110 protein-coding genes, 1 pseudogene and 1 riboswitch (2 of these 112 only partly in view) are annotated in these 112,195 nt (G+C 65.7%); of the genes and pseudogenes, 61 read left to right on the forward strand and 50 right to left on the reverse strand.

Features of this window, described 5'->3' with window-relative positions:
• The 4 genes in view from QCE64_RS32390 to QCE64_RS32405 are tightly spaced (at most 25 nt apart) and all read left to right on the forward strand, a layout consistent with a single transcriptional unit that may run on beyond the window.
• Positions 1–144: the 3' end of a tetratricopeptide repeat protein gene (locus QCE64_RS32390; RefSeq protein WP_310008250.1), read on the forward strand. 756 nt of this gene lie to the left of the window's left edge; only the last 144 of its 900 coding nucleotides appear in the window; its start codon lies beyond the left edge, outside the window; its stop codon occupies positions 142–144.
• Positions 141–650, forward strand: a complete 510-nt coding sequence (locus tag QCE64_RS32395) for a pilus assembly protein (protein ID WP_309926760.1) — start codon at positions 141–143, stop codon at positions 648–650. Before QCE64_RS32390 ends, QCE64_RS32395 begins: the two co-directional genes overlap by 4 nt.
• Positions 647–1,306 carry a TadE/TadG family type IV pilus assembly protein gene (locus tag QCE64_RS32400; RefSeq protein WP_309935048.1) on the forward strand — a complete coding sequence of 220 codons (660 nt, stop codon included), beginning with the start codon at positions 647–649 and terminating at the stop codon, positions 1,304–1,306. The genes QCE64_RS32395 and QCE64_RS32400 overlap by 4 nt, the downstream gene beginning before the upstream one ends.
• Positions 1,307–1,331: 25 nt before the next feature.
• On the forward strand, positions 1,332–3,173 hold the full coding sequence (locus QCE64_RS32405) for a VWA domain-containing protein (protein WP_310008252.1): 1,842 nt from the start codon (positions 1,332–1,334) through the stop codon (positions 3,171–3,173).
• A gap of 4 nt (positions 3,174–3,177) precedes the next feature.
• On the opposite strand, the gene QCE64_RS32410 is transcribed toward QCE64_RS32405, so the two are convergent.
• The gene (locus tag QCE64_RS32410; protein ID WP_309926768.1) at positions 3,178–3,621 is read right to left on the reverse strand and encodes a low affinity iron permease family protein; all 444 of its coding nucleotides are present in this window, start codon (positions 3,619–3,621) and stop codon (positions 3,178–3,180) included.
• A gap of 59 nt (positions 3,622–3,680) precedes the next feature.
• On the opposite strand from QCE64_RS32410, the gene QCE64_RS32415 reads away from it, so the two are divergent.
• Positions 3,681–4,253 carry a DNA-3-methyladenine glycosylase gene (locus QCE64_RS32415; protein ID WP_309926770.1) on the forward strand — a complete coding sequence of 191 codons (573 nt, stop codon included), beginning with the start codon at positions 3,681–3,683 and terminating at the stop codon, positions 4,251–4,253.
• Positions 4,254–4,257: 4 nt separating this feature from the next.
• On the opposite strand, the gene QCE64_RS32420 is transcribed toward QCE64_RS32415, so the two are convergent.
• Genes QCE64_RS32420 through QCE64_RS32435 form a run of 4 tightly spaced genes read right to left on the reverse strand, consistent with a single transcriptional unit; the run spans position 4,258 to position 8,864 of the window.
• Positions 4,258–5,469 carry an ABC transporter substrate-binding protein gene (locus QCE64_RS32420; protein ID WP_309820707.1) on the reverse strand — a complete coding sequence of 404 codons (1,212 nt, stop codon included), beginning with the start codon at positions 5,467–5,469 and terminating at the stop codon, positions 4,258–4,260.
• A gap of 43 nt (positions 5,470–5,512) precedes the next feature.
• Positions 5,513–6,226, reverse strand: coding sequence for an ABC transporter ATP-binding protein (locus tag QCE64_RS32425; protein WP_310008631.1), 714 nt, complete (start codon positions 6,224–6,226; stop codon positions 5,513–5,515).
• Complete coding sequence (locus QCE64_RS32430; protein ID WP_310008254.1) at positions 6,217–6,987, reverse strand: ABC transporter ATP-binding protein; 771 nt, start codon at positions 6,985–6,987, stop codon at positions 6,217–6,219. The genes QCE64_RS32425 and QCE64_RS32430 overlap by 10 nt, the downstream gene beginning before the upstream one ends.
• Entirely contained in the window at positions 6,984–8,864 is a 1,881-nt protein-coding gene (locus QCE64_RS32435; protein WP_309935053.1) for an ABC transporter permease, read from the reverse strand. The genes QCE64_RS32430 and QCE64_RS32435 overlap by 4 nt, the downstream gene beginning before the upstream one ends.
• A gap of 214 nt (positions 8,865–9,078) precedes the next feature.
• Between QCE64_RS32435 and QCE64_RS32440 the strand changes: the two genes are divergently transcribed.
• The 3 genes from QCE64_RS32440 (at position 9,079) to QCE64_RS32450 (ending at position 12,137) form a co-directional block, all read left to right on the forward strand.
• Positions 9,079–9,273 carry a hypothetical protein gene (locus QCE64_RS32440; protein ID WP_309935452.1) on the forward strand — a complete coding sequence of 65 codons (195 nt, stop codon included), beginning with the start codon at positions 9,079–9,081 and terminating at the stop codon, positions 9,271–9,273.
• Positions 9,274–9,411: 138 nt separating this feature from the next.
• A complete protein-coding gene (locus tag QCE64_RS32445) occupies positions 9,412–10,743 on the forward strand; it encodes a glutamine synthetase family protein (protein WP_309926780.1) in 1,332 nt (443 codons plus the stop codon).
• A 17-nt stretch (positions 10,744–10,760) separates the two neighbouring features.
• Entirely contained in the window at positions 10,761–12,137 is a 1,377-nt protein-coding gene (locus QCE64_RS32450; RefSeq protein WP_310008256.1) for an aspartate aminotransferase family protein, read from the forward strand.
• On the opposite strand, the gene QCE64_RS32455 is transcribed toward QCE64_RS32450, so the two are convergent.
• A complete protein-coding gene (locus QCE64_RS32455; RefSeq protein WP_309926784.1) occupies positions 12,121–13,017 on the reverse strand; it encodes a LysR substrate-binding domain-containing protein in 897 nt (298 codons plus the stop codon). The genes QCE64_RS32450 and QCE64_RS32455 overlap by 17 nt on opposite strands.
• 65 nt (positions 13,018–13,082) lie before the next feature.
• Entirely contained in the window at positions 13,083–14,036 is a 954-nt protein-coding gene (locus tag QCE64_RS32460; RefSeq protein WP_309820725.1) for a 2-hydroxyacid dehydrogenase, read from the reverse strand.
• A gap of 318 nt (positions 14,037–14,354) precedes the next feature.
• On the opposite strand from QCE64_RS32460, the gene QCE64_RS32465 reads away from it, so the two are divergent.
• Entirely contained in the window at positions 14,355–15,737 is a 1,383-nt protein-coding gene (locus QCE64_RS32465; protein WP_309926786.1) for an MFS transporter, read from the forward strand.
• Positions 15,738–15,762: 25 nt separating this feature from the next.
• Here the strand turns inward: QCE64_RS32465 and QCE64_RS32470 are convergent, their stop codons facing one another.
• Positions 15,763–16,398, reverse strand: a complete 636-nt coding sequence (locus QCE64_RS32470) for a TetR/AcrR family transcriptional regulator (RefSeq protein ID WP_310008257.1) — start codon at positions 16,396–16,398, stop codon at positions 15,763–15,765.
• A 138-nt stretch (positions 16,399–16,536) separates the two neighbouring features.
• Here QCE64_RS32470 and QCE64_RS32475 point away from each other — a divergent pair, with 138 nt between their 5' ends.
• The 4 genes from QCE64_RS32475 (at position 16,537) to folE (ending at position 18,451) form a co-directional block, all read left to right on the forward strand.
• On the forward strand, positions 16,537–16,968 hold the full coding sequence (locus QCE64_RS32475) for a nuclear transport factor 2 family protein (protein ID WP_309935062.1): 432 nt from the start codon (positions 16,537–16,539) through the stop codon (positions 16,966–16,968).
• Positions 16,969–16,982: 14 nt separating this feature from the next.
• Entirely contained in the window at positions 16,983–17,435 is a 453-nt protein-coding gene (locus tag QCE64_RS32480) for a VOC family protein (protein ID WP_309935064.1), read from the forward strand.
• Positions 17,436–17,498: 63 nt separating this feature from the next.
• Entirely contained in the window at positions 17,499–17,702 is a 204-nt protein-coding gene (locus QCE64_RS32485; protein WP_309926797.1) for a hypothetical protein, read from the forward strand.
• 95 nt (positions 17,703–17,797) lie between these two features.
• Entirely contained in the window at positions 17,798–18,451 is a 654-nt protein-coding gene (folE, locus tag QCE64_RS32490; protein ID WP_309926799.1) for a GTP cyclohydrolase I FolE, read from the forward strand.
• A 74-nt stretch (positions 18,452–18,525) separates the two neighbouring features.
• On the opposite strand, the gene epsC is transcribed toward folE, so the two are convergent.
• Together epsC and QCE64_RS32500 are read right to left on the reverse strand one after the other, a co-directional pair.
• Positions 18,526–19,518, reverse strand: coding sequence for a serine O-acetyltransferase EpsC (epsC, locus tag QCE64_RS32495; protein WP_404987720.1), 993 nt, complete (start codon positions 19,516–19,518; stop codon positions 18,526–18,528).
• Between the two features lie 140 nt (positions 19,519–19,658).
• Entirely contained in the window at positions 19,659–19,892 is a 234-nt protein-coding gene (locus QCE64_RS32500) for a hypothetical protein (RefSeq protein WP_309820740.1), read from the reverse strand.
• 281 nt (positions 19,893–20,173) lie between these two features.
• Between QCE64_RS32500 and QCE64_RS32505 the strand changes: the two genes are divergently transcribed.
• The gene (locus QCE64_RS32505) at positions 20,174–20,794 is read left to right on the forward strand and encodes a DUF3005 domain-containing protein (protein ID WP_309926800.1); all 621 of its coding nucleotides are present in this window, start codon (positions 20,174–20,176) and stop codon (positions 20,792–20,794) included.
• Positions 20,795–20,887: 93 nt separating this feature from the next.
• Here the strand turns inward: QCE64_RS32505 and QCE64_RS32510 are convergent, their stop codons facing one another.
• Entirely contained in the window at positions 20,888–21,037 is a 150-nt protein-coding gene (locus QCE64_RS32510) for a hypothetical protein (RefSeq protein WP_309926801.1), read from the reverse strand.
• 166 nt (positions 21,038–21,203) lie between these two features.
• Here QCE64_RS32510 and QCE64_RS32515 point away from each other — a divergent pair, with 166 nt between their 5' ends.
• From QCE64_RS32515 to QCE64_RS32525, 3 genes are all read left to right on the forward strand, one after another.
• Entirely contained in the window at positions 21,204–21,659 is a 456-nt protein-coding gene (locus QCE64_RS32515) for a hypothetical protein (RefSeq protein ID WP_310008259.1), read from the forward strand.
• A gap of 136 nt (positions 21,660–21,795) precedes the next feature.
• Positions 21,796–22,398 (forward strand): short chain dehydrogenase, encoded by a 603-nt coding sequence (locus QCE64_RS32520; RefSeq protein ID WP_309927542.1) that lies wholly within the window; start codon positions 21,796–21,798, stop codon positions 22,396–22,398.
• Positions 22,399–22,486: 88 nt separating this feature from the next.
• The gene (locus QCE64_RS32525; RefSeq protein WP_309926805.1) at positions 22,487–22,912 is read left to right on the forward strand and encodes a GNAT family N-acetyltransferase; all 426 of its coding nucleotides are present in this window, start codon (positions 22,487–22,489) and stop codon (positions 22,910–22,912) included.
• 6 nt (positions 22,913–22,918) lie between these two features.
• Here the strand turns inward: QCE64_RS32525 and QCE64_RS32530 are convergent, their stop codons facing one another.
• The 5 genes from QCE64_RS32530 to QCE64_RS32550 form a co-directional block, all read right to left on the reverse strand.
• A complete protein-coding gene (locus tag QCE64_RS32530) occupies positions 22,919–23,857 on the reverse strand; it encodes an SMP-30/gluconolactonase/LRE family protein (RefSeq protein WP_310008261.1) in 939 nt (312 codons plus the stop codon).
• 38 nt (positions 23,858–23,895) lie between these two features.
• Positions 23,896–25,236 carry a type II toxin-antitoxin system HipA family toxin gene (locus tag QCE64_RS32535; RefSeq protein ID WP_310008263.1) on the reverse strand — a complete coding sequence of 447 codons (1,341 nt, stop codon included), beginning with the start codon at positions 25,234–25,236 and terminating at the stop codon, positions 23,896–23,898.
• On the reverse strand, positions 25,236–25,499 hold the full coding sequence (locus QCE64_RS32540) for a helix-turn-helix transcriptional regulator (RefSeq protein ID WP_309926809.1): 264 nt from the start codon (positions 25,497–25,499) through the stop codon (positions 25,236–25,238). The genes QCE64_RS32535 and QCE64_RS32540 overlap by 1 nt, the downstream gene beginning before the upstream one ends.
• Before the next feature lie 133 nt (positions 25,500–25,632).
• Positions 25,633–27,207 (reverse strand): aldehyde dehydrogenase (NADP(+)), encoded by a 1,575-nt coding sequence (locus QCE64_RS32545; RefSeq protein WP_309926811.1) that lies wholly within the window; start codon positions 27,205–27,207, stop codon positions 25,633–25,635.
• Between the two features lie 210 nt (positions 27,208–27,417).
• Positions 27,418–28,938 carry an MFS transporter gene (locus tag QCE64_RS32550; protein WP_309927543.1) on the reverse strand — a complete coding sequence of 507 codons (1,521 nt, stop codon included), beginning with the start codon at positions 28,936–28,938 and terminating at the stop codon, positions 27,418–27,420.
• Between the two features lie 288 nt (positions 28,939–29,226).
• Between QCE64_RS32550 and QCE64_RS32555 the strand changes: the two genes are divergently transcribed.
• The 3 genes from QCE64_RS32555 (at position 29,227) to QCE64_RS32565 (ending at position 31,959) form a co-directional block, all read left to right on the forward strand.
• The gene (locus tag QCE64_RS32555; RefSeq protein WP_309926814.1) at positions 29,227–29,712 is read left to right on the forward strand and encodes a universal stress protein; all 486 of its coding nucleotides are present in this window, start codon (positions 29,227–29,229) and stop codon (positions 29,710–29,712) included.
• A gap of 102 nt (positions 29,713–29,814) precedes the next feature.
• A complete protein-coding gene (locus tag QCE64_RS32560) occupies positions 29,815–30,534 on the forward strand; it encodes a helix-turn-helix domain-containing protein (RefSeq protein WP_309935077.1) in 720 nt (239 codons plus the stop codon).
• A 138-nt stretch (positions 30,535–30,672) separates the two neighbouring features.
• Positions 30,673–31,959: an SUMF1/EgtB/PvdO family nonheme iron enzyme gene (locus QCE64_RS32565; RefSeq protein WP_309926820.1), complete on the forward strand. Its 1,287-nt coding sequence runs from the start codon at positions 30,673–30,675 to the stop codon at positions 31,957–31,959.
• Positions 31,960–31,977: 18 nt separating this feature from the next.
• On the opposite strand, the gene QCE64_RS32570 is transcribed toward QCE64_RS32565, so the two are convergent.
• Positions 31,978–32,832, reverse strand: a complete 855-nt coding sequence (locus QCE64_RS32570) for an NAD(P)-dependent oxidoreductase (protein WP_310008266.1) — start codon at positions 32,830–32,832, stop codon at positions 31,978–31,980.
• Between the two features lie 85 nt (positions 32,833–32,917).
• Between QCE64_RS32570 and QCE64_RS32575 the strand changes: the two genes are divergently transcribed.
• Positions 32,918–33,517 (forward strand): TetR/AcrR family transcriptional regulator, encoded by a 600-nt coding sequence (locus QCE64_RS32575; RefSeq protein ID WP_310008267.1) that lies wholly within the window; start codon positions 32,918–32,920, stop codon positions 33,515–33,517.
• A 17-nt stretch (positions 33,518–33,534) separates the two neighbouring features.
• Here QCE64_RS32575 and QCE64_RS32580 read toward each other — a convergent pair whose 3' ends face one another.
• Positions 33,535–34,323 (reverse strand): alpha/beta hydrolase, encoded by a 789-nt coding sequence (locus QCE64_RS32580; RefSeq protein ID WP_310008269.1) that lies wholly within the window; start codon positions 34,321–34,323, stop codon positions 33,535–33,537.
• A gap of 113 nt (positions 34,324–34,436) precedes the next feature.
• Between QCE64_RS32580 and QCE64_RS32585 the strand changes: the two genes are divergently transcribed.
• Positions 34,437–35,333, forward strand: coding sequence for a LysR family transcriptional regulator (locus QCE64_RS32585; RefSeq protein ID WP_309935085.1), 897 nt, complete (start codon positions 34,437–34,439; stop codon positions 35,331–35,333).
• A 3-nt stretch (positions 35,334–35,336) separates the two neighbouring features.
• Here QCE64_RS32585 and QCE64_RS32590 read toward each other — a convergent pair whose 3' ends face one another.
• Positions 35,337–36,251, reverse strand: coding sequence for a LysR family transcriptional regulator (locus QCE64_RS32590; RefSeq protein WP_309935087.1), 915 nt, complete (start codon positions 36,249–36,251; stop codon positions 35,337–35,339).
• 121 nt (positions 36,252–36,372) lie between these two features.
• Between QCE64_RS32590 and QCE64_RS32595 the strand changes: the two genes are divergently transcribed.
• Genes QCE64_RS32595 through QCE64_RS32605 form a run of 3 tightly spaced genes read left to right on the forward strand, consistent with a single transcriptional unit; the run spans position 36,373 to position 40,178 of the window.
• A complete protein-coding gene (locus tag QCE64_RS32595; protein ID WP_309926834.1) occupies positions 36,373–37,800 on the forward strand; it encodes a M20 family metallopeptidase in 1,428 nt (475 codons plus the stop codon).
• 9 nt (positions 37,801–37,809) lie between these two features.
• Entirely contained in the window at positions 37,810–39,102 is a 1,293-nt protein-coding gene (locus tag QCE64_RS32600) for an MFS transporter (protein ID WP_309926836.1), read from the forward strand.
• 20 nt (positions 39,103–39,122) lie between these two features.
• A complete protein-coding gene (locus QCE64_RS32605; protein WP_310008634.1) occupies positions 39,123–40,178 on the forward strand; it encodes a serine hydrolase in 1,056 nt (351 codons plus the stop codon).
• A 57-nt stretch (positions 40,179–40,235) separates the two neighbouring features.
• On the opposite strand, the pseudogene QCE64_RS32610 reads toward QCE64_RS32605, so the two are convergent.
• The 3 genes and pseudogenes from QCE64_RS32610 to QCE64_RS32620 form a co-directional block, all read right to left on the reverse strand.
• Positions 40,236–42,383: pseudogene (locus QCE64_RS32610) on the reverse strand (ATP-binding protein); the annotation flags it as partial.
• A gap of 23 nt (positions 42,384–42,406) precedes the next feature.
• Complete coding sequence (locus QCE64_RS32615; RefSeq protein WP_309926844.1) at positions 42,407–43,372, reverse strand: 2-hydroxyacid dehydrogenase; 966 nt, start codon at positions 43,370–43,372, stop codon at positions 42,407–42,409.
• 41 nt (positions 43,373–43,413) lie between these two features.
• Positions 43,414–44,769: an MFS transporter gene (locus QCE64_RS32620; RefSeq protein ID WP_310008272.1), complete on the reverse strand. Its 1,356-nt coding sequence runs from the start codon at positions 44,767–44,769 to the stop codon at positions 43,414–43,416.
• 134 nt (positions 44,770–44,903) lie between these two features.
• Here QCE64_RS32620 and QCE64_RS32625 point away from each other — a divergent pair, with 134 nt between their 5' ends.
• Positions 44,904–46,055, forward strand: a complete 1,152-nt coding sequence (locus QCE64_RS32625) for a citrate synthase family protein (protein WP_310008273.1) — start codon at positions 44,904–44,906, stop codon at positions 46,053–46,055.
• A gap of 93 nt (positions 46,056–46,148) precedes the next feature.
• Here QCE64_RS32625 and QCE64_RS32630 read toward each other — a convergent pair whose 3' ends face one another.
• From QCE64_RS32630 to QCE64_RS32645, 4 genes are all read right to left on the reverse strand, one after another.
• Positions 46,149–48,362: a TonB-dependent receptor gene (locus QCE64_RS32630; RefSeq protein ID WP_404987728.1), complete on the reverse strand. Its 2,214-nt coding sequence runs from the start codon at positions 48,360–48,362 to the stop codon at positions 46,149–46,151.
• A 276-nt stretch (positions 48,363–48,638) separates the two neighbouring features.
• On the reverse strand, positions 48,639–49,862 hold the full coding sequence (locus QCE64_RS32635; protein ID WP_310008275.1) for a PepSY-associated TM helix domain-containing protein: 1,224 nt from the start codon (positions 49,860–49,862) through the stop codon (positions 48,639–48,641).
• A 187-nt stretch (positions 49,863–50,049) separates the two neighbouring features.
• The gene (locus QCE64_RS32640) at positions 50,050–50,424 is read right to left on the reverse strand and encodes an H-NS histone family protein (protein WP_310008277.1); all 375 of its coding nucleotides are present in this window, start codon (positions 50,422–50,424) and stop codon (positions 50,050–50,052) included.
• A gap of 105 nt (positions 50,425–50,529) precedes the next feature.
• The gene (locus QCE64_RS32645) at positions 50,530–51,402 is read right to left on the reverse strand and encodes a LysR family transcriptional regulator (RefSeq protein ID WP_310008279.1); all 873 of its coding nucleotides are present in this window, start codon (positions 51,400–51,402) and stop codon (positions 50,530–50,532) included.
• 138 nt (positions 51,403–51,540) lie between these two features.
• Between QCE64_RS32645 and QCE64_RS32650 the strand changes: the two genes are divergently transcribed.
• Positions 51,541–52,785: an MFS transporter gene (locus QCE64_RS32650; protein WP_310008281.1), complete on the forward strand. Its 1,245-nt coding sequence runs from the start codon at positions 51,541–51,543 to the stop codon at positions 52,783–52,785.
• Positions 52,786–52,795: 10 nt separating this feature from the next.
• On the opposite strand, the gene QCE64_RS32655 is transcribed toward QCE64_RS32650, so the two are convergent.
• Both QCE64_RS32655 and QCE64_RS32660 read right to left on the reverse strand, forming a co-directional pair.
• A complete protein-coding gene (locus tag QCE64_RS32655) occupies positions 52,796–53,287 on the reverse strand; it encodes a YbaK/prolyl-tRNA synthetase associated domain-containing protein (protein WP_404987731.1) in 492 nt (163 codons plus the stop codon).
• Positions 53,287–54,255 carry a threo-3-hydroxy-L-aspartate ammonia-lyase gene (locus QCE64_RS32660; protein WP_310008283.1) on the reverse strand — a complete coding sequence of 323 codons (969 nt, stop codon included), beginning with the start codon at positions 54,253–54,255 and terminating at the stop codon, positions 53,287–53,289. The genes QCE64_RS32655 and QCE64_RS32660 overlap by 1 nt, the downstream gene beginning before the upstream one ends.
• A gap of 193 nt (positions 54,256–54,448) precedes the next feature.
• On the opposite strand from QCE64_RS32660, the gene QCE64_RS32665 reads away from it, so the two are divergent.
• Complete coding sequence (locus QCE64_RS32665) at positions 54,449–55,081, forward strand: PAS domain-containing protein (protein WP_309926858.1); 633 nt, start codon at positions 54,449–54,451, stop codon at positions 55,079–55,081.
• A 14-nt stretch (positions 55,082–55,095) separates the two neighbouring features.
• On the opposite strand, the gene QCE64_RS32670 is transcribed toward QCE64_RS32665, so the two are convergent.
• On the reverse strand, positions 55,096–55,980 hold the full coding sequence (locus tag QCE64_RS32670; RefSeq protein WP_310008285.1) for an NAD(P)H-binding protein: 885 nt from the start codon (positions 55,978–55,980) through the stop codon (positions 55,096–55,098).
• 105 nt (positions 55,981–56,085) lie between these two features.
• Between QCE64_RS32670 and QCE64_RS32675 the strand changes: the two genes are divergently transcribed.
• On the forward strand, positions 56,086–56,517 hold the full coding sequence (locus tag QCE64_RS32675; protein WP_309926861.1) for a helix-turn-helix domain-containing protein: 432 nt from the start codon (positions 56,086–56,088) through the stop codon (positions 56,515–56,517).
• Positions 56,518–56,524: 7 nt separating this feature from the next.
• Here the strand turns inward: QCE64_RS32675 and crcB are convergent, their stop codons facing one another.
• The gene (gene crcB, locus QCE64_RS32680) at positions 56,525–56,917 is read right to left on the reverse strand and encodes a fluoride efflux transporter CrcB (RefSeq protein ID WP_310008286.1); all 393 of its coding nucleotides are present in this window, start codon (positions 56,915–56,917) and stop codon (positions 56,525–56,527) included.
• Between the two features lie 57 nt (positions 56,918–56,974).
• A riboswitch (Fluoride riboswitch) is annotated at positions 56,975–57,036 on the reverse strand.
• A gap of 207 nt (positions 57,037–57,243) precedes the next feature.
• Here crcB and QCE64_RS32685 point away from each other — a divergent pair.
• Positions 57,244–58,155 (forward strand): sterol desaturase family protein, encoded by a 912-nt coding sequence (locus QCE64_RS32685; protein WP_310008287.1) that lies wholly within the window; start codon positions 57,244–57,246, stop codon positions 58,153–58,155.
• A gap of 70 nt (positions 58,156–58,225) precedes the next feature.
• Here QCE64_RS32685 and QCE64_RS32690 read toward each other — a convergent pair whose 3' ends face one another.
• Entirely contained in the window at positions 58,226–58,423 is a 198-nt protein-coding gene (locus QCE64_RS32690; RefSeq protein ID WP_309935112.1) for a hypothetical protein, read from the reverse strand.
• Between the two features lie 274 nt (positions 58,424–58,697).
• Positions 58,698–60,200 carry an MFS transporter gene (locus QCE64_RS32695; RefSeq protein ID WP_310008289.1) on the reverse strand — a complete coding sequence of 501 codons (1,503 nt, stop codon included), beginning with the start codon at positions 60,198–60,200 and terminating at the stop codon, positions 58,698–58,700.
• 167 nt (positions 60,201–60,367) lie between these two features.
• Between QCE64_RS32695 and QCE64_RS32700 the strand changes: the two genes are divergently transcribed.
• Positions 60,368–60,859: a hypothetical protein gene (locus QCE64_RS32700; RefSeq protein WP_310008291.1), complete on the forward strand. Its 492-nt coding sequence runs from the start codon at positions 60,368–60,370 to the stop codon at positions 60,857–60,859.
• A 29-nt stretch (positions 60,860–60,888) separates the two neighbouring features.
• Positions 60,889–61,515 carry a superoxide dismutase gene (locus QCE64_RS32705; protein WP_310008293.1) on the forward strand — a complete coding sequence of 209 codons (627 nt, stop codon included), beginning with the start codon at positions 60,889–60,891 and terminating at the stop codon, positions 61,513–61,515.
• A 40-nt stretch (positions 61,516–61,555) separates the two neighbouring features.
• Here QCE64_RS32705 and QCE64_RS32710 read toward each other — a convergent pair whose 3' ends face one another.
• Both QCE64_RS32710 and QCE64_RS32715 read right to left on the reverse strand, forming a co-directional pair.
• Positions 61,556–61,954 carry a hypothetical protein gene (locus tag QCE64_RS32710; protein WP_310008639.1) on the reverse strand — a complete coding sequence of 133 codons (399 nt, stop codon included), beginning with the start codon at positions 61,952–61,954 and terminating at the stop codon, positions 61,556–61,558.
• A gap of 212 nt (positions 61,955–62,166) precedes the next feature.
• Positions 62,167–62,790 carry a TetR/AcrR family transcriptional regulator gene (locus QCE64_RS32715; RefSeq protein WP_309820841.1) on the reverse strand — a complete coding sequence of 208 codons (624 nt, stop codon included), beginning with the start codon at positions 62,788–62,790 and terminating at the stop codon, positions 62,167–62,169.
• 286 nt (positions 62,791–63,076) lie between these two features.
• On the opposite strand from QCE64_RS32715, the gene QCE64_RS32720 reads away from it, so the two are divergent.
• From QCE64_RS32720 to QCE64_RS32735, 4 genes are all read left to right on the forward strand, one after another.
• The gene (locus QCE64_RS32720; protein WP_310008295.1) at positions 63,077–64,195 is read left to right on the forward strand and encodes an efflux RND transporter periplasmic adaptor subunit; all 1,119 of its coding nucleotides are present in this window, start codon (positions 63,077–63,079) and stop codon (positions 64,193–64,195) included.
• Positions 64,192–67,323 (forward strand): efflux RND transporter permease subunit, encoded by a 3,132-nt coding sequence (locus QCE64_RS32725; protein WP_310008296.1) that lies wholly within the window; start codon positions 64,192–64,194, stop codon positions 67,321–67,323. The genes QCE64_RS32720 and QCE64_RS32725 overlap by 4 nt, the downstream gene beginning before the upstream one ends.
• Positions 67,320–68,789 carry an efflux transporter outer membrane subunit gene (locus tag QCE64_RS32730; protein ID WP_310008299.1) on the forward strand — a complete coding sequence of 490 codons (1,470 nt, stop codon included), beginning with the start codon at positions 67,320–67,322 and terminating at the stop codon, positions 68,787–68,789. The genes QCE64_RS32725 and QCE64_RS32730 overlap by 4 nt, the downstream gene beginning before the upstream one ends.
• 88 nt (positions 68,790–68,877) lie before the next feature.
• Complete coding sequence (locus QCE64_RS32735; protein ID WP_310008300.1) at positions 68,878–70,452, forward strand: methyl-accepting chemotaxis protein; 1,575 nt, start codon at positions 68,878–68,880, stop codon at positions 70,450–70,452.
• On the opposite strand, the gene QCE64_RS32740 is transcribed toward QCE64_RS32735, so the two are convergent.
• The gene (locus QCE64_RS32740) at positions 70,449–71,768 is read right to left on the reverse strand and encodes a chloride channel protein (RefSeq protein ID WP_310008302.1); all 1,320 of its coding nucleotides are present in this window, start codon (positions 71,766–71,768) and stop codon (positions 70,449–70,451) included. The two genes, QCE64_RS32735 and QCE64_RS32740, sit on opposite strands and share 4 nt — an antisense overlap.
• A gap of 183 nt (positions 71,769–71,951) precedes the next feature.
• Between QCE64_RS32740 and QCE64_RS32745 the strand changes: the two genes are divergently transcribed.
• Both QCE64_RS32745 and QCE64_RS32750 read left to right on the forward strand, forming a co-directional pair.
• Complete coding sequence (locus QCE64_RS32745; protein WP_309926883.1) at positions 71,952–72,458, forward strand: AraC family transcriptional regulator; 507 nt, start codon at positions 71,952–71,954, stop codon at positions 72,456–72,458.
• Positions 72,455–72,871, forward strand: coding sequence for a VOC family protein (locus QCE64_RS32750; RefSeq protein WP_309926884.1), 417 nt, complete (start codon positions 72,455–72,457; stop codon positions 72,869–72,871). The genes QCE64_RS32745 and QCE64_RS32750 overlap by 4 nt, the downstream gene beginning before the upstream one ends.
• Positions 72,872–72,888: 17 nt before the next feature.
• Here the strand turns inward: QCE64_RS32750 and QCE64_RS32755 are convergent, their stop codons facing one another.
• Positions 72,889–73,911 (reverse strand): sulfate ABC transporter substrate-binding protein, encoded by a 1,023-nt coding sequence (locus QCE64_RS32755; RefSeq protein ID WP_309935124.1) that lies wholly within the window; start codon positions 73,909–73,911, stop codon positions 72,889–72,891.
• 90 nt (positions 73,912–74,001) lie between these two features.
• Positions 74,002–74,640, reverse strand: coding sequence for an alpha/beta hydrolase (locus QCE64_RS32760; protein WP_310008305.1), 639 nt, complete (start codon positions 74,638–74,640; stop codon positions 74,002–74,004).
• Between the two features lie 178 nt (positions 74,641–74,818).
• On the opposite strand from QCE64_RS32760, the gene QCE64_RS32765 reads away from it, so the two are divergent.
• Positions 74,819–75,598 (forward strand): GntR family transcriptional regulator, encoded by a 780-nt coding sequence (locus QCE64_RS32765; RefSeq protein WP_310008307.1) that lies wholly within the window; start codon positions 74,819–74,821, stop codon positions 75,596–75,598.
• A 9-nt stretch (positions 75,599–75,607) separates the two neighbouring features.
• Here QCE64_RS32765 and QCE64_RS32770 read toward each other — a convergent pair whose 3' ends face one another.
• Entirely contained in the window at positions 75,608–77,431 is a 1,824-nt protein-coding gene (locus QCE64_RS32770; protein WP_310008310.1) for an ATP-dependent DNA helicase RecQ, read from the reverse strand.
• Between the two features lie 144 nt (positions 77,432–77,575).
• A complete protein-coding gene (gene ilvD / locus QCE64_RS32775; RefSeq protein ID WP_309926893.1) occupies positions 77,576–79,435 on the reverse strand; it encodes a dihydroxy-acid dehydratase in 1,860 nt (619 codons plus the stop codon).
• A 315-nt stretch (positions 79,436–79,750) separates the two neighbouring features.
• Between ilvD and QCE64_RS32780 the strand changes: the two genes are divergently transcribed.
• From QCE64_RS32780 to QCE64_RS32790, 3 genes are read left to right on the forward strand one after another with little or no spacing between them, the layout of a single operon-like run.
• Complete coding sequence (locus QCE64_RS32780) at positions 79,751–80,875, forward strand: hybrid-cluster NAD(P)-dependent oxidoreductase (RefSeq protein ID WP_310008312.1); 1,125 nt, start codon at positions 79,751–79,753, stop codon at positions 80,873–80,875.
• A gap of 43 nt (positions 80,876–80,918) precedes the next feature.
• On the forward strand, positions 80,919–82,103 hold the full coding sequence (locus QCE64_RS32785) for a Xaa-Pro peptidase family protein (protein WP_310008314.1): 1,185 nt from the start codon (positions 80,919–80,921) through the stop codon (positions 82,101–82,103).
• 12 nt (positions 82,104–82,115) lie between these two features.
• Positions 82,116–82,706 carry a dimethylsulfoniopropionate lyase gene (locus QCE64_RS32790; protein ID WP_309935131.1) on the forward strand — a complete coding sequence of 197 codons (591 nt, stop codon included), beginning with the start codon at positions 82,116–82,118 and terminating at the stop codon, positions 82,704–82,706.
• Positions 82,707–82,719: 13 nt separating this feature from the next.
• Here QCE64_RS32790 and QCE64_RS32795 read toward each other — a convergent pair whose 3' ends face one another.
• Positions 82,720–84,006 (reverse strand): diguanylate cyclase, encoded by a 1,287-nt coding sequence (locus tag QCE64_RS32795; RefSeq protein WP_310008317.1) that lies wholly within the window; start codon positions 84,004–84,006, stop codon positions 82,720–82,722.
• A 410-nt stretch (positions 84,007–84,416) separates the two neighbouring features.
• Between QCE64_RS32795 and QCE64_RS32800 the strand changes: the two genes are divergently transcribed.
• Both QCE64_RS32800 and QCE64_RS32805 read left to right on the forward strand, forming a co-directional pair.
• Entirely contained in the window at positions 84,417–84,620 is a 204-nt protein-coding gene (locus QCE64_RS32800) for a cold-shock protein (protein ID WP_309821213.1), read from the forward strand.
• 290 nt (positions 84,621–84,910) lie between these two features.
• Positions 84,911–85,045: a hypothetical protein gene (locus tag QCE64_RS32805; RefSeq protein ID WP_309926903.1), complete on the forward strand. Its 135-nt coding sequence runs from the start codon at positions 84,911–84,913 to the stop codon at positions 85,043–85,045.
• A 20-nt stretch (positions 85,046–85,065) separates the two neighbouring features.
• Here the strand turns inward: QCE64_RS32805 and QCE64_RS32810 are convergent, their stop codons facing one another.
• Positions 85,066–86,058, reverse strand: a complete 993-nt coding sequence (locus tag QCE64_RS32810) for a LysR family transcriptional regulator (RefSeq protein WP_310008318.1) — start codon at positions 86,056–86,058, stop codon at positions 85,066–85,068.
• A gap of 217 nt (positions 86,059–86,275) precedes the next feature.
• Between QCE64_RS32810 and QCE64_RS32815 the strand changes: the two genes are divergently transcribed.
• From QCE64_RS32815 to QCE64_RS32860, 10 genes are all read left to right on the forward strand, one after another.
• The gene (locus QCE64_RS32815) at positions 86,276–87,019 is read left to right on the forward strand and encodes an ABC transporter permease (RefSeq protein ID WP_309926909.1); all 744 of its coding nucleotides are present in this window, start codon (positions 86,276–86,278) and stop codon (positions 87,017–87,019) included.
• The gene (locus QCE64_RS32820; protein ID WP_310008320.1) at positions 87,016–88,203 is read left to right on the forward strand and encodes an ABC transporter ATP-binding protein; all 1,188 of its coding nucleotides are present in this window, start codon (positions 87,016–87,018) and stop codon (positions 88,201–88,203) included. Before QCE64_RS32815 ends, QCE64_RS32820 begins: the two co-directional genes overlap by 4 nt.
• Complete coding sequence (locus tag QCE64_RS32825) at positions 88,200–88,916, forward strand: ABC transporter permease (protein WP_309926914.1); 717 nt, start codon at positions 88,200–88,202, stop codon at positions 88,914–88,916. Before QCE64_RS32820 ends, QCE64_RS32825 begins: the two co-directional genes overlap by 4 nt.
• Positions 88,917–88,939: 23 nt before the next feature.
• Positions 88,940–89,872, forward strand: coding sequence for a glycine betaine ABC transporter substrate-binding protein (locus QCE64_RS32830; protein ID WP_309926917.1), 933 nt, complete (start codon positions 88,940–88,942; stop codon positions 89,870–89,872).
• A gap of 3 nt (positions 89,873–89,875) precedes the next feature.
• Positions 89,876–90,757, forward strand: coding sequence for a nitrilase-related carbon-nitrogen hydrolase (locus tag QCE64_RS32835; protein ID WP_309935139.1), 882 nt, complete (start codon positions 89,876–89,878; stop codon positions 90,755–90,757).
• 85 nt (positions 90,758–90,842) lie between these two features.
• Complete coding sequence (locus QCE64_RS32840; protein ID WP_309935141.1) at positions 90,843–92,096, forward strand: aromatic ring-hydroxylating dioxygenase subunit alpha; 1,254 nt, start codon at positions 90,843–90,845, stop codon at positions 92,094–92,096.
• Positions 92,089–93,156, forward strand: a complete 1,068-nt coding sequence (locus QCE64_RS32845; protein WP_309926921.1) for an iron-sulfur cluster-binding domain-containing protein — start codon at positions 92,089–92,091, stop codon at positions 93,154–93,156. Before QCE64_RS32840 ends, QCE64_RS32845 begins: the two co-directional genes overlap by 8 nt.
• On the forward strand, positions 93,153–94,556 hold the full coding sequence (locus tag QCE64_RS32850; RefSeq protein WP_310008322.1) for an MmgE/PrpD family protein: 1,404 nt from the start codon (positions 93,153–93,155) through the stop codon (positions 94,554–94,556). The genes QCE64_RS32845 and QCE64_RS32850 overlap by 4 nt, the downstream gene beginning before the upstream one ends.
• 32 nt (positions 94,557–94,588) lie before the next feature.
• Entirely contained in the window at positions 94,589–96,214 is a 1,626-nt protein-coding gene (locus QCE64_RS32855) for an FAD-dependent oxidoreductase (protein ID WP_310008323.1), read from the forward strand.
• 60 nt (positions 96,215–96,274) lie between these two features.
• Entirely contained in the window at positions 96,275–97,486 is a 1,212-nt protein-coding gene (locus QCE64_RS32860) for an FAD-binding oxidoreductase (protein ID WP_309926926.1), read from the forward strand.
• A gap of 4 nt (positions 97,487–97,490) precedes the next feature.
• Here QCE64_RS32860 and QCE64_RS32865 read toward each other — a convergent pair whose 3' ends face one another.
• A complete protein-coding gene (locus QCE64_RS32865; RefSeq protein WP_309926928.1) occupies positions 97,491–98,474 on the reverse strand; it encodes a GlxA family transcriptional regulator in 984 nt (327 codons plus the stop codon).
• A gap of 110 nt (positions 98,475–98,584) precedes the next feature.
• On the opposite strand from QCE64_RS32865, the gene QCE64_RS32870 reads away from it, so the two are divergent.
• The 7 genes from QCE64_RS32870 (at position 98,585) to QCE64_RS32900 (ending at position 105,314) form a co-directional block, all read left to right on the forward strand.
• Entirely contained in the window at positions 98,585–99,595 is a 1,011-nt protein-coding gene (locus QCE64_RS32870) for a LysR family transcriptional regulator (protein ID WP_310008325.1), read from the forward strand.
• Between the two features lie 141 nt (positions 99,596–99,736).
• Entirely contained in the window at positions 99,737–100,762 is a 1,026-nt protein-coding gene (locus QCE64_RS32875; RefSeq protein ID WP_310008326.1) for an ABC transporter substrate-binding protein, read from the forward strand.
• A gap of 10 nt (positions 100,763–100,772) precedes the next feature.
• On the forward strand, positions 100,773–101,546 hold the full coding sequence (locus QCE64_RS32880; RefSeq protein WP_310008328.1) for an ABC transporter permease: 774 nt from the start codon (positions 100,773–100,775) through the stop codon (positions 101,544–101,546).
• A complete protein-coding gene (locus QCE64_RS32885) occupies positions 101,534–102,319 on the forward strand; it encodes an ABC transporter ATP-binding protein (protein ID WP_309926941.1) in 786 nt (261 codons plus the stop codon). Before QCE64_RS32880 ends, QCE64_RS32885 begins: the two co-directional genes overlap by 13 nt.
• 114 nt (positions 102,320–102,433) lie before the next feature.
• Positions 102,434–103,621 carry an FAD-binding oxidoreductase gene (locus QCE64_RS32890; protein WP_310008330.1) on the forward strand — a complete coding sequence of 396 codons (1,188 nt, stop codon included), beginning with the start codon at positions 102,434–102,436 and terminating at the stop codon, positions 103,619–103,621.
• A gap of 13 nt (positions 103,622–103,634) precedes the next feature.
• Positions 103,635–104,384: an electron transfer flavoprotein subunit beta/FixA family protein gene (locus tag QCE64_RS32895; RefSeq protein ID WP_310008332.1), complete on the forward strand. Its 750-nt coding sequence runs from the start codon at positions 103,635–103,637 to the stop codon at positions 104,382–104,384.
• On the forward strand, positions 104,385–105,314 hold the full coding sequence (locus QCE64_RS32900) for an FAD-binding protein (RefSeq protein ID WP_310008334.1): 930 nt from the start codon (positions 104,385–104,387) through the stop codon (positions 105,312–105,314).
• Positions 105,315–105,407: 93 nt separating this feature from the next.
• Here the strand turns inward: QCE64_RS32900 and QCE64_RS32905 are convergent, their stop codons facing one another.
• The 8 genes in view from QCE64_RS32905 to QCE64_RS32940 are tightly spaced (at most 29 nt apart) and all read right to left on the reverse strand, a layout consistent with a single transcriptional unit that may run on beyond the window.
• Entirely contained in the window at positions 105,408–106,073 is a 666-nt protein-coding gene (locus tag QCE64_RS32905) for an SDR family NAD(P)-dependent oxidoreductase (protein ID WP_310008336.1), read from the reverse strand.
• Between the two features lie 14 nt (positions 106,074–106,087).
• Positions 106,088–107,194 (reverse strand): glycerol dehydrogenase, encoded by a 1,107-nt coding sequence (locus QCE64_RS32910; protein ID WP_310008338.1) that lies wholly within the window; start codon positions 107,192–107,194, stop codon positions 106,088–106,090.
• Entirely contained in the window at positions 107,187–107,864 is a 678-nt protein-coding gene (locus tag QCE64_RS32915) for an HAD family phosphatase (protein ID WP_310008340.1), read from the reverse strand. The genes QCE64_RS32910 and QCE64_RS32915 overlap by 8 nt, the downstream gene beginning before the upstream one ends.
• Positions 107,861–109,378 (reverse strand): FGGY family carbohydrate kinase, encoded by a 1,518-nt coding sequence (locus tag QCE64_RS32920; protein WP_310008343.1) that lies wholly within the window; start codon positions 109,376–109,378, stop codon positions 107,861–107,863. The genes QCE64_RS32915 and QCE64_RS32920 overlap by 4 nt, the downstream gene beginning before the upstream one ends.
• A gap of 1 nt (position 109,379) precedes the next feature.
• Positions 109,380–110,279, reverse strand: a complete 900-nt coding sequence (locus QCE64_RS32925; RefSeq protein WP_310008641.1) for an MBL fold metallo-hydrolase — start codon at positions 110,277–110,279, stop codon at positions 109,380–109,382.
• Positions 110,279–111,058, reverse strand: a complete 780-nt coding sequence (locus QCE64_RS32930) for an SDR family NAD(P)-dependent oxidoreductase (RefSeq protein WP_309926959.1) — start codon at positions 111,056–111,058, stop codon at positions 110,279–110,281. Before QCE64_RS32930 ends, QCE64_RS32925 begins: the two co-directional genes overlap by 1 nt.
• Positions 111,059–111,087: 29 nt before the next feature.
• Positions 111,088–112,074: a shikimate dehydrogenase gene (locus QCE64_RS32935; RefSeq protein ID WP_310008345.1), complete on the reverse strand. Its 987-nt coding sequence runs from the start codon at positions 112,072–112,074 to the stop codon at positions 111,088–111,090.
• Positions 112,071–112,195, reverse strand: partial view of a glucose-6-phosphate isomerase gene (locus tag QCE64_RS32940; RefSeq protein ID WP_309926962.1) — the final stretch only. 517 nt of this gene lie beyond the right edge of the window; 125 of the gene's 642 nt are visible here — the last part of the coding sequence; its start codon lies off the right edge, out of view; the stop codon is at positions 112,071–112,073. The genes QCE64_RS32935 and QCE64_RS32940 overlap by 4 nt, the downstream gene beginning before the upstream one ends.

Raw genomic sequence — 112,195 nt, forward strand, 5'->3', positions numbered from 1 at the left:
GTCGAGGACAACCTGCGCTACTACGACCTGCAGCGCGAGCTGCTGTTGCAACGTACGTCGTCCGTCTTCCCTGCGACGCCCTCCGGCTCCGCCACGCCCGCCGCCATTCCGACGGCCCAGGTGCAGACCACGCGCCTCAAATGAATCACTCCGCGCGCCGCCGGCCGGGCTCACCGGCCTTCGCGAAAGCACTGCTGCGCGACGAGCGCGGCATCGCGTCGATCGAATTTGCGTTCGTCGGGATCATTGCGATGATCCTCTTCATCGGCACCGTCGAGATTGCACTGGAGATGATCGCCGATGCATCGGTGCAGGCCGCGGCACAGGTTGCGTCGCGTGTCGGCCTGACCACGACCGCGCCGACTTCGGGCACGCGGTCGCAGGAGGCGCAGGCGAAGGTCGAATCGATCCTCGGCGGATGGCGCAACGTCGGCGCGACCATCGCCGTCACCGAACAGAACTACGGCAGTTACGGCTATAACAACGTCGCCAACGCGAGCTACGCGCCGACGTCGGACATGGGTGGATACGGCGACGTGGTCGTCTACAACATCCAGCTCAAGATGCCCGGCATCACCGGCGTTCCGAAACTGTTCGGCATCAGCCAACTGACCTTCGAGCGCAACTACATCGTGCTGAACGAAAAATGACAACGACCCGCGAACCAGCCGGATCCATCGCGACGAAACTGGGCCGCCTGCTGCGCTCGGATCGTGGCAGCGTGTCGATCGAGTTCGTGATCATCGTGCCGATGATGCTGCTCGTGCTGCTCGGTTTCACCGAAATCTACATGTATATCCGGGCGGTCAGCGCGGTCGATCGCACGGCTTTCACGCTCGCCAATACTATCGGCCAGATGACCTCCGTCATCGCCGACAACAGCGACACCACCGATGCCAACAGTTATGGCTCGCTGTGGCAGGATGCGGCGCTCCTCGCCGCGCCGTATCAATTGAAGGCCAACGGCATGGTGTACGTGACCTTCGTGTGCGATCCCGATTCCAGCAAGAAGTGCAAGGACATGGATACCTCCATGACGACCGCCACGCCGAAGGTTCAGTGGACGGCCTCCCCGCCTTCATGGACCAACAGCAAGGCTTCGAGCATGGCGTCGCGGGTGTCGAGCGCGGCGCCGCTGCCCACGACATGGCCCTTCCGCACGGGCGATTCAGCCATCATCGTCGAAGTGTTCCTGTCGTATAACCCGTTCCTCATGACCTCCAGACTGGTGCCTGGAATGCCCGGTCAGCAGACGGTGTACCGCCGCGTGTTCGTGCGCCCGCGTGCGCCGCGAGCGTTCTATTGAGGCTCGCGGAACCACGGATTCGCCCATGAAAATCAAAAGAACGGGGTACTGCTTCATGACGATTTCGTCGACGCTGCGTGCATGCAACCGGCTGCGCAAACACGCGGAAGGCAGCGTCGCGATCATGTTCGCGATGTGCGCGAGCGCCATGATCGGATCCATGTGCCTGGCGCTGGACTCGATCAACTACGTGATGACGCAGGGCCACATGCAGATGGCGCTCGACGTGGCCACGCTCTCGGCCGGCGTCGATCTCCAGCGCTACGGCAATACGCCGACCGGCACCAGCCTTGCTACCTGGCAAAAAGACGCGCGCGCCTACTACGACGCGAACAGCCCTTCCGGCATGATGGGCTTTACCATGCCCGACGCGAACTTCTCGGCGACCGTGACGGGCGCGCCGGCCACCGGACAGACCATCTCGCTCACGGCTTCGGGATCACTGCCTTTGATCGCGCCGAAGGTCTTCACGAAAACATCAGGTAGCGGCAGTGGCAGCGGTTCCGGCAGCGGCACGCCCACGCCGGATACGTCGACGGTATCCGCGACCAACACCGCAACGCGGCTGCCGCAAAGCACCCTCGAACTCGTGATGGTGCTGGACAACACCGGCTCCATGAAGGACCCCGCCAACGGCATCAGCGGCGCCACCAAGATGAGCGGCCTCCAGGCAGCGGCGAACTCGCTGATCGGCGACCTTCTGCCGTCCGGAACGACCAGTGCGACCAACAAGAACTTCATCGGACTCGTGCCGTTCGCCAGCACGGTCAACACGACCGGCGCCCTGCCCTCGACCGGCACCTGGCTCAGCAGCACGCTGCCCACGTACAACACGTCGAACATCTCGACCAGCACCTGGAACGGCTGCGTGATCGAGCCGCGCACGGGCGGCAACCTTTCGCCCGAGGCCTATTCGCCGGCGGACACGCGCAAGTTCCAGCGCTACTACTACAACGTCCCGACCAGCAAGCTGAAGATGATCACCTACAGCTCGAGCAGTCGCTACAAGAGCTGCACCACGACCGACTCGACCACCTCGACCAGCTCGTCCGTGCCGGTGACGCTCGGCTCGTCGGGGGCGGCCAATCAATGCTCGTATCCGTCGACGGGAAAAGGCACCGGCATCGGCTATCAGTTCGATCAGACCAACAGCAGCGGACAGACGCTCACGCAGAACTCGGGCTGCCTCGCCACCTCGATGACCTTCCTCACGCAGAGCTCGAGCACGCTGACGGCCGCGGTCAAGAAGATGACGCCGTCCGGTTCAACCATCATTCCGACGGGGTTGCTCTGGGGCTGGCGCATGCTGGAGCCGTCGTGGTCGCAGAACGTGGCCGGCGCCAAGAGCGGCTGGACTTCCACTGACCCAAGCCTGCCGAAGCCCACCGATGGCTCGGTGCAGAACCTGCAGCGCGTGATGATCGTCCTCACCGACGGCCAGAATCAGATCGGCGCAACGGGCTCCATTCCCAATACGCTCTATTTCAATGGACTGTCGGGCGTGGGCACCAACAGCCTCTCGGCGCCGACGGTGATCCGCCCCAACGGCACCACCATGTCCAACGCGCTCACGGATTCATCCGAGCTGCACGGCGGCGATCCGGTCGACGATTCGAGCGGCAACGGCGCCGGCTATCCCGACGACGTGAATACGTTCCAGCAGGCCATCTGCACGGCGATCAAGGCGGAAGGGATCACGATCTACGCCATCACCTTCGGCGCGGCGGCGTCGAGTTCGAGTGCGCAGGTCACCATGCAGAACTGCGCGAGCCCGGGCAACTACTATCACGCGCCCGACAATACGACGCTCGACAACATCTTCCAGCAGATCGCCGGCAATCTGGGCGTGCTGCGTCTCACGAAGTAAGCCGTCACGTCTGCTTCCCGTTGGAGCGTGCATCCGCGCGCTCGAACGCCGGCATCTCGATATCGCTACCCGCCGAACGCAGATCCTCGCGCGCTTCCTGCGCAAGCTTCTCGTAACGCTTGCGGAACACGGCGAGTTCCTTCTCGTCGAGTTCCTCCAGATCCAGCAGCGCGTTGTGCGCGCGGTCCATCGCGCGGATCAGCTCGTCGAGCTTGATCTGCATCGCGGCGGTATCGCGGTTCTGCGTGTTCTGGATCAGGAACACCATCAGGAACGTGACGATGGTCGTCGAGGTATTGATGACGAGCTGCCACGTATCGCTGAAATGGAACATCGGGCCCGAGATGGCCCAGACGATCACCAGCACGACGGCAATCACAAAGGTCGATGCGTGGCCCGCCACCTGCGCGAGCGCATTCGAGAATCGCAGAAACCATGAAGTCTTCATTCGGCGTCTCCTGAGTCGTTGGCGGACGCGGCGTCCACGCACGACTTAGAATAGCGCTCGTGAACACCCAGCCCACTCCCATCGATTTTTACGCGCCCTCCGAGGTCGTCGCGCAACGCCTGATCGGCGCGATCGTGACGGTGGACGGCGTCGGCGGCCGCATCGTCGAGACGGAAGCCTACGACCGCGAAGATCCCGCGTCACATACCTTCTCCGGCCCGACACCGCGCAATGCAGCAATGTTCGGGCCGCCCGCGCATGTGTATGTCTATCGCTCGTACGGCATTCACTGGTGCATGAACTTCGTGTGCCGCGAACCAGGCCACGGCGCGGGCGTGCTGATCCGCGCCATCGAACCGCTGACCGGCCTCGATGCCATGCGCCAACGGCGCGGGCTCGAACCCGTGAAGCTGCTCTGCTCGGGACCGGGACGCCTCGCGCAAGCGCTCGCCATCACGCACCGGAACAACGGCATGTCGCTGTTCGAGCCGCCGTTTCATATCGAGCCGCCCGAGGAAGAGTTTCCCATCGTGAGCGGCCCGCGCATCGGCCTGACCAAGGCCATCGACGTGCCCTGGCGCTTCGGGCTTGCCGGCTCGAAATTCGTCAGCAAGCCCTTTCCGAAGTCCTGACGCCTTACTCCGCCGGACGCAGCTTCTTTACCTCGGCGTCCGAGGGCTGGACGCTCGCGCCATCCACATAGCGGAACGAGGTCATCACGCCCTTGCCGTCCTTCTGCCCCGTCACGCCCACGTATGCGCCCATGGTCGACTGGTTGTCCTGCGGGCGGTACGTGATGGGCCCGAACGGCGTGTTCACCGGCAGGCCCTTGAAGGCGGCGGCGAGCTTGTCGGCATCGGGCGAGCCGGCTCGTCTCAGGCCGTTGGCAATCGACATCATCGCCGTGTAGCCGACCACCGAGCCAAGCCGCGGATAGTCGTGATACTTCGCTTCATAGGCGGCGACGAACTTCTTGTTCTCGGGCGTATCGATCGAATACCACGGATAACCCGTCACGATCCAGCCGACCGGCGCTTCCTTGCCCAGCGGATCGAGATAGTCGGGCTCGCCCGTCAGCAGCGACACCACCGCCCGATCCTTGAACAGGCCGCGCGTATTGCCCTCGCGCACGAACTTGCCCAGGTCTGCGCTGAACAGCACGTTGAAGATGGCGTCGGGCTTCGCGTCGGCGAGCGCCTGCGTCACCGCGCCGGCGTCCACGTTGCCGAGCGGCGTCGCCTGTTCCGTGACGAACTCGACATCCGGCTGCGCGGCCTTCAACAGGCGCTTGAAGGTCGCCACCGCGGACTGCCCGTACTCGTAGTTCGGGTACACCAGCGCCCAGCGCTTCTTGTGGAGCTTCGCCGCTTCGGGCACCAGCATCGCGACCTGCATGTAGGTGGACGGCCGCAGACGATACGTGTACTTGTTGCCGTCCTGCCAGACGATCTTGTCCGTGAGCGGTTCCGCCGCCAGGAAGAAGATGCGCCGCTGCTTCGCGTAGTCCGCGAGCGCGAGGCCCGTGTTCGACAGATAGCCGCCGAACAACAGCTTCACCTGCTCGCGCGTGACGAGTTCCTGCGCGACGCGCACCGTGTCGCCGGGGTTGCCATTGTCGTCGCGCGAGACGACTTCCAGCTTGTTGCCGTTGACGCCGCCCGTCGCGTTGATCTCGTCCAGCGCGAGATTCCAGCCGTTCCTGTAGGGCATGAGAAACGCCGGCTGGGCCTTGTAGCTGTTGATCTCGCCGATCTTGATGGTATCGGCGCGCGCGGCGCCGATACTCGCGGCAAGCACCGCGGTCGCGGCAAGCGTCAGGCGCAGCGGGATGCCCGCACGAATTGTCATGGATGCTTCTCCTCTTCTGGATAACCGGTTCGGGCGGATGGGGTCATACGCCCAGGAATTCACGGCGCGCGGCGTCGTCGCGCGCGAATGCGTTCATCGCGCCGGCATGGCGCACCTGGCCTCGTTCGAGCACATAGACGCGGTCGCTGACCAGCTCCGCGAAATGCAGGTTCTGCTCGGACAACAGAATGGCGAGGCCTTTTCGCTTCAACGTCAGGATCATGTCCGCCATCTGTTCGACAATGACCGGCGCCACGCCTTCCGACGGTTCATCGAGCAGCACCAGGCGCGGATTGCCCATCAGCGTGCGCGACACCGTGAGCATCTGCTGTTCGCCGCCGCTCATGCGGCTCGCGCGACGCTCGCGCATTTCGCCGAGATTCGGAAATACGTGGAACAGCTTCTCCGGCGTCCAGCGCGGCGCGCCTTCGCGCGGCGCTTGACGGCCGGTAGCGAGATTCTCCATCACGGTCAGATCGCCGAACACGCGGCGATCTTCCGGCACGTAGCCCAGCCCCTTGCGCGCGATCCGGTGCGGCGCCATGCCGGCGATGTCCTCGCCCATGAACGAGACCGCCCCCGACACCCGCGGCAACAGGCCCATCACGGCCTTCATCGTGGTGGACTTGCCCGCGCCGTTGCGGCCCATCAGCGCAACGACCTCGCCACGCGCCACTTCGAAGCCGACGTCGAAAAGAATCTGCGCGCGGCCGTAGAACGCATTCAGGCCGGCAACCTTCAGCAGACTCATGCCGATTCCCCACGCGGAGTGAACGACGCGCCCGTGCCGAGATACACCTCGCGCACGCGGGCATCATTGCGGATGGTGGCGGCGTCGCCCTGCGCGATCAGATGGCCGCGCGCCAGCACGATCAGCCGGTCGGCATGCGCGAAGACCACGTCCATGCTGTGCTCCGTGAACAGCACGCCGATCATGTGCTCCTTCGCGAGCCGCGCGGTCAGCGCCATCAACGCGTTGCGTTCCTGCGGGGCCATGCCGGCGGTGGGCTCGTCCATCAGCAGCAGCTTCGGACCGTGCGCCAGCGCAATCGCCAGTTCCACGCGCTTCACATCGCCATACGCCAGCACCGCGCAACTGCGCCGCGCATGCCCGGCCATGCCGACGAGATCGAGCAGATCGAGCGCGTCCTGCTCGCGCCACGACGCCACCCGGCCGAACGGACTGAACAGCCGACGCTCGTGCGAGAGCAGCGCCATCTGCACGTTCTCGAGCACGGTCATCGAATTGAAGGTCGCGGCGATCTGGAACGTGCGGCCCACGCCGCGCCGCCAGATCTCGCGCGGTCGCAGTCCGGCGATGTCGTGGCCATCGAAATGAATCGCGCCCGAGGTCGGTTTCAGCTGGCCGTTGATCATGTTGAAGCAGGTGGACTTGCCCGCGCCGTTCGGGCCGATCAGCGCAAGCAGCTGGCCTGCTTCGAGGTCGAAGGAGACGTCGTCGACGGCCTTGACGCCGTCGAAGGACTTCGAGAGATGCGCGATGCTCAGGAGAGTCATGACGCATCCCTCGCGAAGCGCTCGCGCACGAAGCCCGCGATGCCCTGCGGAAACGCGATCACCAGCACCAGGATGGCTGCGCCGAGCAGCGCCTGCCAATAGTCGGTCTGGCGCGCGACGGTGTCCTGCAGCCACGTAAACACGCTCGCGCCGACGAGCGGCCCGGCGAGTGTCTGGATGCCGCCCAGCAGGACCATCACGAGGCCGTCCACCGAGCGCCCGACGCTGATGACCTCGGGCGAGATGTTGCCCTTCGAGAACGCATACAGCGAACCCGCGAAGCCGCACACGAGCGCGGCAGCGACGAACGCCGCCCATTGCACGCGCGCCACGTTCACGCCGATCGCTTCGGCGCGCAACGGCGAATCGCGGCCCGCGCGCATCGCGAAGCCGAGCGGCGCGAACAGCATGCGGCGCAACAGCCACACGCCGAGCACCGCGAAGCCGAGCGTCAGGTAATAGAACGCCACCGGCGACGACAGCCATGGCGCCGGCCAGATGCCGAGGATGCCGTTGCTGCCGCCCGTCACCGCATCCCACTGGAACACCACGGACCAGACGATCTGCGCGAACGCGAGCGTGAGCATCGCGAGATAGACGCCTGACAGCCGCACGCAAAACCAGCCGAAGACCAGCGCGCCGATGACCGCGAGCAGCGGGCCGAGCACGAGCGCGAGTTCCATCGGCAGCGCGAACAGCTTGAGGACGAGCGCCGCGCCATACGCGCCGAGACCGAAGTACGCCGCGTGTCCGAACGAATGCATGCCGCCCGGGCCCATGATGAAGTGCAGGCTCGCGGCGAACAGCACGGCGATCATGATCTCGACGAAGAGCACCGGCATGTAGGGGAACGCACCGGCGGCGAGCGGCGCGGCGGCCAGCGCGAGCACCACGGCCGCGGCGGCCAGCTTCATCGCTCGCGTGGCGGGCACGAGCGGCCGCTCGGCGGGCGCGGCCGACCGCGCGACGCTTGAAGGACGTCCGAACAGCCCCCACGGACGCAGCACCAGCACCACCGCCATCACGACGAACTCCGCCACCAGCGTGAACTTCGACAGCGAGAAGTCGATGCCCGCAATCGACACATGGCCGATGCCGATGCACAGCGCCTTGATCTCGGCGATCAGCAGCGCCGCGACGAACGCGCCCGGAATCGAGCCCATCCCGCCGACCACGACGACCACGAACGCATTGCCGATGGTGTCGAGGTCCAGCGACAGGTTCGCCGACATGCGCGGCGCCTGCAACGCGCCGCCGAGGCCGGCGAGCATCGCGCCGACACAGAACACGCCGGTGAAGAGCCAGGCCTGGTTGACGCCGAGCGCGCCGAGCATTTCCCGGTCCGCGCTCGCCGCGCGCACGAGCGTGCCCCAGCGCGTGCGCGTGAGCGCATACCAGAGCGCGAGCAGCACCAGTGGGCCGATCACGATCAACGCGAGGTCATAAGTGGGCAACGCGTGGCCCAGCCATTGCACCGCGCCTTCGAGATGCGGCGCACGCGGGCCGAACAGGTCTTCCGGGCCCCAGAGCCACAGTGCGGCATCGCGGATGATGAGCACCAGCGCGAACGTGGCGAGCAGATGAAACAGTTCGGGCGCGCGGTAGATGCGCCTCAGCACCGTCACCTCGATCGCCGCGCCCAGCAAGCCGACCGCCAGCGCCGCACCGGCGAGCGAGGCCCAGAATCCCGCGACGCTCGCGCCGAAGCGGCTCGTGAGGCTGTACGCGAGATACACGCCGAGCATGTACAGCGAGCCATGCGCGAAGTTGACGATGCGCGTGACGCCGAAGATCAGCGAGAGTCCCGAGGCGACGAGGAACAGCGCGCAGGCGTCGGCCAGGCCATTGACGAGTTGGACGAGCAGGTTCGAGAGCATCAGGCTCGATGACGAAGGGCGAAGGGCCGATGACGGACAAAAGAGCCGACATTATCGATGAATTGTGCAACGACGCCCGCGCGAAGCAAAAATCCGTCGCCCCGGACGAATGGAAAACCGGGGTTGACGGCATGCATGGCTCGTATATGCTCGCTGTAGGGTCATCGTCAGCCTGGCGATGGCGCCTGACTCAACTCGCTCAACGAGTGTCATCGTGAAAGTCCAAAGCCCTCTGGCACGCCGGCCCATGCGCCGCGCCTGCACCGATCGCTGCGGCATGCTTCCCGACTGCCGCTTCCTGTCGGATCTCACCGCCCTGTCCCGCCGCGGCGTGCGGCGGCGCAACGCCATTGCCGCGCGCGCGTTCATCGCCGTGCATTGCGTCGGCGCGGCCTCGCTGCTGCCGTAGCGCCTCTCTCCTTCCCCTTCTGACTGGCTTTAGCTGACCGCACCGCACGCGGAACCCGCGCGCGTCGTTGCCTTGCGCGCTCGCGATGCTTCGCGGGCGCTGGGGACGCGCACGCCCTGAATCTACGAGAGCACACCCATGGACCGCATCGACGAATTCCTGCGACACCATCACATCACCGAAGTAGAAGCGATCATTCCCGACATGGCCGGCACCGCGCGCGGCAAGATCATTCCGCGCAGCAAGTTCGAGTCGGGCGAGCCGATGCGCCTGCCGCAAGCCGTGATGCTGCAGACCGTGACGGGCGATTACCCCGAGACCGGCATCACCGGCGTCACCGATCCCGACATGATCTGCGTACCGGATCCCGACACGATCCGCCTGATTCCCTGGGCCACCGATCCGACCGCGCAGGTCATCCACGATTGCGTGCATTTCGACGGCACGCCGGTCGCCATCTCGCCGCGGCGCGTGCTGCGCCAGGTGCTGCAACAGTTCGCGGCAAGGGGCTGGCGTCCGGTGGTCGCGCCCGAACTGGAGTTCTTTCTGGTCGACATGAACCGCGACCCGGACCTGCCGCTCAAGCCGCCGGTCGGCCGGACCGGTCGCGCGGAAACCGGACGCCAGGCGTATTCGATCGACGCCGTCAACGAGTTCGATCCGCTCTTCGAGGACATCTACGAGTATTGCGAGGTGCAGGAACTGGAGGTGGACACGCTGATCCATGAAGTCGGCGCGGCGCAGATGGAGATCAACTTCATGCATGGCGACGCATTGAATCTCGCGGACCGCGTGTTCCTCTTCAAGCGCACGGTGCGCGAGGCGGCGCTGCGCCACCAGATGTACGCCACCTTCATGGCCAAGCCGATGGAAAACGAACCCGGCTCGGCCATGCACGTGCATCAGAGCATCGTCGACGCGGACACCGGCCGCAATCTCTTCTCCGGCCGCGACGGCGAACCGACTGGCCTGTTCTACAGCTATATCGCCGGCTTGCAGAAGTACACGCCCGCGCTGATGCCCATTCTTGCGCCCTACATCAATTCGTATCGCCGGCTGTCGCGCTTCATGGCCGCGCCGATCAACGTGCAATGGGGCTACGACAACCGCACCGTGGGCTTTCGGGTGCCGCATGCGGCACCGCAGGCGCGACGCGTCGAGAACCGCATTCCAGGCGTCGACTGCAATCCGTATCTCGCGATGGCGGCCACGCTCGCGGCGGGTTACCTCGGCATGACGCAGCATCTGGAGCCCACCGCGCCGCTCGCGAGCGACGGGTATCGCCAGCCGTATCAGCTGCCGCGCAATCTCGATGAAGGCCTCGCGCTGATGGGCGCATGCCAGCCGCTGGCGGAACTGCTCGGCGAAACCTTCGTGCGCGCCTATCTCGCGCTGAAGGAAACCGAGAACGAAGCGTTCTTCCGTGTCATCAGTTCATGGGAACGCAAGCATCTGTTGCTGCACGTCTGACTCAGGGAGATAGAGACATGAACGATCGTATCGACTGGACCGCTCACTACCAGGCGCTCGACGCCGCGCATCACCTGCATCCGTTCTCCGACATGGGCGCGCTCAATCGCACGGGCAGCCGCGTGATCGTGCAGGGCGAAGGCGTGTATCTGCGGGATTCGGAAGGCGTGCGCATCATCGACGGCATGGCGGGCCTATGGTGCGTGAACCTCGGCTATGGACGGCAGGAACTCATCGATGCCGCCTGCCGGCAGATGCACGAACTGCCCTACTACAACACCTTCTTCAAGACGACGCATCCGCCGGTCGCGGAACTCTCGGCGTTGCTCGCGGAACTCATGCCCGCGCGCTTCAACCGCTTCCTGTACTGCAACAGCGGCTCCGAAGCGAACGATACTGCGTTGCGTGCCGTACATCGCTACTGGGCCGTGCAGGGCAAGCCGGAGAAGCGCCATGTGATCGCGCGCCACAACGCGTATCACGGCTCGACCATCGCGGCGGCGACGCTCGGCGGCATGACCGGCATGCACGAGCAGATGCTGTCGAAGCTCGAACACGTCGCGCATATCGGCCAGCCTTACTGGTTCGGTGAAGGCGGCACGATGGATCAGCACGCCTTTGGACTCGAATGCGCGCGCCAGCTCGAAGCGAAGATTCTCGAACTCGGCGCGGACAAGGTCGCCGCGTTCATCGGCGAGCCGTTCCAGGGCGCGGGCGGCGTGATCGTTCCGCCCGCGAGCTACTGGCCGGAGATCCAGCGCATCTGCCGCGAGCATGACGTGCTGCTGATCGCCGATGAAGTCATCGGCGGCTTCGGGCGCACCGGCGAATGGTTCGCGCATGAGCATTTCGGCTTCGAGCCCGATGTCATCACGATGGCCAAGGGCATCACGAGCGGCTACGTGCCGATGGGCGCCGTCGCGCTCTCGGATGCCATCGCGGATGCAATCATCGAGGGGGGCGAGTTCAATCACGGCTTCACGTATTCCGGGCATCCGCTCGCGGCCGCCGTGGCCGTGACGAATCTGAACCTGCTGCGCGACGAAGGCATCGTGACGCGCGTCAGGCACGACACCGGGCCTTATTTCCAGCGGTGCCTGAGAGAGACGCTCGCGCATCATCCGATCGTTGGCGAGATTGCGGGAACGGGACTCGTCGCGGGCATTCAGCTCGCGGAGGATCCCGCCACGCGCAAGCGTTTCGACAACGCCGATGCCATCGGCACGCTATGTCGCGACTTCTCTCTCGAAGGCAATCTCGTGATGCGCGCGAGCGACGACCGGATGCTGCTGTCGCCGCCGCTGGTGGTCACGCATGCGGAGATCGACGAGATCGTGCAGAAGGCGCGCGCTGCCATCGACGCGACCGCGCGCGCCATCAATCGCGCTGCTTGACGAAGTAGTCCGCCGCCATGTGCCGGAAGGCCGTGACGGCGGGATTGTCCTGGTCCGTGCGCCACGCCATGCTCATTTCCGCGTGAACGGTGTGGCCCGAGATCTCCCGGAACTCGACGTTGTCATAGTGAAAGCGCTGCGACGACGCCGGCAGGATCGACACGCCCAGACCCGCGCGCACGAGTGAGAGAATGGTCGGCGTCTGGTCGATGTATTGCGTGAAATGCGGCGTCACGTCCTCGGCGGCGAGAAGGCCCATGATGCGGTCGTGGAAATATTTGCCGTGCGCGGGCGAGTGCATGATGAACGCCTGCTCGTGCAATTGCCTGAGTGCCAGCTGCGGGAAGGCGCATAGCGCATGTCCGGCGGGCAGCGCGACGATCATCGGCTCGCGCTCGACCAGCATGAACTCCACTTTCTGCCGCGACGGCAACGGCCGCAGAAAACCGAGGTCGATGGCATTGGCCTCGAAGCCCTCGATCTGCGCCACCGAGATCATCTCCAGCAACACGACATCGATATCCGGCAGGTGCTGCTTCGCCGCGACGAGCAGTCCCGGAATCAGCTCGTAGCCCGCCGCGCCGGTGAACGCGATGCGCACCCGCCCGGTCTTGCCCGTGCTGGCGCGCCGCACCGTGCTCTCGGCCTGTTCGGAGAGATTCAGCAGACGCGTGGCGTCGGCGAGGAACACGCGGCCTTCCGTGGTCAGCCTGACCGTGCGGCCGATGCGCTCGAACAGCTGCACGCCCAGGTTCTCTTCGAGCAGATGAATCTGCCGGGAAAGCGGCGGCTGCGTCATGTTGAGCAACGCAGCGGCGCGCCTGAAGTTCAGTTCGGTCGCCGCAGCGACGAAGCAACGTACTTGTCCGAGATCGAGCATTCGTCATCGACGTTGATGGAGGTGCCGATCATTATAGGTTCGTCGCGGCGCGGCTCATGCGGGCATCAGGTCGTCAGGCTGCCTTCCGGGCGCTGTCCCGCCAGTGCCTGCGCGAGACTCGCGAGCACCATCTCGCCCATCGCCGTGCGCGATTCCACCGTTGCGCTCGCGCGGTGCGCCTGCAATACGACGCGCTCGCTCGCCAGCAAGGCAGCCGGCACGTTGGGTTCGTCGACGAACACATCGAGGCCCGCGCCTGCAATCGCGCCGCTTGCCAGCGCGTCGCACAGGTCGCTCTCCACCACAAGCTTGCCGCGCGCAATGTTGATCAGATATCCGTCCTTGCCCAGCGCATCGAGCACGGCGGCGTTCACGATGCCCTGCGCCTTGTCCGCAGCCGCGGCGAGCACCAGGATGTCGCTGGTCCGCGCCAGCGACAGCAGGTCCGGCACATAGGCATACGCGACGTCGTTCATCTCGCGCACGTCGGTATAGGCAATCGGACAGCCGAAGGCTTCGGCCCGTTGCGCGATGGCGCGGCCGACCTTGCCGAGGCCCACGATGCCCACGCGCTTGCCGCTGAAACGGCGCGACAGTGGAATCGCCGCGGGGCTTGGATTGGCGGGCCACTTGCCGGTCTTGACGAAGTCGTGGCCGGAGCAGATCTCGCGCAGCACCGTGAGAATCAGTCCGATGGCGAGATCGGCGACGTCTTCGGTCAACGCGCCGAAGGTGCCCGTCACCGGCAGGCCGCGCGAGCGCGCGAAGGCGAGATCGACGGCGTCGGTGCCGACACCGTTCACCGCGATCACCTGCAGACCCGGCAGGCGTTCGATCATGTCGTTCGAAATGCCCGTATGACCGCCGGTGATTACGCCACGAATCGCCGCGCCGTGCTCGCGAATATAGGCTTCCTTGTCGTCCTGCTCGTATAGCCGGTGCATGACGTAGAGGGCATCGAGCTTCTGGTTGATCGCGGGAACGAGGATGGGATTGAGTTGCAGAATATGCGGCTTCATGTGATGCGCTTCCTCTCATTCGATGACCGATGTGGAGCGCATCATGCGTGCTTTGTCCGCACGCGTCCAATCCCAAAACGCTATCAGTTGATCCACTCCTGGATGCAACGCCCATCGATTCAATCCGGGAATCAGGTAATAGCAATAAAAGATTGGACGCTCTTGCAGGGCGTCTCCACAATTTGAAACATCGGAAGGCATATCAATAAAAAAGCCTCCATAACGATCCGGAGACAACAGCGTGAGCCTGCGCCCTGACTGCCCTTCATTTCCCCCTTTTCTGACTGTCGCTGCGCCGTCCGGCAAGGAGGCAGCACGATGAGCAACGCCGACGGCATCGTCGCTTCGTCGAATGCGGACGCCACCACTGAGAAGCGCACGAAACATCGCTGGGTCGTGATGGGCCTGATCTTCTGCATCTGGGCCATCGCCTGCGCGGATCGCGCGAACTTCGGCATCGCATTGCCGTATCTGAAGAAGGAATATCACATCAGCAACACCGAGGCCGGCCTGATCGTCAGCCTCTTTTCGTTCGCCTACGGCTTCGTGCAGATTCCCGTCGGCCTGCTCTACAAGCGGCTCAGCGAACGCACTGCCGGGCTGCTGTTCTCGGTCTTCATGATCCTGACGTCGGTGTTCACGGGACTGATGGGCACGACCTCTTCAGTGTTGCTGCTGATGACCTATCGCGTGGGGCTCGGGCTGTCGGAAGGACCGCTCGGCATCGGCTGCACCAACGTCATCAACCGCTGGTTTCCCAAGCGCGAGAAAGGCACGGCCGCCGGCCTGTGGATCGCCGCGTCCAAGCTCGGGCCGCTGATCGTGCCTTCGGTGTGCATCATCGTGATCAATCTGTGGGGCTGGCGCGAGATCTTCTACGTCTTCGCCGTTCCTGGGATCGTGCTGGCGCTCGTGTGGCTCGTGCTGGTGACCAACTCGCCCGATGAAAACCGCTTCTGCTCGCCCGCCGAGCGCCGCTATATCGCCGATGAATCGAACGACGGCCAGCATGGCGGACGCGCGCCCATCCGCACGCAGATGACGCCGATGCCCCGGCTCGACGCCATCAACCGCACGAAGCGCGTGCCGCAGCTGGAGACAATCCGCCAGGTGTTCGGTTCATGGAATATCTTCGGCATTGCGCTGGGCTATGGCTGCATGATCGGCATCAGCAACATCTTCATCTCGTGGATCCCGACCTATCTGGTCACGGTGAAGGGCTTCGCCTCGGTGAAGATGGGCTTTCTCGCGTCGGCGCCGTTCATCGGCGCAGTCACGGGCAACATGCTCGGCGGCATCATCTCGGACCGCCTGCTCGGCGGCCGCCGCAAGCCGATGATGATGCTCGGCGCGCTCGGCACGATGATCATGACCTTCCTGCTGATCGACGCACCCGACAGCGTCGCCTATCTCGGTGGTGCGCTGATGCTCGCGGGCCTCATGCTCGGCATCGGCTTCGCGGGCTATTCCGCCTATCCGATGGGCCTTGCGACCAAAGCCACCTACCCCACCGCGTTCGGCATCGTGAATTCGCTGGGACAGATCGGCGGCGCGTGCGCACCACTCGCTGTCGGCCTGCTGCTCGACCGCTATAGCTGGACCGCCGTGTTCCTGTACATGGTCGGCACTGCGCTGCTGTGCCTGCTGTTGCTCATCAGCGTAGTCGAGCCGGTGGCGGGCGAGGAATCGTCAGCGAAGTAGATTCGCGCAGAGGGCCGCCTGGGTCTCAGAGACCGTGCTCGACCATCGCGAGCAGGCGCTCTGCCAACGGCCCGATCTGCGCGTCGTCCATCCCCTGCAGCGGGCCTTCGATCAGCAGCAGCGCGAAGCCATGCACCGCGCTCCACGCCAGATACTCCGCGCCGACACGCCGTGCTGCATCGAGGGCGCCGGTCGTCACCATGTCGTCGAGCGCGCGGCTCAGCAACTGGAAGGGATCGAGTCCGCCCGGACCCGCGCCGTAAGCTTCCGCATGCTCGCCCCATTCCGTGCGCGACGCCGCAAAGGCCGTGCGGAACAACCCCGTTTCTGACTGCGCGAACCGCAGATATCCGGCGCCGACCGCCCGCAATCCGGCGCGGGCCGCGTCCGCACGGCTGCGCTTCCTGGGCCGCGCCGCCAGCTCTTCCTCCATCGCCTGCGCAACGTACGACAGCGCCGCCGAGCGCACCGCCGACAACAACTCCTGACGGCTGTCGAAGTGCCGGTACGCCGCGTTCGGCGCGACGCCTGCGCGGCGCGTGGCCTCGCGCAGGACGATGGCATCCGGCCCGCCTTCGCGAGCGAGTTCAATTCCTGCATCGATCAGCGCGCGTCGCAAGTCGCCGTGGCGATACGTGCTGCGCTGCATTCCGTTCGTCATGGGCGGCATGTTATTTCAGATTATTCAGGTGTTTGCCGATGTGGACACTGTCCATTATCTCTGCTACTTTTTGTGGACGGTGTACACAAGCAAAAATAAATCCGCGTCGCAGGCAAACGCAGGCGGAAGGAGACGCTCATGAACCCGTCGAACGATCGTGCGCAGGAAACGGAAGAGGTACGCGCCATTCGCGCCTTGATCGAAGCATGGCGGCAAGCGGTGCTCGCCAAGGATGTCGATGCGCTCGTGCGTCATTACGCAGAAGATGTCGTCGTGTTCGACGTCGTGCCGCCTGCATCGCTGAAGGGCGTCGAGCCGTATCGCGAGCACTGGCAGCACTGGTTCGACAGCATGAAAGGTCCGCTTGCATTCGAGATGCGGGACGTGGAGGTCGCGGCAAGCGGCGACCTGGCCTTCGCGCATTCCGTCAACTGCGTCGCCGTAGGCGAGCAGGACGACATCGTGCGCGCCACCGTATGTTTCAGGAAGATCGGCGGCGAATGGCGTGTCGTGCATGAACACGCCTCCGTGCCGCTGATGATGGATATGGACCCGGACGAGAAGTCATAACCCAGGGAGCGGACATGCAAGTGCAACCCTATCTGTTTTTCGAAGGCCGCTGTGAAGAAGCGATCACGTTCTATCGCGAGAAGCTCGGCGCCCAGGTCGTCATGATGATGCGCTACAGCGAGAATCCCGAAGCCGGAAAAGATCAGGGCAGCGACGGCGGCTGCAACATGCCGCCCGGATCGGAGAACAAGATCATGCACGCGGCGCTGACCATCGGCGACTCCGTCGTCATGGCATCCGACGGCTGGTGCAACGGCAAGCCGGAATTCAAGGGCATTTCGCTCTCGCTCACCGCCAACGACGAACAGCAGGCCGAGCAGTATTTCAGCGCGCTGTCGGACGGCGGCCAGGTGCAGATGCCCATGGCGCCCACCTTCTTCGCAAAGCGCTTCGGCATCGTCGCGGACAGGTTCGGCGTGTCGTGGATGGTGCTCGGCGGCCTGGAACATCCGCCCGCTCAACGCTAGACACATACAGCGGGAACACGGCTTGCGCGCTTTTTATCGCCTCAAACCGAAAGGAGAAGCGATATGAGCAACTACGCCGGACGTTCGCAGGAAGACCGTATCGCGCAACGCAAGGGCAAGCAGCAAACGTCGCAGGAGCAGACAGGCGGCTCCATGGCGCAGCCCGGAACCGAGCCCGACCGCGACCGCAGTAGCGGCGAACTGACCGAGGAAGGCAAGCAGGTATGGCGCACGGGCTCGGGCATCGACGGGGGCGGAAAGACCTGACCCGCATAGCGGCCATCGAAAACGTGGAACAATGGCGGCGTGCCGGTCTCCTTCCATGACCGGCGCGTCTCGCATTCGACCGACAGGAGTTTTCGATGAGCGCCCCGCGCAAGAACCATCTTTCAGGCTTGGACATCCCCGCTGACAAAGCCGATGATCGTCCAAGCCGCGAGGAAGCCGAAGCCGCCGTGCGTGTGCTGTTGCGCTGGGCCGGCGACGACCCCGCTCGCGAGGGCCTGCTCGACACCCCGGGCCGCGTCGTACGCGCCTATGAAGAATTCTTCGCGGGCTACACGCAGGATCCGCATGAGATCCTGGCGCGCACATTTTCCGAAGTGCAGGGCTATGACGAGATGATCGTCCTGAAGGACATTCGTTTCGAAAGCTATTGCGAACATCACATGGTGCCGATCATCGGCCGCGCGCACGTCGCGTATCTGCCGAATGAACGCGTCGTCGGCATCTCGAAGCTGGCGCGGCTCGTCGATGCCTTCGCCAAGCGTTTGCAGATTCAGGAGAAGATGACCGCGCAGATCGCCGACACGCTGAACGAAGTCTTGCAGCCGCTCGGCGTCGGCGTGATTCTGGAAGCCGCGCATCAATGCATGTCCACGCGCGGCGTACACAAGGCCGGCGTCTCGATGGTGACGTCGCGCATGCTCGGCTCATTCCGCGACGACCCGTCCACGCGGCGCGAATTTTTGTCCATCGTCGGCAATCAGAACGCGTTCAGCGTCTCCAACACCTGATCGGCCGATCCCGCATGTGAAAAGGGCCTCGCTCGCTGCGAGGCCCTTTTCGTTTCATCGCGCACGCTGCGGGTTCATGCGCCGTAGCCGCTGCCCGGCGCATCGGCGCCCGACCCTTCGCGCACCTTGCCCTGCGACACATTGCTTCCCGGCGGCACGCTGTGCGTAAGCCACACATTGCCGCCGATGACCGAACCCCGGCCGATCGTCACGCGACCGAGAATGGTCGCGCCCGCATAGATCACCACATCGTCCTCGACCACAGGATGGCGCGCGTTGCCCTTGACGAGCGAGCCGTCGCTGCTCGAAGGGAAGCTCTTCGCGCCGAGCGTCACCGCCTGGTACACGCGCACGTGCTGGCCGATGATCGCCGTCTCGCCAATCACGACGCCCGTCCCGTGGTCGATGAAGAAACTCGGCCCGATGGTCGCGCCCGGATGGATGTCGATGCCCGTCAGCGAATGCGCGATCTCGTTGATGAAGCGCGCCAGCAAGGGCACGCCGAGCTTGTGCAGCGCGTGGGCCAGACGATGATGCGTCATCGCCCAGATGCCCGGATAACACAACAGGATTTCGGTGATGTGCTGTGCCGCCGGGTCGCCGCTGAAGGCTGCCTGAATGTCGCTGACGAGCAGCGCGCGGATGGCCGGCAACTGTCCGCCGAACTCGCGTGCGATCGCGAAGGCGCGCGCGCTGACTTCGGCGTCAGCGGTGTCGCGATGCTCGGGCAGGAACCGCAATGCGCGGCGAATCTGCTCGTGCAGCAGACGCAAGGTGCTCTCCAGCGTCTGGCCAACGTAATAGTCGACGCTTTCGTCGGTCAGATCGGGCGCGCCGTAATGCGTGGGAAAGAGCGCGGAGCGCAGGCCGTTCACGATCCTGACGATCGCCTCGCGCGAGGGCAATTCGCGTATGCCCAGCGGATGACGCGTGCGATGCAGTTCCTCGCGCGACTGGCGCAGGTCAGCGACGATTCGCGCGAGGCCCCATTCCTGGGCGGCGTCGCGGGAGATCTCGTGAGAAGGTTCGAGCGGCGATACGGCGCCGAACTTGGGCGTGTTCTGCATGGGCGGGCATGGATCGAGGGAAAACCGCCGCCATGACACGCAGCGCGCACGGCGGATGAAAGATCAAGCGTAACCGGTTTTGCCCAGACTTGCCGCACAGCGCCTGATGCGCCGCGTGTCGCGCTGTTACGTGAACACCGTCACACCGTTACGTTACTTGCGTCGATCCAGCGCACCGCCCAGTCGCGCGCGTGCGCAATGGCCTCATGTTCGTCGCGGAAGCGCAGGTCGGTGGGAAAGAAGCGGTTCGCGACGAGTTCACCGTCGCTCGATCGCGAGATCACCACGTAGGGCTGGTAGCTGCCATCTCCGGCCCGGGCGGGCGCGCAGTTTAGAAGGTAGCCTCGATGTGAAAAGGCTGCATCGTGTTGCATGAGTCACCTGTATGAAAGTGCCCTGCTCGTTCGAATGGCAATGCGCTTCGTAGACGGCGTGTGGGATGCGTCCTCCTGATTGCCCGCATCCCGTCTTGCAGTTTGCCGCCGACAGGTTCCAAATGATACTTGCTGGAAATCGGCTTGGGGTTGAAAAAAAATCCCGAAAATTTTCGCTTGCCTGCAAGGCGCGCTACGACAAGGGCGGCGGTTCCGGCGCCAAAAAGCCGGAACGAACCTTGCGAGCCAATCGGCTGGTTCAGATCCAACGGAGCAATGCGATGAACAACGCTGAAGCAAACGAGCCGCAGGACAAGCAGACGAAGCGCGCCGCCGACAGTCCAATCAAGACGCCCGGCGCCGAAACCGCGCACGTGCGGATGGACGATGCGCAGAAGGCCGCCGCGGGCGGCGAAGCGCATGCGGGCGCTGGTGCCCAGAGCGGCGTGCGCGCGGAGACGACCCGCGATGGCATGCACATCGGACCGCAAGGCACGTATGAGAAGCCGCCGCGCGGCGTCGATGTCGCCAACGACGACGGACCCGATGACACCGTCGACGCCGACGGCAAGAATCGCGAGGCACAGCGCGACATGGAAATGCGCGCGCGTCAACCGGACGCGGTGATCAATTCGAACGCGACGCCGGTGAACCATGTGCCCGAACCCGGCGACGGGCTCGGCGGTTTCGATAGCCGTCCGGCGCGCAATGGCCTGCTGCTGGCGCTGGAGCGCGGTTATCGGCTGATCGATCGCGGCATGGTCGCGCCGACGGTTCCGGAAGTGGAAGACCGCGTGCGCTTCGAAGGACGCGATGCGCACGGTCATACCTTGCGCGGTCGCAAGCACTACGCGCTCAATCACCTGCGTCCTTCCAGGCTGTTCGAAATCGATCGCGGCTAAGGCGGGTTGAGGCTCATGGGAAGAGTAAAGCCGCATCGATGATGCGGCTTTGCACATGCAATTGCAGTCTCGGCCGAAGCCGAACCCAAAGCGTCACTTCTTTTCCTTCGACTCCTCATCGGACTCGATGCGGGTCACGCCGCCCGTCGCGGGAGGATCGCTCGCCGGGAAAGTATCCTCGACGGCCTTGTCGAGATCCTCTTCGTCACGTTCGGAATGCGGGTGTTGTTCCTTGGTGTTCATTGCTGGCTCCTTGGGTTGGGGTGCGTGCCCCGGATACCTGCAACGCGCGTGCCTTGGCGGCAAAGTGAACTGTCGCAGCAGGCACGATGGTTGCGCATGCTTCCTCGCGACCATGCGCCGCACAAAAACAACGCGACTGACCGTAGATCGATAAAGGGGAAGGCCAATGACGACGATCCATGCGTACGACGGCTATCAGAACAACACGGAAGACCTTCAGGCACCTCCTGCAACGCAGCAGCCGCTGACCGCGCCGGAACAACGCTTCACCTCCGCGATGGCGTGTCTCGGCGCCGCTTACGCGCTTTCATGGGCCGAATTCGCGCTGGCGCTTGCCATCGGTCTGCCGGGCGATGCATCGAGCCATCCGGTGGCGGCGTCGATTGTTTCTCGTGTGCTGATCGGCATGCTGTATGTGTGCGTTGCATCGCGGCTGCAATGGGCGCGCTGGCTTACAGTCGCCATCGGCATTCTTTCGGTGGCGCTGGTGGCGCCGACGATCGGCATGCAATGGCATGCGTTCCCCGCCGCCGCACTGGTCTGCGGCGCCGGTCTGGTCTGCAAGCTGGCAGCGTCCCTGTATCTCGTCTCGCCGATGCCGCCGCGTATCGCAAAGCGCTGACACCCGCTAACGCCGGCGCATTCGAAACCGCACGTTTGTAATCCATGAAGCGGGCGTGGCTGTTTCGCGCGTCCGCCGGCTCGCACAATGCAAGGCGGTTTATCGTTATTACTCACGCCCTAGCTTGCGAGCCCACATCATGAAAATTGCCGTCATCGGCGCGACCGGCACGGTCGGCCAGGCTGTCGCCAACGAACTCACAGCCCGCCACGAAGTCATCGAGATCGGCGCCACGCGCGGCGCACATCGCGTCGACTTGATGGACCTCAACAGCATCAAACGCCTTTTTGAATCCATCGGCCGGGTCGATGCCATCGTCGCCGCCGCCGGTCACGTCCATTTCGGCGAACTCGTGAAGATGACGCCCGAGCAATTCCGCCTCGGCCTCGACGACAAGCTGATGGGTCAGGTCAATCTCGTCCTCACCGCGCGCGATCATCTCAACGACGGCGGTTCGTTCACGCTGACGAGCGGCATCGTCGGCGCGGAACCGATCCTGCAAGGCGCGAGCGCGGCCGCCGTCAATGGCGCGATCGAAGGCTTCGTGCGCGGCGCCGCGATCGAACTGCCGCGCGGCCTGCGCATCAACGCCGTCAGCCCAACGATGCTCGAAGAAGCACGCGAAAGCTTCGGCCCTTACTTCCGCGGCTTCGAGGCTGCCAGCGGCGCGCGCGTGGCATTGGCATACAGCCGCAGCGTCGAGGGCGCCGAAACCGGCCGCGTGTACTGCGTGCATTGAGTGACGCCGCTGTTCGCTGCCAACTGTGCATGGAGCATGACAAGGCGATCGTCTAAGCTCGGCGCTTCATGACGAATGGAGCGGCGCCATGCTATGGACCCGGGACGACTACCGCGTGAGCACGGACATCGACAGCTTCGACTTCGATGTCATTCATCGCTACCTGAGCGAAGAGGCTTACTGGTCGCCCGGTATCGCGCGCGAGAAGGTGGAACGCGCGGCGCGCCATTCACTCGCGTTCGGGCTGTTCCTGCGTGACGAGCAGATCGGCTACGCGCGCATGGTCACCGATACCGCCACCTTCGCCTATCTCGCCGACGTCTTCGTGCTGTCCGCGCATCGCCGCGCGGGTCTGGGCGTGTGGCTGATCGATTGCGTGATGGCGCATCCCGACCTGCAAGGACTGCGGCGCATGATGCTCGTCACGTCTGATGCCCACCGCCTCTACGCGCGCCACGGCTTCGCGGCCAGCCCGCATCCGGAGCGCATCATGGAGAAGATCGGCCGCACGTGAGCGCTTTCAGCCGCCCTGCACGCCTTGCGTGTTGACGTAGAGCGCATAGAGGCCATGGCTCGCCGCCATGAACAGACGGTTGCGGTGCCGCCCGCCGAAACACACGTTCGCGCAGCGCTCGGGCAAGTCGATATGGCCCAGCGCTTCGCCTTGCGGCGAGAACACGCGCACGCCGTCGAGTTCCGCGTCGCCCATGCCCCAGCCGCACCACAGGTTGCCGTGGATATCGACGCGAAAGCCGTCCGGCGTACCCGGTCCCGCGTCAATGACCAGGCGCGGCTTGCCGAGGCGCCGGCCGCCGTCGAGCACGTCGAACGCGAAGATCTTGCGCGGCGCGGAACGCGACTCGACCACGTACAGCACCGATTCATCCGGCGAGAACGCCAGGCCGTTCGGTCCGATGAAGTCGTCGATCATCATCGTGATCTCGCCGCTCTGGCCGTCCACGCGATAGACGCATGGCTTCAGCTCCGCCGCGGCCTTTTCGCCTTCGTAGAACCCGTCGATGCCGAACGCCGGATCGGTGAACCAGATCGAACCGTCCGACTTCACGACGACATCGTTCGGCGAGTTCAGCGGCTTGCCCGCGTAACGGTCCGCGAGCACGGTGATGGAGCCGTCGTATTCCGTGCGCGTCACGCGCCGCGTCAGATGCTCGCAGGTCACGAGGCGTCCGGCGCGGTCGCGCGTGTTGCCATTGGCGTTGTTCGACGGCTTGCGGAACACGCTCACCTGGCCGCTCTCTTCGTCCCAGCGCAGGATGCGGTTGTTCGGAATGTCGCTCCACAGCAGTGCGCGGGCGTCGCCGAACCAGACCGGTCCCTCGGACCAGCGCGTTCCCTGATAAAGACATTCGACCGATGCCGCCGCCACGCGCAACGCGTTGAAGCGCGGATCCAGCACGCGGATGGCGGGGTCGGGATAGCGGCGCGAATCACTCGACATGGTTGTTCGTCTCCTTGAATGCGTTCATGAGCGCGGCGTCATGCGGGCGGCATGGCGTCGAGCGCGGCCACGGACCGGCGCAGTCCGTCGAAGATGCGCTGCGCGACGCGCGGCGGGAAGTCGGCGGGCAACTGCGCCGTGACTTCGTCGATGACCGCCGGGGTGATCTCGATGATCCTCTGGATGACCGGCTCGGCGTTTTCGCCGTAACCGGACTTGAGCGCCAGCGCGTTGAAATGCCGCCGCCGGATGTCGCGAAAGGCGTAATGCCGGCTCTTGCCCGGCAGCGCCATCGCGAGCCGGGCCTTGTGCCACGACCACTGGTTCGCGCCATCGCCTTCCACCGGCCAGATCGACATGACGTCGTACAGCGGCGTGAGCCGATACAGCCCGCCGCGCAGCAGATGCAGGCTGAAGTTCTTCGCGTGTCCGTCCGGCGCGGCGAGCAGCCAGAAGAGCAGTTGCGTGGTGAGCAAGGTTTCGAGGTCGCGCCGCGCCGCACTCGACTGTTGCAGCACGCGCGCCAGATCCAGCACGCCGGGGCCGCCGTCGTGCTCGTACTTGCGATGCGGCGGCAGGCCGCTTGCCTGGCAGAAATCCTCCTGCGGCAGGCGCAGGATCCAGGCGCCGTCGGGATGCGTGCGGCGGTCGAAACGCTCCACCACCAGCACGCGCCGCGCGCCGAAGGTCGCGATTTCCACGTGCGCTGCCGGCAAACCGAACGCGCGCAGCAGGCGCATGCAGAGCCATTCGTTTTCGACCGACGTGGTCAGGTCCGCACGGCGATTGCCCACCAAGCCGAGCGGCAGCTTCAGGATGTGAGTGGTCGGCGTCGCGCCGTGCGGCCTGAGCCAGCGCCCGTCGTGGCGCAGCAGCGCGGTCTTTTCCTGCGCGCCGGCGAGCGAGATGCGGAAGTCGTCTTCATCGTCGACGCCGAATGATGGGCCGCCCGCCACCTGATTCAGCAGCCGCTCGATGTCCTCCTCGCCGAGCGTCTCGCCCTCGATGCGCTCGACGCCCTCGGGCACTTCGTCTTCGCCGAGCAACTGCACCGCGCCCACGCAATCGCGGCCGATGGCCTGCAGGAGATCGAAGGCATCGAGACTGCCGGTCTGGAAGCGCTGGGCGATGCGCCGGCGGATCGCTTCGCTGTCGGGGAGCAGGTTGTCGAAGTAGTTCAGCACGGCCTCGCCGCGCAACGGCGCGCCGTCCAGCGGCACCGGCAGCGAGAGCGACAGCGCGCGCGCCTCGTCGGAGCGCAGCCACGCATCGTCGTACAGCAGTTCGGCCGGGCCGCGTGCGGGCAGACGCCAGGTGGCCATGCGCAGACCGTTGGCCCAGATGGACAAGGCCCGGGAATGAGGCCGGCGTCCGGCCATTACCAGTTCGCTCCGTCCGGCTCGCGCAACTCGAGCAACCCCGCTTCGGGCCGGTCCTGAACCAGCAATTGCAGGCCGTACACGCCGAACATGGCCAGCATCTGATCCAGCGTCAGCGCGCGGGCGTCCCGTTCGAGTGTCGATACCCGGCTCTGGCTGATGCCCAGGCGCGCCGCCGCTTGCGCCTGCGTCAGGCCGGCGCGCCTGCGGCCGGCAGCGAGCACATGGCCCATGTGTCCCACGGTTGCAATGACTTGATGCATGGCGGGCAATATCTGCGAGAAGAATAAACGCAGTTTATGCGTCACGCAGATATGCGTCAAACCACGCCGCTTATCTGTGTCGCGCATAAACGTCGTTTATTCTCGATACAGATAATCGCCCGCTAGCCTCGCTTCAGTTCGGCCCGAGCTCGCCGTCCCTGAGCCGCCACAACGAGAGTGGATTGTCATCCGCGAGCGCGGCCGGCAGCAGCGCCGCAGGCAGATCCTGATAGCACACCGGGCGCAGGAAACGCTCGATCGCCATCGCGCCGACCGACGTCGAACGGCTGTCCGAGGTCGCCGGAAACGGGCCGCCATGCACCATCGCGTACGACACCTCGACGCCGGTCGGGAAGCCGTTCGCCAGGATGCGCCCGGCCTTGCGTTCCAGCACCGGCAACAGCCGCCGCGCGAGGTCGATGTCCTCCTTGTCCATCAGCAGCGTCACGGTCAACTGGCCTTCGAGATGGCGCGCAACGGCGCTCATCTCCGCTTCGTCGCGGCACACGACGATCACCGAGGTCGGCCCGAAGATTTCCTCGGCCAGTTGCGGCCGCGCGAGAAACTCGTCCGCGCTCACGCGATACAGCGCCGGCAACGCGCCGCTGTGCGCCTCGTTCTGCGTGCCCGTGGCAATGCGCGTGGCGCTTTCGTCGCGCTTGCCGACGCCGTCCGCATAAGCCGCCGCGATGCCCGCGGTGAGCATGGTCTGCGTGCCCTTCTTCTCCAGCGCGGCCGAGGCACTGTCGATGAAGTCGTCGAGACCGGGGCTGTCGAGGCCGATCACGAGGCCCGGATTGGTGCAGAACTGGCCGACGCCGAGCGTGACCGAATCGATGAAGGCGGCCGCCAGCGTGGTGCCGCGCGCGTCGAGCGCGGCGGGCAGCGCGAACAGCGGATTGACGCTGCTCATCTCGGCGAAGACGGGAATGGGCACGGGACGCTTCGCCGCGATATCGACGAGCGCCAGCCCGCCGCGCCGCGAACCGGTGAAGCCGACCGCCTGAATGGCCGGATGCGCGACGAGCGCCTCGCCGATCGCATTGCCTTCGCCGACCACCAGCGAAAACACGCCTTCGGGCAGGCCGCTGTCGGCGACCGCCTTCTGCACCGCGCGCCCGACGAGTTCGGCGGTGCCCAGATGCGCCGGATGCGACTTCACGACAACGGGACAGCCCGCCGCGAACGCCGACGCGGTGTCGCCGCCCGCCACCGAGAACGCCAGCGGGAAGTTGCTGGCGCCGAACACGGCAACCGGTCCGACGGGAATCTTTTGCAAACGCAGGTCGGAACGGGGCAAGGGCTTGCGCTCGGGCTGGGGGGAATCGAGCGTCGCGCAGAGCCAGCGGCCCTCGCGCACGAGCGATGCAAACAGGCGCAACTGCCCGACCGTGCGGGCCCGTTCGCCTTCGAGACGCGCCTTCGGCAGCGCGGATTCGGCCATGGCGCGCTCGATCAGCGGATCGCCGAGCGCGATGATGTTGTCCGCAATCGCCTCCAGGAACTGCGCACGCGTTTCGAACGGGGCGTTGCGGTAGGCGTCGAAGGCGGCGTCCGCGAGTTCGCAGGCGCGCGCGACTTCCGCCGCGCCGCCGCCGCCGAAGGTCGGCTCCAGGTCCGCGTTGCGCGCGGGGTCGAACGCGCGGAGCGTGGCGTCGGTGCCCCGCACGGCCGATGCGCCGATCAGCATCTCTCCGGTGATCTTCATGTCAGCTCCTCATGGTGATGGCAGGGGGAGCGGCCAGCCTTGCGCTCGCGCCGCCCGCTAATGCGAAGACTCGCGGGTTGCGCCAGGCGTTCCATGCAATCCGCGATGGAAAGGGGTGAAGCAAACGCGATGCACGGTCGCGGCGGCCAGACGTGCACACCTGCACCAGGCAGAAGCTACAGGCCCTGAGAACGGCGCGTCAATGCGGGCTCAGGCCTTCGCCGCCGGCTTGCGGAACGTGATGTGCGCGATGCGCCGCACCAGCAGCACCGCGACCAGCGCGGCGACGGCCGTCAGCATCACGCCGATGTGAATCGACTGCACGAGGGCGTCGCGGGCGGCGTCGAACAGCGCGGGCGCGTCCAGGCCGGCTGCGTTGAGTTCGCCGAGCAGATGTTCGCGCAGCGCTTCGTCGACGAGAATGCGCGGATCGGCCATGCGCGGCAGCCACTGTGCCGAAACCTGCGGACCGAGCACGCTGACCGTGCGCTCGACGACGCTCGCGTAATGATGCGCGACGATCGTCCCGACAATGCTCGTGCCCATCATGCCGCCGACCATGCGGGTCGATTGCAGCAGCGCCGTGGTGATGCCGAAGCGCTCGCGGCCCGCGATCTCCTGCCCGAAGATGTTCATGTTGTTGAGGATGAAGCCCAGGCCGATGCCGATGGCGGCCATCGGCAGTTCGATCCAGACATGGGGCGTCGAGATGCGGGCGAATGCCAGCGCAGCGGACGCGACCAGCAGCAGCGTAAAGCCGATCGACAGGATGTTCACCGGCTTCTTCATGTGAATCACGATGCGCGTGTTGATGAAGCTGCCGAGCGCGATGCACGCGGCGATGGGCGTCGCGAGCAGGCCCGCCTGCTGCGGCGACAGGCCGAAACCGCCCTGCAGCAGCAGCGGCGCGAAGAAGATCAGCGAGAACATCACGAAGCCCGCCAGGAACGACAGCGTGAAGAGCGTGTTGAGCTGGGCGTCGCGGAAGATGTCGAGCGGGATGATCGGATGCGTCGCGCGCCGCTCGCAGATCAGCAGCGCCGCCGCGCAGACCGCCACGCCCGCGCCCAGCGCGATGTTGCCGGTCGTGAAGCCGTCCTTCGGCAGCGCCTCGATCAGCGCCTGGAAGCCGCCGAGCACGAGTCCGACGAGCGCCGCGCCAGTCCAGTCGATCTTCACGCCGCCCGCGCGCGGCCGGTGCAGGTTCGGCAGGTGCGACCAGATGAAGTACAGCGCCGCGATGCCGACCGGCAGATTGACGAGGAAGGTCGAGCGCCAGCCCCAGTGCTCGCTCATCCAGCCGCCGAGCGAAGGCCCGGCCGCCGTGCCGATGCCATACGCCGCCGCGAGCACCACCTGCCAGCGCACGCGGGTGCGCGGATCGGGAAACAGGTCGGGAATCGAGGCGAACGCCGTGCCCACCATCATGCCGCCGCCCACGCCTTGCAGGCCGCGCGCGAGCACGAGGAACAGCATGTTCGGCGCGAGTCCGCACAAGACGGAGGCCAGCGTGAACACGATCACCGCCGCCACCACGAAGCGCTTGCGCCCGAAGTAGTCGCCGAGCCGTCCAAACACTGGCACCGTCACCACCGACGCCAGCAGATAGGCGCTCGCGATCCACGCGTAGAACTCGAAGCCGTGCAGCTCGGCCACGATCGACGGCAAGGCCGTGCTGACCACGGTCTGGTCGAGCGCGACCAGCATGTTGACGAGGCCGATGCCGAGCATCGCGTAGAGGGCGGTTCTGAAAGCGAGGGCGGGTGCGGCGGGCGGCGTCTGGGTCACGGTGAGTCAGGCAGGCAGGCGGAAGAAATGCTACAAGGAGATCGCGGCCGCCGAATTAAGCGGCCGCTGATGCCGAGAAGGACGAATTGTACGGCCTGCCTTGCGCGGGATCGACCTTTCGCCAAAAAGCCGCACGGCACGGCAAGACGCGCGCCTTATCATCCGAAGGCACGGCGGGACATACGCATCGCCCGCCGTACGCCACTCGATCGTCTTCAGGGGGAAATCGTCATGTTCCAACGCATTCTCGTCGCCATTGACGGCAGCCGCACCTCGCAACACGCGTTCGAGGCCGCGCTCGATCTCGCCGCCACGCATCACGCGGTCATGCAGCCGTACTACGTCGTCGAGACGGGCCCCATGTACATGGACGTGCCCGGTTACGATCCGACCTCGCTGCAAAAGAGCCTGATGGAGCAAAGCGCGGAACTGGCGCGCGACACCACCGCCGCCATGCAGGCGCGCGGGATTGCCGGCGATGTGGTGACGGTGGAGGCCACCGCCAGCGATGACGTCGCGACGCTCATCATCCAGGCGGCCGCGGCCTTCAACGCCGACCTGCTGATCATGGGCACGCACGGCCGCAAGGGCTTCCGGCGGCTGATCCTCGGCAGCGTGGCCGAACGCTGCCTGCGCCAGGCGACGCTGCCGGTCTTGCTGATTCCATCCGCCGCGGGAGCCGACGAGGAAGCCGACGAGAAAGCCGCGGACGCCTGATGTAAAAATTGCTGTACGGGTTGCAGCCTGCGTCAATTTTCCACGCTGGGGGCGGAAAGCAGCGTGGGAAAATCGTTTGTCTTTCATCAATAAACGAAGCCCATGAGCGCACTGTCCGACACCCACCGCGCGCGGCGCAACGCGGCAAATTGCTCCACCTGCGCCATGCGTCATCTCTGCATGCCTGAAGGACTCTGCACCAGCGACGTCGCCAAGCTGGAAAACATCATCTCCGTCACGCGCAAGGTCAAACGGGGCGAAGCGCTGTTTCGCGCCGGCGACCGTTTCGACGCCCTGTTCGCGCTGCGCGCCGGCTCGCTCAAGAAGGTTGTCGCGCAGGACGGCGGCCGCGAACAGGTCACCGGCCTGCTGCTGGCCGGTGACGCGGTCGGCTTCGAGAGCATCGAGGAAGGCGTGCATACCTGCGACGCCGTCGCGCTGGAGGACAGCACCGTGTGCGTGGTGCCCTACCCGCTGTTCGAGCGCATGTGCCGCGAGACCGACGCCTTGCAGAAGCGCCTGCACCGCATGATGAGTCACGCGCTGAACCGGGAAGTGAATCACGTCGTCAGGCTCGGCATGCTGCGCGCCGACGAACGCGTCGCGCGCCTGCTGCTCGACATTTCCTCGCGACTTTCGCGGCGGGGTTATGCGGCGTCCGAGTTCACGCTGCGCATGACGCGCGACGACATGGGCAGCTATCTCGGCATGACGCTCGAAACCGTGAGCCGCACGCTGTCGCGCTTCGACCGCTCGGGGCTGATCGAAACGCAGGGCAAATTCATCCGCATCCGCGACTTCGACGGCCTGCGCGCCGTCTGATCTCCGCCCCGCCTGGCGCGGATCCGCCGCCGATTGTTTCCAGAGTGAGAATAATCGGCGCTCATTTTTCAGTTGGCACGCTGCTCGCTACGCATTAGGCTCTTTAGCCTAGCTGGCCTGCCAAGGAGAATGAGCGAGATGAATCGCGAACCTTCACTGCGTCACCCTCTGCTCGAACGCCTCGCCGAGGCCCGACGCGTCACCGACGAACTTTTCGGCGTCGTCAAGCCCGAACATCTGTATGACAGGCCGATTGCCGAGCGGCATCGGATCGTGTTCTACATCGGGCATCTGGAAGCCTTCGACCGCAATCTGTTCGACCAGCGCCTGTTCGACCTGCCGAGCCCGAATCCCGCCTACGACCAGCTGTTCGCGTTCGGCATCGATCCGGTGGACGGCGGCCTGCCCACCGATCAACCCGCCGACTGGCCCACGCTCGACGAAGTGCGCGCCTATCGCGACACGGTACGGGCGGCGATCGACGCCTGTTTCGATCCGGTCGAACTGGCGGCAGCCCCGCTTTCTCCGGACGAATCACCCGCGCAACTGCTCGAAGTCGCCATCGAGCATCGTCTGATGCATGCGGAAACGCTCGCGTACATGCTGCATCAATTGCCGGTCGATAGAAAAATTGCGCCGTCCGATGCGTTGTCGGACCGCAGCTCGGACCGTCCGCTCGCGCACGAAAGCGTGCGCGTGCCGGCCGGTACGGTGACGCTGGGTCTGGCGCGCGACAGCGGCCTGTTCGGCTGGGACAACGAATTCGGTGAACAGCGCGTCGACGTGCCCGCGTTCGAGATCGACCGCCACATGGTCACGAACGGCGACTGGCTGCGTTTCATCGAGGCCGGCGGTTATTCGAACCGCGCCGTCTGGGACGATGCCGACTGGGCATGGAAGGAAGAACAGCGCATCGCGCATCCGGCCTTCTGGATTCCGTCGGGCGCCGCGTGGACGCTTCGCACGATGTTCGACGAGATCGCGCTGCCGCTCGACTGGCCGGTGTTCGTGAGTCATGCCGAGGCGAAGGCTTATGCCCGCTGGGCTGGCAAGAAGCTGCCGAGCGAGGCGCAATGGCAGCGCGCGGCCTCGGGTGCGCCGCATGTCGCGGAAGGCAACTTCGATTTCCGCCGCTGGGATCCGTCGCCGGTACAGGCGCATCCGGACAACCGCAGCGAATTCGGCGTGGAAGGCCAGTTCGGCAATGGCTGGGAATGGACCTCGACGGAATTCGCGCCGCTGGACGGCTTCGAACCGTTTCCGTTCTACCTGGGCTATTCGGCCAACTTCTTCGACGGCAAGCACTTCGTCATCAAGGGCGGCTCGCCGCGCACGGCCGCCTGCATGCTGCGGCCGAGCTTCCGCAACTGGTTCCAGGGGCATTACCAGTATGTGTACGCCGGATTCAGGTGCGTCAACGCGTGATCAGCGCAGCCGCTTCGATCACTTCCCCGGCGCGGCAATCGTGAATGCCGCCATCGCCGACCAGTCCCGTTCGCCGAAGCCCGCCTCGACGGTTTCGCGCATGCGGCCATGCACGGCGGACAGCATCGGCAGGATGCGGCCGGCATCGTCCGCGGCTTCCGATGCAAGCCGCAAGTCCTTCAGCCCGAGCGTCGCCTTGAAGCCGGGCTCGTAGTTTTCGTTCGCGATGTTCGCCGAATAGACCTGATACGAACGGCTGCCGAACAGCGTGTTCAGGATCACGTCGAAGAAGCGTTCGCGCGGCAGCCCGTTCGCCTCGGTCAGCACCACGGCTTCGGCCATCGCTTCGATCGCCATCGTGATCATCATGTTGCAGGCGATCTTCGCGGCGTTCGCAGTCGGCGCATGATCGCCCATGTCCCAGATGCGTCCGCCGATCACTTCAAGCAGCGGACGCACCTTCGCCAATGCATCGGGCGGTCCTCCTGCCAGCACGTTGAGTTCGCCTTTCGCCGCTACGTCGGGGCGTCCGAGCACCGGCGCGGAAACATACGCGATGCCCGCCGCCTCGTGCGCCGCGACCAGCTCGCGCGCGAACGCCACCGAGATCGTCGATGAAAGCACGTGCACCAATCCGGGTCTTGCGTGAGCGAGCACGTTGGGGACGAGCAACGTCGAGCGAATGGCGTCGTCGTCTGCGAGCATGGTGAAGACCGCGTCGCTCTGAAAAGCTTCAGCGGGCGATGCCACCATCGTGACGCCTTCAACGAATCCGCCCGAACGGTTCCATGCCTTCACCGCATGTCCCGCGCGCGCCAGATTGCGCGCCATGGCGCGTCCCATCGCGCCCAGTCCGATCATGCCGATTTCCATGACATCGCTCCTGTTGTCAAGCAGCTTGAATTAAACTAGTGGCCACTATATATTTCCGGAAACCGGGCCGCAAGGAGTTTTGATAGTGACCACTATTTTAAAAAGGGAAGTGAAGCCGGGGCGCGGGCGTCCACGCGCCTTCGATCCCGACGCGGCGCTCGCAATCGGCCAGCGCATGTTCCATGCGGCCGGCTACGATGCCGTGGGCCTGAGCGCGCTCACGGATGCGCTCGGCGTCACGCCGCCGAGTTTCTATACGGCGTTCGGCAGCAAGGCGGCGTTTTTCGAGCACGTGCTGGCGCGCTATGCGGGCAGCGAACTTGCGCTGACGGAGATCCTGCGTGAGGGTCGACCGCCTGTCGAAGCCCTTGCGGATCTGCTCGAACGCGCGGCCCGGCGTTATGCACGCGATCCCGAATGCACCGGCTGCCTCGTGCTGGAAAGCGCGCGCGGCAACGGCGACAGTGAAAGTGCTTCACTCGCGCGACAAGCTGCTGAACGTCGTCGGGCGCAGATCCGCAAATTCGTCGCGAAGACGCATCCGCGTCAGGCGAACGGCGCGACGGACTATGTGTCGGTGGTGATGTCCGGCTTGTCGGGCTGCGCGCGCGAGGGCATGAGCGCGGCGCGGCTCGTGAAGGTCGCGAAGGCCGCTGCGACGGGGCTGCGCGAGTTGCTCGCATAACCTTACCTGCGCTTGCGCTAACGGCCGTCCCCGACCGCTTCCGCAAAGCGCGCAATGATGGCCGCCAGTTCGCCGGGCGCTTCCAGCGGCGAAAGATGTCCCGTGCCCGGCAGGATGTGCATCGTCGCTTGCGGAATGCGGTGCATCAGTTCCGCGCGCAGCGTGTCGGGCGGGTCCACTTGATCGAGTTCGCCGGAGACGACGATCACCGGCACGTCGATCGCGCCCGCCGTCACACCGATGTCTTCGCGCATCGCCACGTTCGGCCACGCCAGCTTCGCCTGCGGCGCGCCTTTCAGACTGTCCTCGATGACCTGCTCACGCCGCGCGGCATCGAGCGGTCTTGCGGTCAGCACGTGATCGATGACGAACTCCACCGCTTCGCGCGACTGATACGCGCCGGCCAGAGTCTCGCGCTGTTCATCGGGAAGGAGGGTCGGCGTCGGCGGAGAAGGCGCGACGAGCACCAGACCTGCGAGCCCGCACGGCCTGCGCGATGCAATCAATTGCGCGACCTTGCCGCCCATCGAATGGCCGACGATCACATAGCGTGTCAGGCGCAGCGCGTCGATGACACCTTCGGCGTCGGCGGCGAGATCGGCGATGCGATAGCCATCGGCGGGCGAGCTGGAAGCGCCCCAGCCGCGATGATCCGTCGCCACGGTTCGGAAGCGCTTGCTCAGATCGCCGGCAACCGCATTCCAGGTGCGCGACGAGCCGCCATAGTAGTGCAGGAACACCAAGGCGAGCCCGCCGCTTCCCCGTTCCTCGACGTGTATCCGCACGCCGTTCGTATCGATGTCCATGATCCGAGTCCTTTTCCGGAGGTTGAGTTTGCATTCTGGAATCAATCGCCCGGATTGATAATTGACGCTTTCCTATTGACAGTCGATAATCAAATTATCGAATGGGAGGGCGTATGGACCGGCTCATGAGCCTCAGCGTGTTCGTCGCCGCAGTGGAGGAAGGCAGCTTCGCAGCGGCTGCGCGCCGTTTCGGCTTATCGGCGGCGATGGCGGGCAAGCACGTCAGCGCCATCGAAGCCGAACTGAACGCGCGCCTGCTGCAACGGACCACCCGGCGCCTGAGCCTGACCGACATCGGCCAGACCTACTACGAGCGTGCCCGGCGCATTCTCGAGGCCTATGACGAGGCGAATCGCGAGGCCAGCGACGCTCAAGGCACCGCGCGCGGCGTGTTGCGCGTGGCCGCGCCCGTGAGCTTCGGCGCGCTGCATCTGGGCGGCGTGCTGGCGCGCTTTCTGGAGACGCATCCGCATGTCAACGTGGAAGTGCAGCTGGCCGATCGCTACATCGATCTGATCGAGGCGGGCGTGGACGTTGCCATCCGCATCGGACGCCTGCAAGATCCGCAGCTCGTGACGCGCAAGCTTGCGCCATGCCGAATGGTGGTGTGTGCATCGCCGGCCTGGCTGAAGCAGTACGGCACGCCGCGCCATCCCGACGATCTGCGGCAAGCGCCGCGCCTTGCCTTCAGCGAAGCCGTGTCGGCAAACGACTGGACACTGCTCGACGCGGACCAGCGCGCGCATGTCATCGACGGCCCGTGCCGCATGGCCGCCAACGACATGCAGATACTGCTGGCCGCCGCCCTTGCCGGTGCGGGCATCGCATATGGTCCCGCCTTCGTGTTCGGCGATGCGATTGCGCGCGGCGATCTGATCGCGCTGCTGCCGGACTATCGCGCGGCCGACCTCACGATTCAAGCCGTCTATCCGAGCACGAGGCACATACCGGTCAAGGTCAGGCGTTTTGTCGACTGTCTTGCTGAAACGCCGTGGGAACGGTGGGCGTGACGCTCACGACCCCGGCTCCATCACCTCCGGCTTGTCGATCGCCTCCTTCAGCAACTCGACGAACGCCTGCACCGGCTGCGGCAGAAGCCGCCCCGCCATCGTCTGCACTTGCAGGCTGCGCTGATGCAGTTCGGGATTGCTCAACGAAATCGCCGCGAGCCCGTCGGTATCGAGCCGGCCGCGCACGGTGACATAGCCGGTCAGCGTGATCGCATCCGTACGCCGCACGAAGCTCTGTAGCGCCACGTGGTAGTTGCTCGTGAACACTGGCTCGAACACCAGTCCTTCGAGACTGCATGCAATGTCGAACAGTTGCCGCAGCGTCACGCCCTGACTGTGCATCGCAAGCGGCCACTTCAGGAGATCGGCGAGCGACAGCATCGATTGCGAAGCCAGCGGATGACCCCGCCGCATCAGCGCATAAACCGGCGCGCGCTGAGCATAGTGAACCTGCACGTTTTCTTCAGGCGCCATGCTGAAGCACACGGCAATGTCGTGTGTGCCGTCGCGCACGCGCTGGGTCGCGATGGACGGCGCCGAGACATCGAGCGCGAAATGCGCGCGCGGATGCGTGCTGCGAAAATGCGCGAACAGCTGCGGCAGGAAGTCCGGCGCGACGCCCTCCGAAGCCGCGATACGGATGGTCGCGCGGCCGCTGGCGCTGAGTCCCATGATCTCCTCGACCACGCGCTCTTCCTCCAACTGGCTGCGCCGCGCGTGATTCGCGAGCAAACGTCCTGCGTCGGTGAGCACCATGCCGCGCGGACGCCGCTCGAACAGCGGCGTTCCCACCTGTTCTTCCAGCTTGCCGATCTGCCGGCTCAACGCCGAGGTCGCCACGAACAAGCGCTCGGACGCCTTGCTCAGCGAACCGCTTTTGACGACTTCAAGGAAATAGCGCAAAGCGGTCTGATCCATGAGCTTTCAGAACGTAATCACCTTGCCGAAATGGCAACGGTCGCAGTGAAATATTGTAATTGTTCAGAAATATCGGCGAGGTCAGCATGGGTCGTCATCGAACCTACTGGACAGAGACGACGTGAGCCGCGATACCGCCATTCAGCTTGCCGCCCGCCATTTCGACTCGGGCGCGTTCCTCGAAGACCTGCAGCGCCGCGTCGCGCATCGCACGGACAGTCAGGAGGCCGACAGCGGCGCGCGCCTGCGCGCCTATCTCACCGACGACCTGATGCCGACGCTCGACGCGTGGGGCTTCACCTGCCGCATCGCCGAGAATCCGCACGAGGGCGCCGGGCCGTTCCTGATCGCGCACCGGCACGAGAGCGACGACCTGCCGACGGTGCTGAGCTACGGTCACGGCGACGTCGTGCGCGGCTACGATGCGCAATGGCGCACGGGCCTCTCGCCGTGGGAAGTAAAGGTGGAAGGCGAGCGCTGGTACGGACGCGGCACCGCCGACAACAAAGGCCAGCACAGCATCAATCTCGCCGCGTTGAAGGCCGTGCTCGACGCGCGCGGCGGCAAGCTCGGCTTCAATCTGAAGCTCTTGTTCGAGACCGGCGAGGAAGTCGGCTCGCCAGGGCTGTGGGCGATCTGCGAGCAGTTGCGCGATGAACTCGCGGCCGACGTGCTGATCGCCTCAGATGGTCCGCGTCTCGCCGCACATCGTCCGACGCTGTTCCTCGGCTCGCGCGGCGTCCTCAATTTCCGGCTCGACGTGAAGCTGCGCGACGGCGCGCATCATTCGGGCAACTGGGGCGGCCTGCTGCGCAATCCGGCCGTGGTGCTCGCCAACGCCATCGCCTCGATGGTCGATGCACGCGGCAAGATCCTGATCGAAGGACTGCGTCCGCCGCCGATTCCGGATTCGGTGCGGCGCGCGTTGCAGGACATCGAAGTGGGCGGCAATCCGGGCGAGCCGGAAGTCGATGCCGACTACGGCGAGCCCGGACTCACGCCAGCCGAACGCGTGTTCGGCTGGAACAACATCGAAGTGCTGGCCTTCAAGACCGGCAACCCCGAGAAGCCCGTCAACGCGATTCCCGACCGCGCCTTCGCGCACATGCAGATCCGCTTTGTCGTCGGCACGGACTGGCTCAATCTGCGCGACATCGTGCGCCGCCATCTCGATGCGCACGGCTTTCCGCTGGTCGAGGTCGAGATCGAACGCGGCATGCCGGCCACGCGGGTCGATCCCGACAATCCCTGGGTCCAATGGGCGTTGCGCTCACTCACCGAGACCACGGGTGCTACGCCCGTGCTGCTGCCCAATCTCGGCGGCACGCTGCCCAACGACGTCTTCGCCGACATTCTCCGCATGCCCACGCTCTGGGTGCCGCATTCGTATCCCGGCTGTTCGCAACATGCGCCGGACGAGCATCTGCTCGGGCCTGTCGTCTCCGAAGGCCTGCGCATCATGGCCGGCCTGTTCTGGGATCTCGGCGCGCGCGAAGGCGACGCAGCCGCGATCAATCCCGCGTTTCATCTTCCCCGCCAAGCGAAGTGAGGCTTCTTCATGAGCACTGATTCCGTCGGCATGACCCAGCCCGCCTCCGGGCAGGCCGAGCAGAGCAAGATTGCGCGGCTCATCGTCGCGACCTCGATCGGCAATGCGCTGGAGTTCTACGACCTCGTCGTGTACGGCTACTTCGCCGGGATTCTCTCGAAGCTGTTCTTCCCAGCGCAGGACCATACGGTCTCGCTGCTGCTGACGCTCGGCACCTTCGCGCTGTCGTATCTCGCGCGGCCCGTCGGCGCGCTCGTGCTCGGCTCGTACGGCGACCGGCACGGCCGCAAGGCCGCGCTGACGCTGTCCATCGCGATGATGACCATCGGCACCGGCATCGTCGCGCTGATGCCGCCGTATGCAACCATCGGCATCGCGGCGCCGATCCTCATATTCGCGTCGCGCCTGCTGCAAGGCTTCTCGGCGGGCGGCGAGTTCGGCAGTTCGACAGCCTTCCTCGTCGAGCACAAGCCGGAACGCAGCGGCTTCATGTCGAGCTGGCAGTTCTCCAGTCAGGGCGCGAGCACGCTGCTCGCCTCGCTGTTCGGCGCGGTCCTCACGAGCACGCTGACGCCCGCACAACTCGAAGGCTGGGGCTGGCGCATCCCGTTCCTGTTCGGCATGCTGATCGGGCCGATCGGGCTGTATATCCGCCGCCGCATGGACGAGACGCCGGAGTTCGAGCACGCAGAGAAGCTCGCCTCGCCCGTGCGTGTGATGCTCGCCACGCAGAAGGAACGGCTGCTGGTCTCCATCGGCTCGCTGATCCTCACGACCACGGCCAACTACATGCTGCTCTACATGCCGACCTACGCCACGCGGCAACTCGGGCTGTCGCCTTCGTCGGGCTTCATCGCGACGCTTTCGGCGGGCTTCATCATGATGGTGCTCGTGCCGGTGGTCGGGCATCTGTCGGACAAGTACGGGCGTTATCGCATCATGATCACGACCGGCGTGGTGTTCTTCCTGACCGTGTATCCGGCCTTCATGTTCATGAACGCGCATCCTTCGCTGCCGACGCTCATTGCGGCCGTCGTCTGGGTCGCGTTGCTCAAGGCCACCTACTTCGCGCCCATTCCCGCGCTGATGGCCGAGCTGTTCCCCACCGCCACCCGCACGACCGGCATGGCCTTCGGCTATAACATCGGCACCACGGTGTTCGGCGGCTTCACGCCGCTCGCCGTGGCGTCGCTGATCGCCGTCACGCACAACAATCTCGCGCCCGGCCTGTATCTGATGATCGCGGCCGTCCTGAGCCTGTTCACCCTGGTGTGGGCAAAGCGGCGCCTGAACATTCGTTGAGTACCGAAGGAGTCAGCAGCATGAATGAGGCTTTGCAGCGCGCGATCCGCTTTTCGATCGACCATGAATCCGCCTGGGATCGCAAGGTCGACGGCAACTGGGGCGTGCATGTCAACGATCCGCCGCCGTGGAACCGGCTGCTCGGTCCCGTCCATGATCGCGGCGGCGTGTCGGGGGCCATCGCTCTCGATGGCAAGCTCATCGCCAGTTGGGGCGAGCCGGACCGCGCGGATCTCACGTTCAGCATCGCCAAGACGTATCTCGCGCTGCTCGCGGGCGTCGCGTTCGATCGCGGCCTGCTGCCCGATCCCGACGAACCCGTGCGCGAACGCATTCGCGGCATCGGCTTCGACGATGCGCACAACGCGCAGGTTACCTGGACGCAATTGCTGCAGCAGACGAGCGAATGGACCGGCGAATGCTTCGGTCTTCCGGATCAGGCGGACCACTATCGCGCGGTCACGTTCGGCGACCCGCCCGCCGGCAAGAAGGGCGAGCGCCGGCCTTTGAACACGCCCGGCACGTACTGGGAATACAACGACGTGCGCATCAACCAGCTTTCGCTGGCGCTGCTGCATCTGTTTCGCGAGCCGCTGCCGGAAGTCTTCCGCGCGGCCATCGCGGAGCCTTGCGGCCTCTCCGGCAAATGGAACTGGGCGGGCTATGACCACGCGTGGACCGAGATCGACGGCAAGCGCATGCAGTCCGTGCCCGGCGGCACGCATTGGGGCGCGGGCATGTCGATCAGCGCGAACGATCAGTTGAAGATCGCGCAGATGCTGCTCGACGAAGGCGTCTCGAACGGGCGGCGCGTGCTGTCGGCGGAATGGATCGCGCGCATGCGCACGCCGGTGGCGCTCGCGCCTTACTACGGCTATCTCGTGTGGCTCAACAGCGGACAGAAGATGTTCCCGCGCGTGCCGGCATCGAGCTATTTCGGCGTGGGCGCGGGCAGCTCGTTCATGTGGATCGAGCCGCAAAGCCGCCTCGCGCTGATCGTGCGCTGGCTCGACTCCGCTTACGCCGGCGAATTCTTCGGCCTCGTGCATGAGGCGCTGGAACCGCTGCGCCGATGACGCTTCAGTGCGCGGCTTCGCGGACCGGGCAACGCGGGATGTCGAAGAAAAACGGGCGCCTTCCTGGCAGTCTTCCGCGCCGATCATGCCGTCGTGTTCCTGGACGATGGACCGGCAGATGGACAGACCGAGGCCGATGCCTTCGGGTTCGGTCGTGAAGAAGGGTTCGAAGAGATGCTGCCTCGCATCCACCGAGAGCCCCGCGCCCGAATCCGTGACGGCCACCCTGAAGTAGCTGTCGCCGACGGTATCCACCGTGATCAGGATGTCCTTCCGTTCGCCCGACGCACGCTGGATCGAACGTATGGCATTCGTGATGAGGTTCATCAGGACCTGCTGCATCTGGAGGTTGTCGGCGCAGACCATCGGAGCAGGCGATGCAATGGCGGTGCGCAGCGTGATGGCGTGACGATCCAGTTCCTGACGCACGAGGGGCAGCACTTCGTAGAGGGTGTCGGCGAGATCGATCATCTTGCGTTCCGCGCGGCTCTTGCGGGCAAACGAACGAATGCGGTTGATGACGTCGTTGGTGCGCTGCGCCGACTTGACGATTTCATCGAAGCTGCGGCTCGCGTCGCCGACTGAAGGCGAGCGCCGGTCGAGCCAGCGCAAGCCCGCCTCGCCATTCGCGATGATGCTCGCGAGAAGCTGCTTCATCTCGTCGGCGATGCTGGCCGTCAGTTCCGTCAGCACCGAGAGGCGGGTCACGTGAGTGAGGTTGGTCTGTGCTTCCATCAGCGCGTTCTGCGCGTTGCGGGAGTCGGTGACGTCGGCCAGCGCGCCGACATATCCGACCGCCCCGCTCGTGGCTCGGATCGATCGCGCGACCATGCGCAGATAGCGCAGTGCGCCTGATCTCGCCGTCAGCCGGAACTCCTGCTGGATCGCGTCGTCGCTGGGTTTGTTGCGGAAGAACGCGGCGCCGACGCTTTCGACGTCATCGGCGTGGATCCTCGCGAGAATGTCCTCGATCTCGATGTCGGCGGTGTCGTCCGCGTCGAGAATGCGGCGGCACTGCGCGGAACAGTGCAGGATGCGTGAATCGATCATCCAGCTCAAGCTGCCGATGTTGCTCAGGCGCGGGGCCTCGGAGAGATGCGCCTCGCTGCGTCTGAGCGCGTCTTCCGACAGCCGCCGTTCGGTGACCTCCGCCGTGGTGCCGATATACAACCGCGGACGCTCGCCGGGCCGGCTCCATGGCCGCAACACGATCTGCAGCCGGCGCCATGCGCCGTCGGGCCGGTCGATGGAAAATTCAGTCGTGAAGATCTCGTCCTTCACATCGCTGATGATGGCCAGCCCATGCAGGCCGATGACCCGCTCACGGTCGATCGCATGCACGTGTTGCATCAGCGCGTCGAAGGTGGGAATGCCGTTGGCTACGCGCAAGCCCCAGATGTCGTACACCTGCTCCGACCACTGCATGTCGCCGGAATCGGCGTTCCAGGTCCACGCGCCCGTCTTGCTGATCCGCTGGCCCTCGGCGAGCAGCGCCTCGCTGCGCCGCAAGCGTTCCGCGGTCAGCGTGCGCTCGCGATTCTCTTGTTTGAGCGCGTCGTAGAGCCGGGCGTTTTCCATCGACACCGCAGTCTGCGCCGCCAGGATTTCGACGAGCGAGATCTTCGCGCGGTCGATCGGCGTGGATGTCGAACGGTTCTCCGCGTACAAAATGCCAGCCAGGCGGTCCTGTCTCAGTACAGGGAGAAACAGGCCCGACTTCGGACGATGAGCATGCACATACGGATCGTCCGGAAAGGCTTCGGGTTGATCGATCAGCAACCGCTCTCGGCTGTTCATGACCGTATGAGCGATCGTCATCGGCAGCAAGGCACTGAAGATTTCGTTCGCGCGACAGCTGACTTCCACGCGCTGCGGCGAGGCCACGGCTTCCGCCACCACTTCGGCAATACCGTCGATCAACAGGATCAGGACCGCCCGTTCCACGCCCAGTTTCGTCACCGCGATCCGCATGAACTTCTTGATGAGCTGCGCCCGGTTCAGTTCGCACGACAGCTCGCGCGACATCAGGATGGCTTCGGCATCGGCGCAATCCCGGGGCACGGGAATCGATTCCACCAAGTCAGGGTTCGTCAGGGCGTCTGGCGTGACGAAGCCGGCGAGCAGCGTCGATACGGCGCGGGCGATGTCAGGCAACCCGCATGTTAGGGCGAACGCCGCACGCCTTCTTTCGAAAGCGCACGGCATTTGCGGACGGACACGGAGCAGCGTTACGTGTACTGGAGTGAAGCGGTGCCCGTCGCGCGGGTGCGCGGACCGTCGATGTCGAAATGCCTGGCGAGCGCATCCACGACGTGTTCCGCCATCGCGTGACGCGTTTCGTGCGTGCCCGACCCGATATGCGGCGTCAGCACCAGCCTGCGATCGCGCAGCAGCGCCTCGGGAACCTCGGGTTCATGCTCGAAGACATCGAGCGCGGCGCCCGCCAGTCCGTCCGCCGCCAGCGCCGTGACCAGCGCGCGTTCATCCACCACCGGACCGCGCGCGATATTCACGAGGAAACCAGCCGGCCCGAGCGCGCGAATCACGTCCGCATTCACGAGATGATGCGTCGCGGGCGAAAGCGGGCACGTGAGGATCAGCATGTCGCTGTCGTGCGCGAGCCGGGTCACGTCGTCGTACCAGGGCAGCTCGACATTCTTGCGGCTCGGCCCGAAATACGCGACGGTCGAACCGAAGGCATGCAGCCGCTTCGCGATCGCCGAGCCGATCGTCCCCAGCCCGACAATGCCAACCTTCATCCGCGAAATCGAGCGTCCCAGCCGGTACTGGCTCTGCGTGAGCCATTGGCCCGAGCGCACGAAGGCATCGGCGTTCACGAAGTCGCGCGTGAGCGCCAGCGCAAGACCCACCGCCGCATTCGCCACGTCTTCCGCCAGGATGTGCGAGGTGTTTTCGATGCTCACTCCACGCGCACGCACCGCGCCGATGTCCACGTTGTCCAGGCCCGCGCTGTAACTCGAGATGATTTCCAGCGCGGGAAGCGCATCGAGGAAGGCGGCATCGATCTTCGTCTTGCGCAGCGCGATGCCGCGGATCCTGCTGCCCTGCTCTTGCAGGAACGCGTGCGCGGCGGCGGGATCGTCGGGCAGGTCGAGCACCGTGAAGTGCGTTCTCAACTCCTCGTGAGTCCACTCGGGCAGGTCGGCCGCATTGAGAATGATAGGTCGGGTCATGGTTCGGAATGAATGTTGAAGGCGCTGCCCGCCAAGGCGATTCAGGCCATTTTCACGCGCTCGATCTTGCCCATGAAGAACAGGTAGACCATCGCGGCAACGAGGCAATGCGCGGCGACGAAGTATAGTCCGGCCGTATAGCCGCCCGTCGCCTGCACGATGTAGCCAAAGACGATGGGCGTGACGATGCCGCCGATATTGCCGATGCAGTTGAAGATCGCACCGGCGAGGCCTACGGCTTCGCGCGGCGCGGTGTCGCTGACCACGGCCCAGGTGCCCGCGCCCGCCGCCGCGCCCTTGCCGAAGAAGGCCAGCGTCATCAGCAGGACGATCACGGCATTGCTTTCGACCACCGCGGACAACACGAGACTGCACCCCAGCCCCATGCCGACGATATACGGCGTCTTGCGCGCCCACGAGACGCTCCAGCCGCGCCGGATCAGCCAGTCCGAGATCGTGCCGCCCGCAATGCCCCCGACGAAGCCCGCAATGGCCGGAACCATCGTCGCGAAGCCGGCCTGCATGACGTTCATGCCGCGCGCCTGCACGAGGTAGATGGGAAACCAGGTGATGAAGAAATAGCTCAGCGCGATGGTGCAATACTGCCCGACATACGCGCACCACAGCATGCGATTGCCGAGCAGCATGCGCATGACGCCACGCGAGAGCGGCGGACGCGCCTTGAGCGACTGCTTCGAATCGATATCGATCATCGCGCCGCCCGCGATGATGTGCTCGAGTTCGCCGCTGGACACGCGCGGATGATTGCGCGGCTCATGCATGACGACGGCCCATGCGCCCGCCGCCGCGATCCCGATCACGCCGAGCGCGATGAACGGTGCGGGCCAGCCGAACTGCGACGTGAGCCAGCCGGCGAACGGCGAGAAGATCGCCACCGCGAAATACGAAGCCGATGCGAACAGCGACGTCGCCAGCCCGCGTTCCTCCTTCGGAAACCACATGACCGCGACGCGGCCGTTGGCGGGAAAGCTGGGCGCCTCGATCAGCCCGAGCGCGAAACGCAGCGCGAACAGCAGGCTCAGCGCGATCGAGAGATCCGATGTGAAGTTGCCGATGAACCCGACCAGCATCGTGGCGATGGACCACAGGATCAGCGTCGCGCCGTACATGGTCTTGGTGCCGAAGCGGTCGAGCAGCAGGCCGCCGGGAATCTGCCCGACGACATAGGCCCAGCTGAACGCGGACAGCACGTAGCCCAGCTGCACGTGATTCAGGCCGAATTCCTTCGAGATGCCGGGGCCTGCAATCGAGAGGATCGCGCGGTCCGCGTAGGCGACGGTCGCCAGCAGCAGGATCATCGCGAGAATCGAGTAACGCGTGCGCGTCGTGCGGGCCGTCGTGCCCGCTATATACTGGGTCGTCCGATCTGTTGCCACTGTCATCTCCTGTTTCCATGTCCCTGAAGCGGTCGCTTGAACGCGCCGCCCGATGCCCTTGTTCGAACTGCCGGGTCTTCCTTCGGGGTGGTGTGTTTAGCCGATTAAACCGGCGTGGTGCATGAGCGTCAATCTTGATTGATTCGATCAACGTGAAGAACTGGATCACGCAGGAAGAAGCCTGCGAAGCCCTCGGCGTGCGCAAGCAGACGCTGTACGCCTATGTCAGCCGCGGCCAGATCGAGGTGCGGGACGACCCGCAGCAGGCGAACCGCAACCTCTATCGCGCGACGGATATCGCCGGGTTGCTGAAGAAGCGCAGCCTCGGACGCGGCCGCAAGAAAATCGCGGCCAGCACGATGGCCTGGGGCGAACCGATCATCGATACGCGCATCTCCACCATTGCGCGCGGCACGCTCTATTACCGCGGCAGGGATGCGGTGCATCTGGCGGCATCGGCGAGTTTCGAGGACGCCGCGCAGCTGCTGTGGGACACGTCCGGGCCGCCGCACTTTCCCTCGTTCGAGCCGGTCGCATTCGACGGGCCCGCCGAAGCGCGGGTCTATGCGGCGCTGGCGCACGACGCCGCCCGTCCCTCGCGCGACCACGCCGACCGCTTCGGCGAAGCCGCGCGGCTCGTGGGATTGCTCGCGAGTCAGTTCTTCACATCGCGTTCGGATGAAGGGCCGCTGCACGCGCGCATCGCGGATGCGTGGGGTGTGCCGCGTCACGCCGATTTGTTGCGCCGCGTGCTGGTGCTGCTCGCGGATCAGGAGCTGACGAGTTCGTCGTTTGCGGCGCGCGTTGCGGCATCGACCGGGGCATCATTGGGCGCGAGCATGATCGCGGGACTGGCTGCGTTCTCGGGACCGATGCACGGCAACGCCATCGTGCGCGTGCGCGCCTTCATGGACGAAGCACGACGCGTTGGAACCGGAAGGGCCGTAGAGGAACGCGTCGCGCGAGGCGAACCGCTGCCGGGCTTCGGCCACGAACTCTATCCGCAAGGCGATCCGCGCGCCGCCAATCTCCTCTCCGCCTTCGACGCGCCTCACGCCGCGCGCGAGTTGATCGAATGCGTCGGGCGGCTGACGGGCACGCCGCCCGCCATCGACATCGCGCTCGCCGCGCTCGTCGAGCATTGCGCGTTGCCGGAAGGCGCGGCGTTCGCGCTGTTCTCCATTGCGCGCAGCGTCGGCTGGATGGCGCATGCCATCGAACAGATCGAGGAAGGCACGCTGCTGCGGCCGCGCGCGCATTACATCGGGCCTGCCGTCGTCGATTGAAGCGGACAACCCCGCGCCAATGAAAACACCCCGAACGCCGGATCGCCATCCGACATTCGGGGTGTGCTTTCAGCTTGCGTCTTCAGGCTACGTTCAGAAGTCCGTCGTCATCGAAAGCAGCAAGGTGCGCGGCGCGCCTTGCGTCAGATATCCGCCGATCGTCGAGGCCCAGTACGACTTGTTCGCCACGTTGAGCACACTGGCGCGGAAGGTCGTCGGCTTGCCGAACACCACGGTCGCATAGCGCGCGCCCAGGTCGAAGCGGTTCCAGTGCGGAATCGACAGCGTGTTGATCGTGTTCAGATACTGCGAACCCGTGTAGATCCAGCGCGCCGTCAGCGTGAGGCCTTGCAGCATCGGCACGTCGTATTCCGCGTTCACGTTGAACATGAAGGTCGGCACGCCGATCGGCTTGTTGCCGTCCGTCGTTCCGCTGCCGGTGTCGATCTGCGTCGCGTGGATATACGTGCCGCCGGCGATCAGGCGCACGCCCTTCACCGGCTCGCCGAACACCGACGCCTCGATGCCGCGATGGCGCTGCGTGCCGTCCGCGACGAAGAAGTTGGCCGCGTTCGTGTAGGTCAGCGGCTTCTCGATCTGGAATGCCGCGACCGTCGCGCCGTACTGGCCGTTGTCGTACTTCGCGCCGACTTCCCACTGCTTCGACTTCTCCGGCGGCAGCAGTTGTCCCGTGTTGGCCGCGGTGGACGGCGCCGAATCGCCGATGGTCAGCGCTTCGCTGCGGTTCGCGAACAAGGAGACGTTCTGCCACGGCTTCACGACGAGGCCGAACAACGGCGTCGTGACCGAATCGTTATAGGCTTCGGTCTGCTTGCCGGTGTAGTCGAAGTTGTTCGCGTGCAGGTCCTGATGACGCACGCCGACCGTGAACAGCACGCGGTCGTTCAGGAAGCCGAGCGTATCCGACACCGACACACTGCGCAGCAGGCTCAGCGAGACGGTCTGCGGGTCGCCGAGATCGCCTGCCGAACCGACGGTCGCCGGATACGGCACGCGCGGCGTGTCGTAGATGCTCGACGGGAACGAGCTGCTGTAGGTGTAGGCGGACATCGAGTCGACGCGCACGATCGACGCGCCCGCCGTCACGAAGTGCGACACAGGGCCCGTGTTGAAGCGGCCGCGCACGCCGGCTTCGGCGGAGCTGCCGTCTTCCTTGTGCGGCACGCCGAGGCGCGACTGCGTGATGCCGGTCGTGTTGATGCTCGGCGACGCATATTCGCCGTGCTCGTCCGTGTGGCGCATGCCGCCCGCGACATACGCGGTCCAGCCGGGCAGGAAGTCGTACTCGGCGCGCAGGATGCCGACCGTGTCCTCGATCGAGCTGTAGCCCCACGACTGGCCGTAGTTGTAGGTCGCGGCGGGCGGCGCCGGGACATAGTTGGCGTAGTCATAGACGGTCGAACGTCCGCCGTTGATGCGCTGCCGCTGATACAGGAAGTCGGCGTACAGACGCAGCTTGTCGCCGCGCCAGTCGAGCGAGACGGCCGTGGTGTTGTCGCGCTTGTGCTCGCCGTCGATCGCCGTTTCACCATCGTGATTCGCCTGATTCACGCGAATGCCGAACTGGCCTTCGCTGCCGAATCGACGGCCCACGTCCACGTGCGCGCCGATCATGCCGGACGCTTCGCCGTCCACGGTCACGCGGGTGAGCGGCTTGTCGTCGGCACGCTTCAGTTGCAGGTTGATGCCGCCGCCCACTGCCGAGCCGTTCGGCGACGCGCCGTTCAGGAACGCATTGGCGCCCTTGAACAGGTCGACGCGTTCGAGCGCATCCGTGGCCACGAGCTGACGCGGCGTGATGCCGTACAGGCCGTTCAGCGAGATGTCGTCGCCCTGGAGTTCGAAGCCGCGGATCACGTAGGTTTCGGCGAAGTTGCCGAAGCCGAACGCCGTCCGCACCGACGGATCGTTCGCCAGCACGTCGCCGATCGTGCGCGCCTGCTGGTCCTCGATCAGCTTCGATGTGTAGGTTGTCATGCTGAACGGCATGTCGAGGTTCTTCTGCTTGCCGAGCACGCCGTAATCGGCGCCGCGCGCGACCTGGCCGCCCGCGAAGGTCGGCGAGAGATCGCCGGGCAGTTGTTCCTTGCTCGCCTGCACCTTGACGGCCGGCAGCGCGCTGTCCTGGGGCGCGGCAGCCGCCGTGCCGGTACTGCCGGTATTGCTCGTATCAGCCGATTGCGCGTGAGCCGACAGGGAAAAAACCATCGCCACCGCGGCGACGATCGCGGCGCGCTGCGCCAGCACAGGCATGGCCTGCGAGGTGTAAGAACGGAATGCGGACATGAATCAGGAAAGGGCTTCGGTGATGGTCGGTCTTCCGTCCCGGGGCATCGTCTGGAATCCGGGCGGCATTGTTCTGCGTCGCAAGACCGGGCGCGCACGAGGCGCGACGGATGAGACTGGCGTTGTGCGCCGGATTATAGAGTGAATGCGAGTCGTTATCATTTATTGATTGCGCGATTTGCATCCGCGCAACATCCCACCCGGCAGAAACTACCGCGTCGAGCTTTATTCGAGGGATGGGCGCTGGCTTGAAGAGTGTCGCCAGCGCTCAACACGCTAGGAAGCGATGGAACGGCCGCGCGCCGCCCTTTCGCTTGAGGCCGCCGCCGATTGCCGGCGTGCGGCGCGCTTGCGAATCCAGATCATCAGGCCGGTAATGCTCAGCACCGCCACCGCGATGCCCACCGCGCTCACGAGAATGCGCCCGCCAATGCCCACGATGCGCCCCGAATGCAGCGGAAACTGCGCCTGCATGAAGATGTCGCCGGCCGAGCCGCGTCCGGGAATGGTCGAACCGGCCAGCGCGCCGGTCTGCGCGTTGTAGTAGAGCCAGGCGTTGCCGAGGCCCATGTCGCCGTGATCGTGGCCCGGCGCGAAGAAGCCGACGCCGTAGGCCTTGAACATCGGCGCGTAGTAAAGCGCGCCCATCGGCTGGGTGAGGTTCTGACGTTGCGCGTCTTGCGCGGCTTTCTGAAGAATCTCCTCGCGCGTGGCCAGCGGCTGGCCGGGCGGTCCGGCGCGCACCAGCGCGGGGTTGTCGAGGAAGGACGGCGAGAGCTTCGAGAACGCCGAGACAACCGGGCGCACCACCGGTTCGGAGAGGTTCATCGAAATGGATGTGAGGGCCATCGTCAGCAGCAGGCCCCAGATCCAGACGCCGCCGGAGCGGTGCAGGTCGAAGGTCAGCGCGTAGCCGCCGCGCTTCACGCGAAACGCAAACGACTTGCGCCACGCCTTCACGCTCGGGAACGACAGGATCAGCGCGATGCCACTGTCGAAGAACCACAGGATCCCGACAATGCCGAGCAGCCAGGTGCCCACGTCGATTCCGCCGACGAACGGCAGATGCAGCGTGTAATGCAGCTTGTAGAGGAACGGCATCAGGTCGATGCGCGCGAGCGACACGGCGCCCCACATGCGCTGCGCCTGCACCTGGCCAGTCGCGGGATCGACGGCGATCTGGTTGTACGCGACCTCGAACGGCGCGTTGGTGGCCGGATTCGTGCGCGACATGACCATCATCTGCGCGGTGTGGCCCGGCTCGACGCCGAGCGGCATGTAGGTCACTTCCACGCGCGGGTCGGCGGCTTCGATACGGCGCGCGAGTTCGAGCGGCGGCAGCGCGGGGCCGTCCGTGCGGGCGTGGAAGAACGCGGGATTGAGCCACGCGTCGATCTCGTGATCCCACGCGATGATGGCGCCCGTGAGGCCCGAGACGAACAGGAACAACGCTGTGGCGACGCCAAGCCAGCGATGCAGGCGAACCATGACCGGCCTCATGCCTGCGGGTCCTCGGAACAACGGTCGTGCGCGACGGGTTTCATCGAAATCTTGCGGCGTAAATAGGAATTGTTCGCAAGTTTATCGACGGCAAGCCTGATTCACAAGGCTTTCGTAAGGTGCTGACGAAGTTTCGAGAGGTATGCAGCGCTCGGTGCGTGAAACGAGCCTTGCGCCGCCCGATGCCTCAATGACCTTCCGGGAACAGCGCTGCCTGAACCATCGCGCGGGCGGCGGCGTGCCGGTCCGCCAGGAATTCGTCGCGATTCTTGCCCGCGATCCACGTCGGGGCGCGGCCACGGCCGCTCCAGGTGGCGCCGCTGACCGGGTCGCGATATTTCACCGGAGATTCGGCCGCCGGGGTCTGCGCGCTTTGCCCGGACGATTCCGACACCGTCTTGCGGCCCATCAGTTCGGCCAGCGAGATGCCGTACTCGCGCATTTTTTGCACGATTTCGCGCAGCACATGCTGGGTTTCCTTTTCTTTTGCTTCGGCCAGTTGTTTGTCCAGGGCTTCTTGCTGCGCCCTCAGTTTGGCGATTTCAACGCTTTGATATGCCATGGTCTTCTTGAAGATTCGCCGCGATCCGGCGACTGTTGTGTTGTGTTCGGCGTTCGAAATTCTACGACATTCGCGAATGGACTTCGAACACCCCTCCGGCGTTCCTCAGGCGAGTTCGAGAAAGTTGCGCACGACGGACGACGGATCGTCGCGCCGGGACGCAATGGCCAGCCGCGCGCGCAAGCCATGCGCCAGCAGCGGCCGATACACCACGCCCCGCACGCGCACCTGCGTGATCGACTTCGGCACGATGGAAATGCCCAGCCCCGCCGCCACCAGCGTCACCGCCGACGCCATCTGCGGCGCGGGCTGCGCCAGTTGCGGCTGGAACCCGGCGGCGGCGCACGCGGCGACGATGTCGTCGAACAGCGTGCCGCCCGCCACGCGCGGCACCTGCACGAAGGGTTCGTCGGCGAGATCGGCCAGCGCAATGCGTGTCTTCGACGCCAGCCGGTGCGCGACCGGCAGCGCCACCAGCATGGGTTCCTCGCGCCAGTCGCTTTGCAGCAGCGCATCGGCGACACGCCGCACCGGCCGGATGATTCCCACGTCCAGCTGGCCCGCTTCGAGCAGGTCCAGCAGCACGCCCGAGGCCGCCTCGTGCAGCGCCAGCTCGGCTTCGGGATAGCGTTCGCGGAAGCGCCGGATCAGACCTGAGACGTGTTCATTGAACGCAGCGGTGCCGGTGAAACCGACCCGCAGATGTCCGGTCTCCCCGCGTGCGGCACGCTGCGCCGCCCGCGCCGCGCGCTGGGCGTCGTCGAGCACGCGCCGCGCCTCATCTGCGAAGACTTTTCCGGCCTGTGTGAGTTCGGCGCCCCGCGCGCTGCGTCTGAACAGTTCCACGTCGAGTTCCTGCTCGAGTGCCTTGATCTGCTGGCTGAGCGGCGGCTGGCCGATGCCCAGCTGCTCGGCCGCCTTGGTGAAGTTCGACGTCTCGGCGACGGCGAGGAAATAGCGCAAGTGGCGAAGCTCCATCCTTTTTAATCCCCGATGCCGCTCAACATTCGAAAAGGCCAGTGCTGAAACATATCGCTGCCCATGTTTTCATATATTGGACATATGGCTCGACATTGGCAAGAATGAAGTCAACTTTCTTCTTCAATCAATCAGGCGATGTCCTCCCCTTCCCTCACATCCCCGGTGGATGGCACGCGGCGCGACGCGCCCTCGAACGGCGTCCTGCCCAGTTCGTCCGCCTACCGGCGCATCGCGCTCGCGCTGTTTCTCGCCGGTTTCTCCACGTTCTCGCTGCTGTACTGCGTGCAACCGTTGCTGCCTGCGTTCTCGCGTGAATTCGGCATCGGCGCGGCGGCGAGTTCGTTATCGCTGTCGCTCTCGACCGGCTTCCTCGCGGTCTCCATCCTGTGCGCCGGCGCGCTGTCCGAACGCGTCGGACGGCGCGGACTGATGTTTGCATCAATGACCTCGGCGGCGCTGTTCAACCTGCTGGCCGCCAGCGCGTCGAGCTGGGACCTGATGCTCGTCTGGCGCGCGCTGGAAGGCTTCACGCTCGGCGGCGTGCCGGCTGTCGCCATGGCCTATCTCGCGGAGGAAATCGCGCCCGAAGGACTCGGCCTCTCGATGGGTCTCTATGTGGGCGGCACGGCGTTCGGCGGGATGATCGGACGGATCGGCATGAGCGCGCTGGAGCAGTATTTTTCGTGGCGCACGGCGATGTCGACGATCGGCGTGATCGATCTCATCGCGGCTCTCGCTTTCGTGATGCTGCTGCCGCCTTCACGACGCTTCGTCAGGCGCACCGACCTGACGCTGCGCCATCACCTGCGGCTGTGGCAGGCGCAACTGCTGGACACGCGTCTTCCGTTCGTCTTCACGATCGGCTTTCTCGTGATGGGCGCGTTCGTGACGGTCTACAACTACGCCGGTTTCCGCCTCATCGCCCCGCCCTTCAATCTCGATTCGACCCAGTGCGGGCTCATCTTCGGCGCGTATCTGTTCGGGATGGTGTCGTCGTCGAGCGCGGGCGCGCTGGCCGACAAGCTGGGCCGCGCGCCGGTGCTCATCAGCGGCGTCGTGGTGCTCGCCGCCGGTCTCGCGCTGACGCTATCCGCATCGCTCGTGGCGGTGATCGCGGGCATCGTGCTCGTGACGATCGGCTTCTTCATCGCGCATTCGGTCGCGAGCGGCTGGGTCGGAAGGCTGGCCGGTTCGGCCAAGGGTCACGCGGCCTCGCTCTATCTGCTCGCGTATTACCTCGGGTCGAGCGTGCTCGGGTCGATTGGCGGCGCATTCTGGCAGCACGGCGCATGGCCCGCCGTGGCGGCCTACGTCGCCGTACTGCTCGTGCTGTGCCTTTGCGTGGCGCTGCGCGTCATTCGACCGCCCGCCGAAGCGTGATTGATGCGCATCATGCGCACAACGGACTGACAAGCGGCCGGGCGATGCGCAGATAATCGTCCGACGCGAGCAGCATCGAGCGATCGAGCCGGCCCGCATTGAACGCGATTTCGTCGAAGCGTTCGATCAGTTCCGGATCCACGATCAACTTCACCGCGGGCGAGAAAGAAAACGGCGGAATTGCGCCGATCACGCAGCCGGTCTCGCGCTGCGCTTCCTCCGGGGTGGCGAGTGTGGCCTTCCTGATGCCCGCTGCCTTGGCGACCTTCTTGAAGTCCAGTTTCCTGTCGCCGGGAAGAATGGCGGGGATCATCTGGCCGTCCGCGTCCTTGCTCTTGCAGAGCATCGCCTTGGCGCCCTGTCCGGGTTCCGTGCCGCGCAACGCCGCCACCAGATCGCAACGACCTTCCTCCGGATGCTCGAGCACGCGATAGCGCGCGCCTTCCCGCTCCAGCGCGTCGATCAGCTGATCGAACGGCGTGTTCATGGCGGACGTGACCATCACACCGCCGCCAGCGAGCAGAAGCGTTCCAGGTCGATGTTGCCGCCGCTGATGATCACGCCCACGCGCTTGCCCGCCAGTTGCTCGCGCAGGTTCAGCGCAGCGGCAAGGCCGAGACAGCCGGTGGGCTCCGCCAGCATCTTCATGCGTGTCGCGAAGAACTTCATGGCTCCGACCAGATCGGCATCGGATGCGGTGAGGATGTCGTTCACATCGCGCTTGATGATCCCGAAGGTGATGTGCCCGAGATGCTGAGTCTGCGCGCCGTCGGCAATGGTCACCGGCGTGTCGATATGAACGATTTCGCCCGTGCGGAAGGAGCGCTGGCCGTCGTTGCCCGCTTCGGGCTCGACACCATGCAGCACGCATTGCGGCGCCAGCGCACGCGTGGCCAGCGCCGTGCCGGACAGCAGCCCGCCGCCGCCGAGCGGCACGAACAGGTGATCCAGCGCACCGGTTTCCTCGAACAGTTCCCGGGCCGCCGTGCCCTGGCCCGACAGGATGTCCGGGTGATCGTATGGCGGAATCAGCGTGAGACCGTTTTCCTCCGCGAGACGGCGGCCGATCGCTTCGCGGTCTTCCTTGTAGCGGTCGTAGACAACCACTTGCGCGCCGTAGCCCTTGGTGGCGGCGACCTTCGCGGCGGGTGCATCGTGCGGCATGACGATGGTGGCCGGAATGTTCAACAGCTGCGCGGACAGCGCGATGCCCTGTGCGTGATTGCCGGACGAGAACGCCACCACGCCGGCCTTGCGCTGCTCGGCCGAAAACTTCGACAGCGCATTGAACGCACCGCGAAACTTGAACGCGCCCATGCGCTGGAAGTTCTCGCACTTGAAGAAGAACTCGGCGCCGGTCAGCGCATCGAGCGTGCTGGAAGTCAGAACCGGCGTGCGATGCGCGACGCCCGCAATGCGCGAGGCGGCAGCCTCGACGTCGGCGTAGGTGGGGAGGCTTGGAGTCGTCATGTCGGACATGCCGTGAGAAGGGTTGGCCAGGGTCACACTGCGCATGGCACGTCACGATTCCGTGCACTGGACGCGTCGCGCATTTTCAACATTATGTCTATTTTTGTACAAAAAATCAATGCGCGCGACGGCTTGAGATGGCATGCTTTGTACTCGTTGACGCAACCCGACGCGACCGACCCGTCCAGACACCATGACCCAAGCCAAGCTCACCGTCGAACAGCGGACCATTCTCGAACAGGTCAAGCAGATCGCCGCGGGTCTGGGCGAAACACTGGCGCCGTTCACGGAGGTCGTCGTGCATGACCTGCGCTCGCCGAAACACGCGGTGCTTGCCATTCACAACAATCTGTCGGGCCGCAAGGTCGGCGATCCGGCAACGGAACTCGGCCTGGCCCGCATCGCAGACGACGCCTATCCGCAGATTCTCGCGAACTACGCCAACCGTTTCGCGGACGGCCGGCAGGCGAAGAGCACGTCGATCGGGATCAAGGATTCGGACGGCCGCTATATCGCGGCGCTCTGCCTGAATGTCGATGTCACGCTGTTCCGCAGCCTGACCAATATGCTCGAGCAGTTTTCGTCGCTGGGTACGGACGGCGTGCGGGAATCGCTGGATCCGTCGAGTGCGGATTCGCTGCGTGAGCGCATCGACCGCTTCGCCGTGAGTCAGGCGACCACGCCGCAGGCCCTGCGCGCCGACCAGCGCCGCGCGCTGATGCAGGCGCTGAAACAGGAGGGCTTCCTGGATTTGCGGCGCTCGATGGAAACGGTCGCGCAACATCTCGGCGTGTCGCGCGCGACCGTTTATAACGACGCCAAGTAAAGCCACTGCGCGCGTCAGCCCGCGTATCCGGCGCCGGCTTCTTCGAGATGACGCGCCAGCCGCCGCGGCGCGCGGCCGATCAGCGATTCGAGATGATCGGTCACGATGGAAAGATTGCCCGCGCGGGTTTCCACATCGGCCGAGACGAGGACATCGACGAATACATCCGGCACACCGGCCGCTTTCAAGCCCGCTGCGAGCTGTTCGTCCGTTACTTCCACGAGCGCCAGCGGCTTGCCCGTCGCCCGCCGCGCGAGTTCAGCGATCTCTTCGCGGTTCAGCGCTTCCGCGCCCGTCAGCGTGTATGTGTGGCGCCCGGCGTCCGGCGTGGCGAGCGCGGCCGCGATGGCCTCGGCGATATCCTCCCGCGCCACATAGGACGTTCTGCCACCGCGCGCAGCCGAATGCCATGTGCCGCTCGCAAACGCGCCGGGCAATGCCATGTGCAGGTTTTCCTGATACCAGCCGTTGCGGAAAATCGCGTACGGCAGGCCGGTCTGCTTGATGGCCCGTTCAGTGCCGAGGTGATCCGGCGCGAAGCTCAACAGCGAACTGCCCGGATTGGGAAGCGACGTATAGGCAAGCCGTCCGGCACCTGCTTCTACCGCCGCCGCCACCGCATTGCGATGTTGCTTGAGGCGCGTATCGGCGCCGTCGAGCGCATCCGTCGAGATGATGAGCACGGTGCCGGCGCCTTTGAAGGCATCGGTCAGTGCGGCGGGATCGTCGAAATCGGCGCGGCGCACGTCGATGCCCTGCGCGGCGAGCTCGGCGAGCTTGTCCGGGCTGCGGCTGCCCGCGATGATGCGCCTTGGCCCGACGCCGCGCGCCAGCAAATGCTTGATGACCAGCCGCCCAAGTTGACCGGCTGCACCGGTCACGAAAATCGTATCGCTCATAGTCCTGCCTCATTCCGGGTGATACTCTCAATTTGAGAGCGCCTCGATGATCGGGCGTCGATCGTCTTCCGTAAAGAAGGCAGTTTTTCAGGAGATAGGCACCGAATGGGAACCACCAAGGTCAGTTCCAAGGCCGCGCCCAGCGCAGTCAAGACGATGCTGGATGCCGCGCGGACGAAGTTTGGTGATGTATCGAACTGTCCGGTGCGCGATGTCATCGACGTGATCGACGGACGATGGACTTCGCTGCTGATGATGGCGCTGGCCGAGCAGCCGTATCGGTTTGGCGAACTGCGGCGGCTCGTGCCGGACATCTCGCAGCGCATGCTGACGCAGACGTTGCACGAGCTTCAGCGCGACGGCTATGTCCACCGTGAGGTATTTCCGACCAAGCCGCCGGGCGTTGAATACAGCCTGACCGATCTGGGCCGCTCGATGTACGCCGCGCTGCACGTGCTGCTGCGCTGGGCCGACGAGAATCATGCGGCGGTCAAGGCGGCACGCGAAGTGTTCGATGCGGCGAGGCAGTCCGCGTAACGGCACTTCACGCGCCCAAGGCTGCGCGTGCGAGCGCCAGCCCGCCGAATATCCCGACGAAACCGAGCAGCAGCGTGCCGCCGACATAGAACATGACGGACAGCACGTCGCCGCGCTCCCAGAGCAGCGCGGTCTCGAGCGAGAACGTGGAATAGGTGGTGAAGCCGCCGATGATGCCCGTGGTCAGGAACAGGCGCACGCTCTGGTCGGCGTGGCCGCGCAGCGCGAACCAGCCGGCCACCACGCCCATGGCGAACGAGCCGAGGACGTTGATGCCGAGCGTTCCATAGGGAAATGACGGACCGAAGAACGCGAGGGACGCTCGCCCGGCCAGGTGACGCGCCATCGAGCCGAGGCCGCCGCCGACAAAGACCAGAACGAGGGAAAGAAACGATTGCACGAGGAAACTCCTGTCGGACGTGCGCGCACCCTTGCAGGCAACGAGGTCGCGCAACGCAATTCAACAGGAGTCATCAGCCGGACGGCGGTTATCGGGGGCACCCCATCCCCATCGAGCGAGACTTTAGCATCTCTTCCGGCGACGGCGCATCTTCGCTTGCCGCGCCTGAACCTTCGTGACATGACTCGCCGCAAACGCTTGTCCCACAAGGCACGCGGGATCGAACGGACGCGCTGACATGAGATGAAACAGTTTGCGCGTGGATTTCGACCGGGCCGCTCGCCACAATGGGTTCATTCACAATCCACCCACCAAGGCGAACCATCATGGAACTGGAACTGCTTGGAAAAATCTCGCTGTACGCGATGGGCATCGTGCTCACCGCGTCGCTGATCGAAGCGCTCGTCCTGCACTTCAAACACAAAGGCACCGACCGCGCCTTCGACTGGCATGAAGCCTGGATCTCTCTTGCCGATCTCGTCGGCCGCAAGCTGCTCGCATTCGTGCCGATCTCGCTGGCCACGCCGGTCTTCAACTTCGCATGGGAGCACCGGATCCACACGGTCACGAGCAACACGGCGCTCACGATCTTCCTGCTCTTCATCGGACAGGAGTTCTGCTACTACTGGTATCACCGCGCCTCGCACACGATCCGCTTCTTCTGGGCGAATCACGCCGTGCATCATTCGCCGAACCAGTTGACGCTGTCTTCCGCCTACCGTCTTGGCTGGCTGACCAAGCTTGCCGGTTCGGCGCTGTTCTTCACCCCGCTCGTGTGGTTCGGCGTGAAGCCCGACGTGGTGCTGGCGGTGGTGTCCATCAACCTCCTCTATCAGTTCTGGCTGCACGCCACCTGGATTCCGAAACTTGGCTGGCTCGAATATGTGCTCAACACGCCTTCGGCGCACCGCGTTCATCACGCCTCGAATGCCACCTATCTCGATGCCAACTTCGGCGGCGTGCTGATTGTCTTCGACCGGCTGTTCGGCACCTATGTGGAGGAACGCGCTGAAGAGCCCTGCGTTTACGGCCTCACGACGCCGACAACTTCGCATAATCCGGTGGTCGTGGAACTGGAGCATTGGGCGAGTCTCGTGAAGGATGTGGTGCGGGCGAAGAGCGTCTCCGATGCAATCGGCTTCGTGCTGCGTCCTCCCGGCTGGCTGCCGAACGGCGAGGGACACACAACCGAAGCACTTCAGAAGCGTGCCAAAACGTTGGAACACAAGAACGCCTGAGCGAGCGCGGGACCGAAACAACGTGGGCGGAACGCATCTTCCGCCCACGTTGCATCTCGGCGGGCGAAGCTTAGAACGTGACCGACTGGCTGATCACTTCCTTGCCGTTGACGAAGATGGTCGAGCTTGCGCTGCCGGTCGTGCCCGTGGTCGGCGTAGTGGTGGAACTGGGAACGCCGGGCACTTCGATGATGGTCGTGGTCGACTGCTTCCTCGCGCCGCCGGCAACGTGGGACACACCCAGAGCGCTTCTTTCGATCTTGATCATGTTGTTCTACTCCTTAGTCAGATAAAAACGGCCGATCAGCCGTTGACCCGAAACTCGGGATCTTTGCCTCTACATTCCCAATTAGTCAGTAAATCGAAACATCAGGAATGTGAAGCCATTGTAAGGTTGAAGTTGAGCGTTCAACTTCGTGAAAACTCTCAAAACACCGGGTGGTTGTATGTCATTTCGTTATCCCACACAATTTACGCAGTGGTCGGAAACCGCCTATTGTTCTCGCCGTTCGACTCTGCTAAATCACGTCGACCCGGCGCATTCAAGCGTGTTTTCGTATCGTTGCCGCCGCAACGCCGGATGCCGCGAATGCGCACAGCGCGGAGAGCAACGCAACGGCACGCAGGCCTGCGGCAATGGCGCCGGCCTCCGCGCCGCCGACGCGCAACACGGCGTCGCGCGACCATACAAACGCAATGCCCAGCACGGCAATCGCCAGCAGGCCCGCCACGCGCGCCACCGCGTTGTTGATGCCTGAAGCAATGCCCGCGCGCGCGCCCGGAACCGACGCCATCACGGTCGTCGTCAGCGGCGCGACGGTGATTGTCATGCCGAGGCCGAGGACCACGAGTGCCGGAAGGAACCCCAGCCAATAGCTGGCCGGCGCGACACGCAGCGCCAGCATCACGAACCCGATGCCGGCGATGCCCGGCCCCACGGTAAGCAGCGCCCGCGCGCCGTGCCGGCCCGTCAGTCCACCTGTGAAGCGCGACAGCAGGCCGATGATGAGCGGCATCGGCAGGAGCGCAGCCCCGGCCTGTGCCGCGTTGAATCCATAAGCGCGAATCAGCGTGAACGGCAGGAAGAACAGCACCCCGCCCAGCCCGAAATACAGCAGCAAGGTGACCACGTTGGCGCCGGTGAAGTCGCGGGAATGGAAGATGTCGAGGGGAATCATCGGATCGCGGCTCCTGGCCTCGATGACCAGGAACACGGCAAGCAACAGCACGCCCGTGCCGATCATGCCGAGCACCCGCGCAGCGCCGAAACCGTGCGCAGGCGCTTCGGTCAGCCCGTAGGTCAGTGCAGCAAGTCCGGCGGCGGCGCTCACCGCTCCGGGCCAGTCCAGCGTCGACGGCGCGTCGGCCTTCCGGCTGTCGGGCACCGAGAGCAGCGCCAGCAGGATCGTCACGGCGGCCAGCGGCACGTTGAGGAAGAAGATGGCGCGCCAGGAGAACGCATCGACGAGCCAGCCGCCCGCCGCCGGTCCCACCGACGACGTGATCGCCCCCACGCCCGCCCACGTGCCGATGGCCCGGCCGCGCTCGGCGCCGTCGAACACCGCGCCGATGATCGCGAGGCTGCTCGGCACCAGCAGCGCCGCGCCGATGCCCTGCACCGCGCGCGCCGCGATGAGCCAGCCGGTGTCCGGCGCGAAGCCGCACGCCGCCGACGCCGCCGTGAACAGCGCAATGCCGGCGACGAAGATCGTGCGCCGTCCGAGCTTGTCGCCCAGCGATCCGCCGACCAGCACGAGCGCGCCGAGAAACAGCAGGTAGGCGTTCACGACCCACTGCATCGCCGCGATGCTCGCGCCCAGTTCGCTCTGGATCGACGGCAAGGCGACGTTCACGACCGAGCCGTCGATGAACGCCATGCTCGAACCGAGAATCGTCGCGGACAAGGCGAGCCGCTTGCGGGTACACGGCGCGTCGTTGGCGCACGGCTGCACGCGGATGATGCCTTCGTCGCAAGGACTCGCCTGCGCCGCGACCGCATGCGGGCGTTCGCGGAGTTCGTGGCTTTCGGTGGATGCGCTGGCCAAGATGCCTTCCCCGTCTTGTGGACACCGCTCCAGTAGAGGCCAAAGCCGCGCGTATGTCCACGTCGGGAACGGGGTTGGCAAGGCCAAATGATAATGGTTATCATTGACTCACCCGAGTACGCAGACGCCAGGTCGACGCAAAGGGCGATGGAACAGGAGCCCTCGCCATGCATCAGCAGATTGCCGACCTCTCATCGGACACGTCCGTTCCCTGCCAGCCGACCCTCGCGTTGTGGGAAGCCGAAATGCGTCAGGCCGTCCAGGACGAACGCGACGGACGCGCCGCACTGGCGCTCGCCGGTTATGAGCGGGCGTTGTCGATCGCGCTTCGGCTGATCGACGCGCCGCCCGCCGGCCGCGCCGACGATTGCCTCGCCGCGCTGGTCGTCGCGCATCACAATCTCGCGGACCTGCATGTCGCGCAGGGCGCACCCGATCGCGCGGCGCCCTGGTTGTGCCGCGCGCACGCGACCCTGATCGCACTGACGCAAGCCGCCGACCGGCCCGCAACGCTGCGCCAGGCCGCCTTGCGCCACAGCCGCGAAACCTATGTCGCGCTGATTCGCCATCTCGCCCGTCACGGGCCGCATCCGCTCATTGCACACGCCATCGCCGACGGCGACGCCGCGCTTCACCCCAGCCACACCGCGCGGCACTGATCCCCACTTCGAACCGAAAGGAGCATTCGATGCCTTACACCCTGCCTCCCCTGCCTTATGCCTTCGACGCACTGGAACCGAACATCGACGCCCGCACGATGGAGGTCCATCACACGAAGCATCACCAGACTTACGTGAACAACCTCAACGCGGCGCTGGAGAAGTCCGACCGCAAGGACGAGCCGGTCGAGAGCCTGATCGTGAATATCGATGCGTTGCCCGAAGCGCTGCGCGCGCCCGTGCGCAACAACGGCGGCGGCCATGCGAATCACAGCCTGTTCTGGACCGTGATGTCGCCGGAGGGTGGCGGCCAGCCGGACGGCGAACTGGCCCGGGCGATCGACTCGGATCTGGGCGGTTTCGATGCCTTCAAGGATGCGTTCACGAAGGCCGCGCTGACGCGCTTCGGCAGCGGCTGGGCGTGGCTCGAAGTCGACAAGCAAGGCAAGCTCGCGGTCAGCAGCACGGCGAATCAGGACAATCCGCTGATGAGCAGCATCGCATCGGGCAATAAGCCGATTCTCGGCCTCGACGTCTGGGAGCACGCCTATTACCTGAAATACGAGAATCGCCGGCCGGAATACATCGCGGCTTTCTATAACGTGATCAACTGGCCCGAGGTTGCGCGGCGCTATGCCGAAGCGCGCGGCAAATAGCCGCTTCTTTCAGGAAGATTGACCCCGGGAATGAAGAGAATCAGAAACCCCGGCGCATCAGGAAGGTCAATCCTTTCTCGTGCTCGTGATTCACGCCGAGTTGCGGATTGGCCTGAAAATGCCAGTCGTCTTCATCGCTGGCGAAATCGCTACGCGTTTTACCGGAATTGCCGAGCGAATAGGCAGGCAATGCCTGCGGATATTGCCGATCCGCCGTATTCGGATCGGCGAGACTGACACCGGCGCCGGACAAGGGCGCCGTGCCTGCATGTTTCTCGGAAACCCCATATGAGAAGCGTGCATGCACGGTTCGAACGGTGCGCACGCCGGCCGTTGAAACCACGGCCGGATAAGGAAAGAACACCATGCCTGCGGCGGCTCGTTCCAGAGGAAACAAGCGGGCCTGCTCATTGGCTGAAACCAGACTGCTGGCGATCATCACGACGCCGGCAATCCAGATGTTCCGGATAACGCGTGTCATCGAATGCCTGTAAGGCTGAGAATGGGATCCCGCACTCGGGTTCCGATGATACGTCCATCAGCAGTACGGATACTGTCGATGATTACCCTCGTGGTAAATCAGCCACTTATCGGAATGGCAGGCTGCGCGGATGCGAATTGAAGGCGAAAGCCCGCTGCAAAGTTATGGCGTTATTCCGTGCCGCCATTCAGCGCGACGCGCCGGAAGAAATGCCCGAGCACGCTTTGGGCAAACTCCGCCGGCACGGATTGCGGATCCGACGAATAGAAGAATTGCACGCCGTCGCACAAGGCAATCAGCCCGAGCGCCATTTGCCCGGCGGGCATGCTCAACGGCGTGCCCACCCGCTCTGAAAACGCCTCGATATAGTCCGTCGTGGTCTGCCTGAGCTCACGCATCAGCGCGTTGAAGCTGGTGCGAAAAGCGGCGTCGCGGCTCGCGTGCAGCTTCGCCTCGACCCACAGCAGGAAGCAGGCATTGTCCTGGTAACACTCGCTGTAGTACTGGAGCACGCGCGCTTCGAGATCAGCGCGCGAGGCCTCGCCGTCCTCGAAGATGGTCGAGAGGTGCTCCATGGTCGTGTCGTGATCGCGCTTGAGCACTTCGAGCAGCAACTGCGCCTTGCTGTCGAAGTTCGAATAGAACGCGCCACGCGTATAGCCCGCCTCGGCGGCCACGTCCTCGACGCTCGCCGCGCCGAAACCCTTCCTCATGAAAACGGCTTGCGCAGCGTCGAGCAAACGCTGGCGCGTCTGGTCACGGCTCTGTTCACGGGTCAGTCGTACGGGTTTCATGGGCCGAAGTGTAGCATCGGCCAGCTTGCACATTCTGCTTTGCATTCGGATACAGGTGTGTATTAGAATCCACCGCAGTTTCTTTTCGGAATGACCGAAGCCCTTTGCGGGCGGGCCTGACAGACGCATGGAATAAGCCATCCGTCGCGCCAGGTCTCACGGACATCCCCGGTTTCAGCGGCTCTTTCCGGTTTTTGCTTCGCCACCAAGCGGCGCGCTTCGTTCGTTGCGGCACGCGCGCACTCATGCCCCGACGGGCGCCGAGGTTCCTGTGAAGCGCTTTTCCTTGACCACGCCAGCCTTCTCGCGCGCGGCAGCCATTCCGATCATCTGCACGACCCTCTGCGTCGCGCTCGCCGCCTGTCAGCGCCATGAGGCTGCCGCGCCCGCGCCCCGCCCCGTTGTCGCGGTCGAAGCCAAAGCGGATAACGCTGCACCGCTTGCCACGCTGCCCGGTCAAGTGCAGGCGCGTTATTCGACGCCGCTGTCCTTTCGCATCAACGGCAAGATTCTCGAGCGGCGCGTGCGCATCGGCGATACGGTGAAGGCGGGACAGACCGTCGCCCGACTCGATCCCGCCGATGTCGAAAAGAACAGCGCCAGCGCTCGCGCGCAACTCGACGCCGCCTCGCATCAACTCGTCTACGCCCAGCAGCAGCTCGACCGCGACCGCGCCCAGGCCGCCGAAAACCTGATCGCGCCCGCGCAGCTCGAACAGACGCAGAACGCCTATGCGTCGGCGCTGGCGCAGCGCAATCAGGCGCAGCAGCAGGCCGCGCTTGCCGGCGACCAGCTGCGCTATGCGACGCTCGCCGCCGATCACGCCGGCGTCATCACCGCCGAGCAAGCCGACACCGGCCAGAACGTCAACGCGGGTCAGGCCGTCTACACGCTGGCATGGAGCGGCGACATCGACGTGATCTGCGACGTGCCCGAGTCTTCGCTCGGCGCCTTCGCGGTCGGTCATGAAGCGGACGTGAAGCTCACCGCCCTTCCCGCGCGCACCTTCAAGGCGCGCGTGCGCGAACTCTCCCCGGCCGCCGACACGCAGAGCCACACCTGGCGCGCGAAGCTCACGCTCGAAGCGCCGACGCCCGAAGTCCGGCTCGGCATGACGGCCGACATCGCGTTCACCCCGGTGCAGACGGCCGGCGGCGCGTTCACGCTGCCGTCGACGGCCCTGTTCCACGACAACGGCCACCCTGGCGTATGGGTCGTGACGAAACCCGGCGACGCACTCGAACTGCGGCGCGTGGAAATCGCGCGCTTCGGCGAGCGCACCGTGACGGTGGCGAGCGGCCTCCAGGCGGGAGACCGCGTCGTGTGGCAAGGCGTGCATACCGTCTCGGCGGGCGAAAAGGTGCGCGTGGTCGCGCCCTTGCATCCCGAGGACTTCGCTTCATGAGCGCGCGCGATTCCACGTCCGGCGAAGACGCCGCGCAGCGTCACGAGGAAGGCCGCTTCAACCTGTCGGCATGGGCGCTGCGGCATCGCGCGCTGGTGATCTTCCTGATCGCGATGGCGACGATCTTCGGCATCCTTTCGTACACGCGCCTCGCGCAGTCGGAAGACCCGCCGTTCACGTTCCGCGTGATGGTCATCCGCACCTTCTGGCCGGGCGCAACCGCGCGTCAGGTGCAGGAAGAAGTGACCGACCGCATCGCGCGCAAGCTGCAGGAGACGCCGTACACGGACTTCATGCGCAGCTACTCGCGCCCGGGCGAATCGCTGCTGTTCTTCCAGATGAAGGACTCGGCGCCCGCGAAGGACGTGCCGGAAGAGTGGTATCAGATCCGCAAGAAGGTCGGCGATATCGCCGCGACGCTGCCGCCCGGCGTGCAGGGCCCGTTCTTCAACGACGAGTTCGGCGACGTCTACACCAACATCTTCGCGCTCGAAGGCGACGGCTTCTCGCCCGCGCAACTGCACGACTACGCCGATTCGCTGCGCACCGTGCTGTTGCGCGTGCCGGGTGTCGCGAAGGTGGATTATTTCGGCGACCAGGAAGAACGCATCTATATCGAGAGTCCCAACACGACGCTCACGCGCCTGTCCCTTTCGCCGCAGCAGATCGCGCAGGCCATCGACGGACAGAACGCCGTCGCGCCCGCCGGCGTGATGAACACGCCGAACGACCGCGTGTTCGTGCGCCCGAGCGGCCAGTTCAAGAGCATCGACGCGCTCGCCGATACGCTCATCGCCGTGAATGGCCGCTCGTTCCGGCTCGGCGACATCGCGAAGATCACGCGCGGCTACGTGGATCCGCCCGCCACGCAAATGCGCTCGGCCGGTGCGCCGGTGCTGGGCATCGGCGTGACGATGCAGCCCGGCGAGGACGTCGTGCGTCTCGGCAAGTCGCTCGATGCCGAGATGACCAGGTTGCGTGCGCAACTACCCGCGGGCCTGAAGCTCACCGAAGTCTCCAGCATGCCGCATGCGGTGTCGCATTCCGTCGATGACTTCCTCGAAGCCGTCGCGGAAGCGGTCATCATCGTGCTGATCGTGAGCCTGGTGTCGCTCGGCGTGCGCACGGGCATGGTCGTCGTGATCTCGATTCCCATCGTGCTCGCCGTCACCGCGCTCTTCATGTATCTGTTCGACATCGGCCTGCACAAGGTGTCGCTGGGCACGCTGATCCTGGCGCTCGGCCTGCTCGTGGACGACGCGATCATCGCCGTCGAGATGATGGCCGTGAAGCTCGAGCAGGGCTGGAACCGCACGCGAGCGGCGGCCTATGCCTACACCAGCACCGCGTTCCCGATGCTGACCGGCACCCTCGTCACGGTCGCCGGCTTCCTGCCGATAGCGCTCGCCAAGTCGAGCACCGGCGAGTACACGCGTTCGATCTTCGAAGTTTCGGCCATTGCGCTGATCGCGTCGTGGCTCGCGGCAGTCGTGCTGATTCCGCTGCTGGGCTACAAGCTGTTGCCCGAGCGCAAGAAGGAAGCGCATCTGCCCGACGATCACGAACACGACATCTACGACACGAAGTTCTATGGCCGCCTGCGCCGCTGGGTGGGCTGGTGCGTGCGGCGGCGTTTCGTGGTGCTGGCCGTCACGGTCGTGCTGTTCGTCATCGCGATGGCGGGCTTCACGCTCGTGCCGCAGCAGTTCTTCCCGAGCTCGGATCGCCCCGAGTTGCTGATCGACGTGCGCCTGCAGGAAGGCGCGTCGTTCGACGCCACCTTGCGCGAAGCGAAGCGCCTCGAAACCGCGCTGAAGGGCCGCGCGGAAATCGATCATGTCGTGAGCTTCGTCGGCACCGGCGCGCCGCGCTTCTACCTGCCGCTCGACCAGCAACTGCCGACGCCGAACTTCGCGCAATTCGTCGTCACGGCGAAGTCGGTGGAGGCGCGCGAACAACTGGCGCGCTGGCTCGATCCGATGCTGCGCGAACGCTTTCCCGCCGTGCGCACGCGTCTGTCGCGCCTGGAAAACGGGCCGCCGGTCGGCTATCCGGTGCAGTTCCGCGTCAGTGGCGACGATATCGGCACGGTGCGGCACATCGCCGAGCAGGTCGCCGCCGACATGCGCGCCGACACGCGCACCACCAATGTCCAGTTCGACTGGGACGAGCCGTCGGAACGCTCGGTGCGCTTCGAAGTGGATCAGCAGAAGGCGCGCGCGGCGGGCGTCACGTCGCAGGACACCGCCAGCTTTCTCGCGATGACGCAAAGCGGCACGACCGTCACGCAGTATCGCGAGCGCGACAAGCTGATCGGCGTCGATCTGCGCGCGCCACGCGCGGAACGCGTGGATCCGGCGCGCCTCGCCACGCTCGCGATGCCCACGCCGAACGGGCCGGTGCCACTGGGCGCGCTGGGGCGCGTCGTCGATACGCTCGAATACGGCGTGATCTGGGAACGCGACCGGCAGCCGACCCTGACCGTGCAGTCCGATGTCACGGGCAATGCGCAGGGCATTGACGTGACGAAGGCCATCGACGGCAAGCTCGATGCCATTCGCCGCGCGCTGCCGGTGGGCTATCGCATCGAGGTGGGCGGACCGGTGGAGGAAAGCGGCAAGGGCCAGGCGTCGATCAACGCGCAGATTCCGGTGATGGTGATCGTCGTGCTGACGCTGCTGATGATCCAGTTGCAGAGCTTCTCGCGCGTGATGATGGTCGTGCTCACCGCGCCGCTCGGGCTGATCGGCGTGGTCGTCACGCTGCTGGCCTTCGGCAAGCCGTTCGGCTTCGTCGCGATGCTCGGCGTGATCGCCATGTTCGGCATCATCATGCGCAACTCGGTGATCCTCGTCGACCAGATCGAGCAGGACATCGCCTCCGGCCACAAGCGATTCGACGCCATCATCGGCGCAACGGTCCGACGCTTCCGCCCGATCACGCTGACCGCCGCGGCCGCCGTGCTCGCGCTGATCCCGCTTCTGCGCAGCAACTTCTTCGGCCCGATGGCCACCGCGCTGATGGGCGGCATCACGAGCGCGACCGTGCTCACCCTGTTCTACCTGCCCGCGCTCTATGCCGCGTGGTTCCGCGTGAAGCTCGACGAACGCGAGGGAGCCTCGTCATGAACCGCACTCGTACGCTGATCTTCGCCGCGAGCGCCGTGCTCGCCGGCTGTGCGTTCGGCCCGGATGGCAAGCCGCCCGCGATGCCCACGCCCGCGCACTACGGCGCGCAGCCGCAAGCCGACGCCACCGTCACCGCCGAGGGCGCATCGCAACGTTTCGTCGGCGGTGCGCATGCGGTGCCCGAGTGGTGGAAGGCGTATCGCTCGGACACGCTGAACGCGCTCGTCGATGAAGGCCTGCGCAACAGCCCGGATCTCGCCGCCGCGGACAAGACGCTCGTCGCCGCACGCGAGCAATTGCGCGCACAGGTGGGCTCGTCGCTGTTGCCGTCCATCGACGCGGGCGCACAGACCACTCGCCAGCGCGCCCTCACCATCCCCGATTTCGGCCCGCCGACCGCGCTGTACAACCTCTTCGTCGGACAGATCCAGGCGCAATACACCTTCGACCTGTTCGGCGCAGCGCGCTTCGCGAACGCGTCGCTGGCGGCGCAGGTCGATCAGCAGGCCTTCCAGCTCGACGCCGCACGGCGCGCGCTCGCGGCGAACATCGTGACGGGCGCGCTCGGCGCGGCTTCTCTGCATGCGCAGATCGACATCACGGAACGGCTCATCGCGCTCGCGGGCGACGACGCCCATGACACCGAACGCCGCTATGCGCTCGGTTCGGCGTCGCGCGCCGACATGCTCACGGCCCAGCAGAACGCGGCCTCGCTCGCGGCGCAACTGCCCGGCTTGCGCGCGCAATGGCTCGCGAACCGTCATGCGCTGGCCGTGCTGCTCGGCCGCACGCCCGACCAGGCTCCCGACGATCTCGAGCTCGCGTGCCTCACCGTGCCGCCCGACGTGCCGCTCGTGCTGCCGTCGGAGCTGCTGCAGACGCGCCCCGACATCCAGGCCGCCGACGCCGCATTGAAGGCCGCCGCCGCGCAAGTGGGCGTCGCGACGGCGCAGTTGTTCCCGAGCCTGTCGATATCGGCATCGATGGGCCGGGGCGGCTTCAGCTGGCCGACGGCGCTGTCCGGCGCGGGCGCGTTGTGGAGCATCGGCGCTTCGCTGTCGGCGCCGATCTTCCACGGCGGCGCGTTGTTCGCGCAGCGGCGCGCGGCCATCGCCACGTACGACGCCGCCGTCGAGCAATACAAGCAGACGGTGCTGGCGGCCTTCCGCAACGTCGCGGATACGCTGGCGTCGCTGGAAAACGACGCCGAGGCGCTCGCCTTCGCGGACAGCGCGAGCAGCAAGGCGCGCGATGCCTCGGCCGATGCGCTCGCGCGGGTGCGGCTCGGCGCCATTCCGCCGCGCGCCGCGCGTAGCAGCGAGCAGCAGTCGTTGAACGCGCGCCTGACCGCGATCCGGGCCGGCAGCGCGCGCATGAGCGACACGGCCGCGCTGTTCCAGGCGATGGGCTCACCGCTCGCCGCCGCGCAAAGCGTGACGAATGCGAATTCAAACGGCCTAAAGTAAAACGAATCTTCTCCGTAAACATTTTGAAAGAATAGGATTTGCTCTTGCGCGCAAATCTGCGTCAAACCGTCCACGGAGAAGTCAAAACATGAAGGTCGTCACCAAACTCAGTCTGGGCTTTGGCATCGTGCTGTCGATGCTGCTCGCCGTGCTCGCCTACGGACTCTTCAGCATGGCGCAGATCCAGGCGCGCTTCGACGAAGTAGTCGAAGTCAACAATGAGGAAGCCCGGCTCGCACACGCGCTGACGCTCTCGATCAGCGACCGCATGATCGCGCTGCGCAACGTCGCGCTGATGAGCGACATCGCTGCGATCGAAACCGAGAAGCAACGCATCCGCACGCAGGCGCAGGGTTATGCGGAAGCCTTCGACGCGCTCGGCAAGCGTTTCGCGCAGAACGACCACACCGAAGCCCGCGAACGCGCGCTGTTCGACACCTTGCGCACGAACGCGGCCGCTGCCGCGCCGATCATCGAGCGCGCAGTGACGCTCGCCGAGGCACGCGACCAGCAGGGCGCGACGCGTGTGCTGATCGACGAACTGCGTCCCGTGCAGCGCAGCTGGATGAACGCCGCGAAAGAGATGGTGGCGTTGCAGGACCAGCAGAACGCGAGCGCCAATCGCGATGCCGACGCCGCCTACGCCCGCGCGAAAGCCATCATGATCGCGCTCGGCGTGCTGGCCACGCTGAGCGGCGCAGCAGCGGCGCTGCTCATCACACGCGCGCTGACCCGTGCCCTCGGCGGCGAGCCGGACGAAGCCAAGGCGCTGGCGGCGCGCATCGCGCAAGGCAATCTGCGCGAGCCGGTCGCGACCGCGCATCGTCATCCCGACAGCCTGATGGTCTCGCTCGAAAGCATGCGCGCACGCCTCAATGCGATCGTGCTGGGCATTCAGTCGTCGAGCATCACGATTGCCGGCGCGGCGCGCGAGATCGCACAGGGCACCGTGGATCTGTCGCGGCGTACCGAATCGCAGGCGGCTTCGCTCGAAGAAACCGCAGCGAGCATGGAGGAACTGGCCAGCACCGTCGCGAAGAATGCCGACAACGCCGCCCAGGGCACGCACGCCGCCACCCAGGCGTGCGGCGACGCCACGCAGGGCGGCGCGAACGTCAACGAGGTCGTCGCGACCATGCGCGGCATCGCGCAGGGCTCGTCGCACATGGCGGACATCATCGGCGTGATCGAGGGCATCGCCTTCCAGACCAACATTCTCGCGCTCAACGCCGCAGTGGAAGCCGCCCGCGCCGGCGATCAGGGACGCGGCTTCGCGGTCGTCGCCGGCGAGGTGCGCGCGCTGGCCCAGCGCAGCGCCGTGGCCGCGAAGGAGATCAAGACCCTCATCGACGATTCCACCACGCGCGTGGCCAGCGGCTCGGCGCTCGTCGAGCATGCAGGCAGCGCAATCGAAGGACTGGTGGCTTCCGTGAACCGCGTGACGGTCATCATGAGCGAAGTGGCCGCCGCATCCGGGGAGCAGCGCACGGGCATCGATCAGGTCAATGTGGCGGTGGCCCAGATGGACGAAGTCACGCAGCAGAACGCGGCGCTCGTCGAACAGGCTTCGGCGGCCGCGCAGTCGCTCGCCGAACAGGCTGAGTCGCTGCGTGAAGCGGTGTCGGTGTTCCAGGTCGAGCGCAACGCGCTTCACCATGCCTAATCCGACACCCCGTGCAGTCCCTGCGCGGGCGCAGGAGCCGGCGCGGTCGCAGGCGCAAGCGCCGACGCCGGACGCGTCTCGCCCAGCGCGCGGAAGGTCATCATGGCGCCCGCGATCGCCAGCGCCAGCGGAATCAGGAAGCCCTGCTCGATGTTCGTGAACTCGAGCGTCAGCACCAGCGCGGTCAGGGGCATCTGCATCGCCGAGGCCAGGAAGGCCGCCGCGCCGATCACCGCGAACGCCCCCAGCGGCGTGCCCGGCCAGAACCCATTCCAGACGCTGCCGAGCACCACGCCGAGCAGCGCGCCGTTCGTCAGGCTCGGCGTCATCAAGCCGCCTTGCGCGCCCGCGCGCAGCGAGCTCACCTCGATGATCACCTTCAGCACCAGCAGCACGCCGGCGAGCGCAGACCCGAGATGGTCCTCGAAGGACAGCCCGGCGGCGCTCTTGCCGTTGCCCGCAAGCTGCGGGTAATAGACGACGAGCACGCCGACGAGCATGAAGTTCAGGATCAGCAGCATGGGCAGCGACGTGCCGCGCGCCGCGTTCGCGCGCGCCGCCTTGGTGAACTTCACGAAGAGCCGCGCGGCCGCGCCGAACAGCGGACTCGTGACGACGGCCCAGACGATCAGCTGCGCATCGAGCGAATAGACCGGCAGACGATAAGTCTGCGCATCGCCCAGTCCGATCCAGGCGACGAACGCGCCGATAGCCGACGTCAGCAGCGCGGCGACGACGATGCGTGCTTCGAACGTGGCGAGCAGCACTTCCAGCACGAACACCGCGCCGCCGAGCGGCACGTTGTAGACCGCCGCGAGCCCCGCGCCCGCGCCGCACGCCATCATGATCCGCGCTTGCGCCGGCGTGAGCTTCGCGTAGTGCGCGAGCCAGCCGGCCCACAGCGCGCCGATTTCGCGCGGCGCAACCTCGCGGCCGAGCGGCGAGCCCATCGCGACGGTCACGATCTGCAGAAGCGAATTGGCGACGGTGCTGGCGGGCGGCATGCGCGGACCGTCGGCCTTGATGGCGTCCGCGACGCTGACGAGCGGCTTGCCGAAGCGATACAGGAGCCACCAGCCCCCGCCCCCGATCACGCCGCACAGCGTCAGGACGATGAAGCGGCGTTGCGGCGACGCGCTGCTGATGCCTTGAAGGAAGCTTTCCTTGCCGGGCAACGAATCGACGCTATAGCCAAACGCGACATGCTGCACCGCATGCAGCAGCAGCGCGAGCAACATGCCGCCGAGCCCCGCGCCCACGCCGACGAGCACGGTAACGACGACGAGTTTCGCGGCCGGATTCGAAGTCGTGGACATCGCGTTCACCTTGTGAACAGAAGAATGGACAGGGATCAGCCTGAGGCCACGCGGGCGGGTGCTGCTTCGTGCGCTGCTTCGCACACATGCCATGCTTGCGGAATCGCACGGATTCGTGCACATGCTTATACGACGCCGCGTTCGCGCCTACACTAAACGAAATTTGCCTGCCGTTCCGGATTCATGCCACCTCGCCCGCTTCCCTCCGCCGCTCCGCTCGAAGACCCCGCCCTGCTGCGCCGCCTGCTGCGCGCGAAGGACCGCATGGACGCCGCCTCGCACGAGGCCTGGCCGGTCGCCCGGCTGGCCAACGTGAGCGGCGTCTCCGAAGCGCATTTCGCGCGGTCCTTCAAGCGCGCGTTCGGGCTACCGCCGCATCGCTATCTGCTGACGCGGCGCATCGAGCAAGCCACCAGCCTGCTGCGCGATACCGAACTGAGCATTACCGAGATCGCCTTCGCCACCGGCTGGGAAAGCCTCGGCACGTTCGGCCGCGTGTTCCGCGACATCAAGGGCAGCAGCCCCGGCGCCGTGCGCAGCGCGCTGCGCGCCGCAGACAGTCCGCTGCGGCAGGTGCCCGCCTGTGTCCTGAAGGCCGCGCTGCGTCCCGATCTGACGATGGCAGTTTTGGAGAAGCGCCGCCGTTCGGCCACGGCTACAGTGCGCTCATCAACCCAGGAGGAAACATGAGCGACGGTATCAATGTGGTGGGCGTGTATGTCGACGATCAGGACGCAGCGCTGGATTTCTACGTCGACAAGCTGGGATTCCGCGTTCATACGGACGTGCGCAACGGCGACTATCGCTGGCTCACGGTGCAGCATCCGGACCAGCCGGCGTTCCAGCTGGGGCTGTTCGCGCCCGGCCCGCCGATTCACGACGACGCCACCGCGCAAACCCTGCGCGCGATGATCGCCAAGGGCGCGATGCCGCCGCTCGTGCTCGCGGTCGCCGATTGCCGCGCGGCTTACGCGCGGCTCAAGGCGCGCGGCGTGGAATTCACGCAGGAGCCGGTGGAGCGCTACGGCAGCGTGGATGCGGGTTTTCGCGATCCCGCCGGCAACGGCTGGAAGATGATCCAGGCGCCGCGCGGCGGGCAGTAATCGCAAGTGCAGCGCGCTCAGTTCTTGTCGGCGACGACCTGATCGAAGGTGCCCCCATCGGCGAAGTGAAGCTTCTGCGCGTTCTGCCAGTTGCCGAACAACTGCTCGACCGTGAAGGTCTTCAACGGCTTGAACTCGCTCGCATGTTTCGCCAGCACGCCGGGATCGCGCGGACGCAGATGATGCTGCGCGATGATCTCCTGCGCCGCCGGCGTGTACAGGAAGTCGAGATACGCCTGCGCCTGCTTGCGCGTGCCGCGCTTGTCCACCACCTTGTCGACAATGGACACCGGCGGCTCGGCCAGCAGGCTCACTGACGGATACACCGCCTCGAAGTCCTTCGCGCCCGGTCCCGCGCTCATCAGGCCCACTTCGTTTTCGAAGGTGACCAGCACGTCGCCGATGCCGCGCTGCGTGAAGGTGGTCGTCGCGCCGCGGCCGCCGGTGTCGAGCACCGGCACGTTCTTGAAGATGGCTTTTTCGAAGGCCTGCGCCTGCGCGTCGGTGGCGCCCTGCTGCTTCTTGTAGCCCCACGCCGCGAGATAGGTATAGCGGCCGTTGCCCGAAGTCTTCGGATTGGCGATCACCACCTGCACGCCGTTGCGCGCCAGATCGTTCCAGTCCTTGATGTTCTTCGGATTGCCCTTGTGGACGAGGAACACCATCGTCGTGGTGTAAGGCGCGCTGGCATCCGGCAGACGGCTGCGCCAGTTGGCGGGCACCAGTTGCCCGCGTTCGGCGAGCAGGTCGATGTCGTTCGGCTGGTTCATCGTCACGACGTCCGCCTGGAGACCCTGCGTCACCGAGAGCGCCTGCGCGCTCGATGCACCATGCGACTGCCGCACCGAAACCGTCTCGCCGGTCTTCTTCTTGTAGTCCGCGATGAACGCGGAATCGATGTCCTTGTACAGCTCGCGCGTGACGTCGTAGGACACGTTGAGGAGCGTCGTGTCCGCATGCGCGACGCCGGTCATGCCGAGTGTGATACCGAGGGTGACACCAACCGCGGCTGCGATCAGCAGCTTCTTGTGTACCGCCATTCTTGTTCTCCAGTGACAGGGTTTCGATACTGCACAACAGACGAAGGCCGCTCGAAGGCGGCCATTTTTATACGGCAGGATCAACAGCGCTTATCCGTACGCGCGCCGTTGCTCCGTCTCGTCTTCATGTTCGTGTTCGTGTTCGTCGCCGGACGGTGCGCGCCGCGCGAGCGTCTCGACGAAATGCTTCGCCAGCGGCCACGGTCCGAAACCCGCCGCCGTGTTCACGTGCCCCGCGTCGCCGAGATTGATGAACGCGCTGTTCCAGTGCTGCGCCAGCGTGCGTGCTTCGTCGAGCGGCATCCACGGATCGGTTTCGCTGCCCACCACGAGCGAGAGCGTGTCCAGACGCCGTGCGCTGAAGTTGCCGGCAAAGCGGAACTTCGCCGGACTCGCGGGGGCGACGAACAGCACGCCCTGCACTTGCGCGCCGGTAGGCTTCAGATGCGCAAGCGCATGCGCGGTCGCGAGACAGCCGAAGCTATGCGCCGCGATGACCACCGGACCGTCGAGGTCCGCCAGTTCGTCGCGTACCGCGTCGCTCCAGGTGTCGAGATGCGGCAGGTCCCAGTTGCGCTGCTCGACGCGCCGCGCCGACGCCACCTCGCCTTCGAGCCAGCTCTGCCAGTGCGCGTCCTCGCTGCCGTACAGACCCGGCACGGTGACGAGCGTGACGGCCGCCCGCGAGACTTCCGCTTCCCGTGTTCCACCCGCGCTGCGTTCGCTCATGTTCATCCTCGCTGCGACCCGAATCGATCAGGCCTCATTCTCAGCGAGCGCACCGCGTGGGCTAAGCAATTTTTCGTCATTTGTTTATGACCGGCGGGCCGCGCGGCAGGCATCGCTATAATCGCTGCACGCCGCGTCCGGTCGCGCACATGCGCCCGCCTTCTGCCCCGCCACCCTCATGCCCACCCGCCGATCCGTCGCTCCCCCCGCTGTTTTCCCGGACTCGCCGGTGCCGCTGTATGCGCAGATCAAGGACACGCTGCGCGCCGGGATTCTCGACGGACGCTATCCGCCGCACAGCCGCATGCCGTCGGAGAGCGAGCTCCAGGCGATGTTCGACGTAAGCCGCATCACCATCCGCCAGGCGCTCGGCGATCTGCAGAAGGAAGGCTTGATCTTCAAGGTACACGGCAAGGGCTCGTTCGTCTCCCAGCCGCGAGCGTTCCAGAACGTGACGTCGCTGCAGGGTTTTGCCGAGGCGATGTCGGAAGGCGGCCACGACATCCTCAACCGCGTGCTGAGCTTCGACATCGTGCCGGCGGCCGACGAAGTCGCCGCCCGGCTCGGTCTTGCGCCGGGCAGTCCGGTGGCGGAGATTCATCGCGTGAGGTTGCTGAATCGCGCGCCGGTTTCATACGAGATCAGCTTTCTCCCCGAGCACTTCGCGCGACCGCTCGCGCGCGCGGACCTCGTGACGCGCGACATCTTCCTGATCCTCGAGAACGATTGCGCCGTGCCGCTCGGCCGCGCGGATCTCGCCATCGACGCCATCGCGGCGCCGGTTGAGATCGCGCAGTCGCTCGATGTGAAGAAAGGCGCGCCGCTGTTGCGCATCGAGCGTCTTACGCACGGGGCGGACGGCATGCCGGTCGATTTCGAGTACCTCTATTTTCGCGGCGACACGTTTCAATACCGGCTGCGCATCGACCGCGAGCGCCCGGCGAGCAAAGCCCGCTGAAGCCGTGCGTCAGGACGCCTTGCGTGCGCGCTTCACGTACTCGCCGATGAAGGTGCGCACAGCGTCGTCCGCGAAGCGCACCGCGACACGCTCGCCGCTGATCATCTCGACGACACCCTCGCCATAACGGCGCACGCGCACGCGATCGCCCTCCTTGAAGCGCGCTGCTTCCGGACGCGTCGACTTGCTCTGTTCCGCGCGTTCCTGTTCCCGCTGTTCGCGCGGACTCTCGCTCACTTGCGGCGGATGCAGGCAGTTGTCGCAGGTGCCGCAGCGCTCGCCGCCGAGCTCGTCCTCGGGCTTCCGATAGCGGATCTCGCTCGCCTGCCGCGGCGCCGCCGAACGCGTAGCCTCGATGTCTTCCGCGAAGTAGTCGAGCAGCGTGCGCCAGCGGCATTGCGCGCCCTGCGCATAGCCGATCATGCGTTCGAGCACGGCGCGATCGCGTTCCGAGCGCGCCGCATACTCTTCGGCGGCGGCATCGAGCCGGGATTCGTCGAAGTGTCCATCGCTCAGTTTGAGTCCGCCGCGTTGCGTGCGCCGCGTCATGCCGATATCGCCAAGCAGCGCCGTCGCGACCCGCAGCTTGTTCGCGCCGATATCCGGCAGCGCTTCACGCAGACGCGCGAGCGGTCTCTCCAGCGTCCCGCTTCCGCTTTCCTGCGCGAACTCATGCACTTTCGCCGCCACGCGCGCGATGGTCTCGCGGCTCGGATAGCGGCCGCTCATGAAGAACTGCTGCACGTGCCGGTCCTTCATCTCGAACAGCAGCGTGCAGCGCGCGGGTTGTTCATCGCGGCCGGCGCGGCCGGCTTCCTGATAGTAGGCATCGAGGCTGCCCGGCATCTGCGCATGGATCACGAAGCGGATATCGGGTTTGTCGATGCCCATGCCGAATGCGTTGGTCGCGACCATCACGCGCACGCGGTCTTCCATGAACGCGTCCTGCGACTCCGACCGCTCGGCCGACGACAGCTTGCCGTGATAGCGCCCCGCCTCGACACCGGCCTCGACGAGCGCGGCATGCAGCGCCTCGCATTCGGCGATGGTCGCGCAATAGACGATGCCGCTGCCCTGCGCCTCGCGCACGCATTCGATCGCGCGCCGCCGCTTGTCTTCCGGATTGGTCAGCTGTTCGACGCTGAAGTGCAGGTTGTCGCGATAGACGCCCGTATGGATCACGCGAGCGTGCCGCATCGCCAGTTCGCGCACGATGTCCTCGATGACGGCGGGGGTCGCCGTCGCGGTCAGCGCGAGCACGGGCGGCCGATCGAGCGCCTTGATGGCATGCACGAGTTCGACATAGGCCGGGCGGAAGTCGTGACCCCACTGCGAGATGCAATGCGCTTCGTCGATCACGACGAGCGCAATGGCCGGCATGCCGGGCGCGGCGAGTTCGGCGGTGAAGTCGGCGTTCGAGAGCCGCTCGGGCGTAACGAAGAGCATGCGCACCGCATGCCTGGCGACGGCTTCCATGGCCTCGCGCGCCTCGCGCGCCGTCAGCGTGCTGTTGAGCACAGTGGCCGCGATGCCGGCCTCGGCGAGCTTCGACGCCTGATCGCGCATCAGCGAGATGAGCGGCGAGACGATCACCGTCATGCCGTCGAACTGGAGCGCGGGCAATTGGTAGCACAGCGACTTGCCGGCGCCGGTGGGCATGACGGCGAGCGTGTCGTGGCCGTCAAGCACGCTGCGGATCACCTCGTCCTGGCCCGGCCGCAGGTTCGGAAAGCCGAAGACGCGGCGCAAGGCGCTTTCGAGTTCGTCGTCGAGCGGTTTGCGCTTTCGTGCGCTGCGTACGCTGTGTGCTTCGTGGGCGTGTGGGTCGTTCATGCGTGCGGCTCATATGCCCGTCCGCCGAGTGCGGCCAGTGCGCAAGGCTTCGAGCAAACCCCGTACCTCGACGCACGCCGAAGCAGGCGAAAAAAAACCGCTCCTGAAGGAGCGGCCTGCGCGCCTGAACGCAGAGCGACACAATCAGTCGTCGAGCAGCGACAGATCGCGCACCGCGCCCTTGTCCGCCGACATCACGAGCTTCGCATACGCCTTCAGCGCCGCCGATACCTTGCGCGGACGCGGCTTCGCCGGCTTCCAGCCCTTGGCGTTCTGCTCCTCGCGGCGTTGCGCGAGTTCCTCGTCGGAGAGCAGCACGTCGATCCGGCGATTCGGAATGTCGATGCGAATGCGGTCGCCGTCGCGCACCAGGCCGATCGCGCCGCCCGCCGCCGCTTCCGGCGAGCAATGGCCGATCGACAGTCCCGACGTGCCGCCCGAGAAGCGGCCATCCGTCAGCAGCGCGCAGGACTTGCCCAAGCCCTTCGACTTGATGTAGCTCGTCGGGTAGAGCATTTCCTGCATGCCCGGGCCGCCCTTCGGACCTTCGTAGCGCACGATCACGATATCGCCCGCCTTCACTTTGTCGTTCAGGATGTTCTCCACGGCCTCGTCCTGCGATTCCGTGACGTGCGCGCTGCCTTCGAACACCAGGATGCTTTCATCGACGCCCGCGGTCTTCACCACGCAGCCATCCAGCGCGATGTTGCCCGTCAGCACCGCCAGACCGCCTTCCTTCGAGAACGCGTGCTCGTACGAGCGGATGCAGCCTTCCGCGCGGTCGCTGTCGAGGCTCGGCCAGCGCGTGTTCTGGCTGAACGCCACCTGCGTCGGAATGCCGGCCGGGCCCGCCATGTAGAAGGTCTTCACGGCTTCGTCGTCGGTACGCTTGATGTCCCACTGCGCGAGCGCGTCGCCCAGCGTGGGCGCGTGCACGGTCGGCACGTCCGTGTGCAGCTTGCCTGCGCGTTCCAGTTCGCCCAGGATGGCCATGATGCCGCCCGCGCGATGCACGTCCTCGATGTGGTACTTGTTCGTGTTCGGCGCGACCTTGCACAGCTGCGGCACCGTGCGCGACAGACGGTCGATGTCGGCCATCGTGAAGTCGATCTCGGCTTCCTGCGCAATCGCCAGCAAGTGCAGGATGGTGTTGGTCGAACCGCCCATCGCGATGTCGAGCGTCATCGCGTTCTCGAACGCCTTGAAGCCCACCGAACGCGGCAGCAGACGCGTTTCTTCCTCTTCGTAGTAACGCCGCGCCAGCCCGACAATCTCGCGTCCCGCGCGCTTGAAAAGCTGCTCGCGGTCGGCGTGCGTCGCGACCACGGTGCCGTTGCCCGGCAGCGAGAGGCCGAGCGCCTCGGTCAGGCAGTTCATCGAGTTGGCCGTGAACATGCCCGAGCACGAACCGCACGTCGGGCACGCGGAGCGTTCCACTTCAGCCACTTCGGCGTCCGAGTACTTCTGGTCCGCGGCGATCACCATGGCGTCGACGAGGTCGAGCTTCTTGAACTCCATGGCCTTCGTGACGGGATTCGCGAGGCGCGTCTTGCCGGCTTCCATCGGACCGCCGGACACGAAGATCACCGGGATGTTCAGGCGCATCGCAGCCATCAGCATGCCGGGGGTGATCTTGTCGCAATTGGAGATGCACACCATGGCGTCGGCGCAATGCGCGTTGACCATGTATTCCACCGAATCCGCGATGATCTCGCGGCTCGGCAGCGAGTACAGCATGCCGTCGTGACCCATGGCGATGCCGTCATCCACCGCGATGGTGTTGAATTCCTTGGCCACGCCGCCCGCGGCCTCGATCTCGCGCGCGACCAGCTGTCCCAGATCCTTCAGGTGCACGTGGCCGGGCACGAACTGGGTGAACGAATTGACCACCGCGATGATCGGCTTCGAGAAGTCTTCGTCTTTCATGCCGGTGGCGCGCCACAGCGAGCGCGCCCCCGCCATGTTGCGGCCGGCGGTGGAGGTTTTGGAACGGTAAGTGGGCATCGTGGGTGGCTTTGAAAATTGTCGCGAAAATGAAAGCGGGCCACGAGGATAAAGGCCCTTTGCCCTTGCCTGAACGGCCTGCGGACAGCCTTTTGGGCGCCGCTTTTGAGCAAAGGCTGAATTATCCCACAGCGGCGCGCAGCGGCCCTGAGCCAACGACGCGGACGCATAACCTCATGTAATGACAGCGCGAAATTAAAGCGCATTGACGCTGTCCGGGCGCAAATCGATACTCGATGCCAGCCCCTCCCGGCCCCGCGCCGCCCCGCAAACCCGCGCCAGACAAGGCGCTCCGACCGTTCCGACGCCATCAACATGCCCGAGAGAAGCCTTGCCCCCGCCCCGGACGCCGACAGCGTGTTTTCGAGTCCCGGCACCTGGGAGCGCGGCGGCGAGCCGTGGGCCAGCAGCGAGCAACGCACGCTGACGTGCTGCCGCGTCACCGACGAGACCCACGACGTCAGGAGCTTCGAATTCCGCGTCGGCGATGGCGCGCCCGTGCGCTTCGAACCCGGCCAGTTCCTGACCATCCGGGCAAACGTCGCGGGCATGCCGGTGGAGCGCTGCTACACGATTTCCTCGCCGCCGACGCGTCCGTGGCTCGTCTCGATCACCGTGAAGCGCGTGCCGGGCGGGATCGTCTCGCACTGGCTGCACGACACGCTGAAGCCGGGCCACGCGTTGCGCGCGTACGGGCCGTCCGGAAGCTTCACCGCGACGGCCGCTGCGTCGCTCAAATCGCTCTATCTTTCCGCCGGGTCCGGTGTGACGCCCCTGATGTCGATGACCCGCGCCGCCCTCGATCTCGGACTCGACCGCGACGTGATCTTCATCCACAGCGCGCGAACCCCGGCCGACATCGTCTTCCGTGACGAACTGCGGCGCCTTGCCGCCCAGTCGCCGCGCCTGCGGACGTTCTTCGTGTGCGAGGGCAGCGGCGACGAAGCGGACTGGCGCGGCGCCATCGGCCGGCTGAGTCTGCGTTTGCTGTCCGAGTGGGCGCCCGACTACGCCGAGCGCGAAGTCTTCACCTGCGGTCCCGCCGGCTATATGAGCGCCGTGCGCGACCTGCTGCGCGAAGGCGGTCATGACCCTGCGCGCTATCACCAGGAAAGCTTCGATCTCGGCGCGGGGGTCGCGCCGGAGCCGGTAGACGATGCGCCGTCGATTGCACAGGAAAGCTTCACGGTGAAGCTGTCCCGCTCGTCGAAGAGCTTCACGATGAACCCGTCCGAAACCGTGCTGGCGGCGGCGCGCAAGGCGGGCGTGGCGATCCCGTCGTCGTGCAGTCAGGGCGTATGCGGCACCTGCAAGACGAAACTGCTGGACGGCACGGTCGACATGAAGCACAACGGCGGCATTCGCGAGCGCGAGATCCAGAAGGGCTTCCGGCTGCTGTGCTGCAGCCGGCCGACCTCCGACCTGACGCTCGAACTCTGAAGCTGCGCCGCCATCCACGAATATTCTTTTGAGGAGCGACAGCATGGCGGTCGAAGCGAACATGCGCGACGTGCGGACCTACCGGTTCGCGCGCGTGCTGGAGCAGATGCGCGAACACGCGGTGCCCGCGCTGCTGCTGTATGACCCGGTGAACATCCGTTACGCGACGGATACCTCCAACATGCAGGTGTGGTGCGGCCGCAATCCGGCGCGCTACGTGATGATCTTCGCGGACGGCCGGATCGTCGCATGGGAATTCCACAGCAGCGAACATGTGTGGGACGGCATCGATCTCGACGTGGAGTGGCGCGGCGCCACCAGCTGGACCTTCTTCAATGCCGGTCACGAAGCCGAACGCCGCGCCGAGACCTGGGGCGCGGAGATCGTCGATGTGCTGCGCACCCATGCGCCGGGCGAGACGCGCCTTGCCGTCGATCGGCTCGATCCCTTCGGCACCGTTTATCTCGAGCAACACGGCATCGCGCTATTCGACGGCCAGCTTCTCATGGAAAGCGCGCGCCTCATCAAGTCGCCGGACGAACTCGTGCTGATCGGCGCATCCTTGCGCACCGCCGAGCAAGGCATCCAACGCATGCGGGAAGCGCTTCGGCCGGGCATCACCGAAAACGAACTGTGGGCGCATCTGCATTTCGAGAACATCCGCCACGGCGGCGAGTGGATCGAAACACGGCTGCTCGCTTCCGGCGAGCGCACCAATCCGTGGATGCACGAATGCTCGGCGCGCGTGCTGCAAAACGGCGATCTCCTCGCCTTCGATACCGACATGGTCGGCCCGCACGGCTATTGCTCGGATATCTCGCGGACGTGGCTGGTCGGCGACGGACGCCCGTCCGGCGAACAGCGCGCCCTCTACGAACAGGCCTATGCGCAAGTCCACACCAACATGGATCTGCTGAAGCCCGGCATGACGTTTCGCGAGTTCTCCGAGAAGGCGTGGCGCATTCCCGAGCGCTTCATCAAGAACCGCTATTGCTGTCTGGCGCACGGCATCGGCATGGTGGATGAATATCCGTCGATCGCCCATCAGGTCGACTGGGACAGCGCGGGCTATGATGGCCGTTTCGAGCCGGGCATGACGGTGTGCGTCGAAAGCTATATCGGCGCCGAGGGCGGCACGCAGGGCGTCAAGCTCGAACAACAGGTCGTCCTGACGGAGCATGGCTGCGAGCCGCTCACTTCCTGCCCCTTCGAAACCGACTGGCTATAGCGCGAGCACACCATGACGAAGCGACCTGAAGCCGTATCGACCTTCATTGCCATCGCGGAACGCCTGTTCCAGTCCACGCAGCTTCCCGAAGGCGGACGCGTGGTTGCGTCAAAGGTGTTTGAAAAATTACGCACGCCGTCCGACGACGGCACGCGGCGTACGGACCGCTTCCCCGCCTGCGCGTGGTTCGATGCCGCGCTCGCACCGCGCATCGGCGAGGATACGGACCTCGGCGCGGCCGCGCGCGCGCTCAAGGCGCTGGAACCTTCTCTGGGCTGGTCGCGCCGGAATTCGGGTGAGAACGGCAGCGAGAATTACATCGAAGGTCACGTACACGGCATGATCTGCGGAACGGGCGGCGCCGAGAGCCGTCATGACGTGCGGCTCGGCTTCTCCGTGATGGCGCCCGAAGTCCGCTATCCGGATCACTCGCATCCACCGGAAGAAGCCTATGTGCTGTTGAGTGCCGGCGAGTTTCGCCAGCGCGACGGCGACTGGTTCAATCCGGGCATCGGCGGCGGCATCCATAACTTTCCGGGCAGCCGTCATGCGATGCGCTCCGGCCGCGAACCGTTCATCGCCGTCTGGTGCCTGTTGCCGTAAGCCGTACGCCTCGCTATCCCACCTCGACGCGATTGCGCCCGCGCTCTTTCGCCTGATACAGCGCGCGGTCGGCGCGCCGCATCAAGGCATCGACATCCGATTCGCCCGGCTCGCGCGTCACCACGCCGATGCTCACCGTGAACGGAATCGGCTTCACGCGCCACGCGTGCTCGAAGTCCTGCTGCTCGAAGCGCCGGCGCAGTGTGTCGGCGATCTCACAGGCGAGCCGCGCATCCGCGCCCGGCAGCGCCGCGACGAACTCCTCGCCGCCCCAGCGCGCGAACAGTTTCGACGCATGCGGGATCGACATGCCGACCTGCGCCAGCACGCACAGCACTTCGTCGCCGATATCGTGGCCGTGGCTGTCGTTGATCTTCTTGAAGTAATCGATGTCGAGGATGAACACGGACAGCACCTGATCCGTGCCCAGCACCTTCTCGACAAAATCCAGGAATTCGCGACGGTTCGGCAGGCCGGTCAAGGCATCGGTCGCGGCCTGCTTCCTGAGCAATTCCATGAGTTGCGCGCGCTCGGTAATGTCACGGATCACCGCCGTGAATTCGATCACGCCATCCACCTTGATCTTGGAGATCGCGATCTCCACGGGAATGATCCGCCCGTCGCGATGCCGTCCGTACACGCTGTTGCTTTCGTCCATGCGCGGCGGCGTGATCGAACGCAGGTTCATCTTGTCGGAGTCGGCGAACTGCCTGACATTGCGCGAGTGGTTCGCGCGGAAGCGTTCGGGCAGCAGCGTCTCGATGCGTCGGCCGAGCACTTCGTCGGAGCGATAGCCGAACAGGTTTTCCGCCGCGCGATTGAACAGCGTGATGTTGTGCTGCTCGTCGATCGTGACGATGGCGTCATAGGCCGAATCCACGACCGCGCGAAAACGCGAGTCGCTGACTTCGAGTGCGTGGGTCAGATCGCGCTTCGGGGGATTCACGAAGCCCGTCAGCAGGATCTCCTTCGCGTCCGCACCGCCGAGCGGCTTGAGCGTGAGCCGCCATAGCGGTTCATTCGCGCCGCGCATCGCGGGATGCGCCAGTTCCTGCACATCGCCCGACGTAAAACCTGCGTTCAGTTTCTCGCGCAATGCGGACCATCCGTGATCCGGAATCAGCGTATCGAACAGGAACGGAAATGAAAGCGGCTCGGCGTGCGCCACGCCCGCCATCGCGAGGAACGCGTCATTGCAAGCGTTGATGACAAAAGCACCGTGCGCATCGCGCGCGAAGAGAGCGACGCAGATCGTCACGCCATCCGCGGGCTCCTGAGTTGTGTTGGGCAAACCGGACATAGTCTCACCTGGGCGACACCGCCTTACGGTACCGAAAGCAAAAGCGCGTGACGTTGTCGCGGGCGTCACATCGCCCATGGTTATCGGCGCGGAGTCGTGAGCCTTGAGCTTGAAATCGAAGATGATCGACATGGCAAACCGCTTTCGGTCTCCCACGAACGGCTCGCCCTCCAGCGAAAACATGGCGCAAGAACCGTGCTTCGCCCGGCAAGGCCGACGAACTTTCGTTCGAAAATTGTTGACCAATTCACTAAGGATTTGGTAGCATCCGTGGCTGGAGTACAAGAAGTCGATTGCTGTTCATCAATAGTCCGTTTATCTCTTGCGGTATTCGTTGTCCATTCCCTCCTTGCTGCTTCGCCCCGCTCAATCGAGCACTTTTTTTTGTTGTATTTCAATTCAGGATTTTCATGGACACCGGTATTGTCAAGTGGTTCAACGACACCAAGGGTTTCGGTTTCATCACGCCGGACGCAGGCGGCGATGACCTTTTCGCGCATTTCTCGGAAATTCGCGCTGACGGTTTCAAGACCCTGGCAGAAGGCCAGAAGGTAAGCTTCGAAACGAAGCGCGGCCCGAAGGGCATGCAGGCTTCGAACATCAAGCCGCTGTAAATTTGCCGCTGCAGATTTGCCGCTGTTAATTCGCGGCACGCCGGGAGCCTTCAAGACAAGGCTTCCGGCTTCCTCCGGTTCACCTTCGCGGCTCCGCGACACTCCTTCGGCCTGGCCCTGGTTGCCGCCATCTTTCGATCGCGTTAAAGACGCGCATCGCCTCGTGTTCTCTGGTTGCGCCGGAAACACTCACTCTTAAAATTAAAATGACACAACTCAATCAATACCGCGGTTATGCGGTACACGCCTTTACGCATCGCCTGCACGACAAAACGTTTTCCGCGAATGTCATGCTGGAACGTCCCGAAACGGAATCGGACGAATCCACTTATCGCTTTTTCTCGCTGGATTACTTTTCCCAGGAATCCGATGCGATCGAGTATTCGCGCCGCTGGGCGCGCGACTGGATCGACACGCGCGGCTGACGGCATCGCCGACCCATGCATCATGCTTGGCGCAACGCGTCGTCCGGCAACGTCGGCACGGCGCGCACGAGCGCCGGGCGAATCAGATGCTCGAGCACACGTCGCGTGAGCGTCACGGTCTCATCGACGAAACCGTCCCACTCTCCCTGCCGATGCAGCACGAAGAACTCGCGCCGCGCGAGCCGTCCTTCGGGCAGCGGCAACACAGCGATCTCGTCGAGATAATGCCGTGCCTGCCACAGGCACAGCGGCGTCGAGATGGCAAAGCCGAGCTTCGCGCTGACGAGACTCAATAGCGGATCGGTGGCGTCGAATTCGTAGCGGCGCGGGCTTTCGATACCCAGATGCCGCGCAAAGCGATCCACCTGCTGGCCAATCACCGAACGCGCCGTATAGCGGATCAGCGGCAGTTCGTCCGCAAGCGTGCGCCAGTCCGGCGTGCTGCCTTGCGCGTGACCAGCCGCGCGTTCCTCCAGCCAGCGCCGCGACACCACCGCGACGAACGCCTCCGAAAACAACGGCACTTCGACGATGCGCGCGTCGGTCAACGCCGTCTGCGTGCAGACCACGACGTCCACTTCGCGCGCGTGCAGCTGCGCCGCCAGACCGGGCGTCAGGCCCGACCACAGCGTGATCTGTCGCGCCGGACCGGACATCGCGCGGATCAGCTCGGGGCCGACCGTCGCCGCGAAGGAATCGACGCAACCGAGCCGCAAAGGCAACGTCCCCGCCAGCGATTCGGCGCCGAGCCGCGCGCTCACCGTCTGCGCATGTTCCAGCAGCGGGCCTGCGAGTTCGAGCAGCGCGCGCCCGGCGCGATTCGGACGCGGCGGACGGCTGTCACGATCGAAGAGATCGGCGCCCTGTTCGCGTTCCAGTGCGGCAATCGACTGGCTCACCGCGCTCTGACTCAGGCCGAGGCGGCGGGCGGCGGCCGTCATCGAGCCGGTTTCGCAGACGGCGACGAACGCCTGCAACGCGCGCAAATCGATCGGGGCTGGGGTGCGTCTCATCAAGTCTCCGCAAGAAGAACGGCCGCCCGCGCGGCGCTCATCATCAGTTTGCCTTCTACAAAATCGCCACGCGCACTTTAAAACAGAGTCCAGCGCTTTGATGCACCCGCACAGGCCCGGTCGGTTTGGTGACAGTTGATGTCGAGTTTGTGTTGGTTCACGGGTTATTGGCCCGTTACATTCGATCCACACCCGCATCGGGTGCACGGAGGCCGCATTGGATACGCTGGTTTTCATCTGGAGTAATGCGGCATCGATCGGCCAAATGCTGGTCGATCACGTGCTGATCGTGCTGGCCGGCGTCGGCTGCGCGATCGTGACGGGCGTCACGCTCGGCATCGTCATCACGCTCAACGAGCGGCTCGCGCGCGTCGTGCTCTATACCGCCGCGATGCTGATGACGATTCCGTCCATCGCGCTGTTCGGGCTGCTGATCCCGGTGCTGTCGCTGATCGGCCAGGGCATCGGCTTCCTGCCGGCGGCCATCGCGCTGTTCCTCTATTCGCAGTTGCCGATCCTGCGCAACACCTACGCGGCCATCCGCAATCTCGATCCCGCGCTGCGCGAAGCCGCGCAAGGCATGGGCATGACTTCGTGGCAGCGGCTGCGGCGCGTCGAAATGCCCATTGCCGTGCCGATCATCATGGCCGGCGTGCGCATGGCGGTGGTAATGAACATCGGCATCGCGGCAATTGCGACGTATATCGGCGCCGGCGGACTCGGGCGGCTCATCAGCCGCGGCATTTCGCAGTCGGACCCGCGGCAGCTGGTGGCGGGCGCGCTGATCGTCGCGCTGCTGGCCATCCTCGCCGATCTCGGCCTGGCCGCGCTGCAATGGCGGCTGACGCCGGAAGGCATGCGGCCGCGCCGGGCGCGCTTCCTGTGGCGCCGCGCCACGGCCCGTCCGCCGCTCGCGGCGCCTCTTGCACACACGCCTGCCACTCCGGCGGAGGGACGATGATCGAGCTTCGAAACCTGACCAAGCGCTTCACTGCGCGCGGCGACAAGGCGGTCGTCGACGACATCTCGATGACGGTCGAGGAAGGCGAACTGTGCGTGCTGCTGGGACCGTCCGGCTGCGGCAAGACCACGACGCTCAAGATGGTCAACCGGCTCGTGCAGCCGACCTCGGGCCGCATCCTGATCGGCGGCGTGGACACGGCGGGCTTCGATATCGTCGAGCTGCGGCGGCGCATCGGTTACGCGATTCAGCAAGTGGGCCTGTTTCCGAACATGACGGTGGCGGACAACATCGCGCTCGTGCCGGAGATGCTCGGCTGGAACAAGACGCGCATCCGCGAGCGTACGGAGCAACTGCTGGCGATGGTCTCGCTCGATCCGGCGACCTTCATGCCGTGCTATCCGCGCGATTTGTCGGGCGGCCAGCAGCAGCGCGTCGGCGTGGCCCGGGCGCTCGCCGCCGATCCGCCCGTGATGCTGATGGACGAGCCGTTCGGCGCGATCGATCCGATCAACCGCACGTCGATCCAGGACGAGTTCCGCCATATCCAGAAGAGCCTGCGCAAGACCGTGATGTTCGTGAGCCACGACATCGACGAGGCCATGAAGATGGGCGACAAGGTAGCCATCTTTCGCGACGGCAAGATCGAGCAGATGGCCAGTCCCGACGAGTTGCTGGCGCGTCCGGCGAGTGCGTTCGTCGCGGATTTCGTCGGCACGGACCGGGCGCTGAAGCGCCTGCGCCTGATGCGCGCCGCCGATGCCGCGCTGGAACCGGCACGCGTCGCGCGACTGGGTTACGCGAGCGCCGATGCACGCACGCTCCTGCGCGATCATCTGGCCGACACGCTGGTCGTCCTCGATGCGCAGAACCAGCCGGTGGGCCATGTCGGGCCGCTGGAACTCGCCGCAGCAGGCGCAACCTTGGAGGCCGTGCGGCTGCGTCCGCTACCCGCCGTGATACGTGCAACCGACGACCTGCGCTCCGTCATGTCGATGCTGCTCGCGCACGGCGTGACGTGGCTGCCGGCCGTGGATGCCGAGGGCGCTTTCATCGGCTATGTGACGCATGAACGCATCGCTTTGATGGCGCGCGCGGCATGCGTTTCGGGCGAAGCATCGCCGCAGGTTGCCGCCGCGCCGCGGGCGGACGATATCGCGCTCGTCGCCGGAGCCGTGCGATGAAGCCGCGCGCCGCTCGCCTTGCGTGTGCTCTGGCGGTGGCATGCGTCAGCGCATCGGCGCATGCGGACAACTGGCTGGCGTCGATCGGCCAGTATCGCGCGGACATCGTCTATCAGGCCGGCCAGCAGATGCTGATGGTGCTGATCGCGGGCGTCGCGGCCATTCTCGTGGCCGTGCCCGCCGGCATCTGGCTGAGCCGTCCGGAGAACGGCCGCGCCGCGCATTTCGTCATGTTCACGCTGAACGCGGGCCAGGCCGTGCCGAAGCTCGCGATCCTCGCGCTCGCCATGAGCGTGCTCGGCATCGGCGCGAAGCCCGCGATTCTCGCGCTGTGGCTCGCCACGCTGCTGCCCATCGCGATGAATACCTACGAAGGCATCCGCGCCGTGCCGCCCGCGCTGATCGAAGCGGCCAACGGCATCGGCATGACGCAGTGGATGATCCTGCGCAAGGTCGAACTGCCCAACGCCATGTTCGTGATTCTCGCCGGCGTGCGCACCGCGCTGGCGATCACCGTCGGCACCGCGCCGCTGGCGTTTCTCGTCGGCGGCGGCGGACTGGGCGAACTCATCTTCACCGGCATCGACCTGAACGACTTCACGATGTTGCTTGCCGGCGCCATCCCGACCGCCCTCCTCGCGGTCGCCACCGACCTGTTCGTCGCGCAGCTGCAGCACTGGCTCGTGCCGCGCGGCGTCAGTCCTCAACGTTGATCCTTCTCCCGGAACCGAAGCCCATGTTCAAGCCGCTGTTGTCACGCACGTCGTGGTCACGCCTGCTCGGCGCATCCCTGTTCACGCTCGCATTCGGCGCATTCAGTGCGTTGGGCGCGAGCCAGGCGGCGCAGGCCGCATCGACCATTACGGTCGGCGGGAAGAACTTCACCGAGCAGGTCCTGCTCGCGGAGATGACCACGGAACTGCTGAAGGCCAAGGGCTTCGATGTCGTGAAGAAGGACGGCATGGGCAGCACGGTGCTGCGTCAGGCGCAAGAGAACGGTCAGGTGGACGTGTACTGGGAATACACCGGCACGTCGCTCATCACCTACAACAAGGTGACCGACAAGCTCGATCCGCAGCAAACCTACGCGCGCGTGAAGGAACTCGATGCGCAGAAGGGCCTCGTGTGGCTCGACCCGTCGAAGGCGAACGACACGTATGGCCTCGCGATGAACCGCGATGTCGCGCAGAAGCTCGGCATCGCGACGCTCAGCGATCTCGCGAAGGTGCTGAACAGCGGCAAGGAACTCACCTTCGCGTGCAATTCCGAGTTCTACGCGCGCCCCGACGGCCTGCGTCCGCTGGAGAAGGAGTACGGCTTCCACTTCGGCCCGGCGCAGATCAAGCGGATGGATTCGGGTCTCACGTATCAGGCGCTGAAGGATCGTCAGGTCGATACCGCGCTGGTCTTCACGACCGATGGCCGCGTGCCCGCGTTCAACTTCATCGTCCTGCGTGACGACAAGAACTTCTTCCCCGCCTATGCGCTGACGCCGGTGGTGCGCAAGGCGACGCTCGACGCCAATCCGAACCTGGCGGGCATCCTGAACGCGCTGTCCGCCAAGCTCGACGACGCGACCATGGCCCGTCTCAACGCCGAAGTGGACGTGCAGAAGAAGTCGCTCAGCGACGTCTCCGGCGCGTTCCTCAAGTCCGCCGGCCTGCTCTGATCCATGCGCGCGCAGCCAGCCTTGCGCGTCGCGGCCGCGCAGATCGAAACCGTTCCCGGCGATCTCGCGGCGAATCTCGCCGTGCATCGGCGGGTGATCGAACAGGCGACGGAAAGCGGCGTGCGGCTGCTGGTGTTTCCAGAACTGTCGCTGGCCGGACACGGCGCCGGCGAGCACGCGCTGAAGCTCGCCCTCACCCGCGATGACGAAGCCTTGCTCGAACTCGCGCGCGGTTGCTCGGAGCTATCGGCGGTAGTCGGGTTCATCGAGGAAGCCCCGGGCGCGCTGTTCTACAACAGCGTCGCGACGCTGCATGCGGGACGCGTGGTGCAGGTGCATCGCAAGATTGCGCTCGCGACCTACGGCAAACTCGACGACGGCAAGTACTACGGACACGGCGAGCGCCTCGATCAGTTTGCGCTGCCGGACGACCCGCGCTGGCGTGTCGCGACGCCGATCTGCGCGGACTTGTGGAGCCCCGCGTTGATGCATCGGCTGGCGCGCGACGGCGCCACGCTGTGCGCCGCGCCGGTGAGTTCGGCGGTGGAAGCAGTCGGCACCGAGTTCGACAACCCGCGCGGCTGGGACACCGTGTTGCGCGCCCATGCACTCGTCTATGGGCTGCCGATCGTGTTCGCCAATCGCGTCGGACGCGAAGGCGCGCTGCATTTCTGGGGCGGCTCGCGCATCGTCGGCCCGCGCGGCGAGGTGCTCGCGCAAAGCGAGACGGCGCACGAGGAACTGGTGATCGCCGACCTCGACTACGGCGCGGTGCGCAACGCCCGCTTCGACCTGCCGACGGTCCGCGATGCCCGCGCCATCGACACGGCTCTGTCTCGCCACGCTTCCGGAAACGATGAAAACGACATCGTGTCGGTTTCGTGATCGGGTAGGTCGTGTGGCTGTCGGCATGCGCCAAATCAGCGGCAGACAATCGGTCTAACTGATCGTTCGCACGGAGAACACGACGATGATCGACCCGACACGCGTGCGCGCCGCCCTCGCGCAACGCCGTGACAACTTCTCGCTGCCGCAGCCGTTCTATACCGACGACGCGTTTCATCAACTCGATATCGACGCCGTCTTCAACAACGAATGGCTCTTCGCCTGCAATAGCTGCGAACTGCGAGAACCGGGCGATTACCTGACACTCGAAATCGGCGCGACCTCGGTCATTGTTCTGCGCGACCGGGACGGTGAGATTCGCGCCTTCTTCAATACCTGCCGACATCGCGGCTCGCGCATCTGTCTCGACGAAAAGGGCCATGCGCACCGCCTCACCTGCGCCTATCACCAGTGGGTCTACGAACTCGACGGTTCGCTGCTGCATGCGCGGCAGATGCCCGCGGACTTCGAGCGCGAAGCGTACGGACTGCGTCCGGTGCATGTCGGGATCGTGTGCGGGATGGTCTACCTCTGCCTCGCCGATACGCCGCCGGACCTCACGCGCTTTCGCGAAGCGGTGACGCCCTACATCGCACCGCATCAGCCGTGGCGCACCAAGGTAGCGGCCGTCTCGACGATGATCGAGGACGCGAACTGGAAGCTCGTCATCGAGAACAATCGCGAGTGCTATCACTGCGCAGGCAATCATCCGGAGCTGCTCGCGACGCTGGTCGAATTCGCGCTGCCCGACGATCCCGCCGGCTCGCGCGACTTCCGTTTGCTGATGGACACGCAGGCCGCCAAGTGGGAACGGCACGGCCTGCCGCATCTGCCGGCCGATGGCGGCGACGAGTTCCGCTGCATCCGCCTGCCGTTTCATCGCGGCGCGGTGTCGTTCACGCCGGATGGCTCGCCTGCCTGCGGCAAGCTGCTCGGCGATCTCACCGAGCCCGACCTCGGCTCGGTACGCATGTTCCGCGTGCCGAACAACTGGAATCACTTCCTCGCCGATCACATCATCCACTTCCGGATCCTGCCGCTGTCGGCGTCGCGCACGATGCTGCGCACGACCTGGCTCGTGCATGAAGACGCGGTGGAAGGCGTCGATTACGACGTCGATACGCTGACCTCCGTGTGGAACGCCACCAACACGCAGGACGCGCGGCTCGCGGCCAACAATCAGCTGGGCGTCGGCTCGATCGGCTACACGCCGGGACCGTATGCGCCATCCGAATTCATGTTGCGCAACTTCACCCACTGGTACGCGAACAAGCTGGCGACGTATCTGGACGGCTCGCATCCGCATCGCTCGATTGAACTGAAGGTGTCGAATGGCTGACGTGCTGATCGACCCCGACACCGTGAATGCATTCGATGAAGCCGCCGCGCGCACGCTCGAATGCATCGGGGTGCGTGATGAAGCGCCGGGCGTGCGGACCTTTTTCCTGCGCGATCACCATGCCGACGGCGCGCGCCGCCATGCGCCCGGACAAGCCATGTTGCTGACGCTCGATATCGACGGCGTGCGGCATGACCGGACCTTCTCGATTGCGTCGTCGCCGCTCGGGCGCGGCGTGATCGAGCTGACCATCAAGGCGCAGCGCGACGGCGTCGTGACGCGCTGGCTGCACGAACACTGCGTGCCGGGCCTGCAAATCGAGGCACGCTATCCACTCGGCCGCTTCACGCTCGACGTGGCAAATCCGGAGCCGCTTGCGCTGGTGTCGGCGGGATCGGGCGCCTCGCCGCTGATGTCGATGCTGCGCACGCTCGCACACAGCCGGCCGGATGCGGACGTCGCCTGGCTGCACAGCGCGCGTCATGCCGACGACATCCTCTTCGCGGCCGAACTCGCCGCGCTGCAGGCGCGCATGCCGAACCTGCGGATCAGCGTCTGGCTCAGTGCGCCGGAGCCGGGCTGGTTCGGCCTGCGCGGACGCATGACGCGCGGCACGCTTTGGGCGATGACGCCGGACTTCGGCCGCCGCACGGTGTACTGCTGCGGCCCGGCGGGCTTCATGCAAGGCATCCGGCAGATTCATGCGGCGGAAGGCGCGCGACGCGCGGCGTTTCATATCGAGCATTTCGGACCGGCACCCGTCGATCCGGCAACACCGACGCCCGATGACACGACCGGCGTCATCCATCACGCCACCTTCGGCGACAAGCGCTTCGACGTGCGCGCGGGCGAAACGCTGCTCGTCGCGGCGACGCGTCAGCACGTCGTGATTCCCTGCGGCTGCGCGAGCGGCATGTGCGGCACATGCAAGGTCCGCCGCCTCTCCGGCGAAGTCTCGATGCAGCACGCGGGCGGTTTGTCCGCCGCCGAGGAATCGCAAGGCTGGATTCTCGCGTGCTCCAGCCGCCCTTCCACCGACATCGAGATCGCGCTCAGATGACACGCACCGCCGCTCCTTTGCAAGACGACGCCAGCCGCTTCACGCACGCGTTGCGTTTCGACATGCTGCCGGATACGGTGGTCCGCGACGCACAGCGCCGCCTGCTCGATCTCTTCGGCATCGCGGCGGCGGGCACGAGCACGCGGATGTCGTCGATTGCGCGCGAACATGCGCTCGACTGTTTCGCCGCCGGCCGCAGTCCGGCGCGCATGCTGTTCGACGGGCGGCTCGCTAGCGCGGCGGGCGCGGCCTTCGCGGGCGCGGCGACCATCGACAGTTTCGACGGCCACGACGGCCACGCCCTCACCAAGGGCCACGCAGGCGTCACGGTGCTGCCCGCACTGCTCGCGATGACCGAACGCGCGCCCGGCATGAGCGGCCGCGAGTTCATCGTGCAGACGGTGCTCGGCTATGAGCTCGGCACGCGCGCGGGGATCGCGCTGCACGCGACGAGCCGCGAATATCACACGTCGGGCGCGTGGAATGCGCTTGCGGCGGCGGCCATCGCGAGCCGCGCGCTCGGCTTCGATCTGCCGACGACGCGTCACGCGCTCGGCATCGCCGAGTATCACGGACCGCGCTCGGACATGATGCGCTGTATCGATCATCCGACCATGCTGAAGGACGGCTCGTGCTGGGGCGCGCTCGCGGGCATCAGCGCGGCGTGGCTCGCGTCGCGCGGCTTCACCGGCGCGCCGGCCACGACCGTCGAACGCGATGCGCCCGCCGTCTGGGCCGATCTCGGCGAACGCTGGCTGATCCTCGAACAGTATGTGAAGCCGTATCCGGTGTGCCGCTGGGCGCACGCTTCGATTGCGGCGGCGCTCGCGGTGCGCGCGCAGGCCGGTTTCGATGCGGCGGACATCGTGCGCGTGGAAATCGAGACCTTCCATCAAGCCGCGCGCCTGTGGTCGGACGCGCCGCGCACGACCGAAGAAGCGCAATACGGCGTGCTGTTCCCGGTCGCCGACGCGCTGCTGCATGGACGCGTGGATGCGGACACCATCGGCGATGCGGGTCTCGCCGATCCCGCGGTGCGCGCACTGCTGCCGCGGCTCGTCACGCGCGAACACGCGGACTTCAACGCAGCCTTTCCCGCCGAGCGCTGGGCGCGTGTGGGCGTCGAACTGAGCGACGGACGCCGCCTCGATTCCGGTCCGATGCAGGCGGACGGCGACCCCGCGCGTCCGCTGCCGCCCGGCGTCGAACGCGACAAATACCGCAGCCTGACGGGCGCGCGTTTCGGCGCTCGTTTCGCGAGCGAACTCGAAGCCGCCGTCGATGCACTCGCCGAACCCGATGCAAGTGCCGCCCGCTTGTGCGAACTCGTGCTGAACGCGCCGCCCGCCATCGAAGAAGCCGATGCACGCGCCTGCGACGACCAGGCCGTCCCCTCCTGAACGATCGAACCGAAACAGTGGAAAACGAAGCCATGCACACGCCGTTCCATGATCCCGCCAGCGTCGCGGGCAAGGCGCCGCCGGTCGGCGAAGCGACCGATCTGCTCATCGTCGGCGCGGGTCCCGCCGGCATTGCGGCCGCGCTCGAAGCGGCGGGACGCGGCATCGGCGTGACGCTCGTCGATGAAAATCCGGTGCCGCTGGAAACCATGGGCGAGGACGTGCCGTTGCACTTCGGCGGACGCATGGGCGCGACAGCGGGCAATGCCAACGCGATGCTCGAAGCGATGCTGGAGGCGCGTCCCGAACTCGGCGACGCGCTGGAAGCGGGCGTCGACGTCAGGCTCGGCACGGCGGTCTGGGGACTTTTCCCGCACGGCCCGGCGCGCGCGTGGATGGACACCCACGCCGCCGGTCTCGCCGATGCCTCGCATGCGTGGCTGATGAGTTTCAAACAGGTGATCGTCGCGTCCGGACGGCGTGACATGGGCCTCGCCTTCGACGGCTGGCAGCGGCCCGGCGTGATGGGCGCGAGCGCCGCATGGCGGCTCGCGGTGCTCTACGGCGCACTCGATGCGCGCCGCGCGGTGCTCGTCGGCAGCGATACGGATGCACTGAACGTGGCCGTCGAACTGATGGCGCGCGGGGTGCGCATTGTCGCGGTGATCGAACAGTCGGAGGCGATTCTCGGCGATCCGGCGCTCGCCTCGCAACTCGAGGCAGGCGGCGCGCGGCTGCTCGTGCGTCATGCGGTGCGGCACGCGCACGGCGACGCCTACGGCGTGACCTCGGTCGAAGCGGCGTCGCTGGATACGGGCGCATCGACCGCGTTCGAGTGCGACACGGTGTTGCTCGGCATCGCCGCCCTGCCCGCGATCGAACTGCCCGAAGCAGCCGGCTGCGCAACGACGTTCGATGCCGCGCGCAGCGGTCATGTCGTGATCGTCGATGCGATACAACGCACATCGCTGCCGTTCATTCACGCGGCCGGCGACTGCGCGGGCGTGTGGGCAAGCAAGAGCCGTGATGAAGATGTCGCGCGAGAGGAAGGCCGGCGCGCAGCGCGCGCGGCGCTCGAAGCGCTGGGCGCTTCCCGGGACGAAACTGCCGCGACCAAGCCGATTGAACCCGACACGCCCGCATACGACATCGCGCAGGCACGCGTGGCATGGGTCCAGGCGAGCGTCATCGGCGCGGCGGGCGAGCCGTTCGTGTGCCAGTGCGAGGAAGTAACCGCGCGCGAGATCCTCGATGTGCGTCCGCCGCGCTATCTCGACTGGCATCCCGCCGATGCCGCGCACGACACGCGCGGCGTCGCCGGGCTGGCGCAGAGCGGCCCGCCGAATCCCGATGCGGTCAAGCGCCTGACACGCGCCTGCATGGGTCCGTGTCAGGGTCGCCGCTGCCGCGAACAAGTGGCGGCGCTGCTGGCCATCGGTTCGGGCTGCGCGCTGCCGCAGATTCCGCTCGCCACCTTCCGCGCGCCGGTGCGTCCGCTCGCATTGCGCCAGCTGGCCGAAGTCGCCGAAGCCTCATCGACCGCCGCGCATTGGGACAGCTGGTTCGGCATGGCCTCGCAATGGGTGCCGTTCTGGCGCGTCGAGCCGCTCTATCGCGCGGGCACGCGCCAGGTCGGCGAAGCAGTGGCGAGCGAATAACATGACGTCGACTCCATCGCATCCAAAGGCAACTCCCAATCGCAATCGAGGCACGCAGGCATGAATACATCGGCAGCAGGCAAGACCACGGACGGCGGCACGGTCAAGGGCGCATCGGTCGTCATCGTCGGCGGCGGGGTGACGGGATTGTCGGCGGGATGGTGGCTCGCGCGCGAGGGCATCGACGTGCTGGTGCTCGAAGCAGGCATGCTGGGCTGGGGCGCGTCGGGGCGCAACGGCGGCGGCTGTTCGCATCATCACAGCCCGCTTTTCATGGAAGAGCAGCGCCTCTGGCCGATGATGGACGAACTGCTCGGCTATCCGACCGAGTTCTGCCGCGAACGCATCCGCATCGCACTGGACGAACAGCAGTTCATCCTCTACCGGCGCGCGCTGGAGAACGGCGAACATCACGGACTGCGCTCCGACGTGCTCGACGCGAAGCAGGTGCGCGAACTCGTGCCGCTCGCGGGCGACAACGTGCATGCCGGTTACTTCTATCACTTCGGCGGCCATGCGAATCCGCATCGCACGTTGCAGGCTTATGCGTGGGCCATGGAGGATCACGGCGGGCGCATCCTGCAACACACGCCGGTGACGGGTTTCGTCTCGCAAGGCGGACGCGTCTCCGCGGTGCAGACGCCCGCAGGGGAGTTTGCCTGCGACCATCTGGTCATCGCGGCCGGACCGCATACCGGCGTGCTGGCGGCGCAGCTCGGCATCGACGTGCCGCTGGCGGCCGCGCGCGCGGAGATGATCGTCACCGAGCCGCTGCCGCTGATGCCGCTGGGCGGTATCGACGGCAACGGACTGTATGGACGGCAGACGCTGCGCGGCAATCTTGCGTATGGCGGCGGACCGCACGAATGGCTCGCGCTCGACGACGTCCCGAAAGTCCGCCCGCATTCGACGCCGCTTCAATGCAGCATCGCGGCCCGGCTCGCGGCCCTGCTGCCGAAGGCCGCGCATGCGAAGGTCATCCGCAGCTGGGCGGGCTATATCGAGAACACGCCGGATGGACGGCCCGTGATCGATCGGCCGGCGGCGCAAAGCAACGTGACGGTCGCGACCTTGTCGAGCGTGGGCTTTGGCTTGTCGCCGGCGAGCGGGCACGCAATCCGCGATCTCGTCGTGGACGGGCATTGCGGGTTCGCCGATCTGTCATCGCTCTCGCTCGCGCGCTTCGCCGAACTGGAGCCGAACTGGCGCGAATTGCAGGGCTGGCTGCCGTTGCCGTTGCGCGCTGCGGCGCCCGTACTGGAAGCCGCGTAGAAGCTCAGGAGCGCGGCTGCGCCGCGCGCAATTCCGTCGGGCTGATGCCGTACGCCCGGCGCACCCAGCGCGCCAGATGCGACGGCGACGCAAAGCCCGTCGCCACCGCCACATCGGCTACGGGCACGCTCGAATACGTCAGCATGTCGTGCGCGCGCTCCAGCCTTAGCTGCACGTAATAGCGCGCGGGCGTCGCGTTCAGATGCCGCAGGAACAGGCGCTCCATCTGCCGCGACGTCATGCCGATCGCGGAACCGATATCGTTGATCTGCACCGGCGTCTCCACGTTCGCGCGCATCATCTCGATGGCCCGGCGAATGCCGCGCGGCAGGCTCGCGTGATTCTGGTCGCGCCAGCCGCGCTGGTTGTCGGCGGTGTCGCGCATGCGTTCGTGGTGGAACTGGTTGGCGACGCGCACCGCCAGATCGCTGCCATGCTGCGTCTTGATGAGCTGCAGCATCATGTCCATCGCCGCGATGCCGCCCGAGCACGTCATGCGGTCGCGATCGATGTCGAACAGCCGGCTGCTGCACAGCAGATCGGGAAAGGCTTCCGTAAAGGCCGGCAGGTTCTCCCAGTGGATGGTGCAGTGATAGCCGTCGAGCAGGCCAGCAAGCGCGAGCAGCCAGGTTGCCGTCGACAGCGAGCCGATCACCGCGCCCGTGCGCGCCGCGCGCTTCAGCGCCGCGACGAAGGCCGGTTCCTGCGCGGGCGCGAGACGCAGGCCGCCGCAGATGAACACGTAGTCGGCCTCCTTATACACGTCGTCGAAGCTGCGCGCCGCCAGCGCAATGCCATTCGATGACTCGACCGGCTCGCCATCGAGGCTCGCAAGCGTCCAGCCGTAGAGTGTTTCTCCCGCGAGGCGGTTGGCCGAGCGCAAAGGCTCGATGGCGGACGAGAGGCTCATCATCGAGAGGCCTTCGGCCAGCAGGAACACGAACCGGCGCGGCGGCACGGCGGCGGATGAAGAAGAGTGAGTGACCAAGGCGCGCGACGTGGGGTTGACGATGCAAGCCTTCGCTGAGCAGCAAGCGCACCCGCGAAGACGCCGTGTTCGATGCTTGTGCCCGCTATTATGGCGCGCAGGAGGATGCCATGCGAAATACATTCGTCGGGGTGGACCTGCGCGCGTTGCAGGCGTTCGTCGCGGTATGCGAGACGCGCTCGATGACCGAAGCCGCTCGCGTGCTCGGCGTCACGCAGAGCGCGGTGAGCCAGCTGATCGCCGCGCTGGAGCGCGAACAGGGCGTCGCGCTGTTCGACCGCGAGTTCCGGCCCGTGCGGCCCAACGCGGCGGGACGCATCCTGTTCGAGCAGGCGGGCGGGCTGCTCGAACATGCGCAGGCGGTCTCGCACAACGTGCGGACGGCGACGAGCGAAGGCGTGTCGAGCCTGCGTATCGGCTGCGTGGACTCGTTCGCCGCCAGTGTCGGGCCGTTCATCGTGCAGCGGCTGGCGGAGCGCATGAAGACGCTTTCGATGTGGTCCGGTCTCACGCCGATCCTGAGCGAACAACTCGCCAACCGCGAACTCGATCTCGCCATCTGCACGGACGCGACACTCGATCCGCGCCGTGTCGAATTGCGTCCGCTGTTTTCGGAGACCTTTGTCGCCGTCGCGCCGAAGGCCTTCTGCGCGGAACACCCACCGCGCAACTTCCACGACGTCGTGCGTGAACTGCCGCTGTTGCGCTACACCGGGCGCTCGCTGATCGGGCAACAGGTGGAGCGGCTCGTCAAGCACATGAACTTCCACGCGCCGAACCGCTACGAGTTCGATGACACCGATCCGCTGCTCAGTCTCGTCGCGTCCGGCTTCGGTTGCGCGATCACTTCGCCGCTGTGCCTGTGGCAATCGCGTGCACATCTGCCGGACGTGACGGTCGTGCCGCTGCCTCTCACGCGCATCGGACACCGTGACTTCTACATCCTCACGCGGCGTTCCGAATGGTCCGCGATGGCCGAAGCCGTGTCGCGCGAGTCCATCGCCGTGACGCGCGACGTGATCGCGCCCGGTCTGCATGCGGCCCTGCCCGGCATGCCCGCCCATCTCTTCGATACCCACGCGGCAGAAGCCGAAGCAGTGGGCAATGCAGCATCGAATTAGCGCAACTGCTTCAAAACATAAGAGTTGCTGATTCGGCAACCCGCTTTATGGCGAGCACGCGTTCGCCACTACCATCGATGGCGGACCAGATCACCCCGGGCACGCCGCCGGTTCAAACCTCTCATTCGGACGGACATAACGATGACAAGCAGTCGCCGCACTTTTCTGAAGCAGGCTTCCTGGATCGGCGCGGCCGCCGCCACGGCGGGCATCTCGGCAGGCTTCGCGCCGCTGGCGCGCGCGGCGGCTGTCCCCGTCAACTACGGCGGCTCGGCATGGCTCGGGCACTACGCGGCCTATGTCGCGATGAAGACCGACATCTTCACGAAGCTCGGCATCGACTGTCGCTGGCAGTCGTTCTCGACCTCCTCCGCGCGCATGGGCGCGGTGATGTCGGGCAACCTCGATATCGCCGGCACGGGCGTCGTCTCGGCGCTCGCGCTGATGGCCAACGGCGCGAAGCAATTTCAGCTCATCACCACGCCCAACAACTTCGGCAAGTCCGAAGGCTTGCTGGTGCATGCGAACGTGAAGTCGCTCGCGGATCTGAAAGGCAAGAAGATCGGCGTCACCTATGCGTCGAGTTCGCACGTGCTGCTGCTCGACGTGCTGCGCCAGGCCAACATGGACCCGACCAAGGACGTCAGCATCATCAATCTGCCGGCCACTGAACTGCTCACCGCCTATCGCGGCAACCAGATCGACGCCGCCGCCGCATGGACGCCGACCTTCGACCGCATCCGCGCCCTGCCCGACACGAAGCTGCTGCTCGACGATTCGTCGTTCTCGCTCTACAAGCAGTTCCAGCTGACGCCGGGACCGGACGTGCTGCTGGTCCGCACGGCCTTCGCGAGCGCGCATCCGGAAGTGCCGAAGGCCTTCCTGCAAGGCATCGCGCAAGCCAACGACCTGATGACGCAACAGCCCGAAAAAGCCGCGCCGATCCTGATGACGCTCACCAGCCTGTCCCAGGACGAACAGATGGCCGTCCTCAAGCAGACCCAGTGGTATTCGCACGCGCAGCAGAAGGCGCTCTTCGCGGGCAACGGCGGCAAGCCGGGGCCGTTCGTCGATGGCGTGCAGAAGCTCTCGGACATGCTCGTCGACCTGAAGCAGATCGATCAGTCGCCGAAGGTGGCGGACTGGATCAACGCAACTTATCTCTGAGCGCGCGCGGATGGCCTCCAATCGTAGATGGCGTGACGGCGGCGGTCTGTTCGTCGTCAGCGCCTGCTCGTTGATCGGCTTCCTGCTGCTGTGGGAACTCATCTGCCGCGCCGGCCTGGTCGATCCCGTGTTCCTGCCCGCGCCGTCGCAGGTGCTGGCGCGCGGCATCCGCATGTGGAACCAGCATGCGCTGCTCGACCACGTGCTCGCCTCGACGCGCCGCGTGATGGTCGGCTTCCTTGCGGCCGCGCTGGTGTCGATCCCGCTCGGCATCGTGCTCGGCACGTCACGCGTGGCGCGCGCCGTGTTCGATCCGCTGCTGTCGTTCCTGCGCCCGCTGCCCTCGATGAGCTGGATCCCGCTGTCGCTGCTGTGGTTCGGCATCACCGAAACGCAGAAGTACAGCATCGTCTTCATGGGCTCGTTCGCGCCCGCGCTGCTGTATGTGATCGACGCCACACGCAGTATCGATCCGATCTTCATCCGCGCCGCGCGCAATCTCGGCGCGAACCGCTGGCAGGTGATGGTCGAAGTGATCCTGCCGGGTTGCATCCCGCAGATCCTGTCCGGCATGAAGGTGATTCTCGGCCTCTCGTGGACCTGCGTGATCTCCGCCGAACTCGTCGCCGCGCAGCAAGGCCTGGGCTTCATGATCATGAACGGACGCGAGTTTTTCCAGACCGACACGGTCGTGCTCGGCATGGTGCTCATCAGCATCACGGTGCTGATTACCGATGCCGCGTTTCGCCTCATCGAACGCGGGGTGCTGTCATGGCAACGATGAATGCGCCGATGATCCGCCTCGAAGGCGTCGCGAAAAGCTATGGCGCGTTGCAGGTGCTGAAGGAAGTCAACCTCGATATCGCCCGGGGCGAATTCGTCGTGCTGCTCGGCGCATCGGGTTGCGGCAAGTCGACGATGCTCAACATGATCTCCGGCTTCGAGCAGCCGACGCAAGGCCGCGTGCTCGTTCACGACAAGGTGGTGAAGGACATCGAGCCGGCCTGCGGCATGGTGTTCCAGCAATATGCGCTGTTCCCGTGGAAGACGGTCAGCGAGAACGTGGCGTTCGGTCTCAAGATGCGCGGCGTCAGCAAGGCGGAGCGGCGTGAGGCCGCGCGCCGTCATATCGAGGCGGTGGGCCTGAAGGGCTTCGAGGACAGTTATCCCGGCAGGCTCTCGGGCGGCATGAAGCAGCGCGTGTCGATTGCGCGCGTGCTCGCCAACGACCCCGACGTGATGCTGCTCGACGAACCCTTCGCCGCACTCGATGCCATGACGCGCCAGGTGCTCCAGGAACAGCTTCTTTCGCTGTACGAGAAGAGCGGCAAGACCATCGTCTTCATTACGCATTCGATCGACGAAGCGCTGATGCTCTCCACGCGCATGATCGTGATGGGCGCGAAGCCGGGACGCATCGTGCAGGACATCCGCAACGACCTGCCGATGCCCCGCTCCGCCGAAGTGCAGCTCTCGCCCGCGTATCTCGAGATGAAGAAGTCGATCTGGGAAACCGTGCAGGCCGAAGTCATGAAGGGGCTGGAAGGCGCTGCCTGACACCCGTGGCGTGCCCGCGCTTCTGCTTAGCATCGTTGTTCCTTATGAACGCCGCGCGGCGCAGGCGGCGCGGCACACTGCATCCATCATCCGCATCGCAAAGGAAGCGCAACCGTGAATACTTATGACGTGGTGGTGATCGGGGCCGGCGTAGTCGGCACGTCGGTCGCGTTCCACCTGCAAAAGCTCGGCGCGAAGAACGTGCTCGTGCTGGACCGCGCGACCATCGGCGCGGGCACGACCTCGCAATCGTCCGGCATTCTGCGCACGCATTATTCGGTGAAGGAAAACGTCCAGCTCGCGCGCAAGTCGTGGGCCGTGTTCAACGACTTCGCGGCATATCTCGGCGACGACGAAGCGTCATGCGGCCTCGTGAAGAGCGGCTACATGATCGTCGCGGCCGAGGGCGACAAGGTCGAACCCTTGCGCGCCTCGCTCGAACAGCAGCAGCAACAAGGCATTCCGCTCGAATTGCTGAGTGCGCAGCAGGCGCACGAACTGATGCCGATCGCCCGCTTCGACGATGCCGCCCTGATCGGCTTCGAACCCGAAGCCGGTTTCGCCGATGCCTATCTGACCGCGACGAGCTTTGCGCGCGCCGCACGGCGCGGCGGCGTGACGATACGCGAGAACGTCACGGTGAACCGCTTGTTGATCGACAACGGCAAGGTGCGCGGCGTCTCGACCAGCGCGGGCGATTTCGCCGCCTCGATGGTCGTCAGCACGCAGAACATCTGGACGCCCGAACTCGCCGGCTGGACCGGCCAGGCCTTGCCGGTCTCGCCCGAACGTCATGCGGTGCTCGCGCTGGAATGCGCAGGCGCCGCTTACACGTACCAGATGCCGGTGTTCAAGGACCTCGCGTCGCCGGGCATGCTCTACTACCGCAGCTACGGCGGCAATCAGATGCTGGTGAGCGAAGGCACCGCCGGCGAAAAGCTCGACCACGCCGACACCGAACAAGGCGACATTCCGATGGACTATGTCGTCGAAGTCGGCGCGCAGGTCGCCGAGCGCTTTCCGGCCTACGAGGCGGCGGGCATTGCCTCGTCGTGGACCGGCGTGTACGACGTCACGCCCGACTGGAATCCTGTCCTCGGCGGCTTGCCTGGCATCGAAGGGCTGGTGATCGGCTATGGCTTTTCCGGTCACGGCTTCAAGCTCTCGCCGACCGTCGGCCTGGTGCTCGCGCAAGCCGCGCTCGGCCTGCCGACCGAGGTCTCGCTCGCGCCGTATTCCATCGAACGTTTTGCGACTGGCGCCTTGCTGACCGGCAAGTACGGCGTCGGCGCGGTTTCCTGAGGAAGGTCCAGGCATGAAAGTCATGGCAGCAGTGAAGCGTGTCGTCGATTACAACGTGAACGTCCGCGTGAAGGCGGACCACAGCGGTGTCGAGACGAGCAACGTGAAGATGTCGATGAACCCGTTCGACGAGATCGCCGTGGAAGCCACCGTGCGGCTGAAGGAAGCCGGTCATGCAAGCGAAGTGATCGCGGTGACCTGCGGCCCGGCGCAGAGCGCGGAGACGCTGCGCACGGCGCTGGCCATCGGCGCGGATCGCGGCGTGCACATCCACACCGATGCGGAATTGCAGCCGCTGGCCGTCGCGAAGCTGCTGAAGGCGGCGGTCGAGCGCGAAGAGGCGCAGCTGGTGATTCTCGGCAAGCAGGCCATCGACGACGATGCGGGCCAGACCGGCCAGTTGCTCGCCGCGCTGCTCGACTGGCCGCAGGCCACGTTCGCCAGTCGCATCGAGATCGGCACGGACACGGCCACGGTTACGCGTGAAGTGGACGGCGGGCTCGAAGTGATCGAACTCACGTTGCCGGCCATCGTCACGACGGACCTGCGCCTGAACGAGCCGCGCTACGTGACGCTGCCCAACATCATGAAGGCGAAGAAAAAGCCGGTCGATACGCTGAGCCCGGCGGAACTCGGCGTCGATCCTGCGCCGCGCCTGAAGACGCTCACCGTGAAGGAACCGCCCGCGCGCCAGGCCGGCGTGCGCGTGACCGACGTGGCCGCGCTCATCGACAAACTCCGCAACGAAGCGAAGGTAATCTGAATGACCACTCTCGTCATTGCCGAACACGAAGGCGCCCGCATCAAGGCCGCGACGCTCAACGCGGTGAGCGCCGCGCAGCAGTTGCAGAACGGTGTGCATGTGCTGGTCGCGGGTCATGATGCACGCGGTGCGGCGGAAGCGGCCAGCGCCATCGAGGGCGTGGAGCGCGTGATCCTGATCGACGCGCCGCAACTCGCCGACGGCCTCGCCGAAGCGCTCGCCGCGCAGGTGCTGATGCTGGCGCCGTCGTACACGCATCTGTTCTTCGCGGCGACGGCGGCGGGCAAGAACGTCGCGCCGCGTGTGGCCGCAAAGCTCGATGCGTCGCAGATCTCGGATGTCATCGCCATTCACGACGCCGATACCTTCGATCGCCCGATCTATGCGGGCAATGCGATCGCCACCGTGCAGTGCGGCGACGCGATCAAGGTCGCGACGATCCGCACCACCGCGTTCGATGCTGCCGCCGCGTCAGGTGGCAACGCGCAAATCGACACGCGCGACGCGGTGGCTGTGAACGGCCGCGCCCGCTTCGTGCGCCGCGAGATTGCCGTCAGCGAGCGGCCCGAACTGACCTCGGCGCGCATTGTCGTGTCGGGCGGGCGCGGACTCGGCAGCGCGGATAACTTCGCCATCCTCGACCCGCTCGCGCAGAAGCTCGGTGCGGCCGTGGGCGCGTCGCGGGCAGCCGTGGATTCAGGCTTCGCGCCCAACGACTGGCAGGTCGGACAGACCGGGAAGATCGTCGCGCCGCAGTTGTACGTGGCGGTCGGCATCTCGGGCGCGATCCAGCATCTGGCCGGCATGAAGGATTCGAAGGTCATCGTCGCCGTCAACAAGGATGCCGAGGCGCCGATTTTCAGCATCGCGGACTATGGACTCGTCGGCGATCTGTTCGAGGCCGTTCCGCAAATCACGCAACAGCTATGACCCGCGCGCGGCCTCACGCGCCGGTCAGATAGCCGCCGTCCACGGGCAAGGTAACGCCCGTGACGAACGCCGCAGCCGGCGATGCGAGAAACGTCACCGCGCCACCAGATCCTCCGCCTCGCCCCAGCGCTTGAGCGCGCTGCGCGCCGCGATCTTGTCCGCCTTCGCCGGGTCCTGCCACAGCGCCTTCGTCATGTCCGTGCGATGGTATCCCGGCGCCACTGCATTGACGCGCACGCCCGCCGGTCCGAAAGCATGGGCCAGCGCGCGCGTCAGCCCGACGATGCCCGACTTGCTCGCGCAATACGCGGGCACGTCGGCGTCGGCCATGAAACTCAGCATCGAGGCGATGTTGATGATCGCGCCGCGCCGGGATTCGAGCCGGTCGCGCGCCGCCATCGAAAGACGCATCGCCGCGCTCAGGTTCACGTCGAGCACTTCCTGGAACACCGCGTCCGTGTATTCGTCGGCGGGACGCGCGACGCCCGCGGCATTCACCAGCACATCGAGTTCATCCAGTTGCGCGACGAAGTCCACGATGTCGCCGGGACTGCGCACGTCGAGCTTCTCGAAACGGATGCCTTCCAGCGTGCGATCCGCGCGCAGGGAAGCGAGCTTCGCATCGGAACTACCCGTGGCGATCACTCGCGCCGAGAGCGCCGCAAAGCCGCTTGCAATCGCGAGGCCGATACCGCTCGTCGCGCCCGACACGAGCACGGTCCTGCCTTCGAAAAGTCCTGCGCGAAATGCCTGTTCCATGTGATCGTCCTCGTTCAAAGGGTGGTGGCGGGTTCGGCGTGATCCATCAACGCGGCGTAGCGATCCATCGCATCGAGCGCGGCGACGACCATGCCGGCGTTCACCGGATACGGTTCGTTATGAATGATTTCGCCCTCGCGACACGCACGCTCCGCGACGCGCAGCAATGCCGTACGGTCCGCCGCGTCCACGTGGATATCGGCGAGACGCGTCGGCAAGCCCACCGCCTTGCAGAACGTGAACACGCGGCGGCGTTCTCTGTCCGCGCACGGCCACAGGAACAAGGAAGCCAACGTGCCGATCGCCACTTTCTCGCCATGCAGGACGCCGTGCGTGCTGTCGAGTTGCGCCAGTCCGTGATGGATCGCATGCGCCGCCGCGACGCCGCCCGACTCGAAGCCGAGCCCCGACAGCAGCACGGTGGCTTCCAGCGTCGCGTCGAACGCCAGCGTCACGGTCTTGCGCCTGCAATCGGCGACGGCGTCCACCGCATGAGCGAACAGCGTGTCGCGGCACAGCCGCGCGGCCTCGAAGGCGAGCGCGGTGCCCACGCCGCCGCACAGATTGCGCGCGCCGGAGCGCCGGCAGGCATCGGCTTCGTAGAAGGTCGCGAGGGCGTCGCCGATCCCCGCGATGAAGAAGCGCACCGGCGCCGCGACGATCAACGCAGTGTCGAGCAGCACGAGATCGGGATTGCGCCGCACGAAGCGGTCGCGCACCACGTGCCCCGCTTCGTCGTAGATGACGGCGAGCGCCGAGCACGGCGCATCCGACGCCGCGATGGTCGGCACGCAGACGAACGGCAGCCGCAGATCGTCCGCCGCCGCGCGGCCGATATCCACGACCTTGCCGCCGCCGAACGACACGACGATATCCGCGCCGCATTGCCTGACCCACGCGGCCGCATCGGCGATGGCGCGTTCGGTGCAGGCCGCGTCCTGCTTGCGCATCTGCACGCGCACGCCGTCGGTCTTCGCCAGTGCAGGTTCGATCAACGCGGCAACGCTTCTGTCCACGAGACACGCCGCGTGCGTGCCGAGGCGCGCGAGTTCCGCGCCAACTTGCTCGAGCGCGCCCGCGCCCTGCACATAGCGCGACGGAAAGATGCTGGTTCTAGGCATGATCGTCCGTCTGTCCGGAGAGGGAGACATCAGTCAGGCCGAGCGCCCGCGCCAGTTCTTCCGGCGTGAAGACGATCTGCGCTTGCGGCGGAAACAGCGCGGCGCCGGCTTCGTCGGGCGGCCAGCCGAGCACGCGCATGTTCGCGGCGATGGCCGCGCGCGCACCGGTCGGACTGTCTTCGACGACGATCACCTCGGCGGGCAGCGCGCGCATCAGCCACGCGGCGCGTTCGTAGGGCTCGGGGCTGGGCTTGCCCATGCGCACGTCGTTGGCGCTCACGGTCACGAGCTGCGGCTCTTCGAGGCCGAGCGCGCGCAGATTGGCTTCGAGCAACATGCGCGACGAGTTCGACACGATGCCTTGCGCAATCCCCGCCCGTTGCGCCGCGCGATACACCTCCAGCGCACCCGGACGCGGCACGAGATGCGGCGCGCCGTCGAGATAGGCGCGGGCGCGAAACGCGGACCACGCGGCAAACGGCGTGGACAGGCCGAACCGCTCGCAGCACAGCGCATGCACTTCGCGCCCGGTCTTGCCGAAGATCAGCGGATGCATTTCGTCGCCGGCTTCGATGCCATGTTCCGCCAGCACCGCGATCAAGGTGCTGAGATGCAGCGCCTCGCTTTCGGCGAGGGTTCCGTCCATGTCCCAGAGAATGGCTTTGATCATCGTGTGGGTTCTTGAGAGTCGAGGGCGAGCCGGTCGAGGTCGTCGTAGAACTGCTGCGCGTTCAGGTACAGGCGCTCAAAGATCGGCATCATGCGATCGTAGGTGTCGCTGGCGCGTTCGTCGGGCAGCACTTCCTGCTCGAAGCTCACGAATGCGCTGACGGCATCGGCGAGACGCGCGAACTGTCCATGCGCGGTGGCGGCGAGAATCGCGCAGCCCGTCACGCCGCACTCCACTTGCGTGGGCACCAGGATCGGCGTGCGATACATGCTGGCCTTGATCTTCAGCCACAGCGACGCCTTCGCGCCGCCGCTCGCCGCGACGAGCCGTTCCGTCTTCGCGCCGTCCGGTTGCAGCAGCGCGATATGCCGACGCACGCCGAACGCGACGCCTTCCAGCACCGCGCGATGCAGATGCGCCAGCCCATGCTTCGCCGTGATGCCGAAGAACTGCGCGCGCGAATTGGTGTGCTCGCCGAGACGCTCGCCGGTCAGGTACGGCAGGAAGAACAGCCCTTCGGCGCCCACCGGTGCGCTCGCCGCCTTCTGCGCGACGTTCTCGTAGGACAGCGCGTTTTCGTGGAAGGCGCGGCGCGCCCAGCGCATCGCATCGCCGCCGGAATCGAGCAGCATGAAACGGCCCCAGGAGCCGTCGCAGGTCACGAGGTTCGATACTTCGGGATGCAGCATCGGCGTATCGGCGATGACGGTGATGATCGACGACGTGCCCGTGATGTCCGAAGCCTGCCCTGCGCCATAGACGCCCGAGCCCAGCACCGACACCGGATAGTCCGCGCCGCCGACCAGCACCGGCGTGCCTTCACGCAGGCCGGTCGCCGCGGCGGCTTCCTTGGTCACGGCGCCGAGCAGGTCGAGCGGCGCGCGGATCGGCGCGAGCTTCGCGGCATCGAGTCCGAGCAGGTCGAGCATGTCGCGCGACCACGTGCGCGTGACCGGGTCCATCAGGAAGCTCGTCGATGCATCGCTCCAGTCGCAGGCGCGCTCGCCGGTCAGTCGGAAGTTCACGTAGTCCTTCGGCATGAACACCGTGGCCGCGCGTTCGTACGCCTCCGGGTCGTGCTCCTTGATCCATTGCAGCTTGAACGCGGGCCATGCGGGCGTCGCGGGATTCGCGGTCTTGTGCAGATAGCGCTGTGCATCGTGACTCGCGCGGAACTGCGCGACCTGACCGAAGGTGCGCTTGTCGTTCCAGAGCGGCGCGGTGTCGCGCGTGAGTTGTCCGTCGGCGTCGATCAGCACCGTGCCGTGCATCTGCCCGCACGCGCACACCGCCACGACGTTCGCCGCCGCGCCGGGCACGCTGTCGAGCGCCTCGCGGATGGAACGCGCCGCGCCCGCCCACCAGTCGGCCGGACGCTGCTCCGACCAGCCATAGCGCGGCACGATCTGCTCGTGCTCATGCGCCGCGATGTGCCGCACCACGCCGCGCGAATCGACGAGCGCGGCGCGCACGCTGCCCGTGCCCACGTCGATCGCGAGATAGAAGGTCTCCATGTCATTCACCCATTCGTGCGCGCCGAGGCGTCGATGCGCCGATGTGCCACGCGCAGCCGGTCTGCGCGCGGTGTATCGACAATGCGCCGTGTTCGCGTTCATCGTCGATACGGGCGTCGATCACTTCGGGCGCGAGCGTATTGAAGCCGAACAAGCCGTGATGATGCGCGATCAGCGCGGGAATGTGCGCGGCGCGCGCGAGTTCCACGGCTTCGTCGAGCGTGAAATTGCCCGGCACGCCGTTGCCGCTGCGCGTGGCGTCGCGGCCATTCACAGGCAGCAGCGCGACATCGGGCGCGGCCTGCCGCACGCGCTCGTGCAACTGCGGATACGGCACGCAATCGCCCGAATGATAGAGGCGCACGCCATGCAGTTCGATCACATAGCCGAGCCACGGATGGCGCCCTGCTTCGTCCGTGTCGAGCGTTTCATGCGCGGACGCGATCGGCGACACCGTGCAGCCATCGAAGAGCGGCACGCGCTGCCCTGCTTCGACCGGGATCAGCCGCTCGCGGCTCGCGCCGGTGCGCCTGAGCGCTTCATCGAGCGATGCTTCCGGCACCACGAAGCGCAGCGACGTAAAGCGTTCCGCCAGCGGTTGCAGCGTGCCCGGGTCCATGTGATCCGTGTGCCGGTGCGTGCACAACACTAGATCGAGGCGATCGAAATCATGCGGCGCGATGGGCGCGGGCATCATGCGCTCATGCGGAAAGCGCGTGCCGCGATACTTCTGCGCGAGCGAGTCCGACAGATACGGATCGATCAACAGCCGCGCTTCCGGCGTATCGATGACGAAGCCCGCCTGGCCCAGCCAGTACAACACGACCTCGCCCGCGCGCGGCGCATGACGCGCATCGGCCAGACGCGCGGCGAGCGGCGTATCGAAGGATTCGGCGTGCATCACCAGCACACGTAGCCGCCGTCCGCGAGCACGATGGCGCCCGTCATCAGGCTCGCCGCATCGCTGGCGAGGAACAGCGCCACGGAGGCCACTTCATCGACGCGTCCGAGACGGTTCATCGGCGTGCCGCCCACCCAATGGCGATACATCTCCTCGTTCTCTTTCTTGTACACGTACTGGTTCATTTCCGTGTCGATATAAGTCGGCGCGACCGCGTTCACGCGCACGCCGCGCGCGCCCCATTCGGCGGCCAGCGAACGCGTCAGATGATGCACGCCCGCCTTCGACGCGTTGTAGTTCGCCTGTTCCTGCGGCCGGTTGACGATGAAGCCCGACATCGAGCCGACGTTCACGATGCTGCCGCCGCCGCGCTCCAGCATGCCCTTGCCGAACGCGCGGCAGGCACGGAACACGCCGTTCAGGTTCACGTCGATCACGCGGTCCCACACTTCGTCGCTCATCGTTTCAGCGGGATGATTCGAGATCGCGATGCCCGCGTTGTTGACGAGCACGTCCACGCGTCCATGACGCGCGACCACGGCATCGTTGACGCGTTGCGCGGCGGCGGGATCGGTGACGTCGAACAGCTCGCCTTCCACCTGCGCGCCTGACGACGCCAGTTTCGCGAGGGCTTCGTCCAGCGCTTTCGCGTCGAAGTCCGTCAGCACGACGCGCGCGCCGGCTTCGCCGAGCGCTTCCGCAATCGCAAAGCCGATGCCGCGTGCCGCGCCCGTCACGACCGCGATCTTGCCGTCGAGCCGGAATTTGTCCATGTACATGTTCAGCGTTCCCTTGATGACGAGTGCTTTTACGAGGCTGCGCGCGGCGCGGGCTTGCCTGCGTCGGCGGCGATGCGGCAGATTTCATCGAAGGCCGGACCGCTCGACGCGATATCCCGATGAAACACTTCCGCGATCACGCGTGTCCAGCCATAAATGAAGTAAGTCCAGCCGTCTTCGATCTGCAAGCGCCGCTCGCGCTCCTGCGCGCGCGCCTGATCGAGATACACCAGATCGCCGCGATAGTTCAGATCCCACGCGATGGCGCGTTCGGGAAACACCGCCGCATCGGTCAGCGGCGAGCCGGGCGCGTCCTTGCCCAGACCCGTTGCGTTGATCACGAGCGCGCCGGGCGACAGCCGCGCGAGCACCGCATCATTGTCCTCGGGGCGCGGCGCGGTGACGTATTCGCACGGCACGCCGAGATCCAGTTCGCGATGGATGCGTTCGATTTCCTCCAGCCGCCCCGCCGAACGGTTCGACACGATCACCTTCGAAGGCCGGTCCGCGCCGCGGCTGCGCTGCATCAGATGCCAGGTGAGCGCGATGGTCGAACCGCCCGCGCCCATCGAGAAGACTTCGGCGCCGGTCGTCGCGAAATGCCCCTCCGGCAGGAAGCCGTCGAGTGCGAAGCCCGACGTGATCGGATCCTTGGCGTGGCAGACGAACTTGCCGTCGCGCTTCGAGAGACAACTGGTCTCGCCCATGATGCGCGCGTAGTCGTCGATCTCGTCGAACAGGTCGCGGCAGGCCGCATACAGGTCGATCTTGTGCGTCGTGACCAGCGCGCCGAGCGAGAGCGGATCGTCGCGCAGGAAACGCACCGCTTCCCGATACGCTTCCGGACTCGAATGCGGCTTGAAGTCGATGCCCCTGATCTCGACATCGCCCAAACCCAGATGTTTCGCCCATGCGGGAAACACCCGCATGATCGAACTCTGCGCCGTCGTCACGCCGATGAAATAGAAGGTCGGGCGGCGCGCCGCCTCGTATGTCGTCGTGGCAACCTGGGTCATCGCGTGGCTCCTTCGCTTGCGCGCTCGATCAACTGGTCGATGTCCGCGCCGCTGCGCGCCACATACGCCGGATTGGGTTCGGTGCGATAGCCGCCCGCGCCGTCATCGACGACGCGCAGCT

Source organism: Caballeronia sp. LZ043 (genome assembly GCF_031451075.1).
Classification (GTDB): domain Bacteria; phylum Pseudomonadota; class Gammaproteobacteria; order Burkholderiales; family Burkholderiaceae; genus Caballeronia.

Bases quoted from the DNA above. Each gene is read 5' to 3' on its own strand.
- QCE64_RS32395 (WP_309926760.1), top strand. From the start codon at position 141: ATGAATCACTCCGCGCGCCGCCGGCCGGGCTCACCGGCCTTCGCGAAA.
- QCE64_RS32400 (WP_309935048.1), top strand. From the start codon at position 647: ATGACAACGACCCGCGAACCAGCCGGATCCATCGCGACGAAACTGGGC.
- QCE64_RS32405 (WP_310008252.1), top strand. From the start codon at position 1,332: ATGAAAATCAAAAGAACGGGGTACTGCTTCATGACGATTTCGTCGACG.
- QCE64_RS32410 (WP_309926768.1), bottom strand. From the start codon at position 3,621: ATGAAGACTTCATGGTTTCTGCGATTCTCGAATGCGCTCGCGCAGGTG.
- QCE64_RS32420 (WP_309820707.1), bottom strand. From the start codon at position 5,469: ATGACAATTCGTGCGGGCATCCCGCTGCGCCTGACGCTTGCCGCGACC.
- QCE64_RS32430 (WP_310008254.1), bottom strand. From the start codon at position 6,987: ATGACTCTCCTGAGCATCGCGCATCTCTCGAAGTCCTTCGACGGCGTC.
- QCE64_RS32435 (WP_309935053.1), bottom strand. From the start codon at position 8,864: ATGCTCTCGAACCTGCTCGTCCAACTCGTCAATGGCCTGGCCGACGCC.
- QCE64_RS32445 (WP_309926780.1), top strand. From the start codon at position 9,412: ATGGACCGCATCGACGAATTCCTGCGACACCATCACATCACCGAAGTA.
- QCE64_RS32450 (WP_310008256.1), top strand. From the start codon at position 10,761: ATGAACGATCGTATCGACTGGACCGCTCACTACCAGGCGCTCGACGCC.
- QCE64_RS32455 (WP_309926784.1), bottom strand. From the start codon at position 13,017: ATGCTCGATCTCGGACAAGTACGTTGCTTCGTCGCTGCGGCGACCGAA.
- QCE64_RS32460 (WP_309820725.1), bottom strand. From the start codon at position 14,036: ATGAAGCCGCATATTCTGCAACTCAATCCCATCCTCGTTCCCGCGATC.
- QCE64_RS32465 (WP_309926786.1), top strand. From the start codon at position 14,355: ATGAGCAACGCCGACGGCATCGTCGCTTCGTCGAATGCGGACGCCACC.
- QCE64_RS32470 (WP_310008257.1), bottom strand. From the start codon at position 16,398: ATGACGAACGGAATGCAGCGCAGCACGTATCGCCACGGCGACTTGCGA.
- QCE64_RS32475 (WP_309935062.1), top strand. From the start codon at position 16,537: ATGAACCCGTCGAACGATCGTGCGCAGGAAACGGAAGAGGTACGCGCC.
- QCE64_RS32480 (WP_309935064.1), top strand. From the start codon at position 16,983: ATGCAAGTGCAACCCTATCTGTTTTTCGAAGGCCGCTGTGAAGAAGCG.
- QCE64_RS32485 (WP_309926797.1), top strand. From the start codon at position 17,499: ATGAGCAACTACGCCGGACGTTCGCAGGAAGACCGTATCGCGCAACGC.
- folE (WP_309926799.1), top strand. From the start codon at position 17,798: ATGAGCGCCCCGCGCAAGAACCATCTTTCAGGCTTGGACATCCCCGCT.
- epsC (WP_404987720.1), bottom strand. From the start codon at position 19,518: ATGCAGAACACGCCCAAGTTCGGCGCCGTATCGCCGCTCGAACCTTCT.
- QCE64_RS32500 (WP_309820740.1), bottom strand. From the start codon at position 19,892: ATGCAACACGATGCAGCCTTTTCACATCGAGGCTACCTTCTAAACTGC.
- QCE64_RS32505 (WP_309926800.1), top strand. From the start codon at position 20,174: ATGAACAACGCTGAAGCAAACGAGCCGCAGGACAAGCAGACGAAGCGC.
- QCE64_RS32510 (WP_309926801.1), bottom strand. From the start codon at position 21,037: ATGAACACCAAGGAACAACACCCGCATTCCGAACGTGACGAAGAGGAT.
- QCE64_RS32515 (WP_310008259.1), top strand. From the start codon at position 21,204: ATGACGACGATCCATGCGTACGACGGCTATCAGAACAACACGGAAGAC.
- QCE64_RS32525 (WP_309926805.1), top strand. From the start codon at position 22,487: ATGCTATGGACCCGGGACGACTACCGCGTGAGCACGGACATCGACAGC.
- QCE64_RS32530 (WP_310008261.1), bottom strand. From the start codon at position 23,857: ATGTCGAGTGATTCGCGCCGCTATCCCGACCCCGCCATCCGCGTGCTG.
- QCE64_RS32535 (WP_310008263.1), bottom strand. From the start codon at position 25,236: ATGGCCGGACGCCGGCCTCATTCCCGGGCCTTGTCCATCTGGGCCAAC.
- QCE64_RS32540 (WP_309926809.1), bottom strand. From the start codon at position 25,499: ATGCATCAAGTCATTGCAACCGTGGGACACATGGGCCATGTGCTCGCT.
- QCE64_RS32545 (WP_309926811.1), bottom strand. From the start codon at position 27,207: ATGAAGATCACCGGAGAGATGCTGATCGGCGCATCGGCCGTGCGGGGC.
- QCE64_RS32550 (WP_309927543.1), bottom strand. From the start codon at position 28,938: ATGCTCGGCATCGGCCTCGTCAACATGCTGGTCGCGCTCGACCAGACC.
- QCE64_RS32555 (WP_309926814.1), top strand. From the start codon at position 29,227: ATGTTCCAACGCATTCTCGTCGCCATTGACGGCAGCCGCACCTCGCAA.
- QCE64_RS32560 (WP_309935077.1), top strand. From the start codon at position 29,815: ATGAGCGCACTGTCCGACACCCACCGCGCGCGGCGCAACGCGGCAAAT.
- QCE64_RS32565 (WP_309926820.1), top strand. From the start codon at position 30,673: ATGAATCGCGAACCTTCACTGCGTCACCCTCTGCTCGAACGCCTCGCC.
- QCE64_RS32570 (WP_310008266.1), bottom strand. From the start codon at position 32,832: ATGGAAATCGGCATGATCGGACTGGGCGCGATGGGACGCGCCATGGCG.
- QCE64_RS32580 (WP_310008269.1), bottom strand. From the start codon at position 34,323: ATGGACATCGATACGAACGGCGTGCGGATACACGTCGAGGAACGGGGA.
- QCE64_RS32585 (WP_309935085.1), top strand. From the start codon at position 34,437: ATGGACCGGCTCATGAGCCTCAGCGTGTTCGTCGCCGCAGTGGAGGAA.
- QCE64_RS32590 (WP_309935087.1), bottom strand. From the start codon at position 36,251: ATGGATCAGACCGCTTTGCGCTATTTCCTTGAAGTCGTCAAAAGCGGT.
- QCE64_RS32600 (WP_309926836.1), top strand. From the start codon at position 37,810: ATGAGCACTGATTCCGTCGGCATGACCCAGCCCGCCTCCGGGCAGGCC.
- QCE64_RS32605 (WP_310008634.1), top strand. From the start codon at position 39,123: ATGAATGAGGCTTTGCAGCGCGCGATCCGCTTTTCGATCGACCATGAA.
- QCE64_RS32615 (WP_309926844.1), bottom strand. From the start codon at position 43,372: ATGACCCGACCTATCATTCTCAATGCGGCCGACCTGCCCGAGTGGACT.
- QCE64_RS32630 (WP_404987728.1), bottom strand. From the start codon at position 48,362: ATGTCCGCATTCCGTTCTTACACCTCGCAGGCCATGCCTGTGCTGGCG.
- QCE64_RS32635 (WP_310008275.1), bottom strand. From the start codon at position 49,862: ATGAGGCCGGTCATGGTTCGCCTGCATCGCTGGCTTGGCGTCGCCACA.
- QCE64_RS32640 (WP_310008277.1), bottom strand. From the start codon at position 50,424: ATGGCATATCAAAGCGTTGAAATCGCCAAACTGAGGGCGCAGCAAGAA.
- QCE64_RS32645 (WP_310008279.1), bottom strand. From the start codon at position 51,402: ATGGAGCTTCGCCACTTGCGCTATTTCCTCGCCGTCGCCGAGACGTCG.
- QCE64_RS32650 (WP_310008281.1), top strand. From the start codon at position 51,541: ATGTCCTCCCCTTCCCTCACATCCCCGGTGGATGGCACGCGGCGCGAC.
- QCE64_RS32655 (WP_404987731.1), bottom strand. From the start codon at position 53,287: ATGGTCACGTCCGCCATGAACACGCCGTTCGATCAGCTGATCGACGCG.
- QCE64_RS32660 (WP_310008283.1), bottom strand. From the start codon at position 54,255: ATGACGACTCCAAGCCTCCCCACCTACGCCGACGTCGAGGCTGCCGCC.
- QCE64_RS32665 (WP_309926858.1), top strand. From the start codon at position 54,449: ATGACCCAAGCCAAGCTCACCGTCGAACAGCGGACCATTCTCGAACAG.
- QCE64_RS32670 (WP_310008285.1), bottom strand. From the start codon at position 55,980: ATGAGCGATACGATTTTCGTGACCGGTGCAGCCGGTCAACTTGGGCGG.
- QCE64_RS32675 (WP_309926861.1), top strand. From the start codon at position 56,086: ATGGGAACCACCAAGGTCAGTTCCAAGGCCGCGCCCAGCGCAGTCAAG.
- QCE64_RS32685 (WP_310008287.1), top strand. From the start codon at position 57,244: ATGGAACTGGAACTGCTTGGAAAAATCTCGCTGTACGCGATGGGCATC.
- QCE64_RS32690 (WP_309935112.1), bottom strand. From the start codon at position 58,423: ATGATCAAGATCGAAAGAAGCGCTCTGGGTGTGTCCCACGTTGCCGGC.
- QCE64_RS32700 (WP_310008291.1), top strand. From the start codon at position 60,368: ATGCATCAGCAGATTGCCGACCTCTCATCGGACACGTCCGTTCCCTGC.
- QCE64_RS32705 (WP_310008293.1), top strand. From the start codon at position 60,889: ATGCCTTACACCCTGCCTCCCCTGCCTTATGCCTTCGACGCACTGGAA.
- QCE64_RS32710 (WP_310008639.1), bottom strand. From the start codon at position 61,954: ATGATCGCCAGCAGTCTGGTTTCAGCCAATGAGCAGGCCCGCTTGTTT.
- QCE64_RS32715 (WP_309820841.1), bottom strand. From the start codon at position 62,790: ATGAAACCCGTACGACTGACCCGTGAACAGAGCCGTGACCAGACGCGC.
- QCE64_RS32725 (WP_310008296.1), top strand. From the start codon at position 64,192: ATGAGCGCGCGCGATTCCACGTCCGGCGAAGACGCCGCGCAGCGTCAC.
- QCE64_RS32730 (WP_310008299.1), top strand. From the start codon at position 67,320: ATGAACCGCACTCGTACGCTGATCTTCGCCGCGAGCGCCGTGCTCGCC.
- QCE64_RS32735 (WP_310008300.1), top strand. From the start codon at position 68,878: ATGAAGGTCGTCACCAAACTCAGTCTGGGCTTTGGCATCGTGCTGTCG.
- QCE64_RS32740 (WP_310008302.1), bottom strand. From the start codon at position 71,768: ATGTCCACGACTTCGAATCCGGCCGCGAAACTCGTCGTCGTTACCGTG.
- QCE64_RS32745 (WP_309926883.1), top strand. From the start codon at position 71,952: ATGCCACCTCGCCCGCTTCCCTCCGCCGCTCCGCTCGAAGACCCCGCC.
- QCE64_RS32750 (WP_309926884.1), top strand. From the start codon at position 72,455: ATGAGCGACGGTATCAATGTGGTGGGCGTGTATGTCGACGATCAGGAC.
- QCE64_RS32755 (WP_309935124.1), bottom strand. From the start codon at position 73,911: ATGGCGGTACACAAGAAGCTGCTGATCGCAGCCGCGGTTGGTGTCACC.
- QCE64_RS32760 (WP_310008305.1), bottom strand. From the start codon at position 74,640: ATGAGCGAACGCAGCGCGGGTGGAACACGGGAAGCGGAAGTCTCGCGG.
- QCE64_RS32765 (WP_310008307.1), top strand. From the start codon at position 74,819: ATGCCCACCCGCCGATCCGTCGCTCCCCCCGCTGTTTTCCCGGACTCG.
- QCE64_RS32770 (WP_310008310.1), bottom strand. From the start codon at position 77,431: ATGAACGACCCACACGCCCACGAAGCACACAGCGTACGCAGCGCACGA.
- ilvD (WP_309926893.1), bottom strand. From the start codon at position 79,435: ATGCCCACTTACCGTTCCAAAACCTCCACCGCCGGCCGCAACATGGCG.
- QCE64_RS32780 (WP_310008312.1), top strand. From the start codon at position 79,751: ATGCCCGAGAGAAGCCTTGCCCCCGCCCCGGACGCCGACAGCGTGTTT.
- QCE64_RS32785 (WP_310008314.1), top strand. From the start codon at position 80,919: ATGGCGGTCGAAGCGAACATGCGCGACGTGCGGACCTACCGGTTCGCG.
- QCE64_RS32790 (WP_309935131.1), top strand. From the start codon at position 82,116: ATGACGAAGCGACCTGAAGCCGTATCGACCTTCATTGCCATCGCGGAA.
- QCE64_RS32795 (WP_310008317.1), bottom strand. From the start codon at position 84,006: ATGTCCGGTTTGCCCAACACAACTCAGGAGCCCGCGGATGGCGTGACG.
- QCE64_RS32800 (WP_309821213.1), top strand. From the start codon at position 84,417: ATGGACACCGGTATTGTCAAGTGGTTCAACGACACCAAGGGTTTCGGT.
- QCE64_RS32805 (WP_309926903.1), top strand. From the start codon at position 84,911: ATGCTGGAACGTCCCGAAACGGAATCGGACGAATCCACTTATCGCTTT.
- QCE64_RS32810 (WP_310008318.1), bottom strand. From the start codon at position 86,058: ATGAGACGCACCCCAGCCCCGATCGATTTGCGCGCGTTGCAGGCGTTC.
- QCE64_RS32820 (WP_310008320.1), top strand. From the start codon at position 87,016: ATGATCGAGCTTCGAAACCTGACCAAGCGCTTCACTGCGCGCGGCGAC.
- QCE64_RS32825 (WP_309926914.1), top strand. From the start codon at position 88,200: ATGAAGCCGCGCGCCGCTCGCCTTGCGTGTGCTCTGGCGGTGGCATGC.
- QCE64_RS32830 (WP_309926917.1), top strand. From the start codon at position 88,940: ATGTTCAAGCCGCTGTTGTCACGCACGTCGTGGTCACGCCTGCTCGGC.
- QCE64_RS32835 (WP_309935139.1), top strand. From the start codon at position 89,876: ATGCGCGCGCAGCCAGCCTTGCGCGTCGCGGCCGCGCAGATCGAAACC.
- QCE64_RS32840 (WP_309935141.1), top strand. From the start codon at position 90,843: ATGATCGACCCGACACGCGTGCGCGCCGCCCTCGCGCAACGCCGTGAC.
- QCE64_RS32845 (WP_309926921.1), top strand. From the start codon at position 92,089: ATGGCTGACGTGCTGATCGACCCCGACACCGTGAATGCATTCGATGAA.
- QCE64_RS32850 (WP_310008322.1), top strand. From the start codon at position 93,153: ATGACACGCACCGCCGCTCCTTTGCAAGACGACGCCAGCCGCTTCACG.
- QCE64_RS32855 (WP_310008323.1), top strand. From the start codon at position 94,589: ATGCACACGCCGTTCCATGATCCCGCCAGCGTCGCGGGCAAGGCGCCG.
- QCE64_RS32860 (WP_309926926.1), top strand. From the start codon at position 96,275: ATGAATACATCGGCAGCAGGCAAGACCACGGACGGCGGCACGGTCAAG.
- QCE64_RS32870 (WP_310008325.1), top strand. From the start codon at position 98,585: ATGCGAAATACATTCGTCGGGGTGGACCTGCGCGCGTTGCAGGCGTTC.
- QCE64_RS32875 (WP_310008326.1), top strand. From the start codon at position 99,737: ATGACAAGCAGTCGCCGCACTTTTCTGAAGCAGGCTTCCTGGATCGGC.
- QCE64_RS32880 (WP_310008328.1), top strand. From the start codon at position 100,773: ATGGCCTCCAATCGTAGATGGCGTGACGGCGGCGGTCTGTTCGTCGTC.
- QCE64_RS32885 (WP_309926941.1), top strand. From the start codon at position 101,534: ATGGCAACGATGAATGCGCCGATGATCCGCCTCGAAGGCGTCGCGAAA.
- QCE64_RS32895 (WP_310008332.1), top strand. From the start codon at position 103,635: ATGAAAGTCATGGCAGCAGTGAAGCGTGTCGTCGATTACAACGTGAAC.
- QCE64_RS32900 (WP_310008334.1), top strand. From the start codon at position 104,385: ATGACCACTCTCGTCATTGCCGAACACGAAGGCGCCCGCATCAAGGCC.
- QCE64_RS32905 (WP_310008336.1), bottom strand. From the start codon at position 106,073: ATGGAACAGGCATTTCGCGCAGGACTTTTCGAAGGCAGGACCGTGCTC.
- QCE64_RS32910 (WP_310008338.1), bottom strand. From the start codon at position 107,194: ATGCCTAGAACCAGCATCTTTCCGTCGCGCTATGTGCAGGGCGCGGGC.
- QCE64_RS32915 (WP_310008340.1), bottom strand. From the start codon at position 107,864: ATGATCAAAGCCATTCTCTGGGACATGGACGGAACCCTCGCCGAAAGC.
- QCE64_RS32920 (WP_310008343.1), bottom strand. From the start codon at position 109,378: ATGGAGACCTTCTATCTCGCGATCGACGTGGGCACGGGCAGCGTGCGC.
- QCE64_RS32925 (WP_310008641.1), bottom strand. From the start codon at position 110,279: ATGCACGCCGAATCCTTCGATACGCCGCTCGCCGCGCGTCTGGCCGAT.
- QCE64_RS32930 (WP_309926959.1), bottom strand. From the start codon at position 111,058: ATGTACATGGACAAATTCCGGCTCGACGGCAAGATCGCGGTCGTGACG.
- QCE64_RS32935 (WP_310008345.1), bottom strand. From the start codon at position 112,074: ATGACCCAGGTTGCCACGACGACATACGAGGCGGCGCGCCGCCCGACC.